Origin of the sequence: Halomonas sp. DP5Y7-2 (assembly GCF_019802025.1) — a bacterium.
Taxonomy (GTDB): domain Bacteria; phylum Pseudomonadota; class Gammaproteobacteria; order Pseudomonadales; family Halomonadaceae; genus Halomonas; species Halomonas litopenaei_A.
The window spans coordinates 1-114,916 of sequence record NZ_JAHVHY010000001.1 but is presented as its reverse complement, the minus strand read 5'-3'; the positions used below and the strand labels follow the sequence as shown (position 1 = coordinate 114,916).

The following is a 114,916-nucleotide window of genomic DNA, read 5'->3' as shown; positions in this document are numbered from 1 at the left end:
GGTCGAAGAGGGACAGTACGTGGCCTACTTTGACGACGCCGGCTTCCACGATGGGGTGCTGCATCATCACGAGGCCACCGAGGCCGTCGATGAGCACGAGTCCGAAGCGGTCAAGGACACGACGGGGCCGGAAGCAACGTCCAGCGATCCGTCCACCGGCCATCCAACGGCGTCAGACTCTGCCTGCGGCAAGGCCAGCGGCACCTGACGTTCGGCGCCTGCGCTAGCGTGGGTGTCATCCGCCGCCCTTCGTTTCCCACTCAGCTATCTGAAAGACCGCGGGGGTGAAAGACGGCGGGGGTGAAACACGGCGGGGGTGAAACACGCCGGGGGGAGAGACGGCGCGGGGGTGGTCATTGCTCGAACAGCAGCTTGAACAGGGCGCGCCGCACTGCCGGCGTGGCCTGCTGGCGCGCATAGGCGAGCAGCAGGTCGTGGTGGTTGGGGTGGCGGGCGTTGCGGACCAGAATCTTGCGAGCTTGCTGAACAGGGGTGGTAGTCATGGGCGTTCCTCCGGGGACAAGGCCCATCGTGGGCCCTGGCATGGGAGGTAGTCGTCGCGAGGGACCTATCCTTGACGTTGCGCCCTGTGCTGCAACGCTAACAGGGCGGACAGGGCCCGCCACAGCGCCCCTGCGGCGGGTGATGGGTGATCAGTCGCTGTTCCCGTCGGCTGTCCTGTCCAGCTGTGCACGCCAATCCATGATGCGCTTGAAGCGCTCTTCCTGGCCGTAGTCAGACGGCTGATAGAACGCCTGAACGGGTAGCTCCTCCGGCCAGCAGTCGTGCTGGCTACCCGCTGGGTATCCGTTGGGTTCATTGTGGGCATAGCGGTAGCCGTCGCCATGGCCGAGGGACGCCATCAGTTTGGTCGGTGCGTTACGCAGGTAGGTGGGCACCTCCAGGCGTGGTTGTGACGCGACGAATGCCTGCGCCTTTTTCCAGGCCTGGTCGATGGCGTTGCTCTTGGGCGCCACCGCCAGGTGGATCGCGGCATGGGCGATAGCGCGCTGTCCCTCGTAGTCTCCCAGGCGCAGATAGGCGTCCCACGCCGACATCACCAGGGGCAGGCAGCGCGGATCGGCATTGCCGACGTCCTCCGAGGCAATCGCGGCCAGTCTGCGCACCACATCAAGAGGGTCACCACCGCCCTGAATGAACCTCGCCATGTACAGCAGGGCAGCATCTGGACGGGAAGATCGCACGGACTTGTGGATGGCCGACAACAGGTCATAGTAGGCATCTCCCTGCTTGTCGAAGGCGCTCGCCGTGTGGCCGATAACGTCGTCGAGCACCCCGGCCTCAAGCCGTTCTCCCGGGCCCTGGGGCGCGCTGAAGGGAACGGTGAAATCGCAGGCGGTCTCGAGCAGGCCTAGGGCGCGGCGTGCGTCGCCCGCGGCGGCCCTGGCCAGGGTGGCCAGTACCTCATCGTCGACCTGGATATTGCGCTGGCCAAGGCCTCGCTGTGTATCGCTCAGCGCTCGGCGCATCACCTGGATCAGGGCGTCGTCATCCAGGGCCTTGAGCACATGGACTCGCGCTCTGGACAGCAGCGCCGAATTGACCTCGAAGGACGGATTCTCCGTGGTGGCGCCAATCAGCGTCAGCAGGCCTGACTCCACGTGGGGCAGCAAGGCATCCTGCTGGCTCTTGTTGAGGCGGTGAATCTCATCCAGAAACAGCACCGTGGTCTGGCCTTGTCCCTGGGCCGCCCGGGCCCGCTCGACGACCTCGCGAATGTCCTTGACCCCAGCCATCACCGCAGACAGGTGTTCCAGGCGTGACTGGGAGGCGTGGGCCAGGATGTCTGCCAGGGTGGTCTTGCCGACTCCCGGGGGGCCCCACAGGATCATCGAGCGAATTTGTCCGGCTTCCACCATGCGTCGCAGAGGCTTGCCCGGGCCCACCAGCGATGGCTGTCCCAGGTAGTCGTCGAGGGTTCTCGGGCGCATGCGCCAGGCCAGCGGCGCTGCGTCTTCCTGGTGGGCCTGTTGAAACATGTCCATCGCCGACTCCTGCTCAAATGGAAAAATGCGCCAGAGGTTAATGCTTAGGCGGATTGTAAGAAATCGTTCATTACTTATGTGGTGGAATTCGTCGGGCAGAAACGTGATTATGCGTCTAGGGTGATACATTCCGGTGTGTGATCGATCCGGAACCTGATCCGAGAAGGCCAGTCTAAGCTAGGGTGCCTTCAGCTCACGCTGACCACAGGAGGTTTCCGTCATGCCCATGCTAAAGCAACTGCGACGGGATCACGCCAACATGGCGCGCATACTGCACGTCCTGCAACTCAAGCAAAAGACCCTCGCTCAGGGAGAGCGGCCCAATTTCCAGCTTGTCAGGGAGGTGGTCGATTACATTCTCGACTACATGGCAGGCTTCACGCTGCCGCTGGAACAGATCTGCACCGATCGCCTCAGGGAGGTGGCGCCCGCCAGCGAAGACATCGCCGAGCGCCTCTCCGGAGACTACCGCAAGCTCAAGGCAAGGCTCTCCCGCCTGTCTCGCGACATCGACATGATTCTGATGGACGTCGCTGTTCCCATGGACCAGTTCTCCAGCGACCTGCGCGACTACCTCGACAGCCACCGGACCTACCTGCGCCAGGAGCGAGAAGAGCTGTTTCCGCTGATCAGCGAGCACTTCTCTGACGAGGACCTCGAACGGCTGGCGCATGCCTTGCCGGAACACGCCACCTCTGAGCTCGAGAGGCTGCAGGGGGCCTACCCTGAACTCTACGCAGAGCTCAGGGAAGAACCCATGCCGGCCTGACAGTCGGTGCGCCCGCAACCTTCCATCTGACACGTCACTCCAGGGTAAATGGCGGTAACGGCGGTGGCGCTTGACTCGCGCGGCTGCTGACTCCGCTGCATCCTCTCGGGTAGAATGGCGCCATGATGATCATGGCGCCATATCCTGTGTCTGCTCCCGTTCAATATCTTCTTCGTCGCCGTACCAAGGGCCCATCGTCGCCGAGGATGAGCCTTCGTGTGATCGTTGATGGCGTGGGGGACTGATGGCGGGTCCTGTACTGGTTTTCGACTCAGGGGTTGGCGGGCTGTCGGTGGTTCGGTCGCTGCGCCAGCACCTGCCCGAGACAGCAATGGCGTATTGCTGTGACAACGCCATGATGCCCTATGGCATCCGCCCTGATGACTGGCTGGTCCAGCGTATCGTTGCGGTGTGTGCTGCCGCCGTCGACGCGACCTCTGCAGATACCCTGGTGGTGGCCTGCAATACCGCCAGCACGCTGGCGCTCAACGAGCTTCGTGAACGGCTTGCGCTGCCCGTGGTGGGTACCGTACCCGCCATCAAGCCTGCCGCTTTGACATCACGCAGCGGCTGTCTGGCGTTGTTGGCCACCAGTGCGACGGTATCAAGGCCGTACACGCAGCGACTGATCGATAGCTACGCCCCTCATTGTCGGGTAAAGAAGGTCGCCGCTGATGCGCTGGTGACCCAGGCTGAGCACCAGCTGGCAGGGCGAGCGGTGGATATTGAGGTGGTGCGTCACGCCCTGGCGCCGCTGATCGACGATCCGCTGGTGGATACGGTCGTGCTCGGCTGTACTCATTTTCCCCTGCTGTTGCCTTGGCTGGACGAGGTCATGCCGCGAGCCATCACCTGGATCGACTCGGGGGACGCCATTGCCCGGCGCACGGTTCAAGTGATGCAGCAACCTGATGCGCGCCAGGGAGCGCAGTGCGCCTGGCTGACCGCATCGTCGCCGGCGCTGGAGCCTGGGCTGTCGCGCTTTGGTTTCGACGCGGTTCGCCAGCTGCCGACGGTGTAAAGCGTCTGCCTGAGGTGGAGCCTGTGCGTGCCAGCCTTGAGGCTGCCCAGCAGGCCTGGCCGGGTCCGGCAGCGCTGGGCCGGGTTGCGCTGGGTCGGATAAAGCTGAGCCGGACATCCTATGTCATCTTGATGTCCCCCTGATGTCGCCCTGATGCCGTCTTGATGTCGCCTTGGTCGCTGCTCGTTCTGGCAGTTCTTTATGACAGCTCTTTATGACAGCGCTTTATGACAGCTCGTTATGACGGTTCTTGCTGACAGCGCTTGCTGCCGACGCTGTCTGTCTACCCTGTTTTTCTCTGGTTTCTCTACTATCCAATGTTTGTTGCGGAGTCATTGTGGCCATACCTGTTGTTGACCCTGAACGCTATACCGAACAGCTAGACGCCAAGCGCGAGCGCCTGGAAGCTCAGTTTGCCCGCTTCTCGCCGCCGGCCCTCGAGGTCTATTCGTCACCGCCGAGCCACTATCGCCAACGCTGCGAGTTCAGGGTGTGGCACGAAGGGGATGATCTCTACTATGTGATGTTCGAGGTCAATCCCGACGATCCTTCTGACAAGGCGCTGGTGCGTATGGATCAGTTCGCCGTGGCCAGCGAGCGGATCAACGCCCTGATGCCAGCCCTGCTGGATGCCATACGCGACAACCCGGTGATGCGACGCAAGCTGTTTCAGGTCGAGTTTCTCTCGACGCTGGCGGGGGAAACCTTGGTCAGCCTGATCTACCACCGCCCGCTGGAGGACGACTGGGAGGCGGATGCGCGCGCGCTGGAGCAGGCGCTTGGAGTGATGATCATCGGCCGATCGCGCAAGCAGCGTATTGTGCTGACGCGCGATCACGTGTGGGAGCGTCTGGAGGTGGATGGCCGTACCCTGCACTACCAGCAGGTCGAAAACAGCTTCACCCAGCCCAATGCACAGATCTGCTCCGCCATGCTGAGCTGGGCCCGCGATGTCACCGCCGGGAGCCAGCACAGTGACCTGGTAGAGCTCTATTGCGGCAATGGCAACTTCACCATCGCGCTGGCCGAGAACTTCCGTCGGGTCCTCGCCACCGAGATTTCGCGCACATCAGTGGCCAGTGCCAAGGTCAATCTGGAGGCCAACCAGGTGACCAACGCCGTCGTCGCCCGGATGTCTGCCGAGGATTTCTCGGCTGCGCTGAAAGGGGACAAGGGCGGACGACGTGTCGACGAAATGGCCCTGGACGGCTATGACTTCTCGACAGTGCTGGTCGATCCCCCGCGGGCCGGCCTGGACGCCGACAGCTGCGCACAGCTGAGCGAGTATCAGCGTATCGTCTATATTTCCTGCAACCCTGACACCCTGGCCGACAATCTTGAACAGCTGACCCAGACCCATGATGTGGTGAGGTTTGCTCTGTTTGACCAGTTTCCTTTCACCCATCATTGTGAATGTGGCGTACTGCTGGAGCGCCGCTAGCACCAAGGCGCAAGCTGAGGCCGCTGTCAAGACCGATGCGCAACCGTCATGCTCCATGAGAAGGCGGGCATCTGGATGGGGGAGAGGAAGGGATTGCCGTAAGCTTGGCGACCATGCACTACGCTCGTCATAACCGTTCAACTGGCCACAGTGAAGTGGCCGCCGCCAACCGAGGTGAGGATGTTACACGTCGCACAGGATGACAGTCGCGAAGATCTGCTGAAGCAGCTCGAGGAAAGGCTCGAGGGGCGACTCGATCAGGACAAGGCCGGCCAGGTGAGTAACTTCGCTCGTCACTTCTACTCCACGATTCCGCTGGAAGATCTGACTGAGCGTCGCCTGGACGATCTCTACGGCGCCACTCTCTCGGTATGGCACTTTCTGCAGCAGTTTGATCCTGCCTCGCCCAAGGTCAAGGTGATGAACCCTGACTTCGAGGAGCACGGCTGGCAATCGACCCACACCTTCGTGGCCGTGTTGCATGAGGACATGCCGTTTCTGGTGGATTCCGTGCGTATCGAGCTGAATCGCCGTGGCATGACGGTGCATGCGATCCACAACTCGGTGCTGTCGGTGGCCCGGGACGAGCAGCACCGGGTGGTGCGCCTGGCGTCTCCGCGTGACAAGGACGCACCGGAGCAGCGCGAGTCGCTGATCGCCATCGAGGTCGACCGCCACTCCGATCCCGCCGAGCTGGCCGCCATCGAGCAGAGCCTGCAGGAAGTCTTGCAGGAAGTCCGCACTGCCGTGGCGGATTTCGAGCCGATGCGTGCGCGCATCCGCGAAGCCATCGATGAGCTGAACACCTGCTGCCCCGGACCGGTGAACAAGGACGACCACGCCGAGGCGGTGGCCTTCCTGGAGTGGATGCTGGAAGACAACTTTACCTTCCTGGGCTATGACGAATTCAGCGTCGATGGGTCCAATGGGGGGCAGAGTCTCAATCAAGTGGACGGCAGCGAACTAGGACTGTTCCGCCTGTCCGAGGCGCAGTATCGCCAGCGTATCCGCACCGACCAGGGGGTCGAGGGGGATCGTTACGTTCTGGTTCCGCAGCTGCTGTCCTTTGCCAAGAGCGCATTTCATGCGCGGGTGCACCGTCCGACCTACCCGGACTACGTCACCATCGATCGCTACGACGACCAGGGTAACGTGATCGGCGAGCGCCGCTTCCTTGGCCTGTTCACTTCCGGGGTGTACAACGACTCTCCGCGTCACATTCCGATCCTTCGGCGTAAGCTCAAGGCGGTCATGGACATTGCCGGCTTCAACCCCAAGGGCCATAACGGCAAGCAGCTGACGCAGATTCTGGAGGTCTATCCGCGCGATGACCTGTTCCAGATCGACACCGACGAGCTGGCGCAGACGGCACTGGGCATTCTCGACATCCGCGAGCGTCGCCGCGTGCGTCTGTTCATTCGCGAGGATCGCTTCGGCCAGTTCTACTCCTGCCTGGTGTTTGTGCCTCGTGATGTGTTCTCCACCGAGCTGCGACTGCGGCTGCAGCGGGTGCTGTGCGAGGAACTCGACGCTACCTTCGGTGACTTCAATACGTACCTGTCCGAGTCGGTGCTGGCACGTATCCAGTTCATCCTGCGCTTTAACGGAGAGGCGCCAAGCGACTACGACATCAAGGCGCTCGAAGAGAAGCTGGCCCGACTGGCTCGCAACTGGCGTGATGATCTGCTCAATGCGGCCATCGATGGATACGGCGAGGAACAGGCCAATCATCTGCTGGCCCGCTTCCGTGACGCTTTCCAGGCGGGTTACCAGGACGATTTCAGCGCCCGCACCGCGGTCTATGACCTGCAGCACATCGGCGAGCTCGACAACGGCAAGCCGCTGGCACTGTCGCTGTATCGGCTGATCGAAGAAGAGGGCAGCGGCGTCAATCTCAAGCTGTTCCACAAGGGCAGCCAGATTCCGCTGTCTGACGTGCTGCCGATGATGGAAAACCTTGGCCTGCGAGTGATCGGTGAGCGACCCTACGAGGTCGAAGCCGTGGATGCGAGCTACTGGATCCATGACTTCGATCTGGAGCATCACACGGCCACCGAGGTCAATCTGCAGGAGATGCGCAAGCCGTTTGTCGAGGCTTTCCAGCGTATCTGGGCCGGTGAGGCGGACAATGATCGCTTCAACCGCTTGATCATTGGTGCCAATCTGGATTGGCGCGAGGTCGCGATGCTGCGCTCCTATGCGCGCTACCTCAAGCAGATTCGCTTCGGCATCTCTCAGAATTTCATCGCCAATACGCTGGTCGCGCATCCGCACATCACCCGCGAGCTGGTGACCCTGTTCGAACTGCGCTTTGACCCAGAGGATCGTCCTGACGAAGGCGAGGTCGAGGCCTGCGTCGAGCGCATCAACACCCTGCTCGACGATGTGGCCAGCCTCAATGACGATCGTCTGCTGCGCCGCTATGTAGAGCTGATCATGGCGACGCTACGCACCAACTATTACCAGAAGACCGGCGAGGGCGGCTTCAAGGATTACCTGGCCTTCAAGCTGGAGCCGTCCAAGGTGACGGGCATGCCCAAGCCGCGCCCGATGTTCGAGATCTTCGTGTGTTCTCCCAGGGTCGAAGGGGTCCACCTGCGCGGTGGCAAGGTGGCCCGCGGCGGCCTGCGCTGGTCCGATCGCCACGAGGACTTCCGCACCGAAGTGCTGGGGCTGGTCAAGGCGCAGCAGGTCAAGAACTCGGTGATCGTGCCGGTCGGTGCCAAGGGCGGCTTTGTCTGCAAGCGCATGCCCGAGGGGGCCGATCGTGAAACGGTGCAGAAGGAAGGCATTGCCTGCTATCAGACCTTCATTCGCGCCTTGCTGGACGTGACCGACAACCTGGTCGGCGGCGAGGTGGTGCCGCCCCAGAACGTGGTGCGCCATGATGACGCCGACCCCTACCTGGTCGTGGCGGCGGACAAGGGCACGGCAACCTTCTCTGATATCGCCAACGAGATTTCCCTGGAGTACGGCCACTGGCTGGGCGATGCCTTCGCCTCCGGAGGTGCCAACGGCTATGACCACAAGAAGATGGGGATCACCGCCAAGGGGGCCTGGGAGTCGGTCAAGCGTCACTTCCGCGGTCTTGGGGTCGACACCCAGTCCGACGAATTCAGTGTCGTCGGTATCGGCGACATGGCGGGCGACGTGTTCGGCAATGGCATGCTGTTGTCCGAGACCATTCGTCTGGTCGGGGCCTTCAACCATCTGCATATCTTCGTCGATCCGACGCCGGACGCCGCGTCCAGCTTCAAGGAGCGCAAGCGTCTGTTCGAGCTGCCTCGCTCCAGCTGGCAGGACTACGACGAGAGCCTGATCTCCGAGGGCGGTGGCATCTTCTCCCGTGCGGCCAAGTCCATCAGCATCACGCCGCAGATGAAAGACGCCTTCGGTATTACCGAGGACAAGCTGGCACCCAATGACTTGATTCAGGCCATGCTGCGCTCCCGCGTCGACCTGATCTGGAACGGCGGCATTGGTACCTACGTCAAGGCCAGTACCGAAACCGATGCCGAGGTCGGTGACAAGGCCAACGACGTGCTGCGCATCAATGGCAATGAGCTCAACTGCAAGGTAGTGGGCGAGGGCGGTAACCTTGGCCTGACCCAGCGTGGGCGCATGGAAGCTGCCACTCGGGGTGTGCGGGTCAACACCGACTTCATCGACAACGCGGGCGGGGTCAACTGTTCCGACCACGAGGTCAACATCAAGATCCTGATCGATGAAGTGGTGGCCAACGGCGACATGACCGAGAAGCAGCGTAATCAGCTGCTGGCGGACATGACCGAGGAAGTCAGTGAGCTGGTGCTGACCGACAACTATCGTCAGACCCAGGCGCTGGATCTCTCCGAGCGTCTGTCGCTGCAGGGCATCGGTCCCTATCGTCGCTTCATCAGCGAGCTCGAAGCCGCAGGTCAGATCGACCGTGAGCTGGAGTTCCTGCCGTCCGACGAAGAACTTCAGGAGCGGGCCGCCAACGATCAAGGGATGGTGTTGCCGGAGCTGTCGGTGCTGATCTCTTACGCCAAGAGCACCCTCAAGGGCGATTTGATCGCCTCGGACGTGCCTGACGACGAAGTGATTGCGCAGCATGCCGCGCGGGCCTTCCCCCAGAGTCTGGTGGAGCGCTACCGTGACCAGGTGTTCAGCCATCGCCTCAAGCGTGAAATTGTCGCGACCCAGCTGGCCAACGATCTGGTCGACCATATGGGCATCGTGTTCACGCGCCGGTTGATCGACTCCACCGGGATGGGACGTGCCGATATTGCCCGTGCCTACGTGATTGCCCGAGACAGCTTCCAGTTGCCGAAGCTGTGGGAACAGATCGAGGCGCTGGACAACAAGGTGTCCACGGACATCCAGTACAGCATGATGCTGGACCTGATGCGGATGATCCGCCGGGCGTCACGCTGGTTCCTGCGTAACCGTTCTGGCCAGTCTGCCGCGGATTGCATCGAGTACTTTGCACCGCGCATCGCTCAGCTGCAGGAGAACATCGGCAAGCGCCTGCGCGGTGAAGACCTCGAGGCCTGGCAGGCGCGTCGTGATGAACTGGTCGCCGCAGGAGTGCCTGAGGCCCTGGCATCGACCGTCGCCGCCACCGATAGCCTGTACACGGCGCTGGGTATTATCCAGACCGCGCGCCAGGTCAACGAGAAGCCGCAGAAGGTGGCCGAGGTCTGCTACGAGATCGGGGCTCGCCTGGAACTTCCCTGGATGATCCAGCAGGTGACCGCTCTGCCGGTGAAGGATGGCTGGCAGTCCAAGGCCCGCGAGACCTTCCGCGACGATATCGAGCGTCAGCAGATGGCCTTGACCGCCAGCGTGTTGACCATGGAAAGCGGTGCGCGTGATACCGCCGGGCGTGTCGAGCAGTGGCTCAAGCATCATGAGTCGATGCACAAGCGCTGGTGTCGTCTGATCAACGAGGTCGAGAGTGGCGCCCAGGGCGGCTTCCCGCTGTTCGCCGTGGCTGTGCGCGAACTGGTCGACCTGGCAGAGAGCAACAGCGAGGTGTAACCGCCATCACCCGTGCGCCGTCGAGGGCATCACACTGATGCCCTCACTGCCGCTGCCTGTTGGCAGTCGTTATGGTAGACGGCTGATGGTAGACGGCTGATGGTAGACAGCTGATGGTAGACAACAAGAAGGGCGCCCCTCGGGGCGCCCTTCTTTAGTCATGGCCGTTGCTGGAATGCTGATATCAGCGGCAGCTGATGCTCCAGATCGCCTTGAACTCGGCACTATCGTCGTTCAGCGCGGCCAGGTTGGTGTCCTCGCTGACGGTGCCGCCTTCGACCATGGCCTCAGCGCGTTCGCGCTTCTCGGCGCTGGTGTTGGGACCCAGCACTTGCTGCTCTTCAATGATGAACTCATCACGATCCTGGGCCTCGCACTGCTCCAGTGCGCGTTCCTTGGCCTCTTCCAGCGCCTCCTGACGATCGTCGCCGAGTCCGGTGACGATGTAGTCGGTGCTCTGCTTTTCCATTGACGCGCTATCGCTGGCACAGCCAGCCAGGCCTACCAGAGAAGCGGCGCCCAGCACGAGCATCATGGAGCGGGTCTTGGTCATCATGCGGTCTCTCCTTTTTCCGTTCGGGACAGTGCAGACCGGCGCAATATCCGTGCGCCTTGATGACCATGCTAACGAATACAGCAATCAGCACAAGAGTAGAGAGATTGCGACGCTATATGTCGCGTAAAGGAGACAGATGGCTGCCGCGGGTAACGAGGCGGTGCTGGGCATGAATTCGCGGCGGGCGATACAGAGCTGAGGCCATCACCGGCCATCACCGGCCATCACCGGCAGAGAGGGGGCCGCGTGCCCCACCAAGCCAGCCATGGCTTGGTGGGGCGATGGGGGTTAGAGCAGGAAGATGGTCGCCAGACCCAGGAATGACATGAAGCCGATGACATCCGTGACCGTGGTCAGGATGACCGAGCCCGATAGGGCCGGGTCGATGTTCATGCGCTTGAGAATCAGCGGAATCACGATGCCGCAGACGCCGGCAGCCAGCATGTTGATCACCAGGGCGGCGGCGATGATGGCGCCAATGGCCATGCTCTTGAACCAGAGGACCGCCAGTACGGCGACTACCAGCGCCCACACCACGCCGTTGAGCAAGGCGATGCCGACTTCCTTTCTGAGCAGCCAGTTGCTGTTGGTCTTGCTTATCTGTCCCAGGGCCAGACCACGGATGGCCAGTGTCAGAGTCTGACTGCCGGCGATGCCGCCCATGCTGGCGACGATGGGCATCAGCACCGCCAGCGCGACCACCTTCTCCAGCGCATCTTCGAACTGCCCGATGACCCACGCCGCCAGGAAAGCCGTCAGCAGGTTGATGCCCAGCCACACGGCACGGCGTTTGGCGCTGGGCAACACCGGGGCGAAGAGGTCTTCCTCTTCATCCAGGCCGGCCATGTTCATCAGCGCCTGTTCGGAGTTTTCCTGGATGACGTCGACGATATCGTCGATGACGATACGGCCGAGCAACATCCCATCGTTGTCCACCACGGGTGCCGACGTCAGGTCGTGGGTCTGGAACAGGGTGGCGACGTCGCGGGCTTTCATATCCCCCTGGATGACGTCGACGTCGGCGTCCATCAGCTCGACCACCGACGTTTCCTGGTCGTGGGAGACCAGTCGGGCCAATGGCAAGACCCCAACGAAGTGGCCGATGCGGTCCACCACCATCAGGTTGTCGGTGTTGTCCGGAATCGACTCCTTCCAGCGCAGGAAACGCTGTACGGTTTCCAGCGTCACGTCCGAGCGCACCCCAATGGCGTCGGTGCGCATCAGGCGACCGGCGCTGTCTTCCTCGAACGACAGCGTCTCCTGCAGGCGTGTGCGCTGCATTTCGTCCATGGTACGCAGCATGTCCTCGGCCACCTGCTTGGGCAGGTCCTCGAACAGCTCGGCCAGGTCAGCGGTGTCCAGTGAGGCGGTGGCCGCCACGATCTCTTCTGGATCCATGTCCTCGATGAGGGTGCTGCGGACCTCATCGTGAACGTGCAGCAGTACTTCGCCATCGTCCTCTGATGGCACCTGTTCCCACAGCTTGATGCGCTCGCTCAGCGGCAGCGACTCAAGCAGCAGAGCTACCTCGGCAGGTTCGAGATCCTCGAGGACATCGGAGACTTCCTGCGAGTTTTCATCTTCCAGGGCCAGGTGGATGCGCGACAGCTGGCTTTCAAAGGTCTCGGTCACTTCTGTCATGGTCCCTCCCGGCATATGTTGCTGACTGACAAGGCAACGTTCGTGTCCTACGTTGATTGGGCAGAAGTCCTTTGCCACCAACGTGTGAATCAGGACACCAGTAGACCACAACTGTTTGCAAAGAAAAGGAGTTGCACATGGCCGGATCGAGCGAGGGCTATCATGAGCCGGTGGAAGAGCTGACGGCTCAGACCCGTGATTACCATCGCGCCATCGTGTCGCTGATGGAGGAACTGGAGGCGGTAGACTGGTACAACCAGCGCGTAGATGCCTGCAAGGACGATGATCTACGCAAGATCCTCGAACATAACCGCGATGAGGAGAAGGAACACGCTGCCATGACCCTGGAGTGGCTGCGTCGCAAGGATCCCGTCATGGACAAGTATCTGCGCGAGTTTCTGTTTACTGACGGCGATATCGGCCATTGAACGAGCGTTGATTGCCCCGGGGAGGAAAGCTCGCTGGGGCAAAATTCATGACCCTTGATGCAGGGCGTCGTCGTGAAGGCGTGGCTGCGCTATACTCGCGCCCGGCCGCACGCCCTCGTCTTTTTCTCGTTCCGGAGATGTCATGTACGATCTCGCCCGCTCTCTGCTGTTTCGCCTCGACCCTGAACGGGCTCATGACCTCTCGCTTACGTCACTGGACTGGGCGGCGCGGGTCAAGGCCACGCGATGGATGGCGGGAGCGCCGGTAGATGACCCGACCACCGTGATGGGGCTGACCTTTCCCAACCGTATTGGTCTGGCGGCAGGGTTGGACAAGAATGCTGACCACCTCGATGCGCTCGGGGCGCTGGGCTTCGGTTTCGTGGAAGTGGGCACCGTGACGCCGCGAGCGCAGTCCGGTAACCCCAAGCCGAGGCTGTTCCGGCTGCCGGAGCGCGGCGCGATCATCAATCGCATGGGCTTCAATAACCACGGTGTCGACCATCTGGTGGAGCGGGTCAAGGCCAGCCGCTATCGCGGCGTCATCGGCATCAATATCGGCAAGAACCTGACCACGGCGGTGGAAGACGCTGAGGCCGACTATCTCTACTGTATCGAGCGAGTCCACGATCACGCCGACTATGTGGCAGTGAACATTTCGTCCCCGAATACGCCGGGATTGCGCAACCTGCAGTTCGGTGACCACCTGGACCGCCTGCTGGCCAGTCTGCGAGAAGCGGGAACACGCCTGGACGAGCGTAGCGGCCGCCGGGTGCCGCTGGCCGTCAAGATTGCGCCGGACATGGATGAGGATGAGGTGCGTCTGGTGGCCGGCGCGCTGGCCAGTAATGGTATCGATGCGGTCATTGCGACCAACACCACGGTATCGCGTGAGGCGGTGGCGGGGCTTGAACATGCCGACGAGCAAGGTGGCCTGTCAGGATGTCCGGTGCTGGATGCGTCCAACCGCGTCATCGCTCAGCTACGCGAGGCGTTGCCGCAGCTTCCCATCATCGGTGTCGGTGGTGTGGACAGCGGCCAGGCGGCGGTGTCCAAGCGGCAGGCTGGCGCGGATCTGGTGCAGCTCTATTCCGGCTTTATCTATCGTGGCCCGGCGCTGGTCCGTGAAACGGCGAGGGCGCTGGCGTCCAGCCGCTAGCGGAGCATCGCCAGGCAGGTTGTCTGGCGGGGCCGCGGGCAAAAGCGTGGCGATGTTGCTGAAACAAGTGCTGCAGAATGTGGCAGCAAAAAGCCCATGGCACTGACGGCCATGGGCTTACGGGGTCTTTCCCTTACCTCAACAGTACAGCGTTATCAGAGCACCATGGGGTTCTTGTGAATGCCGGACACTCCTGTCATGCCCGACCACTGGTCCCCACGACCTTCACGCCAACCGCTCATCCAGTACTCCCGTAGATTGATGTCCTGGCTGGGGCAATCGTCTCGGGATCTACCCGAGAGGCCTGCCTTATAGCCGTGTACATAGGCGCGCTGGAAGCGATCACGTTTCTGTCGTTTCATGGGTCTACCTCGTGACAAAGGTACCAATCCGACCCGCTCCCGCCGTACATTGGGGAAGAGCGTGGAACGGGCCCGTGATGCCCAAGCCTTGCGATGTGCGTTCTAGCGTGAGAAGCACGAAATGAAGGCTTGTTGACAGGATCACATGTGTCGTATCTCGTAGCTACCATTTCATTGATAGCGTAAGCCACGAGCCGTTGTCGACGTTTGTTTTGTAACAACCTGTTCATCCAGCGGTCATTGAACGATTAGCCAAAAAATGACTCGCAGGATCATCATCACAGTAGGAGAAGCAAGTGCCTGAGAAGTTAGACCTTCTGGCGACCTGTCCACGCGGCATCGAGCAGTTGCTGGCCACTGAGCTTGCGACATTCGGTCTCGCCCCTGGTAAGTCCACCGTGGCGGGAGTCAACGCCGAGGGTGACCTCGAGGGTGCCTATCGAGCGTGTCTGTGGTCGCGTCTGGCCAATCGGGTCATCCTCTGCGTGGCTCGCGTCGAGGGGGTGGAAACTCCCGATGCCTTGCGCGACGCGGCTGCGGCCATTGACTGGCAGCGCCATGTCCGTCCCGGGGCGACCATCGCGGTGGACTTCCACGGTCGCAGCGAGGAGATCCGCCATACCCGTTTCGGTGCGCAGACGGTCAAGGATGGGGTGGTGGATCGCCTGACCGCCTCGGGCCAGGCGCGCCCCGATGTGGATACTCGCCAACCCGACGTGCGTCTATATGCGCACCTTCACCGGGGGCGCCTGGTGCTGGGTATCGACCTGTCCGGCGATAGTCTGCATCGTCGCGGCTATCGTCGTGACACGGGCCATGCTCCGCTCAAGGAGAACCTGGCGGCGGCCCTGCTGGTGCGTGCCGGCTGGCCTGAGTTGGCCAAGCAGGGTGCGCCCTTGATCGACCCCATGTGCGGTTCAGGGACGCTGCTGATCGAAGCGGCGCTGATGGCGGCGGACATGGCTCCCAACCTGTCTCGTGAGCGTTTCGGTTTCCATCGCTGGGCCGGGCACGACCGAGCTCTGTGGCAGGAGGTGCTGCGGGAGGCCCAGGCGAGAGCAAGCTTTGGGCGCAAGCGTGCGCAGTCGTCGATCTTCGGCTTCGACCAGAGCCCGCCCGCCCTGACGGCCGCCAAGACCAACGCCATGCGAGCCGGCATTCCGGCACTGATTCACCTGGATGGTGCCAGCGTGCAGCGCCTGTCACGTCCGCGGGTACTCGACCCTGAGCTGCCTGGACTGGTGATCAGCAACCCCCCTTATGGTGAGCGAATCGGCGAGCTGCCGGAGCTGGTCAGGCTGTACTCGGATCTTGGTGTGCGCCTCAAGGCGGACTTTTCCGGCTGGCGGCTGGCGCTGTTCACCGGCAACCCTGATCTGGGACACCGCTTGGGAATGCGAGCCCACAAGCAGTATGCGCTGCGCAATGGGCCGTTGGACGCCAAGCTGCTGCTGATCGACATTGGCCAGCGTCGTGAGGGCGATGTATCTGCATCAGCGGAAGGGCTGACAGACAAGGCGACGGAGGCGAGGCCTGCGTCATCCTTCGACGATGCTGCGCACAACCCCCAGGGCAGTGCCAGCGCCGAGCCTAAAGGCTCGCAGCCGCAGCCAGGGCAGGGGTCAGAACACCCCAGTGCAGAGCGTGACTCCCGTCGAGAGGAAGGCGAGGCCGACAGCCAGGCACAGCCGGCTCGTAGTTCAGGCGCGCAGATGTTCGCCAACCGTCTGGAGAAGAACCAGAAGAAGCTGCGCAAGTGGCTCAAGCGAAGCGGTGAGGGTTGCTATCGCTTGTACGATGCCGACATGCCCGAGTACGCCCTGGCCATCGATGTCTACGGTGACCATGTGCATGTACAGGAGTATGCGCCGCCCAAGTCGATCGATGCCTCCCAGGCTCAGCGTCGGCTCTATGATGCCCTCGGCGTGATACCCGATGTGCTTGGCGTGGAGCCCGGCAAGGTCGTGGTCAAGCAGCGCCAGCGCCAGCAGGGCAAGTCACAGTACGAGAAGCAAGGTCGCAGCGGGCAGCGTTTTCAGGTGAGCGAGGGGCAGGCGAGTTTCTGGGTCAACCTGCGTGACTACCTGGATACCGGTCTGTTCCTGGATCATCGTCCGGTACGTCGGATGCTCGGGGAAATGGCCGCGGGCAAGCGCTTCCTCAACCTGTTTTGCTATACCGCGACGGCGACGGTGCAGGCGGCACTCGGCAGTGGCAAGGAGGGTCAAGCCGGTGCCAGCGACAGTGTCAGTGTCGACATGTCCAACACCTACCTGGAGTGGGCCCGGGACAACTTCGCGCTCAACCGTCTCGACCCGTCACGCCACCGGGTCGTGCGTGAGGACTGCCTGCGCTGGCTGGAGACGGCCAAGGGCGAATTTGATCTGATCTTCATGGATCCGCCGACCTTCTCGAACTCCAAGAAGATGGACGACACGCTGGATATCCAGCGTGACCATCCCCGCTTGGTCGAGCTGGCGATGGCGCGACTGGCCCCAGAGGGCACTCTGGTGTTCTCCAACAACCAGCGCCGGTTCAAGATGGATGAGGCGTTGGAGCAGCGTTTCGAGATCAAGGACATCTCACGCCAGACGTTTGATCCGGACTTCAGCCGGCGCCCCGACCTTCATCACTGCTTCCTGATTCGCCATCGGGCATCGTGATGGGGCGCTGGGTGATGATTACCACGCTGGGCTGCCACCTGTGCGAGCAGATGGCAGCGCTGGTCAAGACGCTGTCGGTGGAGGACATTGCCATCGACAGCGTCGAGATCAGCGACGATGAGGCGCTGCTGGAGCGCTTTGCCGAGCGCATCCCTGTATTGATCGACGAGACGCGCCCCGATGATGTGCTGGAGGGGCGTGTCGACGCCGACAGCGTGGCTCGTTGGCTGGATGCTCGCGGTCTGCTTGATCACAGCGCGTGGCGGGCGCTGGTCCAGCAGACTGAAGCGGGTGAGGCAGACCATGTCGTCGGCGCAAGGCTGGTACGGGGTAGGCGGGTATTCGGCGGTCGCTGACCAAGGTCAGCGCCGACTGGCCAGGACGGCGGCTAGCTCCTGGCGGTAGGCCTGCGGGTGATCGTCCTGATGCTCGGGAAAGCGGCCCAGGGCAACGGCCAGGCTGAAGAAGCCGGGTCCAGGCAGGTGAGGGGGCTGGCGGCTGACCACCAGAGTGGCCAGCAAGGGGCGGCCCGCTGCCACGTCTTCGTGGATGGTGACTTCCAGCGCCTCGGCAACCCGGCGAATGGTCCGTGGTGGCATCAGCCCCAGTGCCTCGGCAGCCTGCTGGTAGGTCAGCGGTAGCTGGTGGGTCTCAGTGGCCTCCAGCAGGGCTCGCAAACGTGCTGCCAGTGCGTTGCTGGTGGTGGAGGCGTCAGCTGGCGGCATGTCAGTTGGCGTCCAGCAGCGACAGTTGACCGACGGCCTCACGCCCTTCAGGGCTGTGGTCATCGGCTTCCAGGACCTTGCTGAAACCGCGCGAGGTCAGGATGGTCTTTTCGTCTTCCAGCCACATCATGGCCTGGGCATAGTCATCGGCCAACTGATGCTTGAGCCCGCCGAACTGGGTGCCGATCTGCCCCCAGGCACGGCTGAAGATCCAGTCGCCGAACATGTCCTGATGCACATGCACAAGGACATAGTCATGGTCGGTTTCCCAGCGGACGATCACGGCGACTCCCGTCTATCAGCAGTGGTCGGCACCTGATGGCCTCAAGCACCGTCTTTTTTCGGTTAAGATGGCCATTGTAAGCCCTTGAGGCTCATCCACAAATAGCCCGATCTTGGGTCGGGCTGTCGATTGCCCTGCCGCCAGGAACCGTTCATGAAGATTGTCGTCGACGCCAACGTGCCCGCTGCCGATGCTTGTTTTGGCCTGCTGGGAGAGGTGGTGCGCGTACCGGGACGCGAGATCAATGCCCATCACCTGGCTGATGCCAGCGCGCTGGTGATTCGTTCCATTACCCAAGTGGATGAGGCGCTGATCAACCAGGCGCGGTCGCTGGGATCGCCCTTGTCCTTCGTTGGCAGCTGCACCATCGGCACCGATCACGTCAGTCTCGAGGCGCTGGCGTCGAGTGGAATAGCCTTTGCCAGCGCGCCTGGCTGCAATGCCGAGCCAGTGGTGGATTATGTGCTGTCCGCTCTGGCCCTGGCCTGCGAGCGGCGGGGCGAGTCGCTGCTCGATAAACGGGTGGGCATCCTGGGTGTCGGTAATGTGGGGGGGCGTCTGGCGGCGCGTCTGGCCGCCATGGGAGTGGCCCACGAGCTGTGCGATCCTCCCCGGGCAGACCGAGAAGGTCAGCAAGGGTTTGTCGACCTGGATACGCTGATCGAGCGCTGTGATGTGCTTTGCCTGCATACCCCGCTGGTCAAGGAGGGGCCCCACGCCACCCGACACCTGCTGGACGCAGGGCGCATCGAGGCCTTGAAACCAGGCAGCCTGCTGCTCAACGCCGGGCGCGGTGACTGCGTCGATGGGCAGGCGCTGAGCGCGAGGCTCGAGCGCGACAACGATATGACGGCCCTGCTGGATGTATGGGAGCGGGAGCCGGCCATCGATCTGACGCTGGCCCGCCAGGTAATGCTGGGCACTCCTCATATTGCAGGGCACAGCCTGGAGGGCAAGCTGCGTGGCACTCACCAGATCTATCAGGCCTTGGTCAAACACCTTGGTGTGGATGAGGCCGTCACGCTCCAGGAGCTGTTGCCTCCTCCCGCGTTGGCGCGCATGAGCTGGCAGCGAGCGCTGCCGGTCGAGGAGGTGCTGCGCGCCTGCATGCGCGCGGTATATGAGCCCAGACGCGATCATGACCGGCTGGCCCAGGCCCTCGCCACCAGCTCGCCGGCTCAGGGGTTCGACCAGTGCCGCGCCAGCTATCCGCTGCGCCGCGAGTTCTCGACCCTGAGCGTCGAGTTGACGGGCGAAGCACAGAGATTGGCCAAGGTGCTGGCAGGCGCGGGCTTTCGCATAGTGTGAGGCTGAGGCTGAGGCTGAGGAGGCAAGGCAAGCCGGGAGGCCATGGCCTTTGAGCACCCGTGGCCGGGAGCCTTGGGCACGCCTTTTTGGGCACGTCCCGCCTTGAAGGGCGGCGGGACGCATCCGGTGCGTGGTGGAAGTGTCATCGGGGGCTGTCTTGGCATGTTTCGGCCTGTCTTCGTCCTTTATAGCCCCATGGCAGAGGAGGTGGAGCGTCGTGGGTCGGCGCCGCCGTAGAAGGTGCCGTCCTCGATCATGATGGACTGAGCGGCGCCCATGGCTTCCTGCAGGCTGACGCTGTGGCCCATGTTCTCGAGCAGCCGGATGGTGTCCGGGCTGATTCCCTGCTCGATGCGGATCTCGTCAGGCAGCCACTGATGGTGGATGCGCGGCATGCTCACCGCAGCCTGGATGTTCATGCCATGATCGATGACATTCATCAGCACCTGCAGCGTGGTGGTGATGATCCGCGATCCGCCTGGACTGCCGGTGATCAGGAAGTTCTCGCCATCCTTCTTGACGATGGTGGGCGTCATCGATGACAGCATGCGCTTTTCAGGCTCGATCTTGTTCGCTTCGCCGCCGATCAACCCGTAGGCATTGGGTACCCCCGGTTTGGCGGAGAAATCGTCCATCTCGTTGTTGAGCAGGAAGCCTGCGCCATCCACCACGATACCCGAGCCATAGCTGAAGTTGATGGTGTAGGTATTGGAGACCGCGAGGCCGTTGCCGTCGGCGATCGAGAAGTGAGTGGTCTCGTTGGACTCGTAGGGCAGCGGGTTGCCGGGGGCGATATCGGCACTCGGCGTAGCCTGGTCGTCGGCGATCTCGCTGCGCAGTTCAGCGGCATAGTCTTCTGACGTCAGGCCGGCCAGGGGGACGTCGACGAAGTCGGTATCTCCCAGGTACTGCGAGCGATCGGCATAGGCGCGCTTCATGGCTTCGGACATCAGGTGGATGGTGCTCGCGGAGTTGAAACCCAGCGCTCCGATGTCGTCGCCCTCGAGCATGTTGAGTATCTGCACGATATGGGCGCCGCCGGAGGAGGGTGGGCTCATGGCGTAGACATCATAGCCCCGGTAATTGCCGTGCACCGGCTCTCGCACCGTGGCCTGGTAACCGGCCAGGTCTTCCAGGGTCATCATGCCATCGTGGCGTTCCATTTCGGCCGCAATCAACTGGGCGGTCTCGCCCTCGTAGAATTCCCTGGGTCCCTGTTCGGCAATTCGCTTCAGGGTGGCTGCCAGGTCTGGCTGGCGGTAGATGTCGCCTACCTCGTAACGGGAACCATCTTCCTTGAAGAACTTGGCGCGACTGGCTTCCCAGGGCTCGAAACGTTCACTGGCGCTCTCGATGCCATCGACGAACCGTTGTGGCACAGCGAAACCGTCCTCGGCGAGCTTGATGGCGGGCGCCAGCGTCTCGGCCAGCGTCATGGTGCCGTATTGCTCCAGCGCCAGGGCGAGTCCGGCAACCGTTCCGGGCACGCCGGCGGCGTTGTGGGTATAGCGGGACAGCTCGGCTACGGCGTCGCCGCTGTCATCCTGAAACATCGTCTCGTAGGCCGCCTTGGGGGCCTTCTCGCGATAGTCGATGGCAATCACATCGCCGCTTGTCTCATCGGAGATCAGCATGAAGCCGCCGCCGCCGATATTGCCTGAACGTGGCTGGGTGACAGCCAGGGCAAAGCCTGCCGTGACGGCGGCATCCACCGCGTTGCCACCGTTGGCCAGCACGTCGCGGGCCACCTCCGAAGCCAGGAAATGGCTGGTCGCAACCATTCCCCTGGTGCTCACTTCCGGATGGAACCGTTCGCCTTCGAGAATGGCCTGGCTGTCACTGAGCGCTGGGCTCGCGCTCAGGCTCAGTGATAGGCCGATGGCTGAACCAGTGATGGTGGTGCGTAAACGGCGGGAGATCGACATGGCGTACCCCTCAGGTTGTCGGATCGTTGTGTGATGGAATGGTGGCACTGTCGAATAGTGCTGCGGCCATCAGGCATGACACGCAGTTTTACTATTGACGCCCATGGACCACAGCGCAAATAGGGTTGGGCGCCAACAAGAGAGGTGTGCGGGTGTCGAAGGGAGCTGAGGGCGACCGGTACAAGCGCAGTGGCGAGGAGCCGGGGCGTGGCAAGCACGACAAGAGGCGCGGTAGACCACAGCAAAAAATGATGCTGAAAAAGAAACACCCCCGCCGGCGGGACCGGCGGGGGTGTTGGCAGGACGGCGCTTTCGTCACTGACGGTAAGCGGCTTCCTTGAGGGCGCGAATACGATCGTCCAGCGGCGGGTGGCTGGCGAACAGTTTCTCCATCAGCTTGCGAGTCTGGCCGGTGGTAATGGCGAAGGCGGTCAGGGTATCCGGCATCTGATCGGGCATCTGGGTCTCGGCCTTGAGGCGTGCCAGGGCATTGATCATGGCGCCGGAGCCCGCGAGCTTGGCTCCTGCAGCGTCGGCACGGTACTCACGGAAGCGGGAGAACCAGGCGGCAATCATCGAGGCGAGAATGCCGAACACGATCTCGGCGACCATGACCACGGCGAAGTAGCCGAAGAAGCCGAGGCCTTCGTTGTCATCGCGGCGCAGGAAGCTGTCGACCAGCTGTGCCACCACCCGAGCGAAGAACATCACGAAGGTGTTCAGCACGCCCTGAATCAGCGCCAGGGTGACCATGTCACCGTTGGCCACGTGACCGATCTCGTGGGCCAGCACGGCCTTCACTTCTTCCGGCTGCATGCGGTTCAGAAGTCCCGCAGACACGGCGACCAGAGCGTCGTTCTTGTTCCAGCCGGTGGCAAAGGCGTTGGACTGCTGGGCCGGGAAGATACCGACCTCAGGCGTCTTGATGTTGGCCTCGCGGGCGAGTTCGGCCACGGTGTCGAGCAGCCACTTTTCGGTGGCGTTGGACGGGTTCTCGATGATCACGGTGCCGGTGGAACGCTTGGCCATCCACTTGGAGATGAACAGCGATACCATGGACCCTGCCATGCCGAACACAAAGCAGAAGATGAGCAGGCTGTTGAAATTGATGCCCTGGGCGTTGAGGTACGGCTCCACGCCCAGCAATCGCAGGGTGATACTGGCGACCAGGATGACCGCCAGGTTGGTGCCCAGAAAGAGCAGGATTCTCATCATTGCCGACATTCTCCGTAAGGAAGGAAACCTGAAGAGCCCAGTGGCTCGACGGGGGAATCAGATGCTTAGATAAGCCCTGGGGCGCCAAGTTTCAAGCGCCCGGGCGTTGATCGCTCCATCGCTTGTCGAGCGAAGCGCAAGTGCCTGTCGGTTTGCGCCTGCCGGTGCGTGCCTGTGTCTGCCGATTTACTGGCGATAGCGCGACAGAAAACGGGCAAAGCGATCCAGCGCATCACCCAACTGGTCCGCCCAGGGCAGGGTAACGATGCGGACATGGTCCGGATCCGGCCAATTGAAGGCGGTGCCCTGTACCAGCAGGATCTTTTCCTGCAGCAGCAGGTCGAGTACCAGCTGCTGGTCATCCTGAATGTTGTAGACCTTGGGGTCCAGGCGCGGGAAGGCATACAAGGCGCCCTTCGGCGTGGTGCAGCTGACCCCCGGGATGGCATTCAGCTTTTCTACGGTAATGTCCCGCTGTGCCAGCAGTCGCCCACCGGGCAGGACCAGATCATTGATCGACTGATAGCCGCCAAGTGCTGTCTGAATGGCATGTTGCGCAGGCACATTCGCGCACAGGCGCATCGATGCCAGCATGGTCAGCCCCTGAATGAAGTCATTGGCTCGCTGCCGGGCGAGCGTGCCGGATAGCGTCATCCAGCCGCTGCGAAAGCCGGCGCAGCGATAGCTCTTGGACAGTCCATTCATGGTCACGACCAGCTGATCTTCACTGGCCAGCGCCCCGGTGGCCACGTGCACGGTGTCATCGTAGAGAATCTTGTCGTAGATCTCGTCGGAGAACACCACCAGGTTGTGTTCGCGGGCGATGTCGAGCAGCTCGCGCAGTACCTCGGGGGGATAGACGGCGCCGGTCGGGTTGTTGGGATTGATGATGACAATGGCACGGGTGTGGCTGGTGACCTTGGCCCGGATATCATCCATGGCGGGCGCCCAGTCCGCCTGCTCGTCACACAGGTAGTGGACGCCACGGCCACCGGACAGATTGACGGCGGCGGTCCACAAGGGGTAATCCGGCGCCGGAATCAGCACTTCGTCACCGTCGTTCAGCAAGGCCTGCATGGCCATGACGATCAGCTCTGACACGCCGTTGCCGATGTAGATATCCTCGATGCCAACGCCGGGGATCTCCTTGCGCTGGCATTCCTGCATGATGGCCTTGCGTGCCGAGTACAGTCCCTTGGAGTCGCAATAGCCCTGGGCCGTGGGCAGGTTGCGCATCACGTCCTGAAGAATCTCTTCCGGCGCTTCAAAGCCGAACGGGGCTGGATTGCCGATATTCAGCTTCAGAATGCGCTGGCCTTCGTCCTCGAGGCGCCTGGCGTGCTCCAGCACCGGGCCGCGAATGTCGTAGCAGACGTTATCCAGCTTGTGTGACTTTGAAAGGGTAGGCGTGTCCATGGCGCGGGTCTCGCAGAATCCGTTGTAACGTGCCCGCTGAGGGCGGGCCGGTCGTGTAGCCGTGTGTGGCAGGTCGTGATGGTTGTCTGCCGGGTAGTCAGTCTTCCGAGGTCGCACCACCCGATGCCGAGCTGTCGTCTGCTGCAGCCGGGGAGGCCTCGGCGCTGATGTCGTCGTCGGCAGGGGCATCCACCGGGATGTCATCCGGGGTTTCCAGCGTCAGTCGGCCGAGCTTGCCATCACGCAGCTCATGCAGCAGCACTTCGGCGCCACGATGCAGGTCAATTTCCCCGCCGGCACGCAGCCCCCCACGCTTGGCGGCGATATCCGCCAGGATGGCGTGGCCGTCGAAGCCAGCCTGGGCCATGAGGTCAGGACGCTCGTCACCATCTGCGTCGACCTTGTCCGCGTCAGGATGCGCGTCGTAGGCAGGCAGTGACGTCAATTTATAGCGTGACCTGAGGGCTTCTGGATAGCGCTTCGCCAGTTCGGCAGCGGTAATCAAGGCCACATCGACATAGTCGATAGCGGTGTCTCGGATGGCGCCGCTGGCGGCCAGGCGGTAGGCACTGGCCTGGTCCTCGATCTTGGGCCACAGCACGCCGGGAGTGTCGGTCAGGGCAACGCGACCCTGAATGCGCACCTTTTGCTGACGCTTGGTGACGGCGGGCTCGTTACCGGTCTTGGCAATGGTGCGGCCAGCCAGTCCGTTGATCAGCGTCGACTTGCCGACGTTGGGGATGCCCATGACCATGACCCGCACATCCCGGTCTGCGCGAACCTGACCGGCCAGTTCGTGACATAGCTTGGGGATGCGCTTCAGCTCGCGGGTGTTGGTCGTGGTCACCGCCAGCGCGCGGGTGTCTGGCTGTGCGTCGAAGAAGGCGGTCCAGGCGCGGGTGCCCTCCGGGTCAGCGAGATCGGCGCGAGACAGAATCTTCAGCACCGGCTTGTGGCGGGTCAGACTGGCCAGCATCGGGTTCGCGCTGGAGTAGGGCAGGCGGGCGTCGAGCACCTCGATCACCACGTCGATTTCCGGCAGCGCCTCCAGTATCTGACGGCGCGCCTTGTTCATGTGTCCCGGAAACCAGCCCAGCATCTCTTTCTCCTGCCTACTCTATAAGCGCAAATGACGCTCCATCTTAGGGAAACCCGAGTCAAATGTCGTCAGCAGAGATGCGGGCAGGCTGCTGAAGCGCGAGTCGATGCAGTGAGTGGGCGACCACGAGCCGCCGGGGTGGCCGTGGTCGCCAAGGGGCGTAAAGGGCGTGCTAGGTGCGCCAGGCGCTATTCACCTTCGTGAAAGCTCAGTGCCAGTGAGTTGATGCAGTAGCGCTGGCCGGTGTGTGTAGGGCCGTCGGCAAAGACGTGGCCGAGGTGGGCGTCGCAGCGCTGGCAGCTGACTTCGGTACGGTGCATGCCGTGTCGATGGTCGTCATCGAGCTGGATGCAGCTCTCGGACAGCGGCCGGTCGAAGCTTGGCCAGCCACAGCCGGCATCAAACTTGTGCTCATTCTCGAACAGGGGCGCGTTGCAGCAGGCGCAGTGATAGATGCCGTGGGTATCGGTGACGTGGTAGTCGCCGCTGAAGGGGCGCTCCGTGCCTTTTTCGCGAGTGACGTGATATTGCTCCGGGGAAAGCTGTGTCCGCCATTCGGCATCGGTTTTCTCGATCTTCTTGCGCATGGATGTTCTCCCGTGAGGTTCGACGCAGGCGCTCACTTCAAGCTAAGACGTTTATGGCCGTTTGACCAACCCGACGGTTTCACGCTGACCGTTCCATGGTGTACGTGGGGCTTACCTGTGAATACTGCGCTGGGTGTCGGCCTCATACGAGGCCCGTGTGTCTATGTACGTGTGCCTGTGTATGGGGCAAGCAGGACGGGTAATAGGGTGGATATATAGAGAAGGGCGTTGAATCGAACAGGAAAATCGTGACTCGGGGTTGACACTTTTCAGGGTGCTCAGTAACATACGCGCCACCTCGAGAGAGACGAGGCCGATGCGTCCCATTCGTCTAGTGGTCCAGGACACCGCCCTTTCACGGCGGGAACAGGGGTTCGAACCCCCTATGGGACGCCACTTCGACTCTTGAAAGGCCGGAATGCGGGAATAGCTCAGTGGTAGAGCACAACCTTGCCAAGGTTGGGGTCGCGAGTTCGAATCTCGTTTCCCGCTCCATGCGTCCCATTCGTCTAGTGGTCTAGGACACCGCCCTTTCACGGCGGGAACAGGGGTTCGAACCCCCTATGGGACGCCACTTCGCAACGCAGCAGAGGGACGTCGACAGCTGTCGCGGTCTCTGCATCGATAGAGCGGGAATAGCTCAGTGGTAGAGCACAACCTTGCCAAGGTTGGGGTCGCGAGTTCGAATCTCGTTTCCCGCTCCAAAAATTATTGGCCTGTTGCTTCGGCGGCAGTGCCTGACGCAAAAAGGGCCCCCGGGCCCTTTTTTTGTGCTTTCTGGATGGTCTGACTCGCTGTGCGTATCTCTTGTCGTGGGCCGTCAGCCGCTAGCGGGCCGACGCTTGTCTGATGGTGCGCGCCAGCCCCCTTTGACCTCACGTCACCTATGTCACGACAGTGATGGGGCCATGATCGTCACAGTGATCCCCATGAGGGTGGTGCAGGTGGCCATCGACGAGGTAGTCGATATGATCCCCATGAGGCACCGGTTCATGACCGCATCCGGGGCCATGCACATGATCTGCGGCATGGCCTGAACACTGGTGGTGCGGCGTGCAGTCTGCCGGGTTTTGATCAGTTACCTCGATAGTGTGCTCATCCACGTGGTCGCCGTGCATGTGGTGCAGGTGCCCGTCGTGCAGGTAGTCGATGTGCCCGTTATGTTCTATCGCCGTGTGACCACACCCAGGCCCGTGCTGATGCTCATGATGTGGGTGCTTGTTGCAGGTCGTCATGGCGTTGTCCTCGTAGTGGTTGAGACTGTTTAGCTTAGGCTGCGTTCAAGGGGGCGGCCACTGACCTCCGTCATGCTTTGATGGACGTCGGCTCTCGCCTTTCGTCCCTCGTCTCTCACCAAAGAGGCGTCAGTGGTAGGTTGGGCGGCGTTCGACACGTATGTCCAGGCGCTCTCGGGGCATCGTGTCGCCCTCTAGGTGACACGCTGCTGGCAGCGGCAAGGCGGGTGGCTCGGTTGAAGATGTGGCTGAGTGACCCCATATGGTGAGCCTTCTATCTATTTCCCCTGACACCCACACCAAGGATCCCTCATGGCCGAACCGGCTCTGTCCATTCGAGGCCTGACCAAGGTCTACGGCAATGGTTTCAAGGCTCTCAAGGGCATCGACCTCGATGTTCAGGAGGGCGATTTCTACGCGCTGCTGGGACCCAACGGCGCCGGCAAGTCCACCACACTGGGCGTGGTCTGTTCGCTGGTGCAAAAGACCGCGGGCCAGGTATCGATCTTCGGCATCGATATCGACAAGGACTTTGCCCGTGCCAAGTACCACCTCGGGGTGGTGCCCCAGGAATTCAACTTCAACCAGTTTGAGCGAGTCATCGATATCGTGCTGGCGCAGGCGGGCTACTACGGGATGTCCCGGCGCGAAGCGCTGCCGCGGGCAGAGAGCCTGCTCAAGGACTTGAGCCTGTGGGACAAGCGCAACGGTAGTGCGCGCATGCTGTCTGGCGGGATGAAGCGGCGGCTGATGATTGCGCGGGCGCTGATGCATCGACCCAAGCTGTTGATTCTCGATGAGCCGACCGCCGGCGTGGATATCGAGCTGCGCCGCAGCATGTGGGAGTACATGCGTCGCATCAACCGGGAGGAGGGCACCACCATCATCCTCACCACCCACTACCTGGAAGAGGCCGAGAGCCTCTGTCGCAACGTGGGCATCATCAACCACGGGGAAATCGTGCGTAACACCAGCGTGAGAGAGCTGCTGGCGGAGCTGGACACCGAAACCTTCCTGCTCGACCTGGCAGAGCCGGTGTCCGAGGCACCGGCCATCGAGGGCTTCGAGGTGGGCAAGGTCGACGATGCCCAGCTGTCGGTCGTGGTCCATCGTGGGCAGTGCCTCAATGACGTGTTCGACGCGCTGAAACGGGATGGCATCAAGGTGCTGTCGATGCGCAATCGTGCCAACCGGCTGGAGGAGATGTTCGTCTCCATGGTGGAAAGCGGCAATGCAGACAAGGAGATGCGTGGATGAATCCGAGCCAGATAGCGATCGCCCTATGGACCCTGGTGATCAAGGAAATTCGTCGCTTTACCCGCATTTGGCCTCAGACGCTGTTGCCGCCGTCGATCACGATGACGATGTACTTCATCATCTTCGGCAACCTGATTGGCTCGCGTATTGGCGAGATGGACGGCTACAGCTACATGGACTTCATCGTGCCAGGGCTGATCATGATGTCCGTGATCACCAACAGCTATTCTAACGTGGCGTCGTCGTTTTTCTCCAACAAGTTTCAGCGTAGTGTCGAGGAAATGATGGTGTCGCCGATGCCCAACTGGGTGATGCTGGCGGGCTTCATTCTGGGCGGCATGGCTCGTGGGCTCGGGGTTGGCATCATCGTCACCGGGGTGTCGCTGTTCTTTACCCGGATCGAGGTCGCGCATCCTCTATTGACCATCGGCGTGGTCATTCTGACCGCGGCACTGTTCGCCACGGGCGGTTTTATCAATGCGCTGCTGGGCAAGAAGTTCGATGACATCTCCATCGTGCCGACCTTTGTGCTGACGCCGCTGACCTACCTCGGCGGGGTGTTCTACTCGATTTCCCTGCTGCCGGACTTTTGGCAGGGGGCGTCGATGCTCAACCCGATCCTGTATATGGTCAACGTCTTCCGCTACGGCTTTCTTGGGGTGTCGGATATCCCGGTGGGCTGGGCCCTGACCGCGATCTTTGGCTTTATCATTGGTCTATTCGCCATTGCCTTGTGGATGCTGGAAAATGGCAAGGGCATTCGTAGCTAGCGCCGCGTCATCGCGGCGTTTGCCGTGATCCTTTTCTTGGTTCTTTTGTGTTCAGGTAGCGTGCATGAGTCACTCGTCCGATCATCCTCACCATCGCCCCGCGACCTTGGCCGACGCCCCGCTGGGACGAGAGTCGGCCTACCCCGACCAGTACGATCCGGGGCTTCTCTTCCCCATCGAGCGGGCGGCCAACCGTGCGCCCCTGGGCATCGCGGAGGATGCACTGCCATTCGTGGGAGAAGACGAATGGCACGCCTTCGAGTTGTCCTGGCTGACGCCCAAGGGCAAGCCATGCGTTGCCGTGGCGCGCTTTCGACTGCCAGCGAGCTCACCACGTCTGATCGAGTCCAAGTCGTGGAAGCTGTACCTCAACAGCCTGAACCAGACGCGCTTGAGTTCGCGCAGTGAACTCATCGCGACCCTGGAGCGGGACCTTGGCGAGGCGGCAGGAGCGGCGGTGAGCGTTGAGATTCTCGACGTCGAGGATGAGCAGCTGTCACCGCGCCGCCTGCCGGGTGAGTGTATCGACGACCGGGATATCGAAATTGCTCGTTATAGCCCCAGCCCCGATCACCTGACGGTGAGCGATGAGATTGTCGAGGAGACGCTGACCTCGCACCTGCTCAAGTCCAACTGCCCGGTCACCGGACAGCCCGATTGGGGCAGCGTCATGATTCGCTACCGTGGGCCCAGGCTCGATAGAGATGGTCTGCTGCGCTACATCGTCGGTTACCGCCAGCATCAGGACTTTCACGAACACTGTGTCGAGCACATGTTCGTGGACCTGATGGAGAGGGCCCGCCCAGAACGCCTGCTGGTGTTGGCGCGCTACGTGCGACGCGGTGGTCTGGATATCAGCCCCTGGCGCGGCACCCCCGGCGAGACGCCTCCCACGCCGCTGCGCCTGGCGCGGCAGTGACCGGCCGCACGCAGTGGATGCGGCGCCCTAGATCGCGGGGATAGATCGCGGCGATAGATGGTGCCGCAGGGACAATACCTGAGTGGTCTGGTAGGGTAATGCGAAAGCGTCTCAACCATTGAATTGTGACAGGGCATTCGCCCTCTGGAGTGACACGATGGATGCCATGACCTTGCTGCATGAACGCAGCTCCATGGGCAAGCTGGCGGGGCCTGCTCCGTCCCGTGAGCAGCTCGATGCCATGTACCGAGCCGCGCTGCGCGCGCCGGATCACAAGGAACTCAGGCCTTGGCGCTTTATCGAGTTCTCCGGTGAAGGCCTCGACCGACTAGGCGAGCTGTTCGCCGAGGCCGAGTTTCGCGAAGACCCCAAGGCGACCGACGAGTGCCTCAACAGCGCACGGATGAAACCCAAGCGCGCACCGATGATCATCGGCGTCGTCGCCAAGGTGGACCCGGACGTGCCCAAGGTACCGAAGATCGAGCAGGTGATTTCCGCAGGGTGCGCCGCCCACGGTATCTTGCTGGCCGCTCATGCCCAGGGGCTTGGCGCCATGTGGCGCAGTGGCAAGTACGCCTTCGACGACACTGTGCGCAAGGGGCTCAGGCTGGGAGAGCACGATGAGCTGGTCGCCTTCATCTACCTGGGCCAGCTGGGTGGTCGTCACAAGCCCATTGCCGAGCACCGGGTAGAGGATTACGTCGAGGTATGGGACTAAGCGCCGTTGCGCTTGGGTCAGCTGACACGGGACGCACGTTCATGGATGACATGACAAGACAGGTTGGCCACGCGCATCCCCGTCCAGCGCTGCCGCCGACAGGTGTGCCGGAAGACCTGAACGGTTTTCTTGACTGGCTGGGGGAGGCCATCCCCCTGATGGGATCGCTTGGCATCCAGCGCATGCGGAAAGAGGGTAACGCTCTCGTGTGGGAGCTGGATCTGCGTCCCAACCTCAATGACAAGGGCACCGGTTTTGGCGGTTCGTTGACCGCTCAGACCACCCTGCTGGGCTGGTGCTGGACGACGCTGTGGCTTAGGCGTCGCGGGATCAACCAGGATGTGGTGGTAGCGCAGGCTAGCCAGCGCTTTGTGGCGCCGGTGACCGGGGACTATCACTTGATCTGCCGGCCGGAAGAGCCGGGCGACGACCGAGCAATGCTCGACAGTGCTATCGCCGGGGAGACATCGCCCGAAGATGCGCTGGAGCGTCGCCTGGCCGAGCGAGGGAAGGGGCGAATCGCCCTGGTCCAGGAGCTGTGGTGTGGTGAAACGCTGTGCCTTGAGGCGCGTGGTGACTACGCGGTGCTGCCCAGCGAGCCGCCAATCGCCGTCTAGGCACCGAACCGATCTCCCATACGGGCAAAGTAGCAAAAAACGGCTTGCAATCGAGAACTTAAGGCGATAAAGTATGCGCCGTCTTGAGGGATAAGCACCGCGCAACGCGGGCAACGTGTTCTTCAAGATGACAATGCGGAGGGGTGTCCGAGTGGTCGAAGGAGCACGCCTGGAAAGTGTGTAAGTCGAAAGGCTTCGAGGGTTCGAATCCCTCCCCCTCCGCCACGAATTGATGAAAAGCCCGCTGAGAGATCAGCGGGCTTTTTCTATATGGGTGGTGTTTACCCTGATCTTGTTTACCTGCTCTTGGAAACTGTCATCTGTTGACCTGGCACGCGAGGTGGACCCGGGGACTTGAGCCAAGGGCTAAGCCTGCATCGTCCCGCCCCAGAGATCCTGAACACGAGCAGTGAACGGCGGCTATTTAGCTGATGCTGCCTGGAGCGTATCGTCAGCGCCCCACGAGAGCGAAGGGATTCCCCGTTTCGCACCAAGCACCAAGCACCAAGCTCTGATCAGATCGAACATGTGTTCCTGTTCGACCGCGCGTTAGGAATTTTTCTCAAGCATGGCTCCTGCAGCGCTATAGTGTTTGGTGTGAAACCTGCTCATCAGTGCCGGGATAGAGACATGCATGTCAAAAGGCTTGGGCGACTGAGATGCGTTCTAATGGGCGGCCTGTGGCTCGTGATGGGGCTGCTGGCGAGGGGAGCGGAGGCAGGCTGCCCACAAGGGCAGGAAGCCTTCACCTCCTGCCAGATGGAAGGCCTCGGTACCGAAGTCTTCGTGTGTTTTGATAACCAGACTGCCACCTACAGCTACGGCCCGATTGGCGGGCCAGCGGATCTCACTCTGTCAGAATCCATTGAACGCGTTGATTTTGAGCCATGGTCGGGGCTTGGCAAGGCGATCAGCGAGTCAGTCACCTTCTTCAATCAAGATTACGGTTACAACGTTGTGGGCGGCTTTGACCGTCCGTTTTCTGAGGAGGAGATGCAGCGTCCGATAAGGCGCTTTGGGTGGGTTGAAGTGACCGAGGGGGGCGAGCGGATCGCCCGCCTTGAGTGCATCCCTGAGACAGTAAGCTATGGCTTTGGCGGCGGGCTCCATGATGTCAAAGTGGCCGCCGGCCAGACGTGGGATTGGGACTCCCAGACCTGGATATCGGATGCTGTTTCATCGGCCTCCATACCGCTTCTGCTAAAAAACCATCAATATAGCGACGAATTTGATTGCCTTCCCCCATCGGAGCTTCGCCTCAATGGGATAAAGATGGGCGCGCCAGTGGGCGCACTCAGCAAGTTCGGAACACCGAAAGCCACCGACGCAACCTCGTTCAGTGATGAGCCAATTGACCGGATAGCCCTGATTGGCGCGAATATCGATTTTTTCCAAGATGTCGTTGTCAATATGTCCACCATCTCGCCGAATTGGCAGACGCCCTCAGGGATCAGGGTTGGTCTGACCCGTGGGGAAGTGATCCGCATTCTTGGACGCGTGCCCTCAGGATATACCGCCAGATCGCAAAATTTCGTTATCCCGGCCTGCCCCGACATTCCCGATACCCATTCTGAGGATGCTTACCGGGAATGGTTTGCTCTGATCGAATTCGGACAGGACAAGCGCGTGAACCGAGTCGTCTTATTGACGTCAACAGAATAGATGACCGCGCAGCGTCAGATACGCGCTTCGGCGGTCTCAATGACACAGTGCGGCACGTGACCCATCAAGGTCTACGATGCCGGCCTACCGGCCTCGTCGGACGCGACATTGGCCTCGCCAGCGTCCCTAGCTGCCCCCGGACGGGGCTCTTCGAGGTGTTGATCTACTTACTGCGCAGGTACTGGTCTCCGCGACGGATAGCCAGCACACATGAAGTGTACGTCTCTAGCGACTCACGCCGGCAGATTTCACATGAGGCCATCTACACCGCGCTGAAGTGCCCCCCCTCCCAAGCTGCACAGGCAATAGCGCAGCTATCGGGAGGGTGAAATCAGCAACGAACCTCCCGTCGACCCCTGAACTGTGAACGACGAACAGGGATACTCAAAAAGCTGTGGTTACTGACATCTTGAAAGGCAAGGTCACTGTCGCTAAATGGCGCGCCAATACGATTTTACCGCCTCCTAGCTCTGAGATGGATCGATAAGCTCTAGTGCAGTGTGAAGACCGGGTGAGAAGTCGTTGAAGGATGTCCGCAAGCAGCACGACGCTGCACCGCGGTAGACCAACGCCGAGCAGGCCTGAGGCCATCGGCGCCCGGCCGGCCGAAGGGTTGGATGCTTCCAGGTGATAGACGGGCGGGAGCCGACATCAACGATCAGGCGGGAAGAATATAAGCGCCCTGTGCGATGGCGCAGGGCTCGCTTTCGCTGTCATCCATCCACACTGATACGCTGCCGATCATGGTTCTGCCTCCGCTCTTGTTGAGGTCGGCCCGGGCGATGATCCGCTGGCCGACAGCCGGCGACAGATAGCGAATCGCCAGGTCAGAGGTCAACGCCATGGCCTGTGGCGTTTCACGGCCAGCAGAAGCCAGAAACCACAGTGCCGCGTCTGCAGCGGCAAACAGGGCTGGGCCACACACATAGCCACCGGGCCGCAGGTCCTCTTCTCGCACCTCGACCGTGGCAATCGCGTGGCGCTCGGCAAGCTCGAGACAGGTAAACGGACAGCTTGGCCAGTGTGTTGCCAGCATGCGGTTGATATCGTCAGCGGTGGTCATGGCGATGGTCTCGTTGTGAAGATGATCCTGAACAGCGCCTACGATACACACTGGCCAAGGGCTGTCACTATGGCGTCGCTAAACACCTGCAGCGATGAGCCACGTCGGGTCGAGTTCAAGTGCGCACATCGGAGGAAAAGCGTGCCGCATTTTCTTTGAGAAACTCGCTTTCGTCGGCGTCACCCCAGAAGGCGGGCTGTGCCTTCGGGATGGTCAAGGCCTTCTGAATCTTGGGGCGCGCATCGAGCCGCTCGAACCAGGCCTTCAGGTGGTCGAGACCCTCGACCGACACCTTGGCCCAGACGTAGGCGCGTGCCCAGGGATAGGTCGCCATGTCGGCGATGGTGTATTGATCCCCCGCCAGCCACTCTCGGCCTTCCAGGCGGGTGTTCAGGACCTCCAGCAGGCGACGGGACTCATCCACGTAACGCTTGATGGAGAAGGGTTCCTGCTGGCCGTTGGGGGCGGCGATGCGCTGGAAGTACATGGCCTGGCCCATCATCGGACCGATGCCCCCCATCTGGAACATCAGCCACTGCAGCGTTTCGCTGCGGGCCTTGGCCTCTCTGGGCAGGAACTGGTCGTACTTCTCGGCCAGGTACCACAGGATGGCGCCACTCTCGAACACGGCGAAGTCGTCATTGCCTCGGTCGACAATGGTGGGAATGCGCCCGTTGGGGTTGAGCTTGAGATAGTCGGGCGCCTTTTGCTCCTTCTTGCCGAAGTCGATGAAGGTCAATTCGTAGGGCACCTCCGCCTCTTCGAGAAAGATGACCGGCTTGTAACCGTTCATGGTGGCGGCGGTGTACAGGTGAATATCCGGCTGTGACATAGGGAACGTCCTCATGGGGTAACGCGATGTAGGGCGTTGCTCGCCGGGCCCGCTACCCTCGTGCATCGGGCCCGACGCGCATTTCCTGTTGCCTGTGGACGGTCACATCTGACGGTCCCAAAGGCTCTCCTGGTAGCGCTTTACGTCTTCCTCGAATCGTGCGGGATGCACATTACGGAAGGCATGCTCGTCCAGCGGGATGAGGCGCACCATCTCATCGATCATGGATGAGGGGTCAAGCTGAAGGTCGTCCCCGGCGAACAGTTGCTGGGTCTCTCGGATCGGCGCCTCAGGGGTGAAGTTTGTCTCTGGGTCGTACCACTGGTCGAGGGTGTCGTACATGCGGTCGTTGAAACCGGTGCGGAAGGGGCCCGGGTTGATGGTGGCGACCTTCACGCCCAGCGGTGCCAGTTCTTCGTGGAGCAGCTGGGAAATACCTTCCAGGGCATGCTTGGACGCGACATAGGGCGCGAGGTACGGGAAGGTAGTGAAGCCGGCAATGGAAGATACCAGCACGATCTTGCCCTGGCCGCGGCTGGCAAAGGTCTTGGCGTAAGGCTGGACGAACTCGAGGGTCGAGAAGACGTTCGTTTCGAAGACCTTGCGCACGCGCGACACGGGGATTTCGGCGATGGGGCCGGTCTCGCCGATTGCCGCATTAGCCACCACAACATCCACCGCGGCGCCGTAGCGCGCAAAGATGCTGTCGCGATCCTGAGCATCGGTGATGTCGAGCTTTTCGACCTCCAGGCGAACCCCCAACTGCTGCGCCCTCTCTTTCAGGGCCGATACCTGTGGCCAGATCTCCACCGTGGCAATGACCCGGTGTCCTTGCTGCGCCAGTCCCAGTGCGGCACCTTCCGCCAGACCGCTGCCGGCCCCTGTCATCAGAATGGTTTTCATCGTCTCTCTCCTCGAGATAAGTGGGGTTACGCCAGGTCGTCGCGATCCAGGCGTTCGAAAATGATGGCCTCGACGGAAGTCGCGCCAACGTTGGTCACCTGGTGGGCCCAGGCCTCGTTATGCATGACGTCCCCTGCTACCACGTCACGCTCTACGACATCGCCGCTTTCCAGCGCGATGCGCAGGCGGCCGGCAGAAAGGAAGTAGACGATCTCTTCGGGATGGCGGTGAGGCGCATCGGCGGCGCCGGGGGCCATGGTCATGTGTACCAGGCGTGTCTCACCGGTGTTGATGAGCTCGCGGTAGAACTCCGGAGAGGCCTGGTCGGCCAGCGGAACCGGGTGCCCAGCGTCAGGCCATTGAGGTGTTGTCATGGGGGAGTCTCCTGAAGGTGACGGAGGCATCAGCCGAAGACGCGCTCGAGGTGAGCATCGAAGCGCGCGAGGTCGCTGTCGATGTCGGGGTTCTTCATCACGTCGAAGGCGCCGAAGGTCGGCAGTGGGCTCATGTCGAAGAAGCGTGCGTTCAGATGCACGGGGGCGACCAGGTCATCCAGCGACTTGCCGGCGAAGAAGGGTTCCTCGGGGTCATCAAAGGCTTCGGATGGCGCATTGAGGGTGACGCTGAGCATGTAGTCGGTGTCGGTCAGGGTACCGCCCAGCCCATAGTTCTCCTTCGGCTTCTCGGCGGTGCGGCCGTCGCCGTTGCACAAGCGGCCATCCATGCCGGCGGTGTAGACCTCATCCATGTATTTCTTGAAGGACCAGGGCACCATCATCCAGTTGATCGGGAACTGCATGATCACCACGTCGGCCCACTGGTGGTCGGCAATGGCCTCCTCGACGTCATACCCTTCGGCGATGCGACTGACGCGGACCTCGTGGCCCTTGCTGGAAAGCCAATGACGAGCGCGCTCAGCCAGGCTGTCGTTGAGTGTGCCCTTGGCAAATGGATAGGGCTGGTGACCGTTTATGATCAGTACGTTACGCATAAAAATCTCCGTCTTGAGTGGCAATGAGTCATGGATCTGCAGGCTCTTCAGGAGTTAAGATGAAGCGGGCGGTATATAAAAACAACTAGTATACTTTTGGTAACCTGGTAGCTGGACAGCAGCGTGACATCCCGGCGGACGTGTTGACGCCTTGTAAGAGACGTCTTGGAGGCGACGCGCTGGTGGAAGGCGCCCTGGTAGAGGAGAGCGGCCAAGGCGCCGTCAACGCCACGATTCGAGCGGGGGCTGGGTAGGTACACAGGAGATAGGAAAGTGGAAGCGTCTGTGACGGAAGATTCGAAAGGCCGGCGTCGTGTCGCGGCGCCCTGTCTGGAGCCGTGTGCCATCGAGAAGGGCATGCGTGTGCTTGGCGGCAAGTGGACAGGATCCTTGCTGTGGCACATCAACGAAGGGCCGGTGAGGTTCAATGACCTTGCTCGCATGGTGGGGGGCGCCAGCAAGAAGATGATCACCGAGCGCCTGCGTTTTCTCGAGACAAAGGGACTGATCTCCCGGCACGTGCGCGAGACGTCGCCGGTCGTGGTCGAATACGCGATCACGCCACTTGGCGAGACGGCCATCAAGGTGCTCGATGAACTGCGTGAATGGAGCGAGTCATTGCCGGAAGGGGTCGTGGACCAATGATGAGGGTGTCTCCGGGCCGCTCTCGCGGGGTGTCGGGCGTTCCCACCGCACGCTCCGGGACCCAAGGCGGGACACGTCAGTGACCAGAATGATCCAGTCAGTGTCGCGCAGCTTTCTGCTGCTCGAGGCGTTGCGACGCGCCGACAAGCCGCAGACATTGGCCCATCTCAGCGCTGAGGTGGGCTTGGGCAAGACCACCGTTCACGGGTTGCTGAATACCCTGGTGGCATTGGGCTACGTCCGGCGCCTGGCCGAGGGCTACTGGCTTGGGTTGCGTCTTGACGAGCTGGCTGAGCCATTGGCACAGGAGCGTGAGCAACTGCGTCATCATTACCGCGGACTACTGGAAGAAGCCGCGGCGCTGAGTGATGAGACGGTCTATCTGGCCGCGCCCTGCGGCAGCCAGCAGTACCTGTATCTCGAGGCCGTGGAGGGACGGCAGCCGCGGCGTGTCCAGAGTCCGCGAGGACGCCGGGAGTCGCTGCGGCATTCGGCGATCGGCCATGTCTTCCTGGCCAACGATGACGACCTGCTGCGCCAGGTCAGGCGCGATGGCCCCCTGACCGATGCGCAGGAGGCCCGGCTTCGGGAGGTCAGCCTCCAGGGCTTTGCACTGGACCTTGAAGCCGTGGAGGCAGGTCTTTGTTGCCTGGCGATTCCGCTGCGCCAGCGCGGAGAGTGCGTGGCCGCTTTGGGCATGGCGGGTCCCTCATCGCGCTGGACGCAGGCGCAGCTGAGCCGGTTGGCGAAGCAACTTCTAGCGCGCTGACCCTCCTGTACTCCTCGCCGTTCGACATTGTCGAATCTTGATCGGCATCCGCCGCTCTCCCCTGTGCCTGCCTGCGCGGCATCGGCATGCTCCTCATCGCGTCGACGACGACGCTGCTCTTGTCTGTATTCATGAGGAGAATGACATGCAACTTGACGATGCCCAACACGTGATTGCAGGGATTCGCGAGGCTGCTGCCGCTGAAGGGTTTGCCGTCTCGCTGGCCATCGTGGACGCCAGCGGGCTCCAGGTCGCCTTCGAACGCATGGATGGCGCGGTTCCCGGCAGTATCGATGTCGCGATCAAGAAGGCGCGCACGGCCTCGCTGTTTCAAACCGACAGTGCACAACTCGGTCAGATCGCCGCTCCCGGCGAGGCCGTCTATACCCTGGAAAACACCAACGGTGGCCTGATCAGCTTTGGCGGCGGCGTGGTACTGCGCGATGCACAACAGCGCGTGGTCGGGGCCGTCGGTGTAGCCGGCGCAACCGTCGAACTGGACGAGACCCTTGCCCAGCTGGGGCCGCGCCTGATGGCACGGGAGGCGGCATGATGCGCGGCCAGCATCCTGCCGTGCTGGCACTGGCGGTGGCTGCCTTTGCCATCGGCATGGCGGAGTTCATCGTGGTCGGGGTGCTGCCCACCATCGCCAGTGATCTGGGCGTCACCCAGGATCGCGCCGGTGCTCTGGTGAGTGGCTATGCGCTGGCCTTGGCGGTCGGTACGCCGATGCTCATGCTGACCTTGTCCCGCTTCCCGCCGCGTCGGGTGCTGACGGGGCTGATGGCGCTCTTCGTGGTCGGCAATCTGTTGGCGGTCATCGCCCAGGACTTTACCAGCCTGATGTTCGGCCGAGTGATCACGGCCGTGGCGCATGGTGCCCTGTTTGCGCTAGGGGCGACGGTGGCCAGTCGGCTGGCGCCACAAGGGCAGGCAGGTAGTGCCATTGCGCTGATGTTCTCGGGGCTGACGCTGGCCATGGTGATTGGTGTACCTGTCGGAAGCCTGCTGGGTAACGGCGTGGGGTGGCGGGTTCCCTTTGTGGTGATTGTGGTACTGGCGAGCATGGCGCTAGTCGCGCTGTGGCGTTGGGTGCCGGCGCATCTTGACGCTCAGCCGACAGGCAGTTGGCGAGAGCAGCTGTCAGCGCTCGGCCATCCGGTCATCGTGGTGACCATGGCGCTGACGGCGGTGGGCTTCGGGGCGACCTTTCCGCTGTTCACCTACATCAGTCTCTGGCTGACCGAGCAGTCGGGTTTCTCCACGCATATCGCCAGTGGACTGCTGATCGTCTTCGGTGGCGCGACCCTGGTTGGCAACCTGATGGGCGGTCGAATGGTCGGCGCCATGGGATGGCGGCGCACCGCCGCCTGGCTATTGCTGGGGCTGGCGGCGATCCTGGCAACCATCCATGCCTGGGGACAGATAAGCGCGTTGATGCCGATATGGCTGGCGGTGTGGGGTGCCTTGGCTTTTGGTCTGTCGCCCGCGTTTCAGTCAGGCATGCTGGCGTCTGCCGAACAGCATCGGCCGCGGGCGGTGGCGTTTGCCTCGGCGCTCAATATCTCGTCGTTCAATATCGGTATCTCGGCCGGTTCCGCCGCGGGCAGTGCGCTGGTCGCAAGGGAGGCGCTGGCACTCACGCCATTGGCCGGAAGCGGTCTGGCGGTGCTGGCGCTGGGCATCCTGTGGCTTCAGGGCAAGGTGAACCGCTCTCGTGTTGTCGAGGCGGCGGCGTGATGGAGTCGCCATTTCACCCGCCCCCGCCCCCTTGGTGAAGGGGCGGGGGCGGGTATGCTCTTGCTCGTTGCGCCTCTATCAGGCGTCGACTGGGTCGATCAAGCGAATGTCGGCATGGGTGACCCAGTCTACCGTGGCGTCGCGAAAGCGTGCCATGTGTGGAGTCTCCATGTGGGCTTCCAGTGCCGCACGGGAGGACCAGGTTTCGATGACGGTGACCGTATCGCTGCGCGCGGTGTCGTCATGGGTCAGGCCTCTTGGGGCGTCGATGGCCGGCTGATAGCGCAGGCAGCCCTCTTCCTGTTGAACCGTTGGGGCTACCTCAAGCAATGCATCCAGCACGTTCTGGGCGTTGCCCGGGGTTGTGGTGATCGTCGCAATGACCCACAGCATGGTGACACTCCTCTGGTCTTGATCTGGTGGACGGGCCCCGGCCGGATTGTCGGGGCCGTAAAGCGCTCAAGGAAATACGGCATCAATGCCTGCACGGATGAGTCGCTGCGTCGCCCACTGCGCGAAGGCTCTACCTGACAGCATCGAGGCCTTGGATGCTGGGCTTCGGGCGCTGACGCGTCGTTCCGCACGGCTAATGACGGCAGCGTTTGCTCAGGCCTCGGTGGTCGAGAACAGCGCGAGCAAATGTTCGCGATATTCGGCGACATGGGTATCGATCGCGGGCGCCTTGATCACGTCGTTGGCGAGGTAGGTGGGCAAGCCTTGCATGCCGAGGAACTCCATCGCCTTGTGGACCGGGAAGTAGACGCCGTCGACGCCCTTGCCCTCGAAGAAGTTGCCTTCCTCATCGAAGGCTTCTCTGGGCGCATTCCAGGTCAATGACAGCATATAGCGGCGCCCCTGCAGCAGACCGCCACTGCCGTACTGGAGAGACGGATCCTTGCGCGAGCGGCCATCGCTGGCGTAGAGGCTGCCATGGCCTTCGGTTAGTACTTCGTCCAGGTAGCGTTTCACGATCCACGGCGGCCCCATCCACCAACCAGGCATCTGCACGATGATGGTGTCTGCCCACAGCCACTTGTCGATTTCGGCCTGAAGGTCGTAACCCTCGTCGATGCGGGTCTCCTGAATCTGGTGACCCAGCTCAGCGAGGACGCCTCGGCCCGCGTCATGCAGAGTGTCGTTGTAGCGGCCGCCGGAGTGAGCGAACGCCTTGCCGCCGTTAAGCATCAGAATGTTCATGGACTGTCCGATTCGTCTAAAAATGGTCACGCGGTACAGTGGGGGCTCGTGCACGCTCGGACAATCGGTATGAGTGCAAAACACTTTCTCGCTAATGATGTTGCACGTTGGCGCCAAGGAGCAGCCAAGAACTGACGGCAGGAGACCCGTGAGCGATACGACATGATCGGTTGACCGTAAAGCGAGAGGAGGAAGTCGAAGAAGAGAGACCGCAGATCAGCAGGATCGGTGAGAGAGGGGAGAGAGGGGAGAGAGGGGAGAGCGAGATAGTGCGAGAGAGGGATAGCGAGATAGTGCGAGAGAAAGGGAGAGCGAGATAGTGCGAGAGAGAGGAAGAAAGAGCGTGAAGGAGGGAGAATGAGCGGGAGAAAAGAGGGAAGAAGGGCGAGATGACAGGGGAGAGCTGCTAAGCGAGCGAGGCCACCGAGCAGCCACGGGCAGCCAGCGCTGCCCGTGGATATGCCGTGCTCTATCAGCCGAGGATACCCTGGCTGCGCAGATAGTCGTCGTAGCTACCGCTGAAATCGACGATGCCATCGTCCTTCATTTCGATGACGCGAGTGGCCAGCGAGCCGACGAATTCTCTGTCATGGCTGACAAAGATCAGGGTGCCGGCGTAGTGCTCCAGGGCCAGGTTCAAGGCCTCGATGGACTCCATGTCCAGGTGGTTGGTGGGCTCGTCCATGACCAGCACGTTGGGATTTTGCAGTGACAGCTTGCCGAACAGCATGCGGCCCTGTTCTCCACCGGAGATCACCTTGACCGACTTGCCGATATCGTCGTTGGAGAACAGCATTCTGCCCAGCGCCCCTCGTACGATCTGCTCGCCAGACGTGGTCCATTGTTGCATCCACTCAAACAGCGTCTCGCCACCCTCGAAGTCGGCTGCGTGGTCCTGGGCGAAGTAGCCCACCTCGGCAGCGTCGGTCCATTTGACCTCGCCCGCATCGGGCTCCATCGAGCCGACCAGGCAGTTCAGCAGCGTGGTCTTGCCGATCCCGTTGGGACCGATGATGGCAACGCGTTCACCGGCTTCGATGCGCAGACCAAAGCGCTCGAACAGTACGTTGTCATCCCAGGCCTTGGTCAGTTCCTCGACCGCCAGGGCATGGCGATGGATCTTCTTGTTCTGCTCGAAGCGAATGAACGGGCTCACCCGAGACGAGGGCTTGATCTCATCCAGCTTGATCTTGTCGATCTTGCGCTGGCGTGAGGTGGCCTGCTTGGCCTTGGAAGCATTGGCCGAGAAGCGGCTGACAAACTGCTTGAGCTCGGCGATCTCCGCCTTCTTCTTGGCATTCTCTGCCTGCAGACGCTCACGAGCCTGGGTGGCGGCCGTCATATACTCGTCATAGTTGCCGGGAAACAGCTGCAGTTCGCCGTAGTCCAGATCCGCCATATGGGTGCAGACGCTGTTCAGGAAATGGCGGTCGTGGGAAATGATGATCATCGTCGATGAACGCGCCCTGAGCACATCTTCCAGCCAGCGAATGGTATTGATGTCCAGGTGGTTGGTCGGCTCATCCAACAGCAGCACGTCGGGGTCGCTGAACAGCGCCTGAGCCAGCAGCACGCGCAGCTTCCAGCCCGGTGCTACCACGCTCATCGGTTGATCATGCTGTTCGAGCGGAATGCCCAGGCCCAGCAGCAGCTCACCGGCACGCGCCTCGGCGGTGTAGCCATCGAGCTCGGCATAGCGGACCTCCAGGTCGGCCACCGCCATGCCATCTTCTTCGCTCATCTCCGCCTGGGCATAGATGCGCTCGCGCTCCGCAGCCACCTTCCACAGTTCTTCATTACCCATGATCACGGTATCGATGACGCGTTCGTCCTCGAAGGCAAACTGATCCTGGCGCAGCTTGCCCAGCCGGGTGGTGGCGTCCTTCATGACCTGACCGCTGGTCGGCTCCAGGTCACCGCCAAGGATCTTCATCAGGGTGGACTTGCCACAGCCATTGGCCCCGATCAGGCCGTAGCGGTGCCCCTGTCCAAACTTGACAGAGACGTTTTCAAACAGTGGCTTGGGGCCAAACTGCATGGTGATGTTGGCGGTAGAGAGCACGGCAGGGAATCTCGCGGAAGCAGCATGAATGTGAGACTTGGGCCGGCACGACAGGAGGCTTCGACCAAAGTGGATCGCGCATTGTACGCGTCCGACCCGGGGGGTATCCACTCGGTGAGCGCCCAGCGCTGCCTGTCTGCAGCGTCAGGGCTTGCATAGCTGCATGTCAGGCAGCCAGAACTGAAAAGCCCGAATCCGCAGGGATTCGGGCTTGTCACCTCAGCGACGGGACAGACGAGAACGTGGTCGATAGGGATCGCCCGGCTCGCGGAACAGCGACAGCAGCACCGCAAGGGTCATCACCAGAATGACGACGCTGACCGGCAGCGCCGCTGCGATCAGTGCTGTCTGCAGCGCAGAGAGCCCGCCGACAACCAGCAGCACCGCCGCCACCAGGCCGATGATGACGCCCCAGAAGACGCGGAACAGCTTGGGCGGATCGTCATCGCCCAGGGACAGAATGGTGGTCAGCACCAGGGTGCCCGAGTCTGACGAGGTGATGAACCAGCTCATCAGCAGGAACACCATCATCGCCGACAGCACCCAGCCGAACACGCCGGAGCCGACGATACCGTCTGCGGTGGCAAACAGCGCCGAAGGCAGGTCCCAGGCACGCACCATGTCCATAATGCCGGCGGAGCCGGCGCCACCGGCCGCGTTCAACTCCTGATGGATCGCATTGCCGCCGAAGATGACCAGCCAGATAAATGCCAGCAGGGTCGGCACCAGCAGCACACCGAGCACGAACTCCCGCAGGGTGCGGCCTTTCGAGATGCGGGCAATAAACAGACCGACAAACGGAGCCCAGGCGAGCCACCAGCCCCAGTAGAAAATGGTCCAGGCCTGCTGCCATTCGCTGGTACCCGCCTTGTCGGCATACCAGAGCCCCATCGGAATCACTTCGGTGGCGTAGTCGGCCAGCGTCTCACCGAAGGTCTGGAACAGCCAGAGGGTGGGCCCGCCGAACAGGAAGATGCCGATCACCACCGCCGACACCCAGATGTTGAGCACCGAAATGATACGGATACCGCGCTGGACACCGCTGACGACCGAGATAATCGACAGGGTCGAGATGATCGCAATCAGGGCCAGCTGAGTGGGCAGGCCATCACTGATGCCAAACAGCTTTTCCAGCCCGACGCCCATCTGGCTGACCCCGAGCCCGAGGGACGTGGCGACGCCAAACACGCAGCCCAGTACCCCGAAGATGTCGAACAAATGGCCAAGGGGACCAAAGATGCGATCGCCGATGAACGGATAGAGGGCAGACCGCAGCGCCAGGGGCAGTCCCTTGCGGTAGGCAAAGTAGGCCAGCGACATGCCGACGATGACGTAGATGGCCCAGCCGTGCAGGCCCCAGTGAAAGACGGTGACCCGTAGCGCATCGATGGCGCGCTCGTGGCCGATCTCGGTGGCCCCGGCCATGTCGGCATGGGGGTTGTTGGGATAGCCGAAGGCACCGGAGTTGTCGAGGTAGAAGATCGGTTCGGCAACGCCAAAAAACAGGATGCCGATGCCGATACCCGCCGAGAACAGCATCGAGAACCAGGCAAAGTTGCTGAATTCCGGGCGGCTGTCATCGGTACCCAGGCGGATATTGCCGTAGCGACTGCAGACGATAAAGGCACAGACGACGAGCAGCGCGACCACGGAAATCAGGTAATAGCCGCTGAAGGTGCTTTCGATCCAGGTGCGGGCGGTGCCGAACACCACGCTTGCCGTGTCCGAGCTAAGGCCGGTGAACAGCACAAAGAGCAGAATCAGCGCACCAGAGGTGATGGTCATGCCGCGGTGCATGCCCTGGAAAGGACCACCCTGGTCAAGTTCTGTGACCATGTAGTCGGTGCCCATCACCGCATGGGGATTGTCGTCGGGGGGAGAGTCGGAAGACGCCGTGCTGGCGGCTGCCGTGGAGGGTGAATCTGAAGTAGCGATAGTCTCGTATCCTCTTGAGCCGGGCCACGGGCCGGCGATCCCGCTGTCACTCCAGCTACGAGCGACCTCGTGGCGCGAAGACTGAGAGCAAGTCATCGTGCCTGGACGTTGGCGAATGGGACGCACCAAGCCTGCTCTCGCCTGCATGGGAAGCGAGGGCCGGTGCGCTGTCGCAAACGCCAGCAATGCTGGAAAGAAGGTGGCGTCGGGCCACCAATGCGTTGCATATCATACACTTTTTAGTGGCGGCCGTGGCGCAGGACATAGCTTGACGAGACGTCTCTGGGTGCGTCGACGCTACGTTTAGCCTCAAGCGCTCCACCATCGCTGCGCGTCATGGGGCCCGGGAGAACTGCCCCGGCGCTTCGGGTGCGGGCGCAGTTCATCCCTCTAGGAGTGGGTTGACAGTTACATTGCCCCCTACGAGTAGGCTATCGCTGGCTGAGTAGCTTCAAGTTATTGCGAAGCTCCTGTGGCACATCTTCGATCAATACGAGAGTGACCTCTTGCTCCCCACCTTGTGTACTCGTGAGACTGTCGCCCAGATAAGTGTTTATCTCATCCGGGGTCAACGAGTACATGGCCCCTGTTAATGGGTCAACGATTAATCAGCCAATCAATCCCCCAAAAATTAAGTTGCCTCCTACATACCAGCCGTTGGCATGGCTGGTAATCTCTATAGAGCGACTCTGAAAACCATCTTTACTGATGGTGACGACATAATCCTTTCCGCCAAAGTAGGAGCCGTCAGCCTTTTTGAGCGTTACACTGGTTGGCGTGCTTCCCTCGAAGACTTGCTGCCCCTTTTCGTCGACGATTGTAATGTCTGCATGGGCTGGAGCACTGTTGATGGTGATTGCCTGATCGCGATCACCAACGATACTGGCACAACCACTGAGCATCATGGCACTTGCTACAGCAACAGATAGTAGGGTACTCGTTCGTTTCACTTGGCGTTACTCCCGTGCGTAAATATTCATATCATTCAACAGAACGTTTTTATTTATTATTGAAGTCTGATGGTGTGAAGCCCAACTGATGCCATCAAGCGGTCACTGTAATCTTGCTGTTCATTAGCGCGCGGGAAATAGAAAACCTTGCCGTATATCAGAGGTTGAGAAGGAACTTCTTAGTCAGAGGAGAGGAGTCGCTCACCGCAGGCGCAGGGCTCTCGACTCATCGGTGCGCCGCTTGACCCGGCCCGGAAGGTCATTTACGTTGCTAGTACCAACTAAACTACCAAAGACCCAATGTCTCTCCATAGCGATAGCACCCAAAAAAGCGACAGCGACAACTCCCGAGACCTCCCTAGCGGCGAGAACCTCGACCGGGATGCCCGAGCGCTCTATGACGCGCTCAATCAGTTGATTCGGGTCCACCAGTTTCGAGATCGAGATCGCATTTGCGGCTATGACCTTTCTGTGGCCCAGTGTTATGCCCTGGAGACTCTGGTCCATCAAGGGCCATTGCGCCTGCAGGGGTTGGCTAGCGAAATGTACCTGGACAAGAGCACGGCGAGTCGCGTGGTGGACGCCCTGGTCCGCAAGGGACATGTCGACCGGATCGCCGATCCGGCAGATCGACGTGCCGCGCTGATCCGGCCTACAGTGCAGGGAGAAGCGTTGTACCAGACGATTCGCGCCGACCTGATCGCCGAAGAGCGGGCAATGCTCGAAGGGCTCACTCCGGATATGCGTCGGGCGGCGCTGACCCTGATACGGCAGTTGACCCAGGCAGCGCATCGGCGCTGTGGTCCAGGGCCTCGGCCCTGAGTTGTAATGAGGACGAGACCTGAGTTTTTTTGTACGCATTGTTGGTACTGACAACTAATGTCGGATGTGAGGGCGCGTCCGCCAAGGTACCACTCTCTCAAGGAGCGATAGATGAATCAGACAAGTGGCAGGATCGCGATCATCGGAGGCGGTCCTGTAGGGCTTGCCGCCTGCGCCCACGCGCTAGCGCATGGACTCGATCCGCTGGTTATCGAAGCGGGCAAGGGCGTCGGTGAGCATCTGCGGCAGTGGGGGCATGTGCGAATGTTCACGCCCTGGGAATGCAACCTTGATGATCACGCTACCTCACTATTGAAGGCCAATGGATGGCTGCCGCCGGATGGCAATGCTTGCCCGACCGGGCAGGAGCTTGTGGATCACTATCTGGAACCTCTGGCGAATCTGCCCGAGTTCCGAGACCGCGTGTACCTGCAAAACCGCGTGCTGGGAGTGAGTCGGTCCGGTATCGATGTGCTGAAAGACAAGGGGCGCTACGAGGCGCCGTTCGTGCTGAGGATCGAAGACCCCGATGGTGAGCGGGACCTGTTGGCCGATGCGGTTATCGATGCCTCCGGTACCTTTGGCCAGCCCAACTGGATGGGGGGGCACGGTATGCTAGCGCTGGGGGAGGCGCGACTGGCACAGAGGGTGACCTACGGACTGCCATCGGTGCTGAAGGAGGGGCGTGATCGCTACGCCAACCGGCGTGTACTGGTCGTCGGAGCCGGGCATTCGGCCTTCAATCTGCTACGTGATCTGGCTGAGCTCGCCAAGGCGGCTCCGGACACCAGGGTGCTGTGGGCAATTCGTGGAGATTCACCGGCCAGAATGTTCTGCGGTTGCGCCGACGATCCTCTCGAGGAACGCGGTCGGCTGGGGCTTGAGGTCCAGCGTCTGGTGAGCGATGGCAGGATCGAGGTCTATCCCGGGGTCAGGATCGAGCGACTTGAGGAACGGGCCGATGGTCTGGTCATCCAGGGGCAAGGGCATGGCTTGCCGCCGGTGGACGAGGTAGTCGTCGCTACAGGCTTCCGGCCAGATCTGTCGCTGTTGTCTGAGCTTCGCCTCGAGCTGGATCCCGCCACCCAGAGCCCGGTTCGTCTGGCGCCATTGATCGACCCCAACGTACATAGCTGTGGCTCGGTGCCCTCCCACGGCGCCGAGGAACTCCGTCATCCGGAGCAGGGGCTGTTTATCCTGGGCATCAAGAGCTACGGCCGTGCTCCCACCTTTCTGTTGAGGACCGGTTACGAACAGGTGCGCTCGGTGGTCGCAATGCTGGCGGAAGGAGCGGCACGAGGTAGCTTCGGCCATCGATAGAGCGACGATGCTTGCGAGGATAGCGAGGCTAGGGTACGTGCCCGACCGCATCGATCTGTCTGACACAGCCAGCCCCCGGTAGTTGAAGAATTACTTACCAGGGGCTGGTAGGTCCGGCGACGGTGTTTCAGGCGGTGGTCACTGGCGCCGAGCGTTGCAGCGTCAGCAAGGTGTCCTCGTCGCGCAGCCGGTACAGGGTGTAGCAGGCCGCCAGCATCGGCAGGGCGGCGAAGAACAGCATATGGCCAAAGGGATCTGTCACCATGGCGGGAATCGTCACCAGCGTCGAGATGCCGTGAATGGCCAGCACGCCTGCGTATGTCATGCGCTTGTAAAGGCCCGCCACGAACGCCAGGATCAGGGCTAACTCCAAGGCGCCGAGCACCATCACCACAGCGGTGTCCACGCCCGCGACGCCGAAGTATTTATCGATAATGCCGCTGCCCTGGGCTGGGTTGATGAATTTGCTTAGCGTCCACACCAGTAGCACCAGGAAGATGCCGACACGCATCGCCAGCAGCCCGCCTTTTAGTCCTGACATATCTGTTTCCTCTCCTTTCCTGAGGTCATTCCGCACGGCGGCGGTCACGAGATGGTGGTCTTGGCAGCCCGTTGGCAACCTGTCGCGAATGCGCAGCTGCACAGTCGAGGCCGCGCCGGTTTGCGTCGGCCGGTGTCGCAAATCCTTACAGACCTTGTCGGCGAGCATAATGCTGGGTCGGACAAGAGGAGGGGAGAAACGCTGTGAGCAGGGCTGTATGCGTGTCTGTAAGTAGGGCCGGGCTGAAGCTGGGGTGTATCGACGGGGGCTGCGCGATAGGCCGGGGAAGCCTGGCGATGGCCTTTTCTGCTCACCGCTTCTGCTTCCCCGGTCGTGCTGCGTCAGTCCAGGCAGGCGATGGCGCCGCTGACCAACGCTTCGATCCCGGTGCGCAGGGTCACGGGGTTGCCCGGAAAGTAGTGGGGAGAATGCGGCATCTCCAGGTGCCGCATCTTGTCTGCCACCGTGCTGCCCGGCGTTGCTGCCCAGCGCTCTGCCGGGGTGGCGCCGATGAACCAGTAGGCGCAAGGGATATCATCGCCGCCGAAGCCTCCCGCCTTGGCATCACCGAAAAGCGGAAAGTCCTCGCTGCCGTTGAGTCGGTGCATGTCGTAGAGCGCATCCTGGCCGAAATGCTCGCCATGGGCGCGGCGAAGGCGTTCGACCAGGCCCGTGTCGTTGTATAGTGCGATGGTGTCATTGATCACGCGAATATCCGGCGGGCGTGGACAGCGTCCAGCGTCGCATTCCGCGCGCACGATGCGCTCGATCGCTTCGAGCAACTGGCGGTGCAGGCTGTTGTCGAAGCTGCGGATATTGATGTCCAGCTCGGCATGGTGAGGAATGATATTGGACTGGGTGCCGGCGTGCAGCCGGCCCACCGTGACCACGGCGGCCTCTTCCGGCGGGACTTCTCGCGACACGATGGTCTGCAGCCGGGTCACCACGTGGGCGGCGATGACGACCGGATCGATGGTGTGAGCTGGCATCGAGCCATGGCCGCCAGCGCCACGAATAGTGATGGCCAGATTCGAGGCGGCGGCCATGGCACGTCCGGCAATGTGCCCGACGTTGCCGGCCAGTGCTGGCATATTGTGCTGGCCGAGCACGATATCCGGGCGCGCGAATCGGCGATAGAGACCATCCTCCAGCATCGCCTTGGCCCCACCGAAGATTTCCTCGGCGGGCTGGCAGATCAGCATCAGGGTCCCTTGCCACTGGTCGCGCATGGCGGCCATCACCGTGGCGGCGCCGACGATGCAACTGCTGTGCAGGTCATGTCCGCAGGCGTGCATCAGCGGCACGCTGCCGCCGTCAGTGTCGGCGGTATCCGTGCTGGCAAACTCGACACCGGTGTCTTCCTGGATCGGCAGTGCGTCCATGTCCCCGCGCAGCATCACGGTGGGGCCTTCCCCGTTGCGTATCAGGGCGACGACGCCCGTGCCGCCGACGCCACGGGTGACCTCCATGCCTGGGGTGTCCCGCGCTACTGCCTCCAGGGCGTCGGCCAGATGAGCGCTGGTCTGATGTTCCTGAAAAGGCAGCTCCGGGTGCTGATGCAGCTGACGGTAGAGCGAGCCGATAGTCTCAAGCGTCTGCTCTGCGTGGGCGCGGATAGCCTGACTGAGGTCAGCGCTGATGTGAGTGGTCATGGGTACGTCTCCTTGTGTGTGTCACATCAGTTGGCGAGGGATGTGGTGTCGGCGGCCGGCTGGATGAAGCGCTGACAGGCGGTGACTACCAGCACGTTGAGCAGCATGGCCCACAGGCCGGAATGCCAGCCCAGTGGCGAGGACCACACGAACTCCATCAACAGGTAGGCAACGCTTCCCGCCATGGCGCCTGCCAGGACGCTCAGGCGTCGTAGTGTCGGCAGGAAGACCGCGCCCATGACCATGGGCAGCAGCTGGACGATCAGCCCATAGGCGACAAGCAGCATCATGACCAGTGATGACGGGTTGGCCAGCGCACAGGCGTAGGCGACCAGGGACAGCCCCACCACACTCCAGCGGGTGGCGCTGACCACGGTCTTTTCACTGGCGCCGCGCATGACCGTCGGGCCCAGCACGTCTCTGACCAGTACGATGCCCGCGGTGTGGGCCAGGTTGGCCCCGGTAGACATGGCGGCGGCCAGGGCGCCAGACAGCATCACACCGATGACCCAGGGCGAGTAGTCGGCCACGTCAAGGACGAGCTTCAGCAGCACCGTATCCGGGCGCGCCAGCGGTTCCTCGGCAAACACGATAATGCCCGCAAAGCCGATGAATAGCAGAGGAACCAGCAGGTAGGCGTAGAGGGGATAGAAGACGCTGACCTTGCGCAACGTGCGACCGCTGTCAGCGGAATAGAACTTCATGAACAGATGCGGCCACATGGCGCCGCCGAAGGCACTGACGAGGATAGCGGTGCTGAAGTAGCCCCAGCCCATGTTGGTGGCGCCGGGCAGGGTCAGGTATTCGGGGGCGCTCTGCTGGATCTGGCTGAACATCTCGCCGACCCCGCCATAGAGGCGCTCGGAAAGGCTGATACCCAGGTACCAGGCAATCACGATCATCATGATGCCCTGCAGCAGGTTGGTCCAGCCGATGCCCTTAAGGCCGCTGGTGAAGACGTAGGCCGCGACCACGATAAAGGCGAGCAGCGCGCCAAGCCACAGCGGCACCAGGCCATCGGTGGCGGCCTGGAACAGCATGCCAGCCCCGGCGATCTGGATGGTCAGGTAGGGCACCATGGCGGCGACGCCGATGATGCCGGCGATCATGCCGAGAGGTTTGCTGCGGTAGTGATGGGCGATCATGTCGCCCTGGGTCAGGTAGCCCCGCTCTCGTCCCAGTTTGGCGACCCTTGGGCCAAGCACCCAGATCGAGATCGGCACCAGCGCCAGATAGGCCAGGATATAGAGGGCTGGTGCGCCCCTCTCGTACGCCCAGCCGGGGGTGCCAAGAAAGGCGAACGCCGAGAAGATCTCGGCGCCAAGGATAAAGAACAGAATGATCACCCCGACGTGGCGACCACCGGCCACGTAGCCTTCGAGGCTGGAGCTGTGCTGACCACGGGCGCGGATGCCCACCCACAGCACTACGCCCAGGTAGGCGAGGGTGATACCGACGACGATGAAGGCATCATTCATGGCGATCCCCTCCGTGTCGCACCACAAAGGCGATCCACATGCCGGCGAACAGAATCAGCATCCACAGGATGTACCAGAAGAACAGGAACGGCAGGCCCAGTACCATCGGTTCAATGCGGTTGGCGATCAGCGCGCCGGGCCAGATCATGGCGAGCGAACATACGGCGAAGTGCAGCCCGGTCAACAGGTGAAAGGTCTTGGTCATGGAAGGTTCCTTGGCCTTGGGGGACGCTGGGAGGTTGTTGCGGACGAGCGTTTCCCGGTGCCGCCGGCGGGCGGTTATTGAAATTGTGCCTTTACTATGGGATAGCTCTTTCGATACCAAAAATATGGCTTTTTGATAGCAGCGATATCGATATGGCATGAGAACGGGGTGATTGCCGTCGCCGTCGTCAGCGCCGTCTAACGTCGAGGGAGGCATTCACGTCATGGAGTTCCGACAGCTGAGCTATTTCGTGGCGGTGGTGGAGGCCGGGACCATCACCGAGGCCAGCCGCCGGGTACATGTGGCGCAACCGGCGCTGACTCGCCAGATTCGTTTACTCGAGGAAGACCTGGGCACCCGCCTGCTGGACCGTCACGCCAGGGGCGTCCGCCTGACCATGGCCGGGCGTGCGCTATATGAGGAAGCCTTGCTGTTGCTGGATCAACGTTCGCAGATCAAGGCCCGTCTCACGGCCCTGGGCAGCGGTCGCACGGGAACATTGCGCCTGGGCATCACGGTGGCCCACCTATGGGTGCCCGAAGTGGCGCGGATGATGGGGCAGTATCGGGCGCAGTATCCGGGCGTGGCTTTTGAAGTCTTTCCCTTGCTCTCTGGCCCGCAGCTAGAACGGTTGAGCGAAGGCACGCTGGACGCTGGCGTGGTGTATCTGGATGGGCCGGACTATCCCGGGCTCGACACCTTGCCGCTGAAACACGACAGCCTGGTGCTGGCGCTGCCGGAGTCCTCTCCGTGGGCCAAGTGCCCGCCCCAGTGTCTGGCGGACCTGCAGGAAGAGGACTTTGTGTGGGGCTTTCGCAGCGCGTCGCCGATGTACTACGACCGCATGCTGTCGCACTTCAAGCGCCTGGGCTTTGCGCCACGAGTCGTCCAGTACGGCGCCGACAACATCACCATTCTCAGCATGGTGGCGGCAGGTCTTGGCTTTGCCATCGTCACCTCAGCGAGTCGGCATCACCCCTTGCCCGGCGTGCGCTTTGTCAGGTTGCCCGAGCTCGATCGCTGCGATATGCCGCTGTGGCTGGCATGGCGCCATGGTAATGACTCACCGACCCTGTGCAACCTGATTCAGCAGGTACAAGCCGAGCTATCGTCCGGGGCCTGATGGTTCGCGCCCCTGTTCTGGCGCCCCAGTACTGGCGCCCCGGTTCTGGCGCCCTGGTTCTGGCGCCAGCGCGGTGGGGGCTGTCCGAATAGCTGCCGAGTCAAGGCACGTGCAGGCCTGCGGTATGTCTACTGGGGCTTCGGTGCTAACGGTGAGGGGCTAGCCGTTTTCATAGATGAGGAGGTGCCACCCACAATGGGCAAGGTAGGCTCTGTTTATTGATGTTCATTCAAATGATTTTGTTTCTCATTCTTGACTTTGTATGACCTAATCCCGAGAATTTGGTTGCTCTGCGAACCATCACAATAACCAGACTCCATAACGATTTCTCGGGATGTATCACATGAACACGTTGCTCTATCGTTTCGTGGGCCGGGCGGGGGCCTGTCCGCGTGCGCTGACGGCCGTCTGTTGCCTGGCTCCGGTGTTGTCGTTTCCGACACTGGCACAGGAAGCCGACAGCGATGCCAAGGATGAGGTCTATCGGCTGGCGCCCATCATCGTCAATGCCAAGGCGGTGGCTGACGATGATGCCAACGCCATTGTTGCCCAGGAGCTCTGGGTCGGTGGCAAGGTCGCCACCAGTATTCTGGATACTCCCGCATCGGTCTCGGTGATCACCCAGAAAGAGATCGAGCAGCGTAATGCCAGCACCACCGAAGAGGTGCTGCAGTACACGCCTGGCGTCATCACCGACTACTTTGGCACCGATGATCGCAACGACTACTTCCAGATTCGCGGCTTCCAGGCCACCACGTATCGGGATGGCATGACGCTTGGCTCGATGCGTGGTGTCAGAGAAGAGCCGTTCGCCTACGAGCGTATCGAGGTGCTGCGGGGGGCCAACTCCACGCTGTTTGGGCCGGCCGACCCGGGCGGATCGGTCAACTTTGTCACCAAGCGTCCGCGCTTCGAGCGTTTTGGCGAGGCCTACGCAAGCTACGGTTCCTTCGACCACCTGGAAACGGGCGTCGATTTCGGTGATGTGCTGGATGACAGTGGCACCCTGGCGTATCGGATCACTGGCAAGGTGCAGGACAGCGATCGCGAATACGACCACTCCCGCGACGACAACGAGTTTGTCATGGCAGGGCTTGCCTGGGAGCCCACCGACTTCACCACCGCCAGCCTGATCATCGATCACCTGGATCGCGATGACACACCCAATAGCGGCGGTTATCCACTGGACCGTGACTACTCGCGGGATGAGTTCTTCGGTGAGCCGGACTTCAATTACCACGATGTGGAGCGTACCAGCGCGACGGGCCAGTTTACCCACGATTTCGACAATGGCCTCGTACTGCGGGGCAACCTGCGCTATAGCGATCTGTCCGATGACTTCGGCTACATCTACCTGACCGATTCCGCAGCTCGCACGGGCTCCATCGTGGACCGCGACTACTTTGGCACCGATACCGATGCCCACGAAGTGATCGGTAACCTGATGGTGCAGTACGACGCCAGATTCGATGGTTTCGACAGCAGTACACTGGTGGGCACCGAGTACCGAGACGCCTCGACCGACGATAGCTCCATCTATGGCGATGCGCAGCCGATCGACCTGTCCAACCCGACCTTCAGCGGCGGGCCGTCCAGCCTCAACGTGTATAGCACCAATGACCAGGACTATGAGACCCGCTCGGTCTTCCTGCAGCAGAACCTGTCCTTCGACGATCGCTTCATCGTCACCGCAGGGGTACGCAATGACGATATGGACCTGTCGAGCAAGGGGGTGTCCTGGGGCGCCGCCTTTGACGACAGTGATGATTTCTCGGAGACGTCCTTCCGTGGCGCCTTGACCTATATCATCAATGAAGAACTGTCTTCCTATGTCAGCTACGTCGAGTCGGTGGCACCGCCTTCCATCGGTGTGACGCCCGAGCGTGGCGAGCAGTATGAAGTGGGGCTGAAGTACGCTCCGATCGGTACCAACGCCCTGTTCTCGGCATCGGTGTATGACCTCAACCAGGACGACATCACCATCGCAGTGGTCCAGGACAGTGGGATCATCGAGCGTGAAACCATCGGGGAGTCGCGGGTAAGGGGACTGGAGCTTGAGGCCAAGGTAGAGCTTTCCGACAACCTCAGCGTGATCGGCGGCTACTCTTACATGGACTCTGAAGTGGAGCGTGGCACGCTGCGCGACGGCAGCTCCATCGAGGGCAACGAACTCACCACCACGCCGGAGCATATGGCCTCCCTATGGACTCACTACACTCTGCCTGACCTGAACATGAGCGTAGGGCTCGGGGCGCGCTATACCGGTGAGTACTACTTCGATACCGCCAACACCATCAAGAGCGAGTCAGCGACCCTCTTCGATGCATCGTACAGCTACCAGTTTGTGCAGAACACTGACCTCTCTCTGCATGTCAGCAACCTGTTCGACGAGAAGCACGTAGTAGGTTCCGGGACGGCAGATTACTACAACCCAGGACGCGAGGTGACCGCCAAGCTCAGCTATCGCTGGTAAAGACTTACCTCGACGTTGTCGTGTGATATGCCGTACTCGTGCAAAAGGGGCGCCGTCTAACGGCGCCTCTCTTTGATGATGCATGATGGGACAGCGCGCCACGAGACGTTGGAATCAGCGAGATAGTAAAGAGAATGAGGATGGTGCGAGAAGGTGATGCTTGCCAATTGCCGTAACAGTCAGTGATGGGACGTTGTGATAGTGTCTCAATAGCTCCTATGAACGATTTTCTTCATCATGTCCTTGTGGCGAACCTCATGAGTAGCCTTGGTGAGTGGAAAAGCCCACCCTCGCCGTCAATGTCCTGTTCATCAATGTTCCGCGACTGTGCCGTTGTTGGTAAGCCATGTTCTTGAATCTTTGCCGACGGCGCCATACAAAAAAAGTGTATGACATGATGTTGCTATGATGCTCTAGCCTTCCTCTGCAATGTGAATGCAGTTTCCATTTAGAGGAAAAGCGATGCCACTTTTTTCCGTTTCCAAGTTGAATGTTGAAGATGCAAAGGCACTGACCGTCACGGCATACGAACTCGCGCTATATTCTAATTCGGCTGATGATGACGCTGGCTTCTCGGCGGTTGATGTGCTTGAAACCATTAACCATGTATCAGGGCCGGCACTGGAAAACGAGCATAAAATACCATCCGGCTGGCGTGAAGTGTCCGCTGCTGAGCTAGGGCTTGCTGCTTCCATTGTTGATAAAGACGGTTACATCACACTGAGCAGTCCTTTGCTGGGAGGTGTCTCGGGAGGGCCACAGCTGAAAGTTCTTGCGGAACATGACTCGCTAGGTAATATCAGCCGTGTCTGTGTCTCCTATGCCGGCACCAATAATCCGGTAGATATTGTCGACTATTTTTACTTGAATGAGGGCAATCAGATTGCCGACACCATGGAGCCGGTGTTGGCAAGTGTGGCCAGTTACATGAGTGCACATGGCTTGAGTGGAGACGATGCCATCATTACCGGCTACAGCCTGGGCGGAGCCCTGACCAATATTCAAGCGCGCTTCTCTGGTCAGTTGGCAGATGGCTTCTTTGCAGAGAGCAATTACATGGGCTATGCATCGCCCTTCATTTTTGAGGCTGATAATGTCCTGAATGTCGGGTTTGAAAATGACGCGGTGTATCGCTATGTGGGGGATCACGAGGACCTGGAGACGGCCATCGGCAATCTTGATGGCGCCTTGGAGAACAATGATGGCAACTACTCAAGCTCCGTAGATAACCTCGTTATCTTTGATGACGTCTATGCCGGTCTGACACTTTCCCTATCAAACCACTCCGTGCTAAATCCCTTTGCATGGAGTGCCCATCTTAGTGGAAGAACTGCCGATCTGGTTTCGCGAATCGTTTCGTCGTCGTTCTACGAGTGGATGAGCCAGGATAGTGTGGTCGTGGTTGCCGCGCTGGGTGAAGATGCCAGAGGCATCTATTGGGTGGGCGACATCTGGTCGCCGACGTCTGACCACTATGGTGATCCCGCCTTTATCGTGGGGAGTCACTTTGCTGACCTGCTGGCTGGCAGCGCTGCCAACGATTACATCGATGGCCTGGCTGGGGACGACCGGATACGCGCCTCCAGCGGATACAACCAGGTAGAAGGGGGAAGCGGTGACGACGCTCTGATTCTCGAAGGACGGGGTAGTGATTACGACGTCTTCAAGCTGGATGACGGTAAGGTGGCGGCATTGGGTAACGGGGGGCTGACCATCGCCCAAGGTATCGAGACGATCGAGTTCACCCGCGGTGGTGGCTGGTTCCACTCTGGTCCAGGGGTCAACTATCTCGTGCAGGACTCCCACCTTGAAGACGCATACAAGTTTTCCTGGTTTGACCGCGATATTGCCTACAGCAAGGCCACGCTGGGTGATGCTGGGGATAACGTGATCAAAGGAAAGGTCGTTTTTGCTGGCGCCGGCAACGATCACCTGAGCGGAACTTCGGGTCAGGACGTCCTGGTCGGCGAGGAAGGTCGCGACTGGCTCAATGGCGGTGGCGGCAGTGACCTGCTTTACGGCGGGGAAGGCAATGACGTGATTGTGCTGTCGGCCGGAAACGATCGTGCCAATGGTGGGACTGGGCAGGACCTCTTCGTGGTGAAGGACGGTGCTACCATGCACGCGGTGATCGAAGACTTTGCGCTGGAAGGGGAGCAGAAGGATATTCTCGATCTGCGTGATGTGTTGTCGGACGATGCTGCCTTCGAGCGTTCACTGGTTCAGGTTGGCGATGACAGTGTCGTGCACTTTGCGGGGGGCACGGTCAGGCTGGAAGGCGTCGATGCAGCGTCGCTGATGCATGGCGCGGTGTTGACGGGGCAAGTGGACTTACCTGACGCGCTCTCCGTCGTCTGATAGGACGCCTGCGACCGCTCGGATCCGCCGAGCGGTCGTCAGGATGGAGGCGACGCCAATGGCGATGGCTATGCCTAAGCGCAAGCCAGGCGGCCTAGCTATCCACGCCCGCCTGGTGATCTTCGTTCACCATCTCGCTTGCGACCTGTCGCAACACTTCCTGATAGTTCTCAACGCCCTGGGCCCCGGTGACCAGGTAGCGGCGGTTGAACACCATGGCAGGTACCCCGCTGATGCCCTGTTGTTGCCAGAAGGCCTGGCGCTGGCGTACCGATTCACCGCGCTCGCCCGACTCGAGTATTGCCACGACCTCGTCGCGGTCATGGCCAAGATCCGCCGCCACATCGGCCAGCACGTCGATCTGGTGAAGGTCGCGGCGCTCGCTGAAGAAGGCGCTGAACAGGGCCTGCTTCATGCGGTGGCCTTCGTCTGGCGAACGCTGCTCCGCCCAGTCGATCAACTGGTGGGCGCGGAAGGTGTTCACCATGCGCATGTCATCGGTGTAGTGGAAGGCAAAGCCGAGCTCGGCGCCCATCTGGGTGAGCCGTTCCCGAGCCGCTCGTGAGTCCTCTTCGCTGGTGCCGTACTTGGCGGCGATATGCTCGCGCAGGTTTTCACCTTCCTCGCCCATCTGCGGATTGAGCTCGAAGGGGTGCCAGTGCACCTCGATATCTATGCCGCTCTGACGCGACGCTTCGGCGAGCTGGCGGTAGCCGATGATGCACCAGGGACAGACGACGTCGGAGACGATGTCGACGGTAATCGTGGTGTCGGTAGTGCGGTCGCCGCGACGGCTGTCGGGGTGAGCAGTCATATCAGTCTGTGCTCCTGAAAGGATCGAGTACGGCGTTGGTCGTTAGCAGAGCAATTACCTTACACCCCGCAGGTCCTTGAGGACCACCACACGCAGGCGGCCTTAGTGTCACTTTCCGGGCGGCTGGCCTGCCTGACGCCCGATAGATGAGATGCCCCCTCAATGTAAAGCCCGACAGAGGAAATTCCTGATAGGTCGGGTGCGCCGGGAGGCGATAGCCGATAGCGGACGAGGCCTATCGGCCAGCAGTCCAACCCTCGCAGTAAGTCACTTGTGCCTATTGTCACGCACAAGAAAGGTCAGCAAGTACGGCGCACCTAGTACGCCGGTGACAATGCCCACGGGGTAGCGCGCTGGGAGCAGGTGCTGGCCGATAAAGTCGGCCGCCAGTACCAGCAGCGCGCCGACCAGCATGGCCGGCAGCAATACTGAGCCCTGGTGCTGGATAAGGCGAGCAGCGATGGGACCGCTGAGAAAGGCGACGAAGGCAATCGGTCCCGTCACCGCGGTGGCAAAGGCGACCAGGCCGACAGCTGCCACCACGACGACCAGGCGCAGCAGCGATAGGCGAATACCGAGGCCGCGCGCCACTTCATCTCCCATGCGCATGACCTCAAGATGGCGCGCCAGACACAGCAGGGGAATGCCAAGTAGCGCCAGTGCCAGCAATAGCGGGAGACCTTGGGCCAAATGCACGCTGTTGAGGCTACCTGCCATCCAGCGCAGCGCTTCCTGCAGTGACCAGGCCGGTGCTTGGGTGAGCAGATAGGCGATAGCACTCTGCAGCATCGCGGAAAGGCCGATACCCACCAGAATCAGGCGAGTGTCGGCGATCCCCTTGCGCCAGGACAGCAGGTAGATACACAGCGCCACACCGAGCCCGCCGATGATGGCCATGAGCGATACCAGTGCCCCGCTGAGGGACAGCCCGATGATCGCGAACACCGCACAGGCACTGGCGCCGGTACTGATGCCGATCACGTCCGGGCTGGCCAGGGGGTTGCGCAGCATGGTCTGAAAGGCCGCACCACCTAGCCCAAAGCAGGCACCGGACAGCACGGCGACCAGGGCTCGTGGCGCACGCAGTTCCCATAGAGTGAAGGAGGCGCCAGCGATGTGCTCTCCAGAGAACACCGCCAGGATGGTGGCGGGCGACAGATAGGACTGCCCGAGCATCAGGGTGATGGCGACGCCTGACATCACCGCGGTCACCAGGGCGACGATAATGCGCGACCGCCGTTGGTCGGAAGGGGCGCTGGATAGCGATGCGGTTGTCACAGTGACCTCAGCTGATGGCGACGAACGATCGCAATGAAGACAGGGCCGCCCACCAGGGCGGTGACGATGCCCACGTCGAGTTCCGCCGGGCTGACCAGCACGCGGCCTAAAGTATCGGCCAGGGTTACCAGCAAGGCGCCGCCAAGGGCCGAGAGCGGAAGCAGCCTACGGTAGTCGCTACCCGTCATCATGCGCAGGGCGTGTGGCACCACCAGTCCGACGAAGCCGATGGGCCCGCAGGCGGCCGTGGTGGCTCCGCACAGCAGGATGGCGCCCGATGCCGCGAGCCAGCGCGCCTGGGCAACCCGTTCACCCAATCCTGTGGCGGTATCATCGCCCAGGGCCATCAGGTTGAGTCGGCGCGCCGAGCTGAGCGTCAGGATCATGCCAAGCACCATCAACGGCAGCACCGGCAGGATGCGATCGAGGGAGGCACCGCCAACCCCGCCGATCAGCCACGAGTGCAGCAGTCCGGCGATATCTGAGCGGGGCAGGATGATGGCCGAGGTGAGCGATGCCAGGGCGGCGGACATGACGGCGCCACTCAAGGCCAATCTCAGCGGCGTGGGGCCGCCGCGGCTGAGGCTGGCAATCAGGTAGACGACCAGTGCGCTGATGGCGGCACCGAGAACGGCGACCCACAGATACTCGGCAACATGCTGCATGGCAAACCAGGCAATGCCGATGACTACCGCCAGCGAGGCGCCGGCGTTGACCCCGAGAAGGCCTGGATCCGCCAACGGGTTGCGGGTCAGGCCCTGCATGCCGGCTCCAGCCACCGCCAGTGACGCACCTGCCAGGATGGCCAGTAGCGTGCGTGGCAGGCGACTGGCCACGGCGGCTTCTGCCATGGAGTCGACGCTACCGTCGGTCAGGCCCAGCAGGGTGGTCCAGCCGGTGTCCCGGGTGCCAATGCCGATGGATAACAAGGCCGCCGCCACGAGGGCGGCGGCGAGCCACCAGGTCAATGCACCTGGTGGCGTCACGCGATGGAGGCTCATGCCAGAACGCTCACTCCTGCTCACGTTTCAAGGCGGCCTGGGACAGCTGGTCGACGTAGGTATCGAGCACCCAGGGTATGGACAGCGGGGTAGGGTTGGCGGCAGTGCCTTGCGGATCGTTGCCCAGCAGCACCAGCGCATCCTGCTCGACCGCTGGCAGCCGCGAGGTCAGCATGTGTTGGTTGAGCCGGTCCACCAGTGGCTGACCGCCATAGGTGACAATGATATCCACGTCGGCAATGTCATCGATACGCTCTGCGCTGATGGAGCCGCCGAAGCGACCGTCTACCGAACTGTCCGTGACGAACTGAGGTGATGTCAGGCCGAGCTCGTGAAAGAAGCGAACCCGCGCGTCGTTGTCGTTGTAGAAGTTGATCTGGCTCAGGTCGGTGGGTTTGATGTGGCTGATCAACATCGCGCTTTTGCCCCTCAGCTCCGGGTGTGACGCGATCTGTTCATTGACCTGGGCCTCCAGGCGCTCGATCAGCGCCTCGCCTTCCTCCGCCATTCCCATGCCGGCACTGTTGAGGCGGATCATGTCACGCCAGCCCGATGACCAGGGCGCCTCGGGATAGGCAACCACCGGGGCGATCTTGCTGAGGGTGTCATAGTCGGCCTGACTCATTCCCGAGTAGGCCGCGAGGATGACGTCAGGACGGCTCGCCGCCACCGCCTCGAAGTCGATCCCATCGCCTTCGTCGTACAGCGTGTAGGGGCCTGCATTCAGCTCGTCCAGGCGCTCTTCCACCCACGGCTGGATGCCATCGCCGTCGTCGTCGCCAAAGGACATGGCAGCAAAGCCCACCGGCACGACGCCAAGTGCCAGAGGCACTTCGTGGTTGGCCCAGGAGACCGTGGCGATCCGTTCGGGCTGTTCCTCGATCACGGTGACACCGAGTGCGTGCTCGATTTCGATCGGGTAGTCGTCGGCGAGCACCGGCGGGGCGATGGCCATCAGCAGGCCAAGGGACAAAGGCGCGTGTCGCATGAACATCTCATCTTCCTTGTGGCGGTAGTCGCCGGCGAGCATGCGCCAGCGTGACAATCGGGAAACGTGGGACGGGCGCCGGAGGAGGCGCCCGTCGTCGACCCTGATATGACTTAGAAGTCGTAGTTCAGGCTCAGCAGTGCGCTGCGGGGTTGGCCGTAGATACCCTGGCTGTAGAAGCCCAATTGAGAATAATACTCTTCATCAAACAGGTTGGTCACATTGAGCTGCGCGCTCAGATTCTCGTTGATGCGATAGCGCGCCATGGCATCGGCAACGAAGACATCGCCCTGGCCAATCTTTCTAGTTCCCAGCGGAGTATCGTTGTCGCGATAGGTATCGCCCTGCCAGCGGGCGCCGCCGCCTACGGTCAGGTCCGACCAGCGTCCCGGCAGTTGCCAGCTGGCAAAGACCTTGGCCTGCTGGCGCGCATAGCTGGTATTGAGCTGATTGCCGTCGGCATCCTCGGCATCCACCAAGGCATAGCTGGCGGAAAGGTTGACGCCTGCGGCAACTTCACCGGCAATTTCCACCTCGAAGCCTTCGACCTCAGCACCATCGGTGGTGGTATAGGCCTGATCGGTGGTGCCAGCGACAAAGACGCCGGGGAGTTCCACGGCCAGGTTGTCCTGCTGGCTCTGGAACACGGCGAAGGACAGGTCGGCGCGGTCGTCGAACAGCTCGGCCTTAAGCCCCAGCTCGTAGTTGATGCCCTCCAAGGGATCCAGCAGCGCGCCGCTGGGGGAGCGCTCGCTCTGGGTGTTGAAGATCTCGGTGTAGCTGGCGTAAGCGCTGAGATCATCGGTGATATCAACGATCAGACCCGCATAGGGAGTGAGCTCGTTGTCATACTCGTACTCTCGTTCGCCGCGATAGTCCTGATCGATCTTCCAGTCGGTCATGCGCGCGCCGACGATAAAGTGCACCGGGTCCGCCAGCGAGAAGCGAGATACCGCATAGTAGCCGGTCTGCTCGGTCACCGTGTCATCGGTCAGTCCCCACTCACCCCAGGCGGGCTCGGCCAGCGCCGGGTCGTTGCGGTCGCTGAAGCTGCCCAGTGCCGGCACATCGCCGGCCGGGCCGCGGCTGCGAATTTCGTAGTCTTCGTTGAGGTCCATGTAGCCGAAGCCCAGCTGGTGCTCGCGACCGAACAGTTCGAACGGGCCTTCCGCGCTGAGGTGCAGGTTCTTCTGGGTACGGTCTCCGCGATAGTCGAGCAGGTAGGACTCAGTGGCGTAGGAGGGCGTGTAGTAAAGCACGCCGGTCTCGCGGTCCGGGTAGCCGCCACGGTAGTTATAGGTAAGACCGTAGTTGGCGTCGCCGTAACTGTAGGCGGCGCGGGCCTTCCAGCCGTTGTCGAAGTGGTGGGTCAGGTCGACGAAACCACGCGTGTTCTCGGTAAAGAAATTGGCCCACTCGGTGTTGTTGGCGGTAGAGCGGTCGTAGTCGGTGCGTCCGCCATCCAGGTAGTACTGAGGCACACCGATGTAGGCGCCATCCTGATCATAGTGCTGATACTCGACCCCGAGGGTGAGTTCTGTGCGGTCGGTCAGCTCAGCGGTAAGAACGCCATAGAGGGTCTCCCGGTCGTGCTCGACATCATCCATGAAACTGTCGGAGCGGTCCTTGGCGGCGACAAAGCGCACGCCGACCCGGCCTTCACTGTCCAGAGGCGTGCTGACGTCGACCACGCCACGGCCACGGTCCCAGCGACCCACCGCCGCACTGACGCTGCCGGCGGCCTCATCCAGCGGCTTCTTGCGCACGAAATTGACCGTGGCAGAGGGATCGCCAACGCCCGTCATCAGTCCGGTGGCGCCGCGTACGACTTCCACTCGGTCGTAGATGGCGGCATCCCACTCGGCATCGCCGAAGGGCCAGAACGGACTGGTGTTGCTCTGAAGTCCATCGAACTGGAAGTTGCGGATGGAGTAGCCGCGGGATTGGAAGTTGGTGCGTGTGCCATCCAGGCGAATGGCCGATACCCCCGGGAGCCGTTCGACCGCTTCGGTGGTGCTGGTGATCGCCTCGTCATCCATCTGTTGGCGAGTCAGAAAGCTCATTGACTGGGGCGTTTGACGAGGCGTCAGCGTCAGGCCGCTGGCACTGGCGCTGGATTCGACCCGGTAGGTGTCGCTCAGCTCGGTAGTGGGGCGCAGGTCCTCTCCCACCACGGTGATACTGCTTAGCTGCTCGGTGTCTTGAGCGAACGTCGCACTGGAGATCGGCAGCAGGGTGCCAGCGGTAAGGCCGATAGCCACCGTCAGAGGGTGCAGGCGAGGGCGTGAGAGGTGAAGGGCCGCGTTGGAGCGAGCGTGGTGTGCCACTGTGTCAGTTCCCTGGAATTTATTTGTGAATGCGAATTATTACTGTTTTTGTTTTTGCGCGTTTATGCACAACGCCACGCTTGCTATGCGGCGTGCCATAAATGAGCGTCGCCGGGGAACGTTTCCTGGAAATCGAGAATGGGGGGAGCCGACGAACGGGGAGAAGCAGGGGATCGTCGGATATCAGGCCTTTATCGTGTAGGGCCCCTAGGTCAGGGCTGAATCCATCCGTTGAAGGAAATGATGGGCCCAGTGTTTACCGCGCAGACGTCGATGCACCTTGGGGGAGGTGAGACGTTGGAGCCGGTCGCCGTGCGGGGACATCGGCGCGCGGAGATGGAAGGGCGACTTCCTTTGCTCGCGTGAGCGGTAGCAGGGTGGTGCGTGAGAGTCAGCCAGCGGGGATAGGAGAGGCTAGGACAGGGTAAGGCTTGCACAAGGTGAAGCTTTGATAGCGTGACGACAGGTGACGCTCCTGCCGATGTATCGGCACCTTTATAGAAAGATAACTTTGCTCCATGTTAGGCAGGTTGGACATTTCAGTTCTGGCTCAGTAAGGTATGGGTCTTGCGTCGCAAGGAGATCCGCCATTTTCGCCGGAAAAGCGCGCCAAATGGATTTTCTGTCGCCGTACTAAGTATAAAATGTTGCTGGTGTCATCGTAGGTCCCACTAGCGATTTATGATGAGAAAAGTGTAAAACTCGACAAATTTCAGGTTGGGTTTTCGCGCTATTTATTGACGAAACCTGCCATTGAAAGGTTCGTATCGCTTCCTTGTCGATATAGAGGATGAAGATGTCGCCTCATTACTCCGACCAGGGTCGTTGCATGCCCCGTCGACCTCCTCCCTCCTGCCCTTAGGGAGTGGTGCCTGCGTGCTGACCTGAGCACGTGGCTCAGCGATGATGGCTGTGCAACTGCCCTTGGGATCAGGTTTCCGGCAGCTGGCGACGGGTGATGCCCTTATTGCATCGCCTAATTAAGCCGGCCTTGATGTCGTCGCGAGCTTGATGTCGTCCTGAGTGAGTCCGCGGCCAAGTCGCTCTGAGCTCGCCATGGTGCGAGTCAGGCAGTCGGCATGTTTCCAGGCGGAAACGACCTTCCCCTCCCTGCCCCTATGTTGCCCAACGCTATGCTATGCGCCGTCGCACGGTGCTGCGGTGTTGTGGGCCACTTTTCCGTTCCCTGTTTGACGTCGCAGCCCTTGCTTTGCGGGTGCTGGCTAGCATGCCATGCATCTGGCGCTCGCCGGTTGAGACTGCGCGCCTCCCATAGCGGAACTCGACGGCATGCCACGGGAAACGCTGCGTAAATGTTTCGATTGCGGTCGTTTATGCGGTGTTTCCCTGACGCGACACAAATCGGCATGCCTGTGTTCAACTCACAATAGGATTGCCCTTGAACAGTTCTTCGCTTTACCAGTTTTCGACCTGGACCGTCATCCTGTTGATGGTCGCTTTTTATGGCGGTACCTACCTGCTGACCCTCGGCATCCGCAAGAAGAAAGAAGACGCCGACGCCTTCATGGTCTCGAACCACCGGGTCGGCTTCGGCATCGGTGCCGCCAGCATGACGGCCACCTGGATCTGGGCCGCCTCCTTCTACGCCGCTGCCACCTCCGGTTATACCTATGGTGTGTCCGGCCCGATTCACTACGGGCTGTGGGGCGCGCTGATGATCCTGTTCATCTATCCCTTCGGCCGCCGCTTCCGCAAGCTTGCCCCCAACGCCCACACCCTGGGCGAGCTGATTCATGCGCGCCACGGCTCCTCCAGCCAGCTGATCCTGGCGCTATCGAATCTGCTCGGCAGCATCATCAGCCTGATGGTCAACTTCACTGCCGCCGGCGCGCTGGTGTCGGTGCTCTCGCCGCTATCGTTCCAGGCCGGCGTGATCATCGCCGGTGTCGGGGTGTTGCTGTACACGCTGTGGTCGGGCTTTCGCGCCTCGGTGCTGACGGACTTTGCTCAACTGGTCGCGCTGATGGCGATCGCCGTGGTGATCATTCCGGCGGTGTTCTTTTCCATGGGTGGGCCGACCGAGCTGGTGGCCGGTCTCGATAACCTGACGCCTGAGCAGGCCGACTTCTTCTCCATGGACGCTATTCTCAACCAGGGCGCGCCCTTCTTCGTGGCGGTACTGGCCTATGCCATCGGTAATCAGACCATTTCCCAGCGCCTGTTCGCGGTGAACGAAGATCACATCAAGCCGACCTTCCTCACCGCTACCGTGGGGTATGGTGCCATCGTCATCGGCCTTGGCATGATCGGCCTGATGGCGTTGACCCTGGGGATCGAGCCCCTTAACGGAGACATGAACAACCTGATCCCGCAGATGGTGTCGAGCTACCTGCCGCCGGTGTTCATCGCGGCCTTCTTCATCCTGGTGATCGGCTCATTGTCCTCGACCGCCGATTCCGACCTGTCGGCCCTGTCTGCGATCATGATGGCCGACGTCTACGGCAAGAACATTGCCCGTGGCAAGGCCGACCCCCGCCGCATGCTGCTGGTGGGCCGCCTCACGATGATCGTGGCCACCATGATCGGCATCGTCTTCGCGAGCTTCTCGCTGGACATTCTGGTGATGCTGGTATTCGTCGGCGCGCTATGGGGCGCCATCGTCTTCCCGGTCATTGCCAGCTGCTTCTGGAGCCGGGTCACCAACGCTGCCTTCACCACCTCGGTGCTGGTGGCCATGGTGGCCTTCTGTGCGGCGCGCTTCGAATGGCTGCCGATGACCGGTATCACCGGGCTTGGGTTCGAGCTGCTGGCCAGCATCGGCGGCGGCATCATCATCGCGCTGATGGTGTTCGGCTTCCTGGGTCGTGTGGCCGGCGCGCTGGCTGGACTTGTGGCCTTCGTTGCCATGCTGATATTCGCTACCGGCTTCCTGCGCGAGTACACGGTTCTGCTGGCGTCATTGACGGCCTATGGCACCAGCACGCTGGTCTGTGTGGCGATGAGTCTCGCCAGCCGTGAACGCTTTGACTTCGACTGTATTGCAGAGCGTGTCGGCAACTATGACGCCGACGAGTCCGCGCCGGTAGCCGACGAGCACCCGCGCAAGCCCGCCCCGGCAGGACTTGCGACCCAGCGCTGAACCCTTGTTTGACGGGCGCCGCAGGCTGGCGGCGCCCACCGATGGAGATTCCCCATGACCCTGCTCTTTGGCCTTTACGTATTGATCTGGCCTGCCCTCACCCTAGGCGTGCTGCTGCTGATCTGCCGCGCCGTTGCCCGCGACCGTCGTGAGGCGAAAAAGGACCACCGCACCCTGGTGTGAGACGTGACGCGCACTGACCTGCTGCGTTACCTGACCTCGATGCGAGGGACAGGCCACAACGCAAGAAGCCGCCCCACGGGGCGGCTTCTTTCGCTAAGGCTGGCCTTATGGGGCTGGCCTTATGGCTGGCGGTAGGGAGGGGAGGTCCCTTCAGCGCCGCGCCATGCCATGCCATGCCAGATCAGATCCGACACAGGACTCAGTCTTCCTCTGTCTCGTCTGCTTCTTCTGTCTCGGCATCGCCGACCCAGACTTTGAGGATGGCGTAAGGCGCCTTGCCCTCATCGTCCCCACCGGTGAACGGCGGTGCCTTGTGCAGCTGATTCACCGCGATATAGAGCCAGCCATCGTCAGCAAGACGCACACTGTCAGGCCAATCCAGGCGTTCGTCGCGCACGAGTGGCTCCAGGCGTCCATCCATGGTCAGGATGTCAACGCCATTCTCGTTGAGGTTGGTGAAGAAGTGGCGCCCATCCTCGACGGTGTCGGCGCCGTCAGATACCGGCTTGTCACCGACCCGGGTGATGGCATTTGCCAGGTCGTCACGCTCCGCGTCCTCGACCAGCAGGTCCGTAGGCATGGCGTACCAGCTTTGACCATTCATGGCGCCGTAGAACAGCGTTTCACCGTTAGCTGACAGGGTGATGGGGTTGACCCCGACGCTGGCCGGTTCGCCGCCAAACTGGATGTCCTCGCCGTTGATGGTGAGCGTCGCGGACGCCTCAGCCTGCAGCGAAGGATGATCATCAAAGCGGTGAGCCTCGCCGCTCTCCAGGTCGAGGGTGATGATGCCCGGCTTGGCGATATCTGCCAGGTAGGCAACACCACGTTCGCGGTCGACTTCCAGATCCTGGACAAAGCTGCCCTCAGGGGCGATGTCCTGGCGCAAGGTAATCTTGTCGATCAACTCGCCGGAGGCAATATCAAACCCCCAAAGTCGCGTCTTGCCCAGGTGGTTGCCCATATCCGTGATCCACAGGCCCCCTTGGCCATCCAGGGCAATGCCCAGCGGTGAATCGATGGTGTCGTCGGTGTAGTCACCACCATGGGTCTGCACCTGTGGCGATGGCCAGGCCCGGTAGCTGTGGGGACCGGTGATCTCGATCAACTGGACGTCGTGATCGCCGTCCATGGGATGGACGGTGGAGAAGATGCGACCTTCTGCAGTAACGGTGACGTTGCCTGGGCGCAATGGAAGTTCGGCAACGCTTCTGATCTCGCCGCGATACAGAGGCTCTGCGGCAGCCTGATAGTGACCCTGGAGGGGGTCATGGGCGACCGCGGTGACGGGCAGGGTGGCGGCCATCAATGCGGACAGCAGCAGTGAACGGGGAAGCTCGCGCTGGGCACGGCGACGGGCGGTGGACATGGGGCGACCTCGTAATAGCGATAACTTGAGCGACTGCTCAATGCCCAACCCTAGCATGTTTTGTGCTCACCCCAAGACGTCGCCGGGTGAAAACTGGATAATGCGCCTCAATGGCGTGGTCACGTGACCAAGGTTGACCACCCCCACCCATTACTCCGGTGCTGACTCCATGGAAATCAAGGTCAATTTTCTCGACAACCTGCGGCTTGAGGCCAAGTTCGACGACTTCACCGTCGTCACCGACCAGCCGATTCGCTACAAGGGTGACGGCTCGGCGCCGAGTCCCTTTGACTACTTTCTGGCGTCGTCTGCTCTGTGCGCCGCCTATTTCGTCAAGGTGTACTGCGTCGCGCGGGATATTCCCACCGAGAATATTCGCCTCTCGCAGAACAACATCGTTGACCCGGAAAATCGCTACAACCAGATTTTCAAGATCCAGGTCGAGCTGCCGGAAGATCTGTCTGACAAGGACCGCCAGGGCATCCTGCGCTCCATCGAACGCTGTACCGTCAAGAAGGTGGTGCAGACCGGTCCCGAGTTCCAGATCGAGACGGTGGAGAACCTCGACGAAGACGCCCAGGCGCTGCTGATGGCGGAGCCGCCGGAAGGAGAGCGTACCTGGATCGAGGGCAAGGACCTCCCTCTGGAGCAGACCATTGCCAACATGACCGGCATGCTGGCGGAGCTCGGCATGAAGGTCGAGATCGCCTCCTGGCGCAATATTGTGCCCCATGTCTGGTCGCTGCATATCCGTGACGCCGCGTCCCCCATGTGCTTCACCAACGGCAAGGGGGCGACCAAGGAAAGCGCGCTGTGCTCGGCGCTGGGTGAGTTCATCGAGCGCTTGAGCTGCAACTTCTTCTACAACGACCAGTTCTTCGGTGAAGAGATCGCCTCGAGCGAATTCGTTCACTATCCCTGCGAAAAGTGGTTTCAGCCAGGGCCCAACGACGAGCTGCCCAAGGGCATTCTCGACGACTACTGCCTGGAGATCTTTGATCCGGACGGTGAGCTTCAGGGCTCGCACCTGATCGATACCAACTCCGGCAAGGTCGAGCGCGGTATCGTTTCGCTGCCGTTTGTGCGTCAGTCCGATGGCGAGGTGGTCTACTTTCCGTCGAACCTGATCGAGAACCTGTATCTGTCCAATGGCATGAGCGCCGGCAACACCCTGGCCGAAGCCCAGGTGCAGTGCCTGTCGGAGATCTTCGAGCGGGCGGTGAAACGCCAGATCCTGGAGCAGGAGCTGGCGCTGCCAGACGTGCCCGACGAGGTGCTGGCCAAGTACCCGGATATCGTTGAAGGCGTCAAGGCGCTGGAGGATCAGGGCTTTCCGGTACTGGTGAAGGATGCCTCGCTTGGCGGGCAGTTTCCGGTAGCCTGTGTGACCCTGATGAACCCCAAGACGGGCGGCGTGTTCGCCTCTTTTGGCGCTCATCCGAGCTTCCAGGTCGCCATAGAGCGCAGCCTGACCGAGCTGATGCAGGGTCGCAGTTTTGAAGGCCTGAATGACTTCATGCCACCGACCTTCAACTCCCTTGCCGTGACCGAGCCGAACAACTTCGTCGAGCATTTCATCGACTCCTCGGGCCTGGTGTCCTGGCGCTTCTTCAGTGCCAGGGCGGATGTCGAGTTTGTCGAGTGGGACTTCTCCGGCAGCAATGACGAAGAGGCGGCGACCCTGTTCGGCATTCTCGAGGAGCTTGGCAAGGAAGCCTACATGATGGTCCACGAGGATCTCGGGGCGCCGGTCTGTCGCATCCTGGTGCCAGGCTATTCCGAGGTCTACCCCGTCGAGGACCTGGTCTGGGACAACACCAACGTGGCGCTTGAGTACCGCGAGGACATCCTCAATCTGCACCGGCTCGACGAAGAGCAGCTCAGTGATCTGCTCGAACGTCTCGACGAGAGCCAGCTCGATGAGCATATGGATATCATCACCCTGATCGGCATCGAGTTTGACGAGAATACCGTGTGGGGCCAGCTCACCATTCTCGAGCTCAAGCTGATGCTGAATCTGGCGCTGGGCCAGCATGAAGAGGCCCTGGATCGGGTCGAGATGTTCCTGCAGTACAACGACAACACCGTCGAGCGTGGCCTGTTCTACCAGGCGGTGCGGGCGGTGTTGGAGATCGAGCTCGATGACGAGCTTGAGCGCGATGACTTCCTCTACAACCTGCGCCGCATGTTCGGTGAGGACACCATGGACACGGTGGTGCGTGCCGTTGACGGTGAGCTGCGCTTCCCGGGGCTTACGCCCACCAGTATCCAGCTGGAGGGCCTGGAGAAGCATCAGCGTCTGATCGAGAGCTACAAGAAGCTGCACGCGCGCCGGGCTAGGCTGGCGGCTGAAGGCTGACTCGGCGGCGACTGCGAGTTCAGTGAGGCCAGATGACCAAAGCCCCTCTGCCGTTAAGCTGCAGAGGGGCTTTTTTACGTCAGCGGCGCACATCGAACTCTGAGGCCGGACCTATGCCGTACCTACGAGCAACGTCGTGGCCATCAGGCGGGCTGTCGCGTTGCCGCGATGGTCACGTCGCGGATGTTGATATGCTGAGGCTGCTGATACATGTAGAGCGCGGCTGCGGCGATATCATCGGCATGCAGTACGCCTCCCATGGAGGCTTTCCACTGTTCGTAGCCTTCTATGATGTCGGGGTCTGTGGTGTGTCCCAGTAACTCCGTATCGACCGCGCCTGGATGAATGGCCATGACGCGGACGCCACTGTCGGCCACTTCTTCACGCAGGTTTTCGCTGATGGCACTCGCCGCGAACTTGCTGCCAACGTAAGCCGCGTGGTTGGGGAAGCTCTTCTTGCCGGCGATGGAACTGATATTGAGAATGGTACCCGCACCGCGTTCACACATGGCGGCCAGCACGGCTTGGGTTCCATGCAACAGGCCCAGCACGTTGACGTCGAGCATTCGCTTCCACTCTGCTGCATCCTGAGTCGCGAGCTGGCCCAGCAACATGACCCCCGCGTTGTTGACCAACAGGTCCGTGGGCCCGAATGTCTTCTCGGCCTCGCCAATGGCGTTGGCCAGGGCGGATGGGTCGGTCACATCGACCTCTCGGCACAGGCTGTCGGGAAGGTTCATCGCTTGCATGGGTTCGAGTCGGCGCGCCAGCAACAGCAAGGGGTGTCCGGCGCTGGAGAAATGGCGGGCGATTGCGGCACCGATGCCAGAAGAGGCTCCGGTAATGACAACGAGGGGCTTGGTCATGGGTCACCTTTGCGTGTGAAAAGCCGTGCGAGACGACCTTTGTGAATCGACAGGGGCGCATTCTGGGACTTGCCGCTATGATGAAAAATCCATCCATTGCAAAATGACTGTTCACATTTTATGAACGATATCCCTTGGCGCTGGACGCGTGCCTTTCTGCTGGTCGCTGAGCACGGCAGTTTTACCGCGGCAGCCCATGCTTCTGGCCAGTCCAAGGCGAACCTCAGCCAGCAGATCACCGAGCTGGAACGCGCGCTCAAGGTGCAGTTGCTTCACCGCACCACGCGCCGCTTGCGCCTCACCAGCGTGGGGGAGGGGTACTTCGAGCGCGCGACTCTGGCGTTTCAGCAGCTCGATGCGGCCACCGAGTGGGCCATGCAGTCGACGCGAGAACTCAAGGGCGTGATTCGAATGAACGCGGTGGGTGGTCTGGTAGGCGAAGAACTGATTGCACCGCTGGTGTTTCGGTTCCAGCAGGCGCATCCCGGGGTCGAGGTGGAGTTGGACTTCTCCAGCCTGCGGGTGGACCTGCTGACGAGCCGCTACGATCTGGTGATGCGCATGGGCGAGCTGGAAGACTCCACGCTGGTGGCCAGGCGGCTGCACCAGGTCTCCACGCGCTATGTGGCAAGTCCGGAGTTGCTTGAGCAACACGCTCCCGTGCGCAGGCCCGAAGATTTGCAGGGGCTGCCGTTGATCTACGGGAGCGTTGATCACTGGTTATTGAAGCGGGGTAATCAGCAGCGGGTAGTACAGGCCCGCGGAGGCTTCAAGATCGTCAGTGGCCATGCCATGCGTCAAGCCGCGTTGTCTGGCCTTGGTGTCACCCGCTTGGTCGATGTCTACGTCGAGGCGGACATCGCCCGGGGTGACCTGGTCGAGGTATTACCTGATTGGTCTGATACGACTCCCTTGTCGCTGGTCTGCCCGCCCCATCGCTATCAGCTTGAGCGAGTGCGCGCGCTGATGAGCTGGTTGATCCAGGAGTTTCCTGACGTGTACACCCGGGCCCTGCGCGAGGGGCTAGCGGCAAAGCGCGTGCGTTAGGAGGCCGCATTGCGGGCGCCGCGTGGGCGACGCGCCTGGATCAACCTTGTAGGGCTGTCGTTACCGCCCCATCCATCCTCCATCGACCGTCATGACGGTGCCGTGCATATAGTCCGAGGCGCGGGAGGCGAGAAATACGACAGGTCCCTTGAAGTCATCGGGGCTGCCCCAGCGTCCAGCGGGGATTCGGGCCAGGATGTCGCGAGATCTGTCGGAATCTTCCCGCAGTGCCTGGGTGTTGTCGGTGGCGATATACCCGGGCGCGATGGCATTGACGTTCACGCCATGGGCCGCCCATTCATTGGCAAAGGCCTTGGTCAGCTGGGCAATGCCGCCCTTGCTGGCGGCGTATCCCGGTACCGTGATGCCGCCCTGAAACGACAGCAGTGAAGCAGTGAAGATGATCTTGCCGCTGCCCCTGTCGACCATGTGTCGACCGATCTCCCGGGTCAACACGAAAGGTGCACTTAGATTGATGTCGATCACTCGGTCCCACAGCGCGTCCGAGTGTTCATGGGCTGGCGCGCGCTCGATGGTGCCGGCGTTGTTGATCAGGATATCGATACGTCGCTCACCAAGTCCCTCCACCAGCGTCATTAGCGCCTTGCGGTCAGACAGGTCGCAGGCGATACCCTCGAAACGTCGTCCCAGCTTGCGCACTTGTTTACCCAGCTCGTCACCATCGCTGGCCATGCTGGCGCTGACGCCGATGATATCGGCACCGGCTTCAGCCAAGGCCAGCGCCATGGCCGCGCCGATGCCTCTGCGAGCCCCTGTTACCAGCGCCGTCTGTCCAGTCAGGGAAAAGTGGCTAAGCATTGTCATCCTGTGTCTCCTTGAGCCTGGTGTATCCGTTGGTGGTGAAGAGCAGCTTCTCATCTCGACATGGTGAGGTGCCATCTGCGATCCATCCGTAGGGGTGGGGAACAGACGTCGTGTCGACTCCACGGCCTGGGTTAATACAAATATTGCCTTGTTATACCTATGTCTAATCGCCAGGATGGCGTCGCTATCTGGCGTGCTATTTTTACGTAAAAAATGTTTTATTTCAGCGTTTTGGTGATTGATGTTGAAAGCGATGTAACATGCTTCTTGGCTCCGAAGAGGTGTGGGGATAGATAAGTTGTAAAAAGTTGTTTGAAAAGCGGCAGGGCGATTTCTATAGTGACCACGTCACTTACCGGCCCGGTGGGCCCAGAACAGGCGAAGCCCATGAGCATCATCAACGATTACCCCCACCCCGAGTTGTCCAGCCTGACCCGTGAGCGCCTGATGCGCGCGTCGACGGCATCGCTGCACACCTTGCTGCACAAGCGTGGCCTGAAAAATACCTACATCCAGAACGTCGGGCGCATGAACACTGCCCAGGTCAAGATGGTGGGGCAGGCATACACACTGCGCTATATCCCGGCCCGGGAAGATCTCGACACGGTCGCTGCGTTTCGTGATCCAGAGCATCCCCAGCGCCTGGCCGTCGAGACAGTGCCACCGGGGCGTGTTCTGGTGTCCGACTGCCGTCAGGATGCCAGCGCCGCCAGTGCCGGGAGCATCCTGCTGACCCGGTTACAGGTGCGCGAGTGCGCGGGCTTTGTGTCCGACGCGGGGGTGCGTGACTCGGAGTACGCCGAGACCATGTCGATGCCGGTGTTCTGTACCAAGCCCAGTTCCCCGACCAACCTGACCAAGCACCATGCCGTGGACATCCAGCAGCCCATCGGCTGTGGCGGCGTCCCGGTCTACCCGGGCGATGTCCTGGTGGGTGATGGTGACGGCGTCATGGTCATTCCGCTGGAGCTGGCTGATGAAGTTGCAGAAGAGGCGGCCGGTATGGAGGCCTTCGAGGCCTACGTGCTTGAGAAAGTCAGCGCCGGGGCCAAGGTCATCGGCCTTTACCCGCCCAACGAGCAGGCCCAGGAGGAGTATCAGGCCTACCTGCGTCAGCAGCAGTCGCGCTGAGGTTGCAGCACTGATGCAGCCGCGCTGACGCCTCACTGCAACACGATGACTGGTCACTTCCAGTGGCCACTCATTCGACTATCACAATCAATAATGAAAGGAGCCGCCATGACTGCTCACACCTTGCTCTCGACTCGCCAGTGGTCACGCCTTGCTTCCGTCACGACCGGGGGTACCCTGGCAAGTGTTCTCCTGGCTGCCGCAGTCGCCGTGCCTGTGGCCCAGGCCGACTTCCCCCAGCGCGACGTGCGAATGATCGTGCCGTGGCCGGCGGGAGGTGGTGCCGATGCCATCTCGCGCAAGATCAGTAATCTGGCCGAGCAGGCGCTGCCGACCTCTGTCTACGTCGAGAATATCGGTGGTGCTGTCACCGCGACCGGCCTGATGCAGTTGGCCAAGGCGCGTCCTGATGGCCACACCATCGGAGTGCTGACCTACGATAGCGTGGTGACCTTGCCGCGGGGCAATATGGTCCCGGGCTACTCGCTGGATAAGCTTGAACCCTTCGCCCGTGTGACCCAGGAGGCCGATGCCATCGTGGTGTCGAAGCAGTCGGGTTACGGCTCCTACGAAGAGCTGATCGAGGCGGCCCGAGCAAACCCCGGTACTGTGCGCATTGGTGTAGCGCCGGAAGGATCTGGTCCTTACCTGGCGGTGCGCCGACTGGAGGCCGCCACCGGGGTGAGCTTCAACGTGATCTCCTATCCGGGATCCTCCACTGCGGAGGCCGAAGCCCTGTTGTCCGGAGAAATCGACGGAGCGATTTCTAGCCTGGGAGACTTCTCCGGCATCCTGTCCTCCGGCGATGCGCTGGGTGTGGTCGAACTGTCCGGTTCACAGAATCCTGCGTACCCGGAGGTCCCGCCGATCTCCGAGTTTGGCATCGAGCTTGAGACCGGCAGTTTCATTGTCCTGGCGGCCCCCGCGAATACACCCGAGGACGTGATCGACACGCTGGAGTCCGCCTATCAGGACGCCTACGAAAGTGATGAGTTCCAGCAGTGGGTCACCAGCATTGGAGTGACGCCAGGGTGGCTGGGCAGCGAGGAGGTCGACGACTGGATCGCCAGCTACCAGCAGAGAACATTTGCCGCGATGGATGAGCTGAACCTGTAAGCCTGACGCGAAGGTCGCCAGCATCTGGCGATCTTCGCCGATTGCCACCCACGGAAACGGATTAGAGGACCTTGGGAAGCGCTGAATACATCAGCCGAGCGCAATGAGAGGCTAGGCGCCAGCAGCGCAGCACCCGGAGCCTATGCGGTATAGGTGAGGAGTGCGAGCAGCCCGCAACGCAGCGACTCGTCCGCGCAGGCATGTATGCAGTGTTTCCCTTACGTCGCTGTCCGTTTCCGTTCCTACCCAATGATCATTGTGTGGTCGGCTCCTGGTTGCGGGGGCCGAGAGAGGTTCCCTATGTCCCGATTTTCTGTCCCCACGATGGCGCGTGCACTGGGCACCGGCGCCGCCTGCTTTCATGGAGTCCTGGCGCTGATGTCGCTCGGTTACCTCATCGTCACCTTGACCATGGGGCCACCGCTGCAAAACGGCAAGCTGACGCCGTCCTTCTTTCCTTTACTGATAGGTGCGCTGGCGAGCGTGCTGTGCCTGTTGCAATGGCGTTCTGCGGTTCACGAGAACCTTGCAGCGACAGCCTCGGACGCATCGCAAGCGACGGTGCAAGCGCGGGCACTTCGCTTTTCGCCTGAGCTTCTATTGATGCTCGCAACGCTGGTGTATGTCCTGGCCTTTCAGGGGATTGGCTACCTGCTGTCTACCCTGATCTACGTGCTGACGGTGATGATGCTGTTCTCTGGCGTCGATAGGTGGCTGTCGAAGGTAGCGATCGCCATGGCCATCACTGGGGTGGGCTACCTGCTGTTCCAGCAGATTTTCAATGTACGTCTACCGGCGCTATGGGGGTGAGCCATGGATTTTCTGACACAAGTGGTAGCGAGCTTTGCTCTGCTGCTCAACCCCACCGTACTGTTCTACGTGGTGGCCGGTTTTCTGATCGGCACGGTGTTTTCGGCGATTCCAGGACTCACCGCCACCCTGGCATTGGCGCTGCTGCTGCCGCTGACCTATAGCCTTGACGTGACCACCGCGCTGATGGCCTGTGCCAGCATTTATATGGCCGGCATGTGCGGCGGCAGTATCACCGCCACTACCATCAATATACCCGGTGCTCCCTCGTCGATGATGACCGCCCTGGAAGGCTATCCCATGCAGCAGCGGGGCGAAGGGCCTCTGGCGCTGGGGCATGCCTCCTTCGCCTCGATGATCGGGGGCGTCTTCGGAGCGGTACTGCTGGTGCTGCTGGCGCCCTTGATCGCTGACCTGTCGCTGCTGGTGCAGACCACTGGCAAGTGCGCGCTGATCCTGTTTGCGCTGATCGTGATTGTCATTGCCCAGCGGGGCAACGTCCGCCGTGCCGGCATTGCCGCGTGCCTCGGGTTGATGTTGGCGACGGTGGGGCTCGATGCCATGGTGCCGGTGGCCAGGTTCAGCTTTGGTAGCGGCGACCTGGCGGCAGGTATCGATCTGATGCCCGTCATTATCGGCACCTTTGCGATCAGTGAGCTACTGACCCAGTTGGCCGAGAACGACAAGGCCTTGAGTATTCGTGAGAAGTTGAAGGGGGTGGCAAAGATTCGCCGTCGCGACTTCATCCCTTCGCGCTCGGCGATTCGTCGTATCGGCGCCGCCTGCTACCTGAAATCCTCGACCATCGGCTACCTGGTCGGCACCCTGCCCGGCGCAGGTGGCTCCATGGGCGGCTTTCTGGCCTACGTGGAAGCGGTACGTACCTCGAAAGAGCCTGACACTTTCGGCAAGGGCAATCCCCAGGGAATTGCCGCAGCGGAAAGCGCCAACAATGCGGTGTGTGGTGGTGCCCTGGTGCCGATGCTGACCTTCGGTATACCGGGTGATCCGATTACCGCGATCGTGCTTGGCGTGCTGGTGATCAACGGCATCCAGCCCGGACCCCAGTTGATGGAGTCCCAGGCCGGGTTAATCGCCCCGATGCTGGCGGCCCTGATCTTCAGCGCCTTGATCCTGATTCCGTTGACGATGTATCTGCTGGGTCCGTACTTCATCCGTATTGTGCGCATTCGCCGGGACATACTGTTCGGCTCGATCGCCATGCTGGCGGTGGTGGGCAGCTATGTGGCCACTTACTCCACCTTCCAGATGATGATGACCCTGATCATGGGGGTGCTGGCCTTCTATCTGCGCAAGCACGGCTACCCGGTGGTAACCCTGCTGCTGGGTTTCATTCTCGGCCCAGGCCTGGAAGAGTACCTGCGGCGTGCGCTGACGTTGTCCAATGGCGACCTGACGGTGTTTGTGACCCAGCCTGATAGCCTGTTCTTCCTGGTGCTGACCGGTGTCTTTGTCTACTTCCTGGCAATCCGCAAGCCAGTACAGCTCAAACGTCGCGAAAGCACCGGCTGAGGGCGGCGATACCTGGCATACCTTCGCGCCTGATCCTGTCACGTCGACGGGGTCAGGCGTTTTGTTGCACGACCCCGAAGGCACGGCCGTGGCTGAATCAACTCGCCTTTGGGGGGAGTGAGAAGGGGCCATGGGCCGCCAGGCACCGATGACCGCTATCAACATGAAGGCCCTCGCCTGTGGCGAGGGCCTTCTTGTCTTCGTGGTGGCGGTCTTCTCTTGAGTCCCGCCACCCTGGAAAGCGTGGCGGCTAGGCCCGTCTTTCGAAAGGCCTAGCCCTGGCGCTTGCCGTTGACCTGGCGTGGCAGGCCCAGCGGGTTGTCGGCCTTGAGACTGTCCGGCGCCAGCGCCTCGGGCAGCGCCTGATAGCACACCGGGCGCAAGAAACGCTGGATAGCGGCACTGCCAACCGAGGTGGTGCGCGTGTCGGAGGTCGCGGGCCAGGGGCCGCCATGGACCATGGTGTGACACACCTCGACGCCGGTGGGCCAGCCGTTGAACATGATGCGGCCAGCGCGGCGTTCGAGCAGTGGCAGTAACCGCTCGGCGAGCGCATGGTCGGCCTGGTCCAGGTGGACCGTGGCGGTTAGCTGGCCCTCCAGGGCGCTCAGCACCTGTGTCATCTGTTCTACCGACGCACATTCGACGATCAGTGCGCAGGCGCCGAACACCTCGTCGTGCAGGGCGTCATTGCCGATGAACGCGCTGGCGCTGGTGCGGAAAAGGTGCGGCTGACAGGGGCAGGCGAGGTGCCCGGTATCCTTGCCCTTGGCGACCAGGGCAACGTCCGGCTGATCGGCGAGTTGGGCTACGCCCTGCTGGTAGGCGGCGTGAATGCCAGGAGTCAGCATCAACTGGGGGCCCGCCTCTCTGATCGCCTTGCCGGCCTGGTCGACAAAGCGTTCCAGGGCATGGCCGGACAGTGCCAGGATCAGGCCCGGGTTGGTGCAGAACTGCCCGGCTCCCATGGTCAGAGAAGCGACGAAGGCCTCACCCAGATCCTCAGCCGCCGTTTCCAGCTGGTGTGGCAACAGCAAAACAGGGTTGATGCTGCTCATCTCGGCGTAAACCGGGATCGGCTGCGGGCGCGCCTGGGCGGTGCGAAGTAGCGCAGTACCCCCAGTGCGTGAGCCGGTGAAGCCAACCGCCTGGATGCGTGGGTCTCGCACCAGGCCCTGACCGAGTTCGCGGCCGCTGCCGTAAAGCAGCGAGAAGACTCCCTCGGGCATGTCGCACTCCCGCGCGGCTTGCTGAACGGCACGTCCGACCAGCTCCGAGGTGCCAGGATGAGCGGAGTGAGCCTTGACGATCACTGGACAGCCCGCTGCGAGGGCAGAAGCGGTGTCGCCTCCTGCCACTGAGAATGCCAGCGGGAAGTTACTGGCGCCAAATACCGCCACGGGACCCAGTGGCACCTGCTGCTGAACCAGCGCTGGGCGTGGCATGGGCGTGCGTTCAGGAAGGGCATCCTCCACGCGCACGCCCAGGAATTCGCCACTGCGCAGCACCTCGGCAAACAGCCGGAGCTGCCCACAGGTGCGGCCGCGCTCGCCTTCCAGACGGGCCTTGGGCAGGCCGGTCTCGGCCATGGCGCGCTCGGTCAGAGCATCACCCAGGGCATCGATGTGGTCGGCGATGGTGTCCAGAAAGCGGGCTCGATCACCAAGTGGTAGCTGTCGGTATGGCAGGAAGGCATCTTCCGCCAGCTGGCAAGCTCGCTCGATCTCGGCGGCCCCTGCGCTGGGGTAGGTGGGCGACAGCATGTCTCCCGAGGCGGGATTGATGGCGGCGATACCGCGTTCGCCAACATCGCCTGCCAACGACTGAAAGCCGATCAACTGGTGTCCTTCAAGTGTCATGACCATCTCCTGTTCGAAGGGGCGCTCAGGGGCACATCTGGCCGCCGTTGACGTCGATGACCTGGCCGGTGATGTAACCGCTGGCGGCGTGGGAGGCCAGGAACAGGAACGACGGCGCCACTTCCTCGGAGGTGCCAAGGCGACCCATGGCGATGGTGGAGGCGATCTTGGCCTTGACCTCATCGCTCTTGTCGGCGTGGAAGGCGGTGTCGATAGTGCCCGGTGCGACGATGTTGAAGCGCACCTTGTCCTTGGTGAATTCCTTGACCCAGTTGCGGTGGAGGTTATGCAGCATGGCCTTGGAGCCGCCGTACAGAGAGGCGCCCAGGCCGCCGCCTTCGCGTCCGGCGATGGATCCGGTGCTGATGACGCTGGCGGTCTCTCCGCGCTTCTCGGCAGAGGCCTTCAGGTGCGGCATGGCGAAGCGGGTGGTCATGATGACCGAACGCAGGTTCAGGTCCATGACCAGGTTGAAGTCGTCGTCTTCAAGGGACTCGAGACTCTTGCGTACACCCAGGCCGCCGGCGTTGTTGACCAGCACGTCGAGGCTGCCGAACTGCTCGACGAATTCGTTGACCAGGGTCTCGCACTCGCCGCTCTTGGTCAGGTCGCGCTCATAGTAGGCGAAGCGCGCACCTTCAGACTCCAGCTGGGCAATCAGCTCCTCGGCGGCGGCGTCCTTCTGGCTGCTGTTGATGCCGACGATGGCACCTTCGCGAGCGAAGGCGACGGCGGCGGCGCGCCCGATGCCCTTGGTGGAGCCGGTGATAAGGACGGTCTTGTCGTTGAGGTCGGCGAACATGAAATGCTCCTGAACTAAGCGGGCCTGCGACAGGCCGCATCATGGGATGGTTCGGTGCGGGGAGGGCGCAGGGCGCCACCCTCGATGTTGTGCAGCCAACCTTAGCCCAGAGTCTTATGGTCTTCAAACAAATAAGAACAAGTAGGGCTCGTACTTTGGTCTTGTTGGGGTGGTGAGTGGAGAGGTTAAGTGCTGTGTCAGGCTTGCGATGTGCTTTGTTTGTAATTGTGCAAAATACTGTTTTGTAACATTTTTATTCGATTTCGTGTGCGGGTTTTTAAGCGCTTTTGCGTCTAGATGATGCGTCTGTCCTGTTCCCGTTAGCATAAAGTATAATTTGTAATAACTTGTCTGTTTTACGGTCCGAGGGCACTCTTGCAAGCGTTCATTCCGGTGCCGAGCAAATGCGTTGACGCCGGAGCTTCCGACGCTAGCTGACAAGAGAGATAACCCATGCGAACGCTTCCACGCCTGCTATGTGCTTCCCTGCTGGTGGCGACCTCCTCGGTCGCGGTCGGTGACGACTATCCCACCAAGCCGATCACCCTGATTGTGCCCTGGTCTGCCGGCGGCGGCACCGACGCCGTGGGTCGACAGTTCGCTGCCGGGCTGCAGCAGGAGCTGGGGCAACCGGTCAATGTGGTCAACCGCACCGGCGGCTCCGGTGTGGTCGGTCACATGGCGATGAAGATGGCGCGTCCGGACGGCTACACCCTCGGCCTGGGTACCGCTGAGATCGCTACCTATCGGCACATCGGTACCGCGGATCTGTCCTACGAAGACTTTACCCCGATCGCGCTGCTCAACCTCGACTACGCCGCCTTTACCGTCAACGCCGAGGCGCCCTGGCAGAACCTGGAAGAGGCGCTGGCGGATCTGGCCGAGTCACCCAACGAGTACACCGTGTCGGGCTCCGCGCCGGGTGCCGCCTACCACCTGTCCTTTGCCGGCTTCCTCGACCAGCAAGGCATCGATCCCAACACCGTCAACCTGGTGCCCAGTGAGGGGGCGGCGCCAGGTCTGCAGGAGCTGGCTGCGGGCGGTGTCGATATTGTCTTCTCGTCGCTGCCGGAAACGGAGTCCATGCGTGAGTCTGATCGTGTGCGCACGCTGGCGGTGCTATCCAGCGAGCGTGAGAACGCCTTCCCCGATATTCCCGCCGCTGGCGAGGTGACCGGCGATGACTGGTCCCACGGTTCCTGGCGTGGCCTGGTCGGCCCCGAGGGGCTGCCAGAAGACGTCACCGAGCGCCTGCTGAGCGCGGCTGAGGCCGTGTGGAACTCCGAGGATTTCCAGGCGTTCATGGAAAGCCGCGGTTTCGGTGCGGTATGGGAAGGACCGGAAGGCTTCGAGGCGTTCATGGCCGAACAGGACGCCAACAACGCCTCCATCATCGACAAGCTGGGCCTGGCCCAGTGATCGACCTTCGGTCTTCACCTGCTGATGGTGGGTGGGGACCGTCAGTGACACTTTGTAGAAGCGCCGCTTGGGCGGCGCCTCTCCGCTGATGCGTCTGCATCAAGGAGACATGTCTCATGCGTACCAGTGATGCAATATCAGGAACCATGGCGGCGGCCTTGGGGGCTGCCCTCATCGTGGCTTCTGCCGATTTGAGCCCATTGCCGCGGCAGGTCTACGGCGCCGGGACCTTTCCCAAGGTGGTCGGCGGGCTGTTGTTGCTGATGGGGGGGCTGCTGATCCTCAAGGGCTTGCGACAGCGCCAGGCCTTGGTGCGCTGGTCGGGCAAGGTGGCCGGGCGCCCCTTCCTGCTGGCGCTCGGTGCGGTGGTGGCGAGCGTCATTGCCTATGTGCTGCTGACTCCGGTGCTCGGCTTTCCGGTGGTGGCGGTGACGCTGTTGACGCTGCTGTTCCGGATGTATCACCGCCGCGGCTGGGGCCGCGCGCTGCTGATCGCGGTGATGGCGACGGCAGTGATCTGGATGCTGTTCGCCCAGGTGCTGCACGTCCCCCTGGCTCCCGGACTGCTTGAACAGGTGCTCTACTGATGAACGAATTACTGCAAGCTGCCTCCATGGTGCTCGACGCCGAGGTGATCCTGGTGATCATCGCGGCCTCCCTGTTCGGGCTGTTCATGGGCGCTATTCCTGGTCTTACCGCAACCATGGCGACCGCCTTGCTGGTGCCGGTGACCTTTTTCATGGAGCCGCTGCCGGCGATCGCCGCCATCGTCTCAGCCACCGCCATGGCCATCGTCGCTGGTGATATACCTGGGGCGCTGCTGAGGATGCCGGGTACGCCGGCGTCTGCGGTCTATGCCGACGAGGCCTATCTTCTGGGCAAGAAGGGCAAGTTGGGGCTTGCCCTCGGCATCAACGTCACCTGCTCGATGCTGGGTGGCATTATTGGCGTAGCGGTGCTTGCCCTGTTTGCCCCGCGGATCGCTGAATTTGCGCTGCAGTTCACCAGTGACGAGTATTTCTGGCTGGCCTTGTTGGGGCTGTCCTGCGCCATCCTGGTGGCCGGTGGCGATCCGCTCAAGGGCGCTATTTCGATGCTGATCGGCCTGTCTCTGGCGATGGTCGGCATGGACAGCGTGTCCGGCCAGATGCGCTTCACCATGGGCAGCTATGACCTGCTTGCCGGTATCTCGTTGCTGCCGGTGCTGATTGGCTTGTTTGCCATTACTGAACTGCTACGCAGCCTGCCTGGGGCGGGACAGAGCGCCACCAACGTGGAGACGCCCAAGGGCAAGCTGCTGGACGGCGTTGCCGGGACAACCTGGCGCTACAAGGGGGGCGTTGCCCGAGGGGGCCTGCTTGGCACCATGATCGGGGCGCTGCCCGGCGCCGGCGCCGATATCGCGTCCTGGATCAGTTATGCCATCAGCCGCAAGCTGTCCCGTGAGCCACAGAAGTACGGTACCGGTCATCCAGAGGGGTTGGTCTCGGCCAGCGCCGCCAACAACGCGGCCCTGTCCGGCGCCTATATCCCGGCGCTGGTGTTCGGCATTCCCGGGGATACCGTCACCGCTATCATCATCGGCGTGCTGACCACCAAGGGCATCACCCCGGGCCCGGACGTCTTCACCGAGCAGGGTGCCCTGGTCAACGCCATCTTCATGGTGTTCGTGCTGGCCAATCTGCTGCTGCTGCCGCTGGGGCTGATGGCGATCAAGGGGGCCGGCAGGTTGCTGGCGGTGCCCACAGGGGTTCTCTACCCATTGATCCTGATGTTTTGTATCGTGGGGGCCTTCTCTGCCAACAACAGCATGTTCGACGTCTGGATCATGCTCGGCCTGGGGCTGGTCGGGGTCTTCCTGATGGAGAACGACTTCCCGCTGGGTCCGCTGATTCTGGCCTTTATCCTCGGCCCCATCATCGAGAGCAACTTCATGCGCTCGATCCTCAAGTCCGACGGCGACCTGATGGCCTTCGTCGACCGGCCCATCGCCATGGTGCTGGCGGGGCTGGCGATTCTGACCTGGACCCTGATCATCGCCAACGGCATCTGGAAGGGGCGTCAGGCTAGCAGGCCCGGCAATGCCAAGACGGTGGCCTGAGCGGAAAAATGCGCCAGTGTTGGGGCAAGGAACGGCGAAAGGCGCCCGGGTGCGACCTCAAGGTCCAGTGCAGGGCGCCGTTTGCGATGGTAAAAAGGGAGGGGGCCACGGCGGAGTGATGAGCCGGACGGGCAACTTCCAGGGAACAAGAGATCCGGAGCAAGGCAAGATGGCATTAGAGGCGAAATTTTCACTGGCTTCGGCGGTCTACGAGAAGATTCTGGAAGCGATCATCGAAGGCCAGTATCCGGTCAATGAGAAGTTGCCCACCGAGGCGCAGCTGTGCCGTCGCTATGAAGTCTCTCGTCCGGTGCTGCGCGATGCCCTGGCCCGACTCAAGGAGGATGAGCTGGTGGTGTCCCGGCGCGGCTCCGGCAGCTTTGTCATTCGTCAGCCTGACAGCGCGGTGCTCAAGTTTGCGCCTATCTCAAGCATTGCCGACATTCAGCGCTGCTTTGAGTTTCGCACCAACGTCGAAGCGCGGGCAGCACATCTGGCGGCGTTGCGACGCACCCAGGAACAGCTCGACCAGATTCGTCGCTGCTACGACATCATCGATGAGGCCAATGCTCGCCACGATCTGGCCACCGACGAAGACTATCGCTTCCATCTGGCGATTACCGAAGCGGCCAGCAATCACTACTACACCACCGTATTGAAGTCGCTCAACGAGAGTATCAAGGAAGGGATGAACCTGACTCGTGGGCTGTCACTGATGGCGTCGCAGGCGCGCCTGCGACTGGTACAGGACGAACATTTGGCCATCGTCGACGCCATCGCCGCCAAGGATGGAGAGGCTGCGGAAGCCGCCATGCGCGCCCATATCGACAATGCCCGACATCGGATGTTTGAAGGCACGCGTTAGCCACTCGTCTGGCGTGCGCCTGGCAGGCTCCATGGAGTCGATGAACCCTCAGCAGCCGGCTATCGCCAGAATGTCCACCAGCGACGCTCCTTGCCCGTCGGGCGCCGGACGTGCAGGGCATCGATGAAGGGATTGATGTCATGGGTCAGGGTGAGAAAGGCCCGATCCACCGCAGCGCTCCCATATTGCGCTTCCAATTCGGCCCACCTGGCCTCTGGCAACACGCTGAAGGCCAGGGTATCGCTGCCTTCCGACTCCCATACCATCCTGATGCTGTAGTCAGGGGCCATCAGTTCGTTGATCGTCATCAACGTGATGTGCCGGTCCCCCGGTGACTGGGTCAGCGGCACTGCCCGTGATCGTTCTGCGTAGGTGATGGTCAGCACGTCGTCGACCCAGTGGGAGCCCAGCATACCGGTGTGGGCGACGGCCTCGCAGTAGTCAGCCAGCACGGCGTCGTCATCTCGCCAGTCGACCCAGAAGACCTCTTTGTCATCGGCCAGCAGAAGATCAAAGATATCATCGGTCGGTTCAGCGATGAGTTTCTCTACCAGGTCCATGGGATGCCTCCATGTCAGAGAGGGGCTGGTGATCGCAGGCTGGAGATTGTCGAGGCCGTCAGAGGTCAGGCAACGAGAACGGGGTGAGTGTCGATGTTTCCTGCTGCATGAGAGGAGAGTGATACTCGAGTCTACCGCCGGGCAGGGGCGATAGAGCAAGCTTGGGAACAAGATCTCGGCGTTGCCGCATAGTTCCTGCGAACGTTGCCAGGGTGGCTTCAGATGTTGGCTCCCGCTAGGTTTATCTGGGGACGAGACAAGTATCTGGCTGGGTAGCGAGTGCTGAATCCCGAGGCGAGTGTCGGCACTGCGTCGATAAAGAAGGCTCCGCCGGGAGACTGCTGCGGGGCGGAGCCTTGTATGGATTGCGGACGGACCTAAAGCCAACCGAACAGCAGCGGGTCCAGCAAGCCTTGCGGGTAGGTCAGGGTGAGGAAGGTTGCCATGCTGACCAGGAATCCCGTCACCCCCATGGCCATCAGCAGGGCCAACCACCACCGCAGCTTGGCAATAGCCAGCAGGAAGACCAGAGTGAACAGCGTGGCGGTGGTGATAAAGCCGATCGAGAGCATGGCACCGACCAGCGCAAAGAACCCGATGAGCCAGACGCTTTCACGCTCCAGACCTTGCTGCTTCCAGCGGGGACGGCGAATCACGCTGCGCGCCACTTCCGCCAGACAGGCCACGGCCATGATGGCGATGGCCAGGCGGGGCATGATGCCGCCGATGAGTGACAGCTCGGAGACGTTGATCCAGGCGCTGGCCGCCAGGACCAGCAGGGCCACCAGCAGGATGATGTCGATGATGCCGAGCTGATGCGGCGGCTTGTCGTCGTTGGTCTGGGTAGCAGCGGCCCCGACAGACATGGCCTGGCGGCGTTTCTTGACGCCGGCACCAATGATCGGGATGAACAGCGCAGCCAGGATCATGGCGCCGATGATCAGCACACCGGGACGTAGGAAGGCGTCAGCACCCTGAAACTGTACCGCCTGGTAGAAGTAGGCCTCCGCCCCTGGGGCGAGGACGAAGCCGATCAGGAAGGCGGGGCGTGACCAGTTGGCGCGCTTGAACAGCACGCCGATGACGCCGATGGCACCCAGCGCCAACAGATCACCGGTGGCTCGCGTCGCCTGGAAGGCGGCGAAGATGATCAGCACGGTGATCAAGGGAGCCAGGGTGGCGAAGGGCACCCGGGTCAGGTTGGCCACCGGGCGTGCCAGGAGCAAACACATGGCGGCGCCAAGGATGTTGGCAAGGGCCAGTGACCAGATGATGGTGTACGTCAGATCAAGATGGGTCTCGATCATGCCAACGCCAGGTTGCAGGCCCAGCAGCAAGAGACCGCCGAGAAACACGGCGGCAGTGCCCGAGCCCGGTACCCCGAACAGCAGCGTTGGTACCATGGCACCGCAGGCGCAAGCGTTATTGGCGGATTCCGGGGCGATGACGCCACGAATGTCGCCCTTGCCAAACGCGGACTTGTCCTTGGCAGTCTGGACCGCATGACCATAGGTCAGCCAGTCGACGACAGAGCCCGCCAGGCCAGGAATGGTGCCCACCAGGCTGCCGATGGCGGCGCAGCGGGCGACCAGGCCACGCTGTTGGCCAACGTCCTGAATGCCGCGGCGCCAGCCTTCACCAAGGCGGCAGGGCTTTTCGGCGATAGCGCCACGTTTGACCAGCAGGTCGATGATCTCGGGCAGGGCGAAGATGCCCAGGCCGACAACGACCAGGGGCAGGCCATCAAACAGGTAATCGATGTCCAGATTGAGACGAAACTCACCGGTGGCCGGGGCCATGCCGATACCGCCTACCAGCAGGCCGAACCCGCAGGCGGCAAGCCCCTTGAACAGATCTGCGCCTGACAGCACCGCCACCATGGACAGGCCAAGCAGCGTCAGCATGAACAGCTCTGATGACGAGAAGGACAGTACCAGCGGACGGGCGATCAGGATAAATCCGGTCAGCACCACCGCACCAATCAGGCCACCGATCATGGAGGACAGGAAGGCGCTGGACAGGGCCCGGGCTGCCTGGCCCTTCTTGGCCAACGAGAAACCGTCGATAACGGTGGCTTGAGAGGCGCTGGAGCCAGGGATGCCGAGCAGCACGGAGGCAAAGGTGTCGCCAGTCGGGATGACGGCGACCAGTCCCATCAGCATGCCCAGTGCCACCGTAGGCTCCATGCCGTAGAGGAAAGGGAGCAGCAGGGACATGCCAGCGATGCCCCCGAGTCCGGGAATGATGCCGACGATCAGGCCGACCATCACCCCCAGCAGCATGAACAGCATATGGGACAGGGTGAACAACTGTCCCAGGCTGGAGAGGAAGATATCAAGCATGGCGTTGGACTCTCGTATTGTCGTAGCGCTGGGGCGTGCCCCCAGCGCTGTTATCGTCACGTTGTTGTGGTCGAGCTGTGAGCCGAGCTCCTTTCGGCACACCTAATAGAGAAGCTGCGGTTAGTCGCTGATAGCGCCGGAGTCCGCTGGTGTCTGCAGGAGAACTGCGCGGCGCTGGCGCCATTCAGATCTGGGCGTTGTGTTTTTCCTTCAGCCAGTGGGTGAGCCACTCACGGGTCGCATCATCAATGCTCATGGCGTCTTCCAGGTGGCGCTGGATGACCTCGCCGACCACCGGATCATAGGGTCCCAGCTGAGCTTCAGCGTCCTGCTTGAAGGCGTCGGTAGCGATGAACTCGCGTGCTGCGTCACGATAGGTCTCGATCAGGTCTGCCGGGGTGTCCTTGGGGACCACAATCAGCTTCTGCAGCGCGTAGCCCGAGGCGAAGAACTTGCGAAAGGCTTCGTAGGCAGGGCCTGTTGGCGCTTCGCCGTGGCGGGCGGCGTAGACTTCATTGAAGGTGGGCAGGTCGGGGAAGGCGGGGTCACGCACGATCTCGCCTTCATCGTTAAGCAGCCCCAACGAAAACAGCGGGACCGCCTTGCCGGACTCCACCAGCGGCAGGACGTTGCTCAAGTAGGCTGAACTGGTTTGAAAGTCGATGTCGGCCTCACCTCGCTCGAAGGCCAGTCGACCTTCGCCACGGCTGCGCATGCCGAATACGGCCTGGACGTCGGCGCCCAGCAGATCCAGAGCGATCAGTACTGGCAGTTCCAGGCCGGTCGGATTCTGGGCGGCGATCTTGACCTGCTGGTCGAGCATCGCATCAATAATGGCGTCGGCGTCTTCGCCGAGACTCGGCTGGCCGTAAACCACGCCGCCAGTAGGCGTGGCCAGGATCGGCGTCCATTCCTGGTAGTCGTAGCGAACGCGGCGGTCATCCAGCATGGCCGGGTACTGAGTCGATGCAGAGGTGCCTAGCCAGTGGGAGCCATCCGCCTTGGCCCGCATGGCAAACAGGTTGGCTCCGTTGATCGAGCCCCCACCTGGGACGTTATCAATCATGATGGTGGGTTCGCCGGGCAGGTACTCGCTGAGCCAGGGCGCGAAGAAGCGAGCCCACACGTCGGTGCCGCCACCGACGCCAAAAGGCACCGTCCATTTGATGTTGCCAGGAACATCGGCGTCATCGGCGTGGGCTGTGCCGCAGAGCGTCGCAGCGGACACGGCGAGGCCTAGTAGGGTGGCGCGGGCCATGCCGCGAAGCCCGAAGACTGAGGACAATGGCTTCGAGGAAGAAGGCTTCGACGAGACGTTCTGTAGCGAGAAGTTCTGTAGCGAGAAGTGCTGGAGCGAGAGGTGCTGTAAAGAGACAAGCTTTGGCTTGGTCATGGCGTGGTTCCTTCTGTGTTGTCGTTGTCAGGGGCCTGCCGTTGTCGGCAGTGCCCGTAGCGCTGACATCATCGTCATGCGACGAGGTCAGAGCGGGATCGGGTTGAGTCGGATCAATCGGGCAGGGCGTAGAACAGGGTGCCGGCCATGATCTTGCGCGCGGTACGGATCAGCGAGGCGCGCGCGATGTCGGTGGCGTTGCCGCCGCGGTGCTCGACTTCCAGATCAATGAAGCCTGATGGGTGTTCGATACTGACCCGGGAGGCCAGCTCGTTGGCTTCCAGTGATCCCGCGCCAACGGCGATCAGATTCGCTACGGTTCCCGGCACGCTGACTGACGACGCGACGGCGATGGCGCCGGTTACGGCGATGGCCTTATGGCAGCGATGGGGCACGAAATAGCGGGCGCACAGGGTGCGTCCCTGTTCCAGTGCAGGGGACACCAGCACCGGCTTTGGTAGCACGCTCTGGCTGACATCGCCCAGGCCCATCAGCTCGCCGGCGTGTCGGCGGAGGCGCTCTATACGCGCCAGCAACTGACTGTTCGCGTCCAGCTGGTCAGGGGACTCGTGCCCCGTCAGCCCCAGCTCTTTCGCTCTGATCATGATGATGGGCGTCGCCGCGTCGAGGCAGCTCACGGCGACGCCATCGATCAGATCCACCACATTGCCGGTGGGGAGAAGGCCACAGGTCTTGGTCCCGACGATATCAAGAAAGCTCAGTTGAATGGCCGACGAGGTCCCGGGAACGCCGCTGATACGGGTGTCGCCATCGTAGAGAACCTGGCCGCCCTGGGTCGGAACATGGCACTCGATCAAGCGCTGCGTATTCAGGTTGCGCACCCTTACCAGCGTGAAATCCTGCTGCGGTTCCACCAGGCCGGACTCAATCGCGTAGGGCCCCACCGCCGACAGCATGTTGCCGCAGTTGGGATTGAAGTCGACGCGGTGATTGAGCACGTCGACCTGGGCAAACAAGTAGTCCACGTCGGCATCGGGATGCGCCGAGCGCTCAACGATGGCGACCTTGCTGGTCAGTGGGTCGCCACCCCCTATGCCATCGATCTGTAGGGCATGACCGGATCCCATCAGACTGATCAGGATATCTGCCCGAGCCTTCTCATCCTCGGGAAGGTCTGACATGCGCAGGAAGGGGCCTCTGGAAGTGCCGCCTCGCATGATCATGCAGGGGATGCTGTTCATCATGGTGATGTCACGTCGTTGTTGGAGGTCATGACAGCAGCTTGTCACCAGGCATTTGATGCTTCAAATGCAAATAGCTTTATGTATCAATGCGAAAGTTGGATTAATGCGATATGGTTATCAGTAGCTCACCGATCATGCAAGAGTAGAGATATGCTGCACAGGCTGGAATTTCTTGATCTACAAGCGTTTATTCAAGTCGCCGAGCTGGGGTCGTTCCACGAAGCGGCACAGCGGCTGCACCTCTCGCAGCCTGCGCTCTCGCGGCGAATTCAGAAGCTCGAGGAGTTGCTGGAGGTCAGCCTGCTGGAGCGCACCACGCGGCGTACTCGCCTGACGGCCATTGGCGCGGACTTCCTGCCGAGGGCTAGACGCATGATCGAGGAGTACGAGTCCTCGATTCTCGGCATTCGCGAGCTGGCCACCCACCAGACCGGCACGGTCACGATTGCCTGTCTACCGACTGCCGCGTTCTACTTCTTGCCGAGTGTGATTCGTGAGTTCAGCGAGGCCTGGCCGGGTATTCGGATTCGCATACTCGACGTCAGCGCCAATGAAGGGCTGGAGAAGGTCATCAGTGGTGAGGCGGACTTCGGCATCAACATGTTCAGCGCTCAACGCCCTGAAGTGTCGTTTACGCAGCTACTGAGAGACCCCTTCGTACTGGCGCTGCGATCGGATCATCCGCTGGCCGCCAAGACGCAGATCGCCTGGGCCGACCTGGAGCAGGTAAGGCTGATCACCGTCAGTCGCGATAGCGGCAACCGCACCCTGCTGGACAGTGCCATGTCAGCCGAAGGCATCCACCTCAACAGCTTTTACGAGGTGCAGCATCTATCGACGTCGCTGGGGCTGGTGGAGTCTGGATTGGGGGTGGCGATACTGCCGCGCATGACCATGCCGGGCCCGGACCACGAGATCCTGTGTTCGCGCGAACTGCCGGAGCCACGTATCGAGCGTACCATCGGCCTGGTACGCAGTAACGTGCACAGTATCTCGGGCACCGCCCAGCTGTTTATCGACCTGCTGCTGGAGAAGTGGACTCACTCGTGAGCGGGAGGATACTCCCTGCGTGCTTGCGGCTGATTCAGCCTGGATTCAGCTAGCCGCGCTATAACGGCTACCTTCATCCCACTATGGAAGGACGATGTCATGCGTAGCACACTGATGGTGTTAGCCCTTGGTCTGGTGTCGACTCAGGCGTTGGCGGGTGCCGGCCACGCTCAGTCGTCAGTGATTGATCCCGCGCACGCAGAGCGCACCATCGCTGTCGAGGCTGGCGATATCTGGTTTGATCCAGAGCAACTGAGCGTTGCTTCTGGCGAGGTGGTCGCCTTCGAGGTCACTAACAGCGGCCAGTTGGAGCACGAATTCGTGATCGGCTCTGCCGAGGCTCAGGATGAACACCGCAAGATGATGCGTGAGATGGCATCTGGGGGAGGACATGGCATGCATGGGGACGGTCACGACATGAGCCAGATGCACGGGGCCATGGAGATGCCGGCAGTTACCCTGGCGCCGGGAGAGACCAGGACGCTGGTCTGGCAGGCGCCGGAACAGGGGGCATCGCTGACCTTCGCCTGCAATATCCCTGGACATTTCGAGGCGGGCATGCACGGCGCTCTGAGTGTGGGACCATAGGAGCCGGCCAGGGCCACTTCTTCCAGCGTGGCTGGGGCGTGGCAGGACGGAGACAGGCCGGGAGATGATGGTGATGAAGCTGTTGCTGGTCGAGGATGATGACCTGCTCTGCGAGAGTCTGAAAGATGCCTTGGATGATCATGGCTATCGCGTTGACGTTGCCGAGCGGCTGAGCGTGGCAAAGGCGCTGTTGCACAGCGAAGAGTATGCGCTGATGATCCTGGACATCGGCCTGCCCGATGGTTCGGGGCTCGATTGGCTGGAGTTCCAGCGAGACCAGGGTCTTGGTCTTCCGGTGCTCTTGTTGACGGCTCGCGATGCCTGGCAGGACAAGGTAGATGGCCTTCGTCGAGGGGCCGATGACTATCTCACCAAGCCCTTTCACGAACAGGAGCTGCTGGCGCGGGTCCATGCGCTGTTGCGCCGGCGCACGGAATTGACGGCAAGGCTCATCGTCAACGGCGTCCGCCTCGATGAGGATCAGCGTCAGGTCAGCTGCGCGGGAGGACCATGGCAGCCGCTAACCGCCACCGAGTTTTGCCTGTTGCGCTACTTGATGTACCACCCTGACCGGGTGCACTCCAAGACGAAGCTGCTCGATCAACTCTACGCCCTTGAGCAGGATGCCCCGGCGCCCAATCTGGTGGAGGTCTACATCGCTCGTTTGCGTCGCCTACTGGGCAAGCACATCATCCAGACGCGTCGAGGCCAGGGGTACGTGCTTGTTTCGCATTAGACGCAACAGTCTTCGTCTGCGCCTGCTGGTCAGCCTCGGGGCGGTGTCCCTGCTGGTCATGGCGTTGACCTGGTTTATGCATGGTCTGCTGCTGCGCGAGACCGCGCGGGACTTTCTCGGTGACCGACTGCGTCAGGAAGCGGAGTATCGCCTGGCACAACTGCGTCAAAACGCTGACCCTGTACCGGCTCCCACCTTGCCCTCGAGCCTGTCGGCCGAGGTCTTTCATCACCTGTACGTGCTCAAGCGCGGAACGCGCCTCACTACCTCGCACCCCGCTTGGTTGCCAGCATTGGCCCCGCATCTAGATGGGCCTGACGAGTCGTTGCTGGATGTGCACCTGGAAGGGCGTCACTTGCTTGTGTTACGGCGTACCTTCTCACTAGAAGGCACGGCAGGCGTACTGCTTATTGGTGAATCCTTCGACAGCGTCGAGGAAGGCCTCGCTGCTCTGCACTGGTGGATTGGCGCCATCGCAGGCCTGGTGCTGCTCGCTCTTTCACTGCTTAACGGTTTGGCGGTCAATGCCGCCCTGCGGCCACTGGATCTATTGCAGCGCCAACTGGCCGAGCTGAGAAATGGTCAGCGCCAGCGACTCAGAATGAAGGTGCCGCAGGAATTCCGGCCCTTGGTCTCTCAACTCAACCGCCTGATGGACAGCCAGGAGCGCCGACTGGTGCGTTCACGTAACGCAGTGGCGGATTTGTCACATGCGCTCAAGACCCCGCTGACGGCGGTGATGCAGGCCCTGCGCGGCAAACGCGAACTGGACGAAGCGCGTCGTGAACGTTTGCTTACACGACTGACCCTTATGCAGGAGTTGATGGAGTCCCATCTGCGTCAGGCGCGCCTGGCGGGCCCCGGTGGCGGCCAGCACACCCGGATCAAGAGGGAACTCGACCAGCTTTTTGACATGTTTCGAAGTCTGTACCCCGCCAAGCACTTCAACATGGCTCTCGGGGACGCGGAGGATGTCTGCATCGATATGGAGCGGCAGGACTTCCTGGAAATGATTGGCATCGTGCTCGATAACGCGGGTAAGTGGGCCAGCGAGTCGGTGTGGCTCGCGCTAACGCTGAACCAATGTGTTGAGCTGAAGATCCAGGATGATGGTCCGGGAGTACCCCCGGAATGGCTGCCACTATTGGGGCGGCGAGGCCAACGGTTGGATGAAGGGCGACCCGGCAATGGCATCGGCCTGTCGATACTGCTTGAACTGGTCGAGCAGTATCAGGGTGAGGTCAGTTTTCAGGCGGCTTCCACGGGTGGGCTTGAAGTGACCATTCGCTTGCCGCTGGCAATGCTCTCCGCGAAGCCGCCTATTGGTTAGGGATTCAGCTGGCTTTCAGCTTGACGATGGAAGATGGCAGAAGTTCATCGCACAGGAAGACAGCACCCATGTCGACGACTCTTCTGCCGCCACATCGGCTATCACGACGAGGCTTCATCAAGGGAAGCGCAGCCCTGGGAATCGGCACCGCCGCCCTAGGCCTGGCACCTGCCTGGGCCAACCCCTGGGGACAGACCTCGAGTTACCCCAAGGGGGTGGAAAACGGCCCGGATATCTCGCTGGCCATTCGTCGCCAGAGCGTGCCCATTGCTGGCCAGCCTGCACGGCCTATCACCCTCAACGGCACCAGCCCTGGCCCACTGATCCGGCTCAAGGAAGGGCAGGACGTGACGCTGCGGGTCACCAATCTGCTGGACGAGCCCACCTCGATTCATTGGCATGGCATCCTGCTGCCGCCGGAGATGGATGGCGTCCCCGGCGTGAGCTTTGCCGGTATCATGCCGGGCGAAACCTTTACTTACCGCTTTCCCCTCCGTCAAAGCGGCACCTACTGGTACCACAGCCACTCAGGCTTGCAGGAGCAGGTTGGTCATGTGGGCCCCCTGGTCATCGACGCCGAACAACGCGAACCCTTTCGCTATGACCGCGAGCACGTGCTGCTGCTGACCGACTGGAGCTTCGAGGACCCCTCGACCATCTTCCACAACCTGAAGACCGGTGAGGGGTACTACAACTTCCAGGAGCGCACCCTGGGAGACTTCATCGACGATGTGGGGCGACAGGGCTTCGCTTCCACCTGGGAAGCACGTGCCATGTGGGCACGGATGCGCATGAGCTCTCGTGATATCGCCGATGTCACCGGCGCCACCTACACCTACCTGCTCAATGGCCACTCGCCCGATGACAACTGGACTGCCTTGTTTCGGCCCGGTGAGACCCAGCGGCTGCGCGTGATCAACGGCTCCGCTATGAGTTACTTCGACGTACGAATTCCGGGGCTCGAAATGACGGTGGTGGCGGCTGACGGTCAGCCGGTGCGACCCGTGCCTGTCGAGGAGTTTCGTATCGGAGTAGCGGAAACCTATGACGTCCTGGTTACGCCGAAGGAGGAGGTGGCCTACACCATCTTTGCCGAGTCCATGGACCGAAGCGGCTTTGCCAGAGGGACCCTGGCGCCTCGTCTGGGTATGGCGGCGGCGGTGCCGGAACGCCGACGCATCGCCGATCGAGGAATGGAGGCCATGGGAGCCCATGAAGGTATGGATCACGGCTCGATGACCGCTATGGATCACTCGAGCATGGCGGGTATGGATCACGGCGCGATGACCGCTATGGATCACTCGAGCATGGCGGGTATGGATCACGGCGCGATGACCGCTATGGATCACTCGACCATGGCGGGCATGGATCACGGCTCGATGGCCGCTATGGATCAATCGAGCATGACGGGCATGGATCATGGCTCGATGACCGCTATGGACCACTCGACCATGGCGGGCATGGATCACGGCCAGATGAACGATATGGGCCGCTCTACCGGTGCCGCCATGCTGCCGGTGGGAGCGGCGCAGCCCGGCTCCCGCCTCGATCAGCCAGGGATCGGCCTGGATGCCCGTGATCGTCGTGTGCTGGTGTATCAGGACTTGAAGGCCATCGCGCCATGGCCTGATCGTCGTCCTCCTGGTCGCGAACTCGAGCTGCATCTAACCGGTAACATGGAACGCTACATGTGGTCCTTCGACGGCAAGAAATTCAGTGAGGTCTCGGGCCCGATCCACTTCGACAAGGGCGAGCGTCTGCGCCTCATCCTGGTCAACCGCACCATGATGGAGCACCCGATCCACCTGCATGGCATGTGGATGGAGTTGGAAAATGGCGCCGGTGAGCTGATTCCGCGTAAGCACACCCTGAACGTCAAGCCAGGAGAGCGCCTTTCTGCACTGATCACTGCGGATGCCGAGGGCAGCTGGGCCTTCCACTGTCACCTTCTGTACCACATGGACGCCGGCATGTTCCGCGTCGTCAAGGTTGCCTGAGGAGAGATGTCGCATGGAATCTCGTAAGAGACTTGTTGTGTTGGCGGCGATATCGGGCCTGGGGATGTCATCGGTAGCGCTGGCTGAGGATGGCTACGACGCACCAGATCACTGGCCGTCGCCCATGCAGGAGCATCTGCGTGGCTCGGTGATGATCGACCGACTGGAATATGCCTGGCCATCTGAAGACAGCGAGGCGGTGTCCTGGGATTTTCAGGCCTGGTACGGAGGCGATGTTCATCGCGTCTACCTGAAGGGGGAAGGGGACAATGCCCAAGGGGATGGCGAAGATGCAGAATTTGAATCGCTGGATCTACTCTACAGCAGATTGATTGCCGACTTCTGGGAGCTGCAAGGTGGTCTGGGCTATCAAGGTGGGCTTGGCAGCGACGACCATCCCGAGCGCTATTTCGGCGTGGTCAGTCTTCAGGGGCTGGCGCCCTACCGGCTGGAAACCGAGCTGGACCTTCGTGTCAGCGACGATGGTGATACCTCCTTGGGTCTGGAGCAGGAATATGACCTAAGACTGACCCAGCGGCTGTATCTCCAGCCTCGCCTGGAAATGGAAGTGGCGTTCAATGATGCTGAGGAGTTCGGTGTAGGGGAGGGATTCAATTCCTTGCGCACCGGCCTGCGCCTTCGCTATGAGCTACATCGAAAGTTCGCACCCTATATCGGCGCCTATTGGCAGAAACTCTATGGTGATACTGCCGATATGGCACGTGATGAAGGCGGTCAAGTGGAAGACACTGCAGTGGTTGCCGGGGTGCGCGTCTGGTTTTGAGTTGTCTTTCTCGATGGCCATGCTTATCGCGAGAGACAGTTATAATTTTTTAAATTTTCAGCGTAGATTAAGGCCAATAACCCATCATTAATATGCCAATATCCACAGGAGGAAGATGTTATGAAAATGTGGCAAAAGATGATGGGAGTCGCCTTTTTCTCGGTGGGAGCAATGCCGGTAATGGCTGCACCGGGCCACTTACAGGAGGCCCCAGTCTTGCAGCAAGGCGTATCCGCCACTCAGCAGCTCCGTGGTGCGCCTGAGCGCTACCAGGTGCCTGTCGCAGAAGAAGGAACGCTCGTTATCAGTAGTGAACATCTTGCCAGCGATTCTAGTCAATCGATGAGTATCGAAGGCAGGTTGTATTCTCCCGCAGGCGAGTTAGTGGCCAGCGATACGGATAGCAATGGTCACTTCCTGCTGAAGACGCCTGTTACTTCGGGCAACTATGAGCTTGAAGTGCGAGGCAGCGTACTCGGCAGCGCCAATGAAAGCAGTGGCCGCTACAGCTTGCATATTGGCTTAGAATAAAGGCGTCACGGTAAAGAAACCGCCAGATATTTTCTGGCGGTTTTTTCTAGGATGAGGCGCGGCGCGGTCAGACGTTTCTTCTATCCAAGAGCGCCAGATGTATACAATTTTTATGTCATGAGTGCCTTGGCCGGCATCCAAAGCCCCATTAACACCATGACCAGGTTCTCTGTCAGAGATACGAAACCGAGCGGTACATTGCTGTTGCCGCCGACGCAGGCGCATTTTAATTCGCGCTTGTCGATGTAGACGGCCTTGAACACCGAGAAGGCGCCGATTGTGCCAATGAACAGCGCGACCGGTGCTGCGATCCAGGTTAAGGTGCCTGCCAGCATCAGTATCCCGGCCAGTGTTTCGGCGTAGGGGTAGAGGTAGCCATAGCGCACTTCTCGTTGGGCGAGTAGGTCGTAGTTCAGAAACATGGTGCTGAAGCTTTCCACGTCCTGCAGTTTCTGAAGACCTAGCAGCACCATGGCGGATGCCACGGCAGATTCGAGAGTGTGCAGCGATACGAGCGCCTGCCCGCTAGCCCAGCTGACGGCCAGACCGATCAACAGTGCCGTGGCAAAGATGGCGATGACAGGGCGGTAGCTGACGTCCTTGTCGCTGGGGACACTCATGCCGAGGTGGCGTCGCAGATCCTCGTAGCCGCCGACTCGCTCGCCTCCGATGTAAACCTGGGGCGTCGTCTCGACGCCGGCTTCCTGCTTAAAGCGGTCGATGGCTTCCCGTGAGGTCAAAGTATGATCGTTAACCTGGTAGCCCTTTCGTTTGAGGAGCGACAGTGTTTTCAGGCCGAAGGGGCACAGGTGTTGATCCGTCTTCATCCGATAGACGTCGGCGGTGGGGGAAGATGTCTCATGCGCGTGGCGTGTGGCCGTGTTGCTCATCGGTTCCCTCCGTGGTGGCATGAAAATAACCCCGGCGAGCGTATTGCCGCGTTGACACGCGCAATCAGCACGTTTCCGGGACTCTCACCACAGACTAGAACCTTGGTGCAGCACAAGGGTCAAGTCGGCGCAGCACAATAGTCGCGCAAGAGCTGAAAACAGGGCTTGTGCGGTGGCGATTCCGCCATCTTGTTTGAACCGGCCGAGATCTTGTCGATGCTTGTTCGACGGAGTGGGACACGATGATGCATCAGGCTCTGCTTGTACGGCTACCAGCCTCCCATGGCGTCATATATGTCACGTTTCGTTACGTTCAAGCGGAGCACGAGCGTCCAAGTGTCTCGCAATGTGGGGCAGCTTCTTGTTGATTCCCCTGTCGACCACGCCTGGTGCAAGACCATTGAGCGTGTCGAACAGGCGCTCGGCTGTTCCCAGACGCCTGCGCTGTTGGCCGCTTTTCAGTTGCGCGACGATGGCATCGGCAACGGCCTCGGGGGTGTCGACCGCGTTGCCGAGGGAGGCGTTCATTGCCTCGGCCGTCTTGTCGTTCATGCTGGTGCGGGTGGCCCGTGGAGCCAGGTACTGGACGCGCACCGAGGTGGCTGCCAGCTCTCGCCCCAGTGCCTCGGTGAATCCCTTGAGCCCGGCCTTGCTGGCGCAGTAGGCGGCGTATCCCGGATGGCCGATGTGGCCAAGTAACGAGCCCACGAAGTAAAGCGTCGCGGCCGGTTGTTCAAGGAAAAGAGGTAGCAGCGTGTGGGTCAGCAGAAGGGTCGACGTCAGGTTGGTGTTCAAGATGTCGGTGATGTCCTCCTGGGGGTGGTGCCGAAACCACCCTAGATGGTTGATGCCGGCCAACTGTATCAGCGTTGAGGGTCGCTGCTCCAAGGGCGTCTCCTGCAGCCAGGCAAGTACCCGTTGGCGCCCAGCGGGAAGGGTAAGGTCAACCTCTCCCAGCAGTCGATGCCGGGGCAAGTCGCCACCTAGCTGTTTGACGAGCGTGCGCAGCTTGCCGGTATCTCGACCCACCAGCCAGAGGGTGGCTCCCTCCTCATCAAGTTGGCGGGCAAGCGCTGAGCCGATGCCGCCGGAAGCCCCCGTGAGCAGCACCCGTTGATTGCACAAGGTGCTCATGGTGTGTCCTCGCAAATCTGGTCCTGCCAGTGGGTGGCGTCCTGGAGCGCCGCATCATGCACGGCGCCATAGAGGCGATAGAAGGCCTTTGCCGCACGGATGATCTGGGCCTGGTCATCTGGCGACGTCAGCGTGTCCATCAGCTTGGCAAAGAAGGCCATGTGCGAGACATCGAGCTCACCGTGGGAGAACAGATAGTGGAAGGCATCGTCGCCGAGCCCCAGACTGTCGCGGATGGCACGGCCTGCCTGACTGGCAGCCGATGTGCTGGTGCCTTCCAGTACCAGCACCATGCCAAACATGGTGAGGGGATGGCGTCTGCGAATGCTGTCGTAGGCGTAGGCGACCATCAGCTCGGTCTCGTGTAGCGGCGGCCGTGAGCGAGCTGCCTCGCGATCAATGCCGGTCGCCTCAAGATCATCGAGAATCCACTGCTCGTGGCCCTTCTCTTCCTCGATGTAGTCGGTAAGCGCATTGGCTAGCGCCTGATAGCGATGATGTCCTAGCGCTGGTGCGTACCGGCTAAGCTCGCTGCCACAGGCCATCATCAAGGTGACGGTGTGGCTGACATGGTGATAGGCCTGGGCCAGGAAAGCACGGTATTCCCCCAGGCTAAGTTCACCCGCCAGGCCTCGCGTGACCAGTGCTCCGTTCATCAGCCGTTGCCGCTCGCCCTGGGTGGCGTCAAGCAGCGCCTGATAGAAGCCCGGCTGGGCACCGGTGTTTGGCAGGGGGGTTGCCGGGGCAGGTACTGCGTGCATGGGGTTATTCATCGGATGGCCTTCCTGGCTGTCGGGTAACACGTTGAGGGGAGAAGCGGTAAAGCGGTTCAACAAGGGAGTTGGTGACGCTATCTGCGCTGTCGCCAGGCATTGAGTGCAAGGGATCGCATGGGGTTTGCTCTGGCGGGGGCGCTTCACAGAAGGTTTGCTCCGCCAGGCGCTGCATATCGCGATGCCTGCGCAGGCGAACACCGTCACGGCGCAGTCGGCCGTTGCTGGTCAGTTCGTGACTGGCTTCTGACAGTGGCGTGGGTAGCCCGGGCAGCGCGGCGGTCAACGCTGCCCAGCCGCGGATCCTGGCGTAATCTGGTAGCCGTTGGTTGAGTGAGGCGATGGCCGAATCGATGGCCGTCGTATCTACTTGGCAGGATGACAGAGAGATCAGCGCCAGTAGGCCTGGCAGGCCATCGCCAAAGACAAAGGCTCGGTCGATACCGGCAAGGGTTGCCAGTTCGGCCTCTATCCACTCGGGGCTGAGGTTGCGTCCCGTCGACAGGATGATGACATCGCGTTGACGTCCGCTAAGGTACCAATGCCCGCCATGGCGCTGCTCACCCAGATCACCGCTGGGCCAGGGCACATCCATTGGGCCAGGCCCTGTATCAGTCGCCTCGCCCAGATAGCCGAGCATGCGTGGGCCATGCACGAGTAACTGCCCCGATGGGTCTGTGGTGATATCACGTCCTTTCAGCGGGCGCCCGACGCGGCCATCCTGGGGTTCATCGGGGCGACTCAAGCAAACCACCGAGCCCATTTCGGACATCCCGTAGCCCTGTGCGACGGGCAGCTTCAGCGCTTTGGCATCGGCAAGCAGTACCGGAGGTACATGGTCACCGCCTACGGCAACCAGGTTCAGCGATGTCATCCATGGGGCGTCGTCTTCTTGTCGAGCTATCTGGCACAGAGCCGCCAACAGGGCGGGGACGAGGATCAAGCTGTCGGGTTGGCGACCGGCTAGCCAGCGCTGCCAGTGGGGGCACGATAGGTTGCCACTGCCCTCGAGACCGGTCACCTGAGGAGGGTCGATGATCACTTCTGCCCCTCTCCAAAGCGCGTACAGAGCCCCTGCCAGATGCTCAAGAAGCACCGCCAATGGCAGCACGACGCCATGTCGTGTCAGCTCAATGCCCTGCAATCGGTCGTCCAGTCCGAGTAGCACCGACTCAAGGTGGGGGCCCGATAGACAAACGCCTTTCGGGGTACCCGTGGTGCCGGAGGTGAAGGTGATCAAGCGTGTTTCCGCGGGCATTGGAGCGGGAATGCTGGCCCGCTGAAACAGGGCCACGTCGGGTTCGACGCCGATGCCGTGGGGCGGTTGCTGTTCAGGTAAGAGCCCGCGGTCGAAGACCGGCAGTAGGCGAGCGTCGACCCAGCGGTCAAGTGAACTGCCGTCGGTGATCAGGATGCCATCCAGGCCCGTGGTGGAGAGCAGGTGGGTCACCTGATCATCGCTGAAGAAGGAGGGTATCGGGGTGACAGGTAATCCTGCGCGCCAAGCCGCCAGTTGAGCGACCAGCCAGGAGGGGGAGTTGTGGCCGGCAATACCGATATGACGAACGCCTGTCTGGGCAAGCTGCTGTGCCAATGCGGTGACGCTATCGTGCAACTGGCGGGCATCCAGCGCCACCAGTTTGCCGCTGGCAGTAGCGCCTCGCAGGCTCGCTGAACGTGGCGCGAGGGTCGCCCGTTGTTCCAGCCGCTTCAGCAGGTTATCCATGGCAATGGAACTCCGGAGCTGGCACTGGCGGCAGCGCCGGAGTAGGCGTCACGGCGTGGGCGGGTAGCCGAGGGGCACTGGACAAGAGCATGTTGCCCATTGGCGTCGAGCGCATGCTCAGCGCGACCTGCAGAGGCCGAATGACCACGACCCTCGGGTCCCCCTCGTAGTAGCGTCCCCAGTTCTCGGTGGCAGGCAAGCAGTGGCGGCGAGCGCTGCCAAGAGGCGTTAGCGCAATGCCCAGGCGCCCGAGACCATTCCTGACGTCACGCGACGCAGTGACGACCAGCCAGTCGATGTTCAACTGTTCCAGTACGAGGACCAGAGCCAGCATCAGGCGTCGGCCAGCCCCGGGGGAGGCACTCGACAGGGCGCCCACTTCCATGATGGTGTGACGCGTCGGGGCCGACGTGGCCAACCCCTGGGAGGCTAGCACCTGGTCGACGGGGGCCGTCAGGTAGCGCTCTACCATCAAGCTGCCCTCATCCGCCCGCTTCAGCCCGGTGGTCGCCAGCAGCTCACCGCTGTCAGCGTAGAGGGCCAGCAGGCGAGCATACTGGTGGCGGACGACAGCATTGTGCCGACGTTGGAAGGCGGTGCTCACCAGGTGGGCTGCCTCCTGGCTGTGCTGGCCGGAAAGCCAGGCCAACGTCTTGGCCGAGGCGCAGGCAGCAGGGACCGTGACACCCACCGCGATGTTTGTCGGCGGTGTGGCTGTGGGGCCCTGGTGTTGGTCTAGCGCGGGCCTGAAGAGGGCCTGCCTCGAGGCTGGGAGTGGTGTGGCCATGTCATCGCGTCCATGGGGAAAGGCATGGCCATCACTGTAGGTGTCGAAGCTTATCGAAAGCTTAATCTTCCTTGTCGAACTGTTGCGAATCGCCTTTTGGCAGCGCAGTGCTGACCCTGGGCCATCGTTCTGCTGGCCCGGGGCAAGAAAGGGTGGTCATCTCACGCGTCGAGTAGACGTCGTACCTCCGCGATGGCGGTGGCACTTTTCAGTAGCGACAGGGCCTGTTCCATGTCCTGATGCAGCGGCCGACTTTCGTCATAGTGATCGATACGCTCTCTGACCAGGCGCCGTGTGAGCTCGGCTCCCAGGCCAAAGCCCGTGTTCGGAATCAAGTCCAATGCCTGCACGGCCAGTAACAGCTCGATACTGAGCACGCGAAGAGCGCCTTCCAGCGCCTGGTCGAGCTTGAGTGCGGCGCTGTCGCCGAAACTGAGGTGATCTTCCTGCAGGCCAGAGGTGAGATAGTTATCGACCGATGCGGGCAGAGCCAGCCGCTTGACCTCTGCCGCCAGCGACGCTGCCGTGTACTGGGCAATCATCAGTCCGGACTTCACTCCGCTGTCGCGGGTGAGAAAGGCGGGAAGTTCGCTGGCCTGGGGAGTGACCAGGCGATAGCTTCGACGCTCCGAGATAGATGCCCACTCACACACCGCCATGGCGAGGCTGTCACAGGCCAGGGCGACCGGCGCCCCATGAGGGTTAGCCTGTGACACGATTCTGGCATGTGGGCCTTCGCCGATCACCAGAGGATTGTCGGTAGCTGCGCTGATCTCTCCGTCGACCAGGCGTATCGCGTGCTCAAGCTGTTCCCGGCAGCTGCCATGGACCTGGGGCATGGCCCGCACGCTGAGCGCATCCTGCAGGTGGTGGCCCTGACACTGCTGCAGGTGCTGGCTGTCGGCCAGCAGTCGCCGCAAGTTGGCGCCACTGCGCACCACGCCAGGCTGACCCTTCAGCGCCAGCACCTCAGGCGCGAAGGCAGCCTGCTGGCCTGACAGCGCCTCGAAACTGGCAGCGCCGATGGCGTCGGCCCAGTCGGCCAGCACATGGGCATCGTCCAGGGCGATACAGGCAAGCCCTGTCATCGCGGCGGTGCCATTGACCAGACTGAGCCCATCCTTGGGACCCAGCACGACGGGCGTCAGCGCATGCTGAGCGAACACGTCGCCGGCGGGGCGTCGTTCACCGGCATGGTCGACCTCACCGACGCCCAGCAAGGCCAGACCAATATGGGCCATGTGTGTGAGGTAGCCCACAGACCCCCGGCCTGGCACCACCGGGGTGATGCCCATATTAAGAAATGCCAGCAGTCCTTGGACGATGCCCGGGCTGATGCCCGAATGCCCATGGCTCCAGTTGATGACCGCGCAGCACATGATGGCACGGACCTGTTCGACCCGCAGGGGGGCTCCGACTCCGCAGGCATGGCTCATCAGGGTATTGCGCGACAGGTCACTTAGCTGCTGGCGATCCAGCACCACGTCACACAGCGCTCCCAGGCCGGTGTTGATGCCATAGTAGTGAGTGCTGGCATCCGCCATCTGCTCGACCACCTGGCGGGCCCGCTCGATGCGTGTCCAGCGACCCTCATCCAGCGTCAGCTCGCGTCCTTGGCGGGCGACGGCGATGACATCCAGCCAGCCGGGGGCTACGTCTGAGACTACGACCGGGTTACTCATTCACGCCTCCTGTCACCGGCTGAGAGACCTCGGCCGGCTGCTTGGCAGCACCCTGGGGGGAGCGAGTCATGAAGGTTCGCACGGCGCTGATCAATATCAGCACGAACAGGAAGACCACGGTAAAGCCTCCCGCTGCGGCAAGATACTTGATGCCATCGACGCCTTGGGCGCCTCCGCCGAAGGCCACCATCACATAGGCGATAGCCGCAATCGACAGACCCCACAGGATCTTCTGCTGCTTGGGCGACTCCTCTTCTGCGGACATGTTGCTGGTGCAGATGGTGGCGATGGTCGATGACATGGAGTCTGCCGCCGTTGCAAATGAAATGACCAGGGTGAAAATCGCCAGTGGTACCAGCAGGCTGGCCATGGGCAGGTGCTGGAGGAAGCCCCAGAGTCCGGATACCGCGCCGCTGTCATTGATGATGCTGACCAGATCCAGCGTTCCATCCATCTGCCATTTGAGGGCGGACCCACCCCAGATGGCAAACCAGACCAGGCCGAAGACCGAGGGCAGAATCCAGTTGATGATGAGGAACTCCCTGAGCGTTCTGCCGTAGGAGATACGGGCCAGAAACAGTCCCATGAGGGGGGCGTAGGCGATCCAGATCGACCAGTCATACATCGTCCACCAGGTGACCAGCGCTTCGCCACCAGACTCCTTGGTATCGAAAGCCCAAAGAAAGAAGTTGTCTGCCCAGTAGCCGAGGCTTGTCACCGAGAGGCTCAGAATATAGTTGAGGGGCCCGACAATGATCAGAATCGCGACGAAGGCATAGAAGATATAGGCGTTGATCGATGACAGCACGCGGATGCCGCGTTTCAATCCCGAGACAGCGGAGGTGATGAAGATCGCCGAGATCGCAATCGTCAGCACCAGCCAGGTCATGGCGTTGGATTCGATGCCGTACTGTGCCTCGATGCCTGAGCTGATCAATGCCAGACCTGCGCCAAGAGAAGAGGCCAGGCCGAGCGCGATGGCCAGAACGGAAATGATATCGATCAGGGACCTTACCCAGATCTTGCTGCCGTGCCTGCCCAGTACGGGGCTGACGGTTGAGGAGATCGAGAAGCGTTCTCTGCGGTTAAAGTGCATGTAGCCGATCATCAGCCCCACGATGGAATAAAGCGCGTAGGGAATGAATGACCAGTTGTGGAAGCTTCTTGCCAGGGCAAAGATGGCGGCCTCGCCACTGCCGGGAGCGAAGCTCTGGTGACTGATTTCGCCGTAGATGTTGCCTAGATAGATGATCGGTTCATTGACGGAGTAAGTGACGACTCCCGTGGCAATCCCTCCCGTCAGCGCCATGGCGAAGGTGGCAGCGAAGGAAAAGGTAGGCGTTGCATCCTTGCCACCCAGCCGAATATCACCGGCCCGGGAGAAGAAGATGAAGCCCGACACCACCAGGGCCGTTACGGCAATCAGCTGATACAGCCAGCCAAAGTCAGACAGGGAGATGTAGAAGACCCCTTTGGCAACATCGACCAGCATGTCGTTGTTGATGAGGCCAGTGGCCACGGCCACCATGATGATGGAAAAGGTGGGTATGAAGACGGCTTTTCTTAGCGGCCTTCTGCTGGAGGCGGACATATTCTTGTTCTCCACGGGTGATGGCGTTACCAGGTGGCGCAGTGGATCAGCATTGTCGGGTGTTGTCATCGGCCGATCTCACAGCTGCGTGTGGCAGGCTTAGGGAAACGCTGCACCGATGCCTGAGCGGAGGTGCTCAGCGCTTCCTTGACGAACCGCTGATGCGGTCCGTCAATCCGTCATAATGTATATACAATAAAAATCGAAAAGGCTAGAGCCGAGTGAGCTGGCGATCACGTCAGCTCCCTGAAAGACAGATCGCTCTTCTATTAATTTATCTTTGATAAACAATGCGTTGGATGTCCTTCTAAGCTTCGATCCGATAATGGGTAGTACCAAAGTAGGGGGTGGTAGCAAGGTAGGGGGAGTGTCAGGACAGAGGGTGAGAAGAAGGCAGAGTAACACGCTGGAGGGCAAGGAAAGCCCGAAGCCATGAAGGTCGAAAGATGTCGCTTAAATGTGTATACATTTGCTTGGTGAACGGGCCGGGGCGCGATAGGGTTGTCGCGGTGTGTGCCAGGATGGCAAATCAGGGTAGGCCCTTTCATCTGCTTGATACCCGCTGTCTTGTTCCGGGCAAGGTGATGGGCTAAGGTCGAGATCGCATGACACGGGGTGTCCTGGCTGAGCCAGGGCTGAGAAATACCCGTCGAACCTGATCCAGTTCATACCGGCGAAGGGATGTCAGCGCAGTCGTCTGTCCCTGGCTCGACGTGCGTTCCCCGCCTCGACCAAGGACTCATCGCATGACCCCTCCCGATACCTCTCCTGTTGTCGACCCCATTGCGCCTGATATCTCCGCTCAAATTGTGCTGATTACCGGCGCAGGACGTGGTCTGGGCGCTCACTTGGCACGCGCCTTCCTGCGAGAAGGCGCTCGCGTGGTGGTCAACTACCGCCGCAGCGTAGAAGGCGCCCGGGCGCTGGTCGCTGATTACCCGGAACACGCCTTGGCCGTCGCTGCGGATGTGTGCGATCGGGATGGCGTGGAGGCCATGTTGGCGAGGGCCAGTGAGCGCTTCGGTGGACCTGTGACTACCGTGATCAACAATGCGCTGCCGGACTTTGCATTCAATGGGGACGCACGGCCTGGACCTGACTCGTTGAGCTGGGAGCATCTGGACCATCAGCTTCAGGGGGTGGTGCGTGGTGCGCTCAATACAGTGCAGGCAGCGCTTCCCGGCATGCGCGAGGCGGGTGTCGGGCGTGTCATCAATATCGGTACCAACCTGTTCCAGAACCCGGTGGTGCCCTACCACGACTACACCGCGGCGAAGGCGGCGCTGCTGTCGCTGACGCGCACGCTGGCCCACGATCTCGGCCCTGACAATATCAGCGTCAACATGGTCTCCGGCGGTTTGCTGCGCACCACGGACGCTTCCAGCGCCACACCCGATGCGGTGTTTGACCTGATCGCCGCCAGCACACCGCTGCGGCGGGTGACCACCCCGCAAGAGTTTGCAGACGCGGTACTACTGTTGGCTTCCCCGTGGGCCAGGGCAATTACCGGGCAGAATTTGATTGTCGATGGCGGACTGGTGAAAGGCTGATGACCTCCATGCACTTGAATCTCTTCATCCTGGGCTGCGGTCATCACAAGGCGGCCTGGCGACATCCTGATTCCAGCGTCGAGCGATTGGCGGATATCGCCTACTACGAGGAGCTGGCCAGGCTTGCCGAACGAGGTCGCTTGGATGCCGTTTTCTTTGCCGATGGCCATGCCGCGGGCAATGTTGCAGATGGCCCGCTGTGGACCTTGGAGCCGCTGACAATGCTTGCCGCGATGGCGCGTGCCACACAGCATATTGGCCTGATCTCGACCGTCTCCAGCACCTTCCATACTCCCTTTCATGCGGCTCGCATGCTGGCGTCGCTGGACCATATCTCGGGCGGTCGGCTTGGGTGGAATCTGGTGACGTCAATGTTCGATAGCGAGGCGCGCAATCATGGTCTGGAAGGCATGCCGGGCCACGCGCAGCGCTACGCTAGAGCGGAAGAGTTTGCCAATACCGTGCTGGCGCTGTGGGACTCCTGGAGCGATGGCGCGCTGCTGCGAGATCGCCACGGCGATTATGCGGATGCTGCTCAAGTGCAACCGATTCATCACCGCGGCGAGCATTTTCTGGTCGATGGCCCCTTGACGGTGCCGCGCTCGCCACAGGGCCATCCCGTGCTATTTCAGGCCGGGGCATCAGCACAGGGGCGTGACCTGGCGGCACGCTATGCCGAAGCCATTTACGCGGTGGCCTACGACCTGCCATCGGCCCAGGCTTACTGCGCTGACCTCAAGGCGAGGGTGAAAGCCGCAGGCCGTCCAAGGGTGGCGATCATGCCGGGGCTTGTGACCTACGTCGGGTCTACCGAGGAAGAGGCCCGACGCAAGCAGCGTGAACTCGACGAGCTGCTGCCGGTAGAGGCCTCGCGGCGACAGTTGAGCCAGTTTATCGGCCAGGACGTCAGTCACTGGGAGCTGGATGCGCCCGTGCCCGCGCTGCCGCCGCTGGAGGCTTTCACGGGTCCGAAAGGACGCTATGCCACCATCCTGCGCATTATCGAGAGTGAACGGCCAACCCTGAGACAGCTAATGGGACGGCTTGCCGCCGGAGGTGGGCACTGCACGATGGTGGGCACGCCGGAGGGGATTGCCGATGAGATGCAGCGCTGGGTTGAGCAGGGTGGGGCCGACGGCTTTAACCTGATGCCACCCTCACTGCCTCACGGCATCGAGGACTTTATCGAGCAGGTCGTGCCGGAATTGCAGCGACGTGGGCTCTTCCGCCGGGAATACGTGGGCAAGACGCTGCGCGATCATCTTGGATTGTCACGCCCCAGCTGCTGAGCGGGCGTCTTGCTCACGCTGCTGATACGACAGCCTCTATAGCCACAGCCGCCATAACAGCGGGGGAGCTAGCCCCGCCGTTATGGTTTCGGTTAAGTGGCGTCGGTTTGATTGCCTTAGGGAAACACTGCATAAATTACTGCGCTCGATATCTCGGCTGCTGGCGGTGCTCAAGATCCTCATTTAACCGCATGTAAACTCCGGTCTTTCCGCTCCGGCAGCTACCGACCTGTCATCGCTCGAAACATTTATTCAGCGTTTCCTTAGTTCTGGAAGCGTCTCACCAGGCCGCTCATTCGGTCAAAGTCGTAGCTCTCCCGGGATGGCATCAGCTTCATCAGGACGAGAGATACGAGCACCGGAACAAAGGCAGCCAGCAGGAAGGATTCCAGTAATGTCGCGGTGCCACCGTTAGGCGAGGGGAACATCCACAGTCCGGCCAGCAGACCTGCTGCGGTACTGATCACTGCATTGCGACCGTGATAGCGGCGGTTGAACAGGCCGAAAAACACCGGAAAGGCTGCGGCAGAGCACAGCAGGTCTGCCAGCAGGAACAGGTAGAGGACGCTGTAGCCCTGCGCAGCGACCCACGTCACTGGTACTGCAGCGACGACGATGAGCCAGCGCGCCATTCTCATCAAGGCCGCCTCACTGGCCTGGGGCAGCAGCCTGTGCATGTCGACGGCGATAATGCTGGAGGTGGCATTGATCGTTGTGTCGGCGCTACTCATTACCAGCGCAAGGCCAAGAGGAATCAGGGCCAAGGCAAACCACAGAGGCACGTCGGACAACAATACGCTGAACAGAGCGACGGAGCCGTCTCCCTCAAGTCCTAGGCCGATGAACGCCAGACCGAACAGACCCATGAGCACGATGACCGGGAAGTTGAAGAGTCCCGCGATCCAGAAGCCACGCCTGAGCACGCGAGTATCCCGGGCCGCATAGATCCTCTGCCAGGTTCCTTGGTAGAACAGACCCGTCAGCATCACCGCGAGAAAGAAGGTCAGGCCTGCGCGCAGGCCGCCAGCATCGGTGATATCCAGCAGTTGCGGAGCGCGCTCGCGCAGCCCCTCGAGCGTCGGAGCAACGCCACCCGCCGCCTGCCAGCCAAACATGAGCAAGAGAGCCAGCAGTGGCAGGATCACCAGCATCTGCACCTTGTCAGTGAAGATGGTGGTACGCAGACCGCCGTAAAAGGTGTAGAGCAGGGTGGCGATCATCACCACGCTGGCGGTTAGCCAGAGGGGGATGGGGGCCAGCAGGGTCACCATGTGGGCAATGGCGGTCAGCCCTGCAGCCAGAGAGATAAACAGGTAGAACAGCATAATCGCCAGGGTGAAGGCATACATCGTGCGGCCGTAGCGGTGGATCACGAACTCGGTCAGGCCGTGGCCTTCGGGAATCAGCTCCCGCATGCGTCGACCAAGAGGAATCATCACCAGGCGAGGCACCATGGAGCCGAGCGCGTAGCCAATGACCGCCGCGATACCGCCCCAGGTGGCAGCCTGGGCCGGTCCAAACAGGATCCAGGTGCCCAGTGTGGTGGCAATCAACGTCAGCACCGTGGCACGAGTGTTCTGGCTGTTTCGTGCGGAGATGTAGTCATCAAGGCCGCCCCGACGGCGTCGGGCGTAGAGCAGGCCTGGAATGGCAAAGATGGCAGCGCACAGCAGCAGCCACAGCGCCGTCCAGAGAGGGTCGAGCATCATCGAGAGAAACCTCTTTCTTATCGTTGTCCGCAGGGACCAGTGGACATCGGGACGGACGGCGGGCAGGAAGAAAGAGGGAGTGCGGCAACCATCCTTCCCTTCGCCGGCATGACCCGGATCAGGTTCAAAGGGTTACCGCGCAATGCGGAATCTCAGCCCCGTACTATGGCCTTGGTGCGATACAGCGCTGTCGCGGCGCTGTCACGACCTGTATGGCCAGTAGGGCTCCCCTAGGAAGAGGTCCAGACTAGGGCCGGCTAGTGGGGCTGTCAATTGCAGAAAGGTAGGGCGCTCGTTGCGGAAGCATCGCGCCGCTAACGCCCCTCGAGTGACATTGCTTGGCAGGCCCGATCCAGCCAGTGGGTCGTCTCCGAGAGCCTGGGGTGGGGGTTGTTGTTGCAGTCGAAGCAACCCGAGCTCTTCGCCACCTCTGCCAGCGACGTATCAGAGGTAGCGTTCAGCACGAGGGTGCGCCGATGCCCTCCGCCGCCGGCAAGAAAGTGGGCGGCTTCAGCGTGCTGGACTTCCATGGGAAAGGACAGGTCTGACATGGGAAAGGACAGGTCTGACGTGGGAGTGTCTGGTGAGACAGTGTCTTCGGCAAGCGCAGTGCCTGGCTGGCCTCTGCACCAGATGACTTCAAATCCCCTCTGATGGGCATGCAGGCCAATGCGATGCACGTCCCTGATCGGCCCAGCCATTACCAGGCGCAGCGCAGGTTGGATCAGCAGCGCAAGCAGCTGATCGCATTGCTGTACCAGTGGCTCATGTTGCTCGACGCGCCTCAGTCGGGCGGGGGAGCCATTCAAGTTGATAAGGCGAACCAGCGCAGGTTGTCCGAGCAGCGTCGCGTGCAGGACTTCCAGATGGGTCTGTGTCGGGCTGTCCGGCAGCAGTAGTTCCGCGACGTGGTCGCGACCCTGGCTGACATGGACTGTCGTCAGGGGGGAGTGATGGACGTCGGCGTGCTGGCGCAGGTCCTTAAACGGATGCGGTAGTCGGTAGGCGTTGCCGTCCTCGTCAACCGGCTCCGCTTGAGTGGTCTGCATACGGTAATCCACAAGACCGTAAGCGCTGCCCAGTTGAGTCTCCAGCCAGGCGGCACGTCCTTGGTACGTGAGCGAGAGAGCTCGCTCGATCGCCATCAAGTTTTGGTAATACATGGCATTCGCCTCTTGAGCACCGTGAGCGAACGTACTGTCCACGCAGCGTGGAAAATTCTGATGCATTCAACCATACAAACAGCCAAATTCATGAGCAGGCCAGAAGGATGCTTGTGCGTCCTATCACGTCAGGGGAACGACCAGGAGAGCCAGCATGGACCAGTATGCCTGGGTGCGAGAAGCATTGACGCTTGCCGGGACGGTACTCGTCAGGGTGTCGCCAGCGGCGGTGGTGCTAGACGTGGCCGGCGATTGTGCGTCGGTGTTGGGAGGATCTCGCGATGAGGTTGTCGGACGTTCGTTGTCGGAGCTGCAGGGGCACTCCGCCAGGCTTGCAGAAGCCATGGCGGGTGCGGGCAGGCAGTGGGACGAGCAGGGAAGGGGGCAAAGCCGTAGCTCGGCTTACGTGATGCTGCCTGATGGCAGCATGGTGCTGCGTCTGCCGATGCAGCAACGACCTGATCATGGTGTGGTGGCTCGGCTAGCGGATCATCTTCCTGTCATGGTGGCCTACGTGGATCGAGACCTGTGCTTTCGCTTCAACAATCAGGCATATCAGGACTTCATTGGCCTTACGTCGTCTGAATTGGCAGGTCAGCCGGTGGCATCGGTTCTCGACGCCTCCTCCTATGCGAAGATTCAGCCGCGCTTCGCGCGTGCCCTGGCGGGGGTAGAGGTCAGCTACGAGGATGCACTGGTATTGCAGGACGGCAGGAGAGCATTTTTCAAGGTGAACTACTTGCCGGATATCGTGGATGACGGTGTCGCGGGCTTCTACGCCATCATTCAGGACGTCTCTGAATACCGATCGATGATCCAGCTGCTACGGGATGTGCACACCGGCGTTAACCGCACGGATATCGAGACGTCCGAGATCGTCGATATGCTGCTGCGAGATGCGCTTGTTTACCTGGGCCTGGACATCGCGTTGGTCAGCGAGGTGGTGGGTGAGCAGTACAGCGTGCGCTGGGCGGCCAGTGATGGGGCGCCGGTAGGTCCTGGGGATACCTTTCCTCTGGGAGATACGTATTGCCGTCTTACCCTTGATGCGTGTGACGTCTTTGCTACCCATCATGCCAGGTGTGATGAGCGTGTTAGCGGGCACCCCTGTTACCAGGCGTTTCAGTTGGAAACCTATATTGGTGCGCCCATTTGGATAGAGGGCTCCGTCTGGGGAACGCTTAATTTTTCCAGCGCTAGACCTCGTCGCCAGCCCTTTTCAGAGGTTGATATTGAGCTGGTGCGTCTGCTGACCGGTGCAGTAGAGCGAGTGATTACCAACGAACTGGACGTAGCGCGAATCAAGAGGGAGCGCGACGAGCTGGAAGATCAGGCATTGCGTGACCCGCTCACGGGATTGCCCAATCGGGCGCAGCTCGATCGCTATGTCGACGAACTTATAGAGGAGAGCACTTCACGGGGGACGGGCTTTGCCCTGGCTGTGCTGGACATCGACTTCTTCAAGCAAGTGAATGACCACTATGGGCATGTGGTAGGAGACCAGGTCTTGGTGTGGCTCGGTCAGGCCGTTGAGCAGTGTCTGCGTGATGGTGACCTGGTGGCCCGTACCGGAGGCGAGGAGTTCGTTATCGTCATGCGTCATGCCGCATTGGAGGAGGCCATGAGCGCGGCGCAGCGTGTATGTCAGGCCATCAGCCAGAGCCAGATCGAACTTGCAGACGGTCAGCAGTTGAACATCACCATCAGCATGGGCGTCGGTGCTTACACCAAGGGGGAGACGTTTACGTCGCTATTTGAGCGCGTGGATCAAGAGCTGTACGCCGCAAAACACGCCGGACGCAACCGGGTATGTGGTAAGCGTCACATGGCCTAAACAGAGGCTGGTCTTTTGCTGGTCTTTTGATGGTCTTCGCTTTCGGCGCGCTAGTGCTCGTTCCCTGCAAGGTGTCTTGCCAGGTCTCTTGCCAGGTGTAGTGGCGTGAAGGCCTTGGCGATGCCAGGGCCTTTTGCGTGCCGATGCCTTGCGACGGTGTATGGATGTGGCAATGACGGCGACTAAAGGTGGGTTTCCGCGAACGTTATGGCGAGGACATAACAGAGCCGTCATGCGCTGATGAGTTTTTTTGATCCAGGCTATTGCCAAGCTGCCTCGAGATCCGTAAAGTACGCATCCGCTGCCGGCGACGAGCAAACGTCACAGGCGGTAAAGAGTGGTAAAAGTAGTTGATTTGAAAAGGCTTTTTGAAGCTTCTCGGAAAGATCACTGCTTGACGAGCAACGAAAAATCGGTAAAATGCTCGCCACTTGATCGGAGTCGCCGGCAGGGCATCAAAGGATGCGCTGAGGCACGCTTCGCTCTCTTTTGAAGTCTGCAAGCATCGCTTGCAGGACGCAAAAGAAAGCGCTTGACGAAACGCTTCGATTCTGTAGAATACGCCTTCCTCGCAGGGCGCTGAGCAAAGCGCTCGGCAACAGCGAGGCGCTCATTG

General features: G+C 61.3%; 97 protein-coding genes, 5 tRNA genes and 2 riboswitches (1 of these 104 cut by a window edge). Of the genes, 52 read left to right on the top strand and 50 right to left on the bottom strand.

The genetic code is table 11. The annotated features are described in order from the left end of the window. Positions 1–208, top strand: partial view of an MFS transporter gene (locus KUW18_RS00510; RefSeq protein WP_222485622.1) — the 3' portion only. It extends 1,310 nt beyond the left edge of the window; 208 of the gene's 1,518 nt are visible here — the last part of the coding sequence; its start codon lies beyond the left edge, outside the window; it ends in the stop codon at positions 206–208. A gap of 145 nt (positions 209–353) precedes the next feature. Here KUW18_RS00510 and KUW18_RS00505 read toward each other — a convergent pair whose 3' ends face one another. After that, a complete protein-coding gene (locus KUW18_RS00505) occupies positions 354–503 on the bottom strand; it encodes a hypothetical protein (RefSeq protein ID WP_206942753.1) in 150 nt (49 codons plus the stop codon). Between the two features lie 150 nt (positions 504–653). Next, positions 654–2,006 (bottom strand): replication-associated recombination protein A, encoded by a 1,353-nt coding sequence (locus KUW18_RS00500; protein ID WP_222560550.1) that lies wholly within the window; start codon positions 2,004–2,006, stop codon positions 654–656. A gap of 226 nt (positions 2,007–2,232) precedes the next feature. On the opposite strand from KUW18_RS00500, the gene KUW18_RS00495 reads away from it, so the two are divergent. The 4 genes from KUW18_RS00495 to KUW18_RS00480 all read left to right on the top strand — a co-directional run bounded on the left by KUW18_RS00495 (position 2,233) and on the right by KUW18_RS00480 (position 10,259). Then, on the top strand, positions 2,233–2,775 hold the full coding sequence (locus KUW18_RS00495) for a hemerythrin domain-containing protein (protein ID WP_206943167.1): 543 nt from the start codon (positions 2,233–2,235) through the stop codon (positions 2,773–2,775). Positions 2,776–3,019: 244 nt separating this feature from the next. Beyond that, positions 3,020–3,796, top strand: coding sequence for a glutamate racemase (gene murI / locus KUW18_RS00490; RefSeq protein ID WP_222560549.1), 777 nt, complete (start codon positions 3,020–3,022; stop codon positions 3,794–3,796). Positions 3,797–4,133: 337 nt separating this feature from the next. Further along, complete coding sequence (gene trmA, locus KUW18_RS00485; RefSeq protein ID WP_222560548.1) at positions 4,134–5,237, top strand: tRNA (uridine(54)-C5)-methyltransferase TrmA; 1,104 nt, start codon at positions 4,134–4,136, stop codon at positions 5,235–5,237. A 180-nt stretch (positions 5,238–5,417) separates the two neighbouring features. Then, positions 5,418–10,259, top strand: a complete 4,842-nt coding sequence (locus tag KUW18_RS00480; RefSeq protein WP_222560547.1) for an NAD-glutamate dehydrogenase — start codon at positions 5,418–5,420, stop codon at positions 10,257–10,259. A 184-nt stretch (positions 10,260–10,443) separates the two neighbouring features. On the opposite strand, the gene KUW18_RS00475 is transcribed toward KUW18_RS00480, so the two are convergent. Together KUW18_RS00475 and mgtE are read right to left on the bottom strand one after the other, a co-directional pair. Continuing rightward, positions 10,444–10,815 (bottom strand): hypothetical protein, encoded by a 372-nt coding sequence (locus tag KUW18_RS00475; protein ID WP_206942744.1) that lies wholly within the window; start codon positions 10,813–10,815, stop codon positions 10,444–10,446. A gap of 288 nt (positions 10,816–11,103) precedes the next feature. Further along, a complete protein-coding gene (gene mgtE, locus KUW18_RS00470; RefSeq protein ID WP_206942742.1) occupies positions 11,104–12,456 on the bottom strand; it encodes a magnesium transporter in 1,353 nt (450 codons plus the stop codon). 137 nt (positions 12,457–12,593) lie between these two features. Here mgtE and KUW18_RS00465 point away from each other — a divergent pair, with 137 nt between their 5' ends. Both KUW18_RS00465 and KUW18_RS00460 read left to right on the top strand, forming a co-directional pair. Further along, positions 12,594–12,884, top strand: coding sequence for an encapsulin-associated ferritin-like protein (locus KUW18_RS00465; protein ID WP_206942740.1), 291 nt, complete (start codon positions 12,594–12,596; stop codon positions 12,882–12,884). 142 nt (positions 12,885–13,026) lie between these two features. After that, positions 13,027–14,043: a quinone-dependent dihydroorotate dehydrogenase gene (locus KUW18_RS00460; protein WP_222560546.1), complete on the top strand. Its 1,017-nt coding sequence runs from the start codon at positions 13,027–13,029 to the stop codon at positions 14,041–14,043. A 155-nt stretch (positions 14,044–14,198) separates the two neighbouring features. Here the strand turns inward: KUW18_RS00460 and rmf are convergent, their stop codons facing one another. Further along, positions 14,199–14,405, bottom strand: a complete 207-nt coding sequence (gene rmf, locus KUW18_RS00455; RefSeq protein ID WP_045994893.1) for a ribosome modulation factor — start codon at positions 14,403–14,405, stop codon at positions 14,199–14,201. Positions 14,406–14,701: 296 nt separating this feature from the next. Between rmf and rlmKL the strand changes: the two genes are divergently transcribed. Both rlmKL and KUW18_RS00445 read left to right on the top strand, forming a co-directional pair. Continuing rightward, entirely contained in the window at positions 14,702–17,068 is a 2,367-nt protein-coding gene (gene rlmKL, locus KUW18_RS00450; RefSeq protein WP_222560545.1) for a bifunctional 23S rRNA (guanine(2069)-N(7))-methyltransferase RlmK/23S rRNA (guanine(2445)-N(2))-methyltransferase RlmL, read from the top strand. 14 nt (positions 17,069–17,082) lie between these two features. Continuing rightward, a complete protein-coding gene (locus KUW18_RS00445) occupies positions 17,083–17,424 on the top strand; it encodes a glutaredoxin family protein (RefSeq protein ID WP_206942734.1) in 342 nt (113 codons plus the stop codon). Positions 17,425–17,430: 6 nt separating this feature from the next. On the opposite strand, the gene KUW18_RS00440 is transcribed toward KUW18_RS00445, so the two are convergent. Continuing rightward, the gene (locus KUW18_RS00440; RefSeq protein ID WP_222483785.1) at positions 17,431–17,793 is read right to left on the bottom strand and encodes a hypothetical protein; all 363 of its coding nucleotides are present in this window, start codon (positions 17,791–17,793) and stop codon (positions 17,431–17,433) included. A 1-nt stretch (position 17,794) separates the two neighbouring features. Further along, positions 17,795–18,076 (bottom strand): hypothetical protein, encoded by a 282-nt coding sequence (locus tag KUW18_RS00435; RefSeq protein ID WP_206942730.1) that lies wholly within the window; start codon positions 18,074–18,076, stop codon positions 17,795–17,797. A gap of 153 nt (positions 18,077–18,229) precedes the next feature. Between KUW18_RS00435 and pdxB the strand changes: the two genes are divergently transcribed. After that, the gene (pdxB, locus tag KUW18_RS00430) at positions 18,230–19,384 is read left to right on the top strand and encodes a 4-phosphoerythronate dehydrogenase PdxB (protein ID WP_222483786.1); all 1,155 of its coding nucleotides are present in this window, start codon (positions 18,230–18,232) and stop codon (positions 19,382–19,384) included. Between the two features lie 185 nt (positions 19,385–19,569). Here pdxB and ggt read toward each other — a convergent pair whose 3' ends face one another. The 5 genes from ggt to msrB form a co-directional block, all read right to left on the bottom strand. After that, complete coding sequence (ggt, locus tag KUW18_RS00425; protein WP_222483788.1) at positions 19,570–21,309, bottom strand: gamma-glutamyltransferase; 1,740 nt, start codon at positions 21,307–21,309, stop codon at positions 19,570–19,572. 315 nt (positions 21,310–21,624) lie between these two features. Then, on the bottom strand, positions 21,625–22,524 hold the full coding sequence (htpX, locus tag KUW18_RS00420; RefSeq protein WP_206942725.1) for a protease HtpX: 900 nt from the start codon (positions 22,522–22,524) through the stop codon (positions 21,625–21,627). Positions 22,525–22,710: 186 nt separating this feature from the next. Further along, entirely contained in the window at positions 22,711–23,940 is a 1,230-nt protein-coding gene (locus tag KUW18_RS00415; protein ID WP_206942724.1) for a pyridoxal phosphate-dependent aminotransferase, read from the bottom strand. A gap of 97 nt (positions 23,941–24,037) precedes the next feature. Next, a complete protein-coding gene (gene ylqF / locus KUW18_RS00410) occupies positions 24,038–25,039 on the bottom strand; it encodes a ribosome biogenesis GTPase YlqF (RefSeq protein ID WP_222483790.1) in 1,002 nt (333 codons plus the stop codon). A 188-nt stretch (positions 25,040–25,227) separates the two neighbouring features. Continuing rightward, a complete protein-coding gene (msrB, locus tag KUW18_RS00405; protein WP_222483791.1) occupies positions 25,228–25,626 on the bottom strand; it encodes a peptide-methionine (R)-S-oxide reductase MsrB in 399 nt (132 codons plus the stop codon). Positions 25,627–25,946: 320 nt separating this feature from the next. Here msrB and KUW18_RS00400 point away from each other — a divergent pair. The 11 genes from KUW18_RS00400 to KUW18_RS00350 all read left to right on the top strand — a co-directional run bounded on the left by KUW18_RS00400 (position 25,947) and on the right by KUW18_RS00350 (position 32,804). After that, positions 25,947–26,022 (top strand) — tRNA-Glu (locus KUW18_RS00400). 24 nt (positions 26,023–26,046) lie between these two features. Continuing rightward, positions 26,047–26,121 (top strand) — tRNA-Gly (locus tag KUW18_RS00395). A gap of 3 nt (positions 26,122–26,124) precedes the next feature. Beyond that, positions 26,125–26,200 (top strand) — tRNA-Glu (locus tag KUW18_RS00390). Positions 26,201–26,255: 55 nt separating this feature from the next. Then, a tRNA-Gly gene (locus tag KUW18_RS00385) sits at positions 26,256–26,330 on the top strand. 843 nt (positions 26,331–27,173) lie between these two features. Continuing rightward, complete coding sequence (locus tag KUW18_RS00380) at positions 27,174–28,118, top strand: ABC transporter ATP-binding protein (RefSeq protein WP_206942721.1); 945 nt, start codon at positions 27,174–27,176, stop codon at positions 28,116–28,118. After that, positions 28,115–28,888, top strand: a complete 774-nt coding sequence (locus tag KUW18_RS00375; protein WP_206942720.1) for an ABC transporter permease — start codon at positions 28,115–28,117, stop codon at positions 28,886–28,888. The genes KUW18_RS00380 and KUW18_RS00375 overlap by 4 nt, the downstream gene beginning before the upstream one ends. Positions 28,889–28,952: 64 nt before the next feature. Further along, the gene (queF, locus tag KUW18_RS00370) at positions 28,953–29,807 is read left to right on the top strand and encodes an NADPH-dependent 7-cyano-7-deazaguanine reductase QueF (RefSeq protein WP_222560544.1); all 855 of its coding nucleotides are present in this window, start codon (positions 28,953–28,955) and stop codon (positions 29,805–29,807) included. A gap of 157 nt (positions 29,808–29,964) precedes the next feature. Further along, entirely contained in the window at positions 29,965–30,525 is a 561-nt protein-coding gene (locus KUW18_RS00365; protein WP_222162019.1) for a nitroreductase family protein, read from the top strand. 41 nt (positions 30,526–30,566) lie between these two features. Further along, positions 30,567–31,142 carry a YiiD C-terminal domain-containing protein gene (locus KUW18_RS00360; protein WP_409995502.1) on the top strand — a complete coding sequence of 192 codons (576 nt, stop codon included), beginning with the start codon at positions 30,567–30,569 and terminating at the stop codon, positions 31,140–31,142. Between the two features lie 137 nt (positions 31,143–31,279). Beyond that, positions 31,280–31,367, top strand: a tRNA-Ser gene (locus KUW18_RS00355). A gap of 444 nt (positions 31,368–31,811) precedes the next feature. Continuing rightward, a complete protein-coding gene (locus tag KUW18_RS00350; RefSeq protein ID WP_222483793.1) occupies positions 31,812–32,804 on the top strand; it encodes a hypothetical protein in 993 nt (330 codons plus the stop codon). A gap of 658 nt (positions 32,805–33,462) precedes the next feature. On the opposite strand, the gene KUW18_RS00345 is transcribed toward KUW18_RS00350, so the two are convergent. The 5 genes from KUW18_RS00345 to KUW18_RS00325 all read right to left on the bottom strand — a co-directional run bounded on the left by KUW18_RS00345 (position 33,463) and on the right by KUW18_RS00325 (position 36,593). Further along, the gene (locus KUW18_RS00345; RefSeq protein WP_206942712.1) at positions 33,463–33,867 is read right to left on the bottom strand and encodes a PaaI family thioesterase; all 405 of its coding nucleotides are present in this window, start codon (positions 33,865–33,867) and stop codon (positions 33,463–33,465) included. A gap of 115 nt (positions 33,868–33,982) precedes the next feature. Next, a complete protein-coding gene (locus KUW18_RS00340; protein ID WP_222483794.1) occupies positions 33,983–34,699 on the bottom strand; it encodes a glutathione S-transferase family protein in 717 nt (238 codons plus the stop codon). A 102-nt stretch (positions 34,700–34,801) separates the two neighbouring features. After that, positions 34,802–35,602 carry an SDR family oxidoreductase gene (locus KUW18_RS00335; protein ID WP_222483796.1) on the bottom strand — a complete coding sequence of 267 codons (801 nt, stop codon included), beginning with the start codon at positions 35,600–35,602 and terminating at the stop codon, positions 34,802–34,804. A 26-nt stretch (positions 35,603–35,628) separates the two neighbouring features. Beyond that, positions 35,629–35,976: a cupin domain-containing protein gene (locus KUW18_RS00330; RefSeq protein ID WP_172977712.1), complete on the bottom strand. Its 348-nt coding sequence runs from the start codon at positions 35,974–35,976 to the stop codon at positions 35,629–35,631. Positions 35,977–36,005: 29 nt separating this feature from the next. Next, the gene (locus KUW18_RS00325; protein ID WP_222483799.1) at positions 36,006–36,593 is read right to left on the bottom strand and encodes an NAD(P)H-dependent oxidoreductase; all 588 of its coding nucleotides are present in this window, start codon (positions 36,591–36,593) and stop codon (positions 36,006–36,008) included. 273 nt (positions 36,594–36,866) lie between these two features. Here KUW18_RS00325 and KUW18_RS00320 point away from each other — a divergent pair, with 273 nt between their 5' ends. The 4 genes from KUW18_RS00320 to KUW18_RS00305 all read left to right on the top strand — a co-directional run bounded on the left by KUW18_RS00320 (position 36,867) and on the right by KUW18_RS00305 (position 39,747). Next, positions 36,867–37,238: a winged helix-turn-helix transcriptional regulator gene (locus tag KUW18_RS00320; RefSeq protein WP_222483801.1), complete on the top strand. Its 372-nt coding sequence runs from the start codon at positions 36,867–36,869 to the stop codon at positions 37,236–37,238. 88 nt (positions 37,239–37,326) lie between these two features. Next, on the top strand, positions 37,327–38,007 hold the full coding sequence (locus KUW18_RS00315) for an IclR family transcriptional regulator (protein ID WP_224851834.1): 681 nt from the start codon (positions 37,327–37,329) through the stop codon (positions 38,005–38,007). A gap of 145 nt (positions 38,008–38,152) precedes the next feature. Continuing rightward, positions 38,153–38,560 (top strand): GlcG/HbpS family heme-binding protein, encoded by a 408-nt coding sequence (locus tag KUW18_RS00310; protein WP_222483802.1) that lies wholly within the window; start codon positions 38,153–38,155, stop codon positions 38,558–38,560. Continuing rightward, positions 38,557–39,747, top strand: coding sequence for an MFS transporter (locus tag KUW18_RS00305; protein ID WP_222560543.1), 1,191 nt, complete (start codon positions 38,557–38,559; stop codon positions 39,745–39,747). Before KUW18_RS00310 ends, KUW18_RS00305 begins: the two co-directional genes overlap by 4 nt. A 78-nt stretch (positions 39,748–39,825) precedes the next feature. Here KUW18_RS00305 and KUW18_RS00300 read toward each other — a convergent pair whose 3' ends face one another. The 5 genes from KUW18_RS00300 to KUW18_RS00280 all read right to left on the bottom strand — a co-directional run bounded on the left by KUW18_RS00300 (position 39,826) and on the right by KUW18_RS00280 (position 45,891). Beyond that, a complete protein-coding gene (locus KUW18_RS00300) occupies positions 39,826–40,140 on the bottom strand; it encodes a putative quinol monooxygenase (RefSeq protein ID WP_222483803.1) in 315 nt (104 codons plus the stop codon). Positions 40,141–40,353: 213 nt separating this feature from the next. Continuing rightward, entirely contained in the window at positions 40,354–40,944 is a 591-nt protein-coding gene (locus KUW18_RS00295) for an NAD(P)H-dependent oxidoreductase (protein WP_222162038.1), read from the bottom strand. Between the two features lie 472 nt (positions 40,945–41,416). Next, positions 41,417–43,006: an ABC-F family ATPase gene (locus KUW18_RS00290; protein ID WP_206942694.1), complete on the bottom strand. Its 1,590-nt coding sequence runs from the start codon at positions 43,004–43,006 to the stop codon at positions 41,417–41,419. Positions 43,007–43,225: 219 nt separating this feature from the next. Next, complete coding sequence (locus tag KUW18_RS00285) at positions 43,226–45,037, bottom strand: BCCT family transporter (RefSeq protein ID WP_261317301.1); 1,812 nt, start codon at positions 45,035–45,037, stop codon at positions 43,226–43,228. A 512-nt stretch (positions 45,038–45,549) separates the two neighbouring features. After that, the gene (locus KUW18_RS00280; protein WP_222560542.1) at positions 45,550–45,891 is read right to left on the bottom strand and encodes a hypothetical protein; all 342 of its coding nucleotides are present in this window, start codon (positions 45,889–45,891) and stop codon (positions 45,550–45,552) included. Between the two features lie 300 nt (positions 45,892–46,191). Between KUW18_RS00280 and KUW18_RS00275 the strand changes: the two genes are divergently transcribed. Continuing rightward, positions 46,192–46,713: a MarR family winged helix-turn-helix transcriptional regulator gene (locus KUW18_RS00275; protein WP_206942693.1), complete on the top strand. Its 522-nt coding sequence runs from the start codon at positions 46,192–46,194 to the stop codon at positions 46,711–46,713. Positions 46,714–46,824: 111 nt separating this feature from the next. Further along, positions 46,825–48,033: an NAD(P)-binding domain-containing protein gene (locus KUW18_RS00270; RefSeq protein WP_222560541.1), complete on the top strand. Its 1,209-nt coding sequence runs from the start codon at positions 46,825–46,827 to the stop codon at positions 48,031–48,033. A 127-nt stretch (positions 48,034–48,160) separates the two neighbouring features. Here KUW18_RS00270 and KUW18_RS00265 read toward each other — a convergent pair whose 3' ends face one another. The 4 genes from KUW18_RS00265 to KUW18_RS00250 all read right to left on the bottom strand — a co-directional run bounded on the left by KUW18_RS00265 (position 48,161) and on the right by KUW18_RS00250 (position 51,909). Continuing rightward, positions 48,161–48,742 carry a hypothetical protein gene (locus tag KUW18_RS00265; protein ID WP_224908288.1) on the bottom strand — a complete coding sequence of 194 codons (582 nt, stop codon included), beginning with the start codon at positions 48,740–48,742 and terminating at the stop codon, positions 48,161–48,163. Positions 48,743–48,915: 173 nt separating this feature from the next. Then, positions 48,916–50,226, bottom strand: coding sequence for an amidohydrolase (locus KUW18_RS00260; RefSeq protein WP_222560540.1), 1,311 nt, complete (start codon positions 50,224–50,226; stop codon positions 48,916–48,918). Between the two features lie 26 nt (positions 50,227–50,252). Beyond that, entirely contained in the window at positions 50,253–51,704 is a 1,452-nt protein-coding gene (locus tag KUW18_RS00255; protein ID WP_222560539.1) for a sodium:solute symporter, read from the bottom strand. Continuing rightward, positions 51,697–51,909, bottom strand: a complete 213-nt coding sequence (locus KUW18_RS00250; protein ID WP_206942685.1) for a DUF3311 domain-containing protein — start codon at positions 51,907–51,909, stop codon at positions 51,697–51,699. The genes KUW18_RS00255 and KUW18_RS00250 overlap by 8 nt, the downstream gene beginning before the upstream one ends. A gap of 223 nt (positions 51,910–52,132) precedes the next feature. On the opposite strand from KUW18_RS00250, the gene KUW18_RS00245 reads away from it, so the two are divergent. From KUW18_RS00245 to KUW18_RS00235, 3 genes are all read left to right on the top strand, one after another. Beyond that, on the top strand, positions 52,133–53,032 hold the full coding sequence (locus KUW18_RS00245) for a LysR family transcriptional regulator (protein WP_206942683.1): 900 nt from the start codon (positions 52,133–52,135) through the stop codon (positions 53,030–53,032). Between the two features lie 343 nt (positions 53,033–53,375). After that, positions 53,376–55,505 carry a TonB-dependent siderophore receptor gene (locus KUW18_RS00240; protein ID WP_222560538.1) on the top strand — a complete coding sequence of 710 codons (2,130 nt, stop codon included), beginning with the start codon at positions 53,376–53,378 and terminating at the stop codon, positions 55,503–55,505. Positions 55,506–55,967: 462 nt separating this feature from the next. Next, on the top strand, positions 55,968–57,863 hold the full coding sequence (locus KUW18_RS00235) for a calcium-binding protein (protein WP_222560537.1): 1,896 nt from the start codon (positions 55,968–55,970) through the stop codon (positions 57,861–57,863). A gap of 94 nt (positions 57,864–57,957) precedes the next feature. Here the strand turns inward: KUW18_RS00235 and KUW18_RS00230 are convergent, their stop codons facing one another. From KUW18_RS00230 to KUW18_RS00210, 5 genes are all read right to left on the bottom strand, one after another. After that, a complete protein-coding gene (locus tag KUW18_RS00230) occupies positions 57,958–58,677 on the bottom strand; it encodes a DsbA family oxidoreductase (protein WP_222560536.1) in 720 nt (239 codons plus the stop codon). A gap of 267 nt (positions 58,678–58,944) precedes the next feature. Then, positions 58,945–59,955: a FecCD family ABC transporter permease gene (locus KUW18_RS00225; protein WP_315900615.1), complete on the bottom strand. Its 1,011-nt coding sequence runs from the start codon at positions 59,953–59,955 to the stop codon at positions 58,945–58,947. Next, the gene (locus KUW18_RS00220) at positions 59,952–60,956 is read right to left on the bottom strand and encodes a FecCD family ABC transporter permease (protein ID WP_222560533.1); all 1,005 of its coding nucleotides are present in this window, start codon (positions 60,954–60,956) and stop codon (positions 59,952–59,954) included. Before KUW18_RS00220 ends, KUW18_RS00225 begins: the two co-directional genes overlap by 4 nt. A 10-nt stretch (positions 60,957–60,966) precedes the next feature. Further along, complete coding sequence (locus KUW18_RS00215) at positions 60,967–61,950, bottom strand: ABC transporter substrate-binding protein (RefSeq protein WP_261396374.1); 984 nt, start codon at positions 61,948–61,950, stop codon at positions 60,967–60,969. Between the two features lie 107 nt (positions 61,951–62,057). After that, on the bottom strand, positions 62,058–64,271 hold the full coding sequence (locus tag KUW18_RS00210; RefSeq protein ID WP_222560532.1) for a TonB-dependent siderophore receptor: 2,214 nt from the start codon (positions 64,269–64,271) through the stop codon (positions 62,058–62,060). Between the two features lie 1,399 nt (positions 64,272–65,670). Between KUW18_RS00210 and KUW18_RS00205 the strand changes: the two genes are divergently transcribed. Both KUW18_RS00205 and KUW18_RS00200 read left to right on the top strand, forming a co-directional pair. Further along, a complete protein-coding gene (locus tag KUW18_RS00205; protein ID WP_222560531.1) occupies positions 65,671–67,371 on the top strand; it encodes a sodium:solute symporter family protein in 1,701 nt (566 codons plus the stop codon). Positions 67,372–67,425: 54 nt separating this feature from the next. After that, positions 67,426–67,554, top strand: a complete 129-nt coding sequence (locus tag KUW18_RS00200; protein WP_222162054.1) for a putative transporter small subunit — start codon at positions 67,426–67,428, stop codon at positions 67,552–67,554. Between the two features lie 199 nt (positions 67,555–67,753). Here the strand turns inward: KUW18_RS00200 and KUW18_RS00195 are convergent, their stop codons facing one another. Beyond that, complete coding sequence (locus tag KUW18_RS00195) at positions 67,754–68,923, bottom strand: L-dopachrome tautomerase-related protein (RefSeq protein WP_222560530.1); 1,170 nt, start codon at positions 68,921–68,923, stop codon at positions 67,754–67,756. 169 nt (positions 68,924–69,092) lie between these two features. On the opposite strand from KUW18_RS00195, the gene KUW18_RS00190 reads away from it, so the two are divergent. After that, entirely contained in the window at positions 69,093–71,282 is a 2,190-nt protein-coding gene (locus KUW18_RS00190) for an OsmC domain/YcaO domain-containing protein (RefSeq protein ID WP_222560747.1), read from the top strand. 143 nt (positions 71,283–71,425) lie between these two features. Here KUW18_RS00190 and KUW18_RS00185 read toward each other — a convergent pair whose 3' ends face one another. Next, on the bottom strand, positions 71,426–72,148 hold the full coding sequence (locus tag KUW18_RS00185; protein ID WP_222560529.1) for an SDR family oxidoreductase: 723 nt from the start codon (positions 72,146–72,148) through the stop codon (positions 71,426–71,428). A gap of 120 nt (positions 72,149–72,268) precedes the next feature. Between KUW18_RS00185 and KUW18_RS00180 the strand changes: the two genes are divergently transcribed. Beyond that, a complete protein-coding gene (locus KUW18_RS00180) occupies positions 72,269–73,195 on the top strand; it encodes a LysR family transcriptional regulator (protein WP_222560528.1) in 927 nt (308 codons plus the stop codon). Between the two features lie 60 nt (positions 73,196–73,255). Here the strand turns inward: KUW18_RS00180 and KUW18_RS00175 are convergent, their stop codons facing one another. Beyond that, positions 73,256–74,020: an SDR family NAD(P)-dependent oxidoreductase gene (locus KUW18_RS00175; RefSeq protein ID WP_315900614.1), complete on the bottom strand. Its 765-nt coding sequence runs from the start codon at positions 74,018–74,020 to the stop codon at positions 73,256–73,258. 387 nt (positions 74,021–74,407) lie between these two features. On the opposite strand from KUW18_RS00175, the gene KUW18_RS00170 reads away from it, so the two are divergent. The 4 genes from KUW18_RS00170 to KUW18_RS00155 all read left to right on the top strand — a co-directional run bounded on the left by KUW18_RS00170 (position 74,408) and on the right by KUW18_RS00155 (position 78,610). After that, positions 74,408–75,151, top strand: a complete 744-nt coding sequence (locus KUW18_RS00170) for a ribonuclease activity regulator RraA (RefSeq protein WP_222560527.1) — start codon at positions 74,408–74,410, stop codon at positions 75,149–75,151. Between the two features lie 108 nt (positions 75,152–75,259). Continuing rightward, positions 75,260–76,267 (top strand): Bug family tripartite tricarboxylate transporter substrate binding protein, encoded by a 1,008-nt coding sequence (locus KUW18_RS00165; RefSeq protein WP_222162066.1) that lies wholly within the window; start codon positions 75,260–75,262, stop codon positions 76,265–76,267. 300 nt (positions 76,268–76,567) lie between these two features. Next, complete coding sequence (locus tag KUW18_RS00160) at positions 76,568–77,077, top strand: tripartite tricarboxylate transporter TctB family protein (protein ID WP_206942663.1); 510 nt, start codon at positions 76,568–76,570, stop codon at positions 77,075–77,077. Positions 77,078–77,080: 3 nt separating this feature from the next. Beyond that, on the top strand, positions 77,081–78,610 hold the full coding sequence (locus KUW18_RS00155; RefSeq protein ID WP_222560526.1) for a tripartite tricarboxylate transporter permease: 1,530 nt from the start codon (positions 77,081–77,083) through the stop codon (positions 78,608–78,610). 272 nt (positions 78,611–78,882) lie between these two features. Here the strand turns inward: KUW18_RS00155 and KUW18_RS00150 are convergent, their stop codons facing one another. Then, a complete protein-coding gene (locus KUW18_RS00150; RefSeq protein ID WP_222560524.1) occupies positions 78,883–80,469 on the bottom strand; it encodes an aldehyde dehydrogenase (NADP(+)) in 1,587 nt (528 codons plus the stop codon). Between the two features lie 25 nt (positions 80,470–80,494). Further along, the gene (locus KUW18_RS00145; protein WP_222560523.1) at positions 80,495–81,271 is read right to left on the bottom strand and encodes an SDR family NAD(P)-dependent oxidoreductase; all 777 of its coding nucleotides are present in this window, start codon (positions 81,269–81,271) and stop codon (positions 80,495–80,497) included. Positions 81,272–81,724: 453 nt separating this feature from the next. On the opposite strand from KUW18_RS00145, the gene KUW18_RS00140 reads away from it, so the two are divergent. The 4 genes from KUW18_RS00140 to KUW18_RS00125 all read left to right on the top strand — a co-directional run bounded on the left by KUW18_RS00140 (position 81,725) and on the right by KUW18_RS00125 (position 85,656). Continuing rightward, positions 81,725–82,690, top strand: coding sequence for a Bug family tripartite tricarboxylate transporter substrate binding protein (locus tag KUW18_RS00140; protein WP_222560522.1), 966 nt, complete (start codon positions 81,725–81,727; stop codon positions 82,688–82,690). Positions 82,691–82,806: 116 nt separating this feature from the next. Then, positions 82,807–83,277, top strand: coding sequence for a tripartite tricarboxylate transporter TctB family protein (locus KUW18_RS00135; RefSeq protein ID WP_222162072.1), 471 nt, complete (start codon positions 82,807–82,809; stop codon positions 83,275–83,277). Further along, positions 83,277–84,791 (top strand): tripartite tricarboxylate transporter permease, encoded by a 1,515-nt coding sequence (locus tag KUW18_RS00130; protein WP_261396373.1) that lies wholly within the window; start codon positions 83,277–83,279, stop codon positions 84,789–84,791. Before KUW18_RS00135 ends, KUW18_RS00130 begins: the two co-directional genes overlap by 1 nt. 118 nt (positions 84,792–84,909) lie before the next feature. Further along, complete coding sequence (locus tag KUW18_RS00125) at positions 84,910–85,656, top strand: FadR/GntR family transcriptional regulator (RefSeq protein ID WP_261396372.1); 747 nt, start codon at positions 84,910–84,912, stop codon at positions 85,654–85,656. Positions 85,657–85,715: 59 nt separating this feature from the next. On the opposite strand, the gene KUW18_RS00120 is transcribed toward KUW18_RS00125, so the two are convergent. The 4 genes from KUW18_RS00120 to KUW18_RS00105 all read right to left on the bottom strand — a co-directional run bounded on the left by KUW18_RS00120 (position 85,716) and on the right by KUW18_RS00105 (position 91,156). After that, complete coding sequence (locus tag KUW18_RS00120; RefSeq protein WP_222560521.1) at positions 85,716–86,216, bottom strand: hypothetical protein; 501 nt, start codon at positions 86,214–86,216, stop codon at positions 85,716–85,718. Between the two features lie 377 nt (positions 86,217–86,593). Further along, positions 86,594–88,558 carry a tripartite tricarboxylate transporter permease gene (locus KUW18_RS00115; RefSeq protein ID WP_222560520.1) on the bottom strand — a complete coding sequence of 655 codons (1,965 nt, stop codon included), beginning with the start codon at positions 88,556–88,558 and terminating at the stop codon, positions 86,594–86,596. Positions 88,559–88,742: 184 nt separating this feature from the next. Continuing rightward, on the bottom strand, positions 88,743–89,951 hold the full coding sequence (locus KUW18_RS00110; RefSeq protein WP_261396371.1) for a Bug family tripartite tricarboxylate transporter substrate binding protein: 1,209 nt from the start codon (positions 89,949–89,951) through the stop codon (positions 88,743–88,745). 113 nt (positions 89,952–90,064) lie between these two features. Continuing rightward, positions 90,065–91,156, bottom strand: coding sequence for a 4-oxalomesaconate tautomerase (locus KUW18_RS00105; RefSeq protein ID WP_222560519.1), 1,092 nt, complete (start codon positions 91,154–91,156; stop codon positions 90,065–90,067). Positions 91,157–91,306: 150 nt separating this feature from the next. On the opposite strand from KUW18_RS00105, the gene KUW18_RS00100 reads away from it, so the two are divergent. The 7 genes from KUW18_RS00100 (at position 91,307) to KUW18_RS00070 (ending at position 98,172) form a co-directional block, all read left to right on the top strand. Then, positions 91,307–92,206: a LysR family transcriptional regulator gene (locus tag KUW18_RS00100; protein WP_206942644.1), complete on the top strand. Its 900-nt coding sequence runs from the start codon at positions 91,307–91,309 to the stop codon at positions 92,204–92,206. A gap of 99 nt (positions 92,207–92,305) precedes the next feature. Further along, entirely contained in the window at positions 92,306–92,794 is a 489-nt protein-coding gene (locus KUW18_RS00095) for a plastocyanin/azurin family copper-binding protein (protein WP_206942642.1), read from the top strand. Positions 92,795–92,867: 73 nt separating this feature from the next. Beyond that, on the top strand, positions 92,868–93,530 hold the full coding sequence (locus KUW18_RS00090; RefSeq protein ID WP_206942640.1) for a response regulator transcription factor: 663 nt from the start codon (positions 92,868–92,870) through the stop codon (positions 93,528–93,530). Further along, positions 93,517–94,860, top strand: a complete 1,344-nt coding sequence (locus tag KUW18_RS00085) for an ATP-binding protein (protein WP_261396370.1) — start codon at positions 93,517–93,519, stop codon at positions 94,858–94,860. The genes KUW18_RS00090 and KUW18_RS00085 overlap by 14 nt, the downstream gene beginning before the upstream one ends. A 68-nt stretch (positions 94,861–94,928) precedes the next feature. Continuing rightward, positions 94,929–96,857 carry a copper resistance system multicopper oxidase gene (locus tag KUW18_RS00080; protein WP_222560518.1) on the top strand — a complete coding sequence of 643 codons (1,929 nt, stop codon included), beginning with the start codon at positions 94,929–94,931 and terminating at the stop codon, positions 96,855–96,857. Positions 96,858–96,870: 13 nt separating this feature from the next. Further along, a complete protein-coding gene (locus KUW18_RS00075) occupies positions 96,871–97,641 on the top strand; it encodes a copper resistance protein B (protein WP_222560517.1) in 771 nt (256 codons plus the stop codon). 120 nt (positions 97,642–97,761) lie between these two features. Further along, positions 97,762–98,172, top strand: coding sequence for a hypothetical protein (locus KUW18_RS00070; RefSeq protein ID WP_222560516.1), 411 nt, complete (start codon positions 97,762–97,764; stop codon positions 98,170–98,172). A gap of 110 nt (positions 98,173–98,282) precedes the next feature. Here KUW18_RS00070 and KUW18_RS00065 read toward each other — a convergent pair whose 3' ends face one another. The 7 genes from KUW18_RS00065 to KUW18_RS00035 form a co-directional block, all read right to left on the bottom strand. Further along, entirely contained in the window at positions 98,283–99,062 is a 780-nt protein-coding gene (locus KUW18_RS00065; RefSeq protein ID WP_206942634.1) for a glutaredoxin family protein, read from the bottom strand. 297 nt (positions 99,063–99,359) lie between these two features. Continuing rightward, positions 99,360–100,196, bottom strand: coding sequence for an SDR family oxidoreductase (locus KUW18_RS00060; RefSeq protein WP_222560515.1), 837 nt, complete (start codon positions 100,194–100,196; stop codon positions 99,360–99,362). After that, the gene (locus tag KUW18_RS00055; protein WP_222560514.1) at positions 100,193–100,969 is read right to left on the bottom strand and encodes a TenA family transcriptional regulator; all 777 of its coding nucleotides are present in this window, start codon (positions 100,967–100,969) and stop codon (positions 100,193–100,195) included. The genes KUW18_RS00060 and KUW18_RS00055 overlap by 4 nt, the downstream gene beginning before the upstream one ends. Further along, positions 100,962–102,695 (bottom strand): AMP-binding protein, encoded by a 1,734-nt coding sequence (locus KUW18_RS00050; protein WP_222485712.1) that lies wholly within the window; start codon positions 102,693–102,695, stop codon positions 100,962–100,964. Before KUW18_RS00050 ends, KUW18_RS00055 begins: the two co-directional genes overlap by 8 nt. Beyond that, positions 102,688–103,482 (bottom strand): thermostable hemolysin, encoded by a 795-nt coding sequence (locus KUW18_RS00045; RefSeq protein WP_224851769.1) that lies wholly within the window; start codon positions 103,480–103,482, stop codon positions 102,688–102,690. Before KUW18_RS00045 ends, KUW18_RS00050 begins: the two co-directional genes overlap by 8 nt. Positions 103,483–103,643: 161 nt before the next feature. Further along, complete coding sequence (gene hutH / locus KUW18_RS00040; protein ID WP_222560513.1) at positions 103,644–105,164, bottom strand: histidine ammonia-lyase; 1,521 nt, start codon at positions 105,162–105,164, stop codon at positions 103,644–103,646. Then, the gene (locus tag KUW18_RS00035; protein ID WP_261396369.1) at positions 105,157–106,824 is read right to left on the bottom strand and encodes a BCCT family transporter; all 1,668 of its coding nucleotides are present in this window, start codon (positions 106,822–106,824) and stop codon (positions 105,157–105,159) included. The genes hutH and KUW18_RS00035 overlap by 8 nt, the downstream gene beginning before the upstream one ends. A 532-nt stretch (positions 106,825–107,356) precedes the next feature. After that, positions 107,357–107,454: riboswitch (TPP riboswitch) on the top strand. A gap of 47 nt (positions 107,455–107,501) precedes the next feature. Here KUW18_RS00035 and KUW18_RS00030 point away from each other — a divergent pair. Together KUW18_RS00030 and KUW18_RS00025 are read left to right on the top strand one after the other, a co-directional pair. Beyond that, on the top strand, positions 107,502–108,305 hold the full coding sequence (locus KUW18_RS00030; protein WP_222560512.1) for a 3-oxoacyl-ACP reductase: 804 nt from the start codon (positions 107,502–107,504) through the stop codon (positions 108,303–108,305). Beyond that, on the top strand, positions 108,305–109,594 hold the full coding sequence (locus KUW18_RS00025) for an LLM class flavin-dependent oxidoreductase (protein ID WP_261396368.1): 1,290 nt from the start codon (positions 108,305–108,307) through the stop codon (positions 109,592–109,594). The genes KUW18_RS00030 and KUW18_RS00025 overlap by 1 nt, the downstream gene beginning before the upstream one ends. Before the next feature lie 263 nt (positions 109,595–109,857). Here the strand turns inward: KUW18_RS00025 and KUW18_RS00020 are convergent, their stop codons facing one another. Both KUW18_RS00020 and KUW18_RS00015 read right to left on the bottom strand, forming a co-directional pair. After that, positions 109,858–111,303: a sodium:solute symporter family protein gene (locus tag KUW18_RS00020; protein WP_222560511.1), complete on the bottom strand. Its 1,446-nt coding sequence runs from the start codon at positions 111,301–111,303 to the stop codon at positions 109,858–109,860. 78 nt (positions 111,304–111,381) lie between these two features. After that, positions 111,382–111,545: riboswitch (TPP riboswitch) on the bottom strand. A 72-nt stretch (positions 111,546–111,617) separates the two neighbouring features. Then, positions 111,618–112,466, bottom strand: coding sequence for a hypothetical protein (locus tag KUW18_RS00015; protein WP_222560510.1), 849 nt, complete (start codon positions 112,464–112,466; stop codon positions 111,618–111,620). Positions 112,467–112,620: 154 nt separating this feature from the next. Between KUW18_RS00015 and KUW18_RS00010 the strand changes: the two genes are divergently transcribed. Beyond that, positions 112,621–114,300, top strand: a complete 1,680-nt coding sequence (locus KUW18_RS00010; RefSeq protein ID WP_222483863.1) for a diguanylate cyclase — start codon at positions 112,621–112,623, stop codon at positions 114,298–114,300. 387 nt (positions 114,301–114,687) lie between these two features. Here KUW18_RS00010 and KUW18_RS00005 read toward each other — a convergent pair. Beyond that, positions 114,688–114,916, bottom strand: a 229-nt coding sequence (locus tag KUW18_RS00005) for a hypothetical protein (protein WP_222560509.1), incomplete at its 5' end; no start/stop codon positions are given.

What these genes read in the sequence shown, in the direction of transcription:
- KUW18_RS00010 (WP_222483863.1), top strand. Translation starts at nt 112,621, where the DNA reads ATGGACCAGTATGCCTGGGTGCGAGAAGCATTGACGCTTGCCGGGACG.
- rmf (WP_045994893.1), bottom strand. Translation starts at nt 14,405, where the DNA reads ATGAAACGACAGAAACGTGATCGCTTCCAGCGCGCCTATGTACACGGC.
- KUW18_RS00100 (WP_206942644.1), top strand. Translation starts at nt 91,307, where the DNA reads ATGCTGCACAGGCTGGAATTTCTTGATCTACAAGCGTTTATTCAAGTC.
- KUW18_RS00335 (WP_222483796.1), bottom strand. Translation starts at nt 35,602, where the DNA reads ATGAAAACCATTCTGATGACAGGGGCCGGCAGCGGTCTGGCGGAAGGT.
- KUW18_RS00305 (WP_222560543.1), top strand. Translation starts at nt 38,557, where the DNA reads ATGATGCGCGGCCAGCATCCTGCCGTGCTGGCACTGGCGGTGGCTGCC.
- KUW18_RS00300 (WP_222483803.1), bottom strand. Translation starts at nt 40,140, where the DNA reads ATGCTGTGGGTCATTGCGACGATCACCACAACCCCGGGCAACGCCCAG.
- KUW18_RS00220 (WP_222560533.1), bottom strand. Translation starts at nt 60,956, where the DNA reads ATGAGCCTCCATCGCGTGACGCCACCAGGTGCATTGACCTGGTGGCTC.
- msrB (WP_222483791.1), bottom strand. Translation starts at nt 25,626, where the DNA reads ATGCGCAAGAAGATCGAGAAAACCGATGCCGAATGGCGGACACAGCTT.
- KUW18_RS00340 (WP_222483794.1), bottom strand. Translation starts at nt 34,699, where the DNA reads ATGTCACAGCCGGATATTCACCTGTACACCGCCGCCACCATGAACGGT.
- KUW18_RS00360 (WP_409995502.1), top strand. Translation starts at nt 30,567, where the DNA reads ATGGATGACATGACAAGACAGGTTGGCCACGCGCATCCCCGTCCAGCG.
- KUW18_RS00195 (WP_222560530.1), bottom strand. Translation starts at nt 68,923, where the DNA reads ATGTCCACCGCCCGTCGCCGTGCCCAGCGCGAGCTTCCCCGTTCACTG.
- KUW18_RS00155 (WP_222560526.1), top strand. Translation starts at nt 77,081, where the DNA reads ATGGATTTTCTGACACAAGTGGTAGCGAGCTTTGCTCTGCTGCTCAAC.
- KUW18_RS00175 (WP_315900614.1), bottom strand. Translation starts at nt 74,020, where the DNA reads ATGACAATGCTTAGCCACTTTTCCCTGACTGGACAGACGGCGCTGGTA.
- KUW18_RS00245 (WP_206942683.1), top strand. Translation starts at nt 52,133, where the DNA reads ATGGAGTTCCGACAGCTGAGCTATTTCGTGGCGGTGGTGGAGGCCGGG.
- KUW18_RS00380 (WP_206942721.1), top strand. Translation starts at nt 27,174, where the DNA reads ATGGCCGAACCGGCTCTGTCCATTCGAGGCCTGACCAAGGTCTACGGC.
- KUW18_RS00015 (WP_222560510.1), bottom strand. Translation starts at nt 112,466, where the DNA reads ATGTATTACCAAAACTTGATGGCGATCGAGCGAGCTCTCTCGCTCACG.
- KUW18_RS00070 (WP_222560516.1), top strand. Translation starts at nt 97,762, where the DNA reads ATGAAAATGTGGCAAAAGATGATGGGAGTCGCCTTTTTCTCGGTGGGA.
- KUW18_RS00445 (WP_206942734.1), top strand. Translation starts at nt 17,083, where the DNA reads ATGATTACCACGCTGGGCTGCCACCTGTGCGAGCAGATGGCAGCGCTG.
- KUW18_RS00140 (WP_222560522.1), top strand. Translation starts at nt 81,725, where the DNA reads ATGCGAACGCTTCCACGCCTGCTATGTGCTTCCCTGCTGGTGGCGACC.
- KUW18_RS00180 (WP_222560528.1), top strand. Translation starts at nt 72,269, where the DNA reads ATGAACGATATCCCTTGGCGCTGGACGCGTGCCTTTCTGCTGGTCGCT.
- ylqF (WP_222483790.1), bottom strand. Translation starts at nt 25,039, where the DNA reads ATGCTGGGCTGGTTTCCGGGACACATGAACAAGGCGCGCCGTCAGATA.
- KUW18_RS00235 (WP_222560537.1), top strand. Translation starts at nt 55,968, where the DNA reads ATGCCACTTTTTTCCGTTTCCAAGTTGAATGTTGAAGATGCAAAGGCA.
- KUW18_RS00075 (WP_222560517.1), top strand. Translation starts at nt 96,871, where the DNA reads ATGGAATCTCGTAAGAGACTTGTTGTGTTGGCGGCGATATCGGGCCTG.
- KUW18_RS00275 (WP_206942693.1), top strand. Translation starts at nt 46,192, where the DNA reads ATGTCTCTCCATAGCGATAGCACCCAAAAAAGCGACAGCGACAACTCC.
- KUW18_RS00240 (WP_222560538.1), top strand. Translation starts at nt 53,376, where the DNA reads ATGAACACGTTGCTCTATCGTTTCGTGGGCCGGGCGGGGGCCTGTCCG.
- ggt (WP_222483788.1), bottom strand. Translation starts at nt 21,309, where the DNA reads ATGTCGATCTCCCGCCGTTTACGCACCACCATCACTGGTTCAGCCATC.
- KUW18_RS00080 (WP_222560518.1), top strand. Translation starts at nt 94,929, where the DNA reads ATGTCGACGACTCTTCTGCCGCCACATCGGCTATCACGACGAGGCTTC.
- htpX (WP_206942725.1), bottom strand. Translation starts at nt 22,524, where the DNA reads ATGATGAGAATCCTGCTCTTTCTGGGCACCAACCTGGCGGTCATCCTG.
- KUW18_RS00500 (WP_222560550.1), bottom strand. Translation starts at nt 2,006, where the DNA reads ATGGACATGTTTCAACAGGCCCACCAGGAAGACGCAGCGCCGCTGGCC.
- KUW18_RS00415 (WP_206942724.1), bottom strand. Translation starts at nt 23,940, where the DNA reads ATGGACACGCCTACCCTTTCAAAGTCACACAAGCTGGATAACGTCTGC.
- KUW18_RS00480 (WP_222560547.1), top strand. Translation starts at nt 5,418, where the DNA reads ATGTTACACGTCGCACAGGATGACAGTCGCGAAGATCTGCTGAAGCAG.
- KUW18_RS00105 (WP_222560519.1), bottom strand. Translation starts at nt 91,156, where the DNA reads ATGATGAACAGCATCCCCTGCATGATCATGCGAGGCGGCACTTCCAGA.
- KUW18_RS00255 (WP_222560539.1), bottom strand. Translation starts at nt 51,704, where the DNA reads ATGAATGATGCCTTCATCGTCGTCGGTATCACCCTCGCCTACCTGGGC.
- KUW18_RS00495 (WP_206943167.1), top strand. Translation starts at nt 2,233, where the DNA reads ATGCTAAAGCAACTGCGACGGGATCACGCCAACATGGCGCGCATACTG.
- KUW18_RS00165 (WP_222162066.1), top strand. Translation starts at nt 75,260, where the DNA reads ATGACTGCTCACACCTTGCTCTCGACTCGCCAGTGGTCACGCCTTGCT.
- queF (WP_222560544.1), top strand. Translation starts at nt 28,953, where the DNA reads ATGAGTCACTCGTCCGATCATCCTCACCATCGCCCCGCGACCTTGGCC.
- KUW18_RS00050 (WP_222485712.1), bottom strand. Translation starts at nt 102,695, where the DNA reads ATGGATAACCTGCTGAAGCGGCTGGAACAACGGGCGACCCTCGCGCCA.
- KUW18_RS00065 (WP_206942634.1), bottom strand. Translation starts at nt 99,062, where the DNA reads ATGAGCAACACGGCCACACGCCACGCGCATGAGACATCTTCCCCCACC.
- KUW18_RS00440 (WP_222483785.1), bottom strand. Translation starts at nt 17,793, where the DNA reads ATGCCGCCAGCTGACGCCTCCACCACCAGCAACGCACTGGCAGCACGT.
- KUW18_RS00475 (WP_206942744.1), bottom strand. Translation starts at nt 10,815, where the DNA reads ATGATGACCAAGACCCGCTCCATGATGCTCGTGCTGGGCGCCGCTTCT.
- KUW18_RS00060 (WP_222560515.1), bottom strand. Translation starts at nt 100,196, where the DNA reads ATGAGCACCTTGTGCAATCAACGGGTGCTGCTCACGGGGGCTTCCGGC.
- KUW18_RS00035 (WP_261396369.1), bottom strand. Translation starts at nt 106,824, where the DNA reads ATGACAACACCCGACAATGCTGATCCACTGCGCCACCTGGTAACGCCA.
- KUW18_RS00160 (WP_206942663.1), top strand. Translation starts at nt 76,568, where the DNA reads ATGTCCCGATTTTCTGTCCCCACGATGGCGCGTGCACTGGGCACCGGC.
- KUW18_RS00375 (WP_206942720.1), top strand. Translation starts at nt 28,115, where the DNA reads ATGAATCCGAGCCAGATAGCGATCGCCCTATGGACCCTGGTGATCAAG.
- KUW18_RS00090 (WP_206942640.1), top strand. Translation starts at nt 92,868, where the DNA reads ATGAAGCTGTTGCTGGTCGAGGATGATGACCTGCTCTGCGAGAGTCTG.
- KUW18_RS00505 (WP_206942753.1), bottom strand. Translation starts at nt 503, where the DNA reads ATGACTACCACCCCTGTTCAGCAAGCTCGCAAGATTCTGGTCCGCAAC.
- KUW18_RS00115 (WP_222560520.1), bottom strand. Translation starts at nt 88,558, where the DNA reads ATGCTTGATATCTTCCTCTCCAGCCTGGGACAGTTGTTCACCCTGTCC.
- KUW18_RS00170 (WP_222560527.1), top strand. Translation starts at nt 74,408, where the DNA reads ATGAGCATCATCAACGATTACCCCCACCCCGAGTTGTCCAGCCTGACC.
- hutH (WP_222560513.1), bottom strand. Translation starts at nt 105,164, where the DNA reads ATGAGTAACCCGGTCGTAGTCTCAGACGTAGCCCCCGGCTGGCTGGAT.
- KUW18_RS00025 (WP_261396368.1), top strand. Translation starts at nt 108,305, where the DNA reads ATGACCTCCATGCACTTGAATCTCTTCATCCTGGGCTGCGGTCATCAC.
- mgtE (WP_206942742.1), bottom strand. Translation starts at nt 12,456, where the DNA reads ATGACAGAAGTGACCGAGACCTTTGAAAGCCAGCTGTCGCGCATCCAC.
- KUW18_RS00145 (WP_222560523.1), bottom strand. Translation starts at nt 81,271, where the DNA reads ATGTTCGCCGACCTCAACGACAAGACCGTCCTTATCACCGGCTCCACC.
- KUW18_RS00250 (WP_206942685.1), bottom strand. Translation starts at nt 51,909, where the DNA reads ATGACCAAGACCTTTCACCTGTTGACCGGGCTGCACTTCGCCGTATGT.
- KUW18_RS00200 (WP_222162054.1), top strand. Translation starts at nt 67,426, where the DNA reads ATGACCCTGCTCTTTGGCCTTTACGTATTGATCTGGCCTGCCCTCACC.
- KUW18_RS00295 (WP_222162038.1), bottom strand. Translation starts at nt 40,944, where the DNA reads ATGAACATTCTGATGCTTAACGGCGGCAAGGCGTTCGCTCACTCCGGC.
- murI (WP_222560549.1), top strand. Translation starts at nt 3,020, where the DNA reads ATGGCGGGTCCTGTACTGGTTTTCGACTCAGGGGTTGGCGGGCTGTCG.
- KUW18_RS00465 (WP_206942740.1), top strand. Translation starts at nt 12,594, where the DNA reads ATGGCCGGATCGAGCGAGGGCTATCATGAGCCGGTGGAAGAGCTGACG.
- KUW18_RS00190 (WP_222560747.1), top strand. Translation starts at nt 69,093, where the DNA reads ATGGAAATCAAGGTCAATTTTCTCGACAACCTGCGGCTTGAGGCCAAG.
- KUW18_RS00345 (WP_206942712.1), bottom strand. Translation starts at nt 33,867, where the DNA reads ATGACCACCGCTGACGATATCAACCGCATGCTGGCAACACACTGGCCA.
- KUW18_RS00185 (WP_222560529.1), bottom strand. Translation starts at nt 72,148, where the DNA reads ATGACCAAGCCCCTCGTTGTCATTACCGGAGCCTCTTCTGGCATCGGT.
- KUW18_RS00325 (WP_222483799.1), bottom strand. Translation starts at nt 36,593, where the DNA reads ATGCGTAACGTACTGATCATAAACGGTCACCAGCCCTATCCATTTGCC.
- KUW18_RS00130 (WP_261396373.1), top strand. Translation starts at nt 83,277, where the DNA reads ATGAACGAATTACTGCAAGCTGCCTCCATGGTGCTCGACGCCGAGGTG.
- KUW18_RS00150 (WP_222560524.1), bottom strand. Translation starts at nt 80,469, where the DNA reads ATGACACTTGAAGGACACCAGTTGATCGGCTTTCAGTCGTTGGCAGGC.
- KUW18_RS00030 (WP_222560512.1), top strand. Translation starts at nt 107,502, where the DNA reads ATGACCCCTCCCGATACCTCTCCTGTTGTCGACCCCATTGCGCCTGAT.
- KUW18_RS00330 (WP_172977712.1), bottom strand. Translation starts at nt 35,976, where the DNA reads ATGACAACACCTCAATGGCCTGACGCTGGGCACCCGGTTCCGCTGGCC.
- KUW18_RS00310 (WP_222483802.1), top strand. Translation starts at nt 38,153, where the DNA reads ATGCAACTTGACGATGCCCAACACGTGATTGCAGGGATTCGCGAGGCT.
- KUW18_RS00110 (WP_261396371.1), bottom strand. Translation starts at nt 89,951, where the DNA reads ATGACCAAGCCAAAGCTTGTCTCTTTACAGCACCTCTCGCTCCAGCAC.
- KUW18_RS00460 (WP_222560546.1), top strand. Translation starts at nt 13,027, where the DNA reads ATGTACGATCTCGCCCGCTCTCTGCTGTTTCGCCTCGACCCTGAACGG.
- KUW18_RS00260 (WP_222560540.1), bottom strand. Translation starts at nt 50,226, where the DNA reads ATGACCACTCACATCAGCGCTGACCTCAGTCAGGCTATCCGCGCCCAC.
- KUW18_RS00095 (WP_206942642.1), top strand. Translation starts at nt 92,306, where the DNA reads ATGCGTAGCACACTGATGGTGTTAGCCCTTGGTCTGGTGTCGACTCAG.
- KUW18_RS00285 (WP_261317301.1), bottom strand. Translation starts at nt 45,037, where the DNA reads ATGACTTGCTCTCAGTCTTCGCGCCACGAGGTCGCTCGTAGCTGGAGT.
- KUW18_RS00020 (WP_222560511.1), bottom strand. Translation starts at nt 111,303, where the DNA reads ATGATGCTCGACCCTCTCTGGACGGCGCTGTGGCTGCTGCTGTGCGCT.
- KUW18_RS00315 (WP_224851834.1), top strand. Translation starts at nt 37,327, where the DNA reads ATGATCCAGTCAGTGTCGCGCAGCTTTCTGCTGCTCGAGGCGTTGCGA.
- KUW18_RS00270 (WP_222560541.1), top strand. Translation starts at nt 46,825, where the DNA reads ATGAATCAGACAAGTGGCAGGATCGCGATCATCGGAGGCGGTCCTGTA.
- KUW18_RS00120 (WP_222560521.1), bottom strand. Translation starts at nt 86,216, where the DNA reads ATGGACCTGGTAGAGAAACTCATCGCTGAACCGACCGATGATATCTTT.
- KUW18_RS00365 (WP_222162019.1), top strand. Translation starts at nt 29,965, where the DNA reads ATGGATGCCATGACCTTGCTGCATGAACGCAGCTCCATGGGCAAGCTG.
- pdxB (WP_222483786.1), top strand. Translation starts at nt 18,230, where the DNA reads ATGAAGATTGTCGTCGACGCCAACGTGCCCGCTGCCGATGCTTGTTTT.
- KUW18_RS00265 (WP_224908288.1), bottom strand. Translation starts at nt 48,742, where the DNA reads ATGCTCGCCGACAAGGTCTGTAAGGATTTGCGACACCGGCCGACGCAA.
- KUW18_RS00135 (WP_222162072.1), top strand. Translation starts at nt 82,807, where the DNA reads ATGCGTACCAGTGATGCAATATCAGGAACCATGGCGGCGGCCTTGGGG.
- KUW18_RS00055 (WP_222560514.1), bottom strand. Translation starts at nt 100,969, where the DNA reads ATGAATAACCCCATGCACGCAGTACCTGCCCCGGCAACCCCCCTGCCA.
- KUW18_RS00215 (WP_261396374.1), bottom strand. Translation starts at nt 61,950, where the DNA reads ATGTTCATGCGACACGCGCCTTTGTCCCTTGGCCTGCTGATGGCCATC.
- KUW18_RS00350 (WP_222483793.1), top strand. Translation starts at nt 31,812, where the DNA reads ATGGGCGGCCTGTGGCTCGTGATGGGGCTGCTGGCGAGGGGAGCGGAG.
- KUW18_RS00045 (WP_224851769.1), bottom strand. Translation starts at nt 103,482, where the DNA reads ATGGCCACACCACTCCCAGCCTCGAGGCAGGCCCTCTTCAGGCCCGCG.
- KUW18_RS00230 (WP_222560536.1), bottom strand. Translation starts at nt 58,677, where the DNA reads ATGACTGCTCACCCCGACAGCCGTCGCGGCGACCGCACTACCGACACC.
- KUW18_RS00125 (WP_261396372.1), top strand. Translation starts at nt 84,910, where the DNA reads ATGAGCCGGACGGGCAACTTCCAGGGAACAAGAGATCCGGAGCAAGGC.